The sequence below is a fragment of the Streptomyces curacoi genome, assembly GCF_001513975.1.
Lineage (GTDB): Bacteria > Actinomycetota > Actinomycetes > Streptomycetales > Streptomycetaceae > Streptomyces > Streptomyces curacoi.
Map to the genome: position 1 here is coordinate 165,635 of NZ_KQ947990.1, position 112,462 is coordinate 278,096.

Consider the following 112,462-nt stretch of genomic DNA (forward strand, 5'->3'; position numbering starts at 1 on the left):
GCCAGGGCAGGAAGGCGATGTCCGCGGCCTCACAGGCCTTCAGTACGGGCTCGTGCTCGCGGTCGAGGAGGCTGTAGCGGTTCTGGACGGCGGCGATGTCCACGACGGAGCGCGCTTCGGTGAGTTCGTCGACCGTCACCTCCGACAGGCCGATCCGGCCCACCTTGCCCTCGTCGCGCAGGTCGCGCAGGGCGCCGAGCTGGTCGGGGAGCGGCACGCCCGGGTCGAGGCGGTGGAGTTGGAGCAGCTCGATACGGTCCAGGCGGAGGCGGCGCAGGGCCTCGTCGACCTGCGCGCGGAGATCGGCCGGGTCGCCCGCGTGCCGCCAGCCCTCGCCGGAGGCCGTATGGCGGATGCCGACCTTGGTGGCGATGACGAGCCCCTCCGGGTACGGGTGCAGGGCCTCCGCGAGGAGATCCTCGTTCGCTCCCCAGCCGTACATGTGCGCCGTGTCGATCAGGGTGACGTCCAGGTCGACGGCGCGCCGGGCGACCGCGATGCAGGCCGCGCGGGCCTCGGCGGTGCCCGGCCGCAGATGCATCGCCCCGAAGCCGAGCCGCCGTACTTCCAGATCGCCGCCGATGCGGAACGTTGTCGGTGCCGTCATGGGCGTCACGCTACAGCGGACGTGAACGGATCCCCGGAGAGTTTCGGGTTTCGCCTCCCGCTGCTTCCCGGGGACCGGTGTTCAGCCCCGCGCCGCCCTGAGCGCCGCCCGGAGGTGGCCGTCCGCCCTGGACAGGAGGCCGGTGGCGGTGGGGCCGTCGAGGTCGGCCAGCAGGATCAGGATCGCCGTCTTCACCTCGCCGCCCGCCTCGGTCAGGGCCCGCTCGATGGCGGCGTCGTCCGCGCCCGTGGCCAGGGCGACGATACGGCGGGAGCGGGCCCGCAGCTTGTCGTTGGAGGCGCGGACGTCGACCATCAGGTTCCCGTACGTCTTGCCCAGACGGATCATCGTGATCGTCGAGAGCATGTTGAGGACCAGCTTCTGGGCGGTGCCCGCCTTCAGACGGGTCGAGCCGGTCAGCAGCTCCGGGCCGACGACGATCTCGATGCCGTGGTGGGCCGCCGCGGTGAGGGCGCTGTCCGGGTTGCAGGACAGGCCGATCGTCAACACGCCCCGCGCGCGGGCGTGTTCCACGGCGCCGATCGCGTACGGGGTGCGCCCGGAGGCGGAGATGCCGACCACCGTGTCGGCGGGGGTGAGCGCGAGGGCGTCGAGGTCGGCACGGGCCAGGTCCGCGGAGTCCTCGGCGCCCTCGACGGAGGTGACCATCGCTTCGGAACCGCCCGCGATGAGCCCGACGACCTGGGCGGGGGCGGTGTTGAAGGTGGGCGGGCACTCGGAGGCGTCGAGCACGCCGAGGCGGCCGGCGGTGCCCGCGCCCGCGTAGATCAGGCGGCCGCCCTGGGCCATCCGCTCCGCGATCGCGTCGACGGCGGCGGCGATCTGCGGGAGGCACGAGGCCACGGCGGCCGGGACGGTGGCGTCCTCGCCGTTCATGAGCCGGGCGATGTCGAGGGTGGGGAGTCGGTCGATCTCGGCGAGTTCGGGCCGGAACGCCTCGGTGGTCAGGTTCTCCAACTCGGCACGAAGATCACGGGGGTTGGATGTGGAGGTCATGAGGAGACAGCTCTCTTCAACTTCGGTGTGCGGCCCGCGGATACCCGCAACGGTCGAACCTACGGTCTATCGACGATGCCGATGTGCCAGCGCCTCGTAGGACGCGGCCAACGCGGGCGCCGCCGTCTCATAGGTCCGCTGGGCGACCCCCACGAACAGGCAGTCCACCACAAGAAGCTGACTGGTACGGGAGGACATGGCCGCGGGACGCAACTCGCTCTCCCGGGCCGTCGACGTCGTAAGGATGTGATCGGCGTACTGGGTGACGGCCCCGTCCGGCCGCCCGGTGATCGCGACGGTGGTCGCCCCGTGCTCGAAGGCGACCCGCAACGGCTCGATGACATCGCCGGTCGACCCGGAGTGCGTGATGGCGATCGCCACGTCACCCGTACGGAGCTGCACCGCGTTCGTCACGGCGAGGTGCGGGTCGCTGTGCGCATGGGCCATCAGCCCTATCCGCAGCAGCTTCTGGGTGAGGTCCTGGGCGACCAGTCCGCTCGCGCCGACGCCGTACACGTCGATGCGGCGCGCGGCGGCGGCGGCCGACACGGCCGCCTGCAGCTGGCCGGTGTCCAGGCCGGCGGCCGTGTCGGCGAGGGTCTGCTGCTCGTCGTAGGCGAGTTTCGCCACGACATCCGCGATCGGGTCGTCCACCGCGATGTCGGTCGTTATGGCGGGGGCGCGGCCCGACTGCTGCTGGGCGGCGAGGCCGGCCAGGGCGAGGCGCAGGTCGCGGTAGCCGGGGTAGCCGAGGAGGCGGGCGGTGCGCACGACCGTGGCCTCGCTGGTGCCGGTGAGTTCGGCGAGGCCGGTGACCGTGAGGGCCGCGCAGCCCGCCGGGTCGTTCGCGACCGCTTCGGCGACGCGCTGCATGGAGCGGGTCATCGACGGCGCGAGCGTGCGCACCTTGGCCGCGAGGGCGGCGGGAGCGGGGGGCGCGCCCGTGCGGCCGAAAGTTTCTTTCACTTCATGGGTCACCTTTGAAAGGTATTTTCAACTCGGTGTCGCGGTCAAGAGTGCGCACAATAGGGGCATGGAACCCATCCCTCCGCTGGAACAGGCGTTGCACGCGGCCCGCGCCCTCGTGCTCGCCGACCTCGTCGCGGGCAAGGCCGCCGAGGCGGATGTCGTCTCACTGGTCGAGGAGTCGGTCGTACAGCGGCGCTGGTGGGTGCAGCAGTGGCCGGACGGCGCCGCGTACGTGGCCGGGCTGGTCGCCCAGGACGTGCAGGACGCGCTGCTGGACCGATACGGCCGCTGGCCGCTGTGTCCGGTGTGCGGCTCCGGCGACCCGCATGCGCTGGACGTCGAGCCGGAGCTGGGGCCCGATCCGCACTGGGTGTGCCACAAGGCGGGCGTGAAGGTCGCGGCGGTCGGGTCGCTGGGGCCGGCCATCACGGGCGGGACGGCGTCCTCATGACGGACTCGTGAGTGGTCGTGAGTAGTCGTGCGGGGCTCGTGAGGGACTTGACGTCGTGACGATCTACATCGATCCGCCGACCTGGCCTGGGCACGGGCGGATGTGGTCGCACCTCGTCAGCGACGTGTCGTACGACGAACTGCACGCGTTCGCCGAGGAGTTGGGCGTGCCGCGGCGGGCCTTCGAGCGGGACCACTACGACATCCCCGCGCACCGCTACGCCGACGCGGTGCGGGCCGGGGCGGTGGAGGTCAGCAGCCGCGAGGTGGTGCGGCTGTTGCAGGGTGCGGGGCTGCGGAGGCCGAAGGGGCGGCGGACGGACTAGGGTCTGTCCGGCCAGTTCCCGCCTGCCCCCTCGGCCTCGGGTGGGGCACTTTTCGGCTAGGCGAACTGGCCCGGCTGGTAGCTGCCCGCGGGCTGCTGGACGAGGACGTTCAGCCGGTTGAAGGCGTTGATCAGGGCGATGATGCCCACCAGGGCGCCGAGCTGCTCCTCGTCGTAGTGCTTGGCGGCGTTCTCCCAGACCTCGTCCGGGACCCCGCCCGCCGCATCGGCGATGCGGGTCCCCTCCTCCGTCAGCTCCAGCGCGGCACGCTCGGCCTCGGTGAAGAGCGTGGCCTCCCGCCAAGTGGCCACCAGGTTGAGGCGCACCGCGTCCTCACCGGCGGCGACGGCGTCCTTGAAGTGCATGTCGGTGCAGAATCCGCAGCCGTTGATCTGACTCGCGCGGAGCGTCACCAGGTGCTGCGTCGCGAGAGGCAGCGGCGACTCCTGGATCACCTTGCCGGCCGCGACGATGTGCTTCACGAACTTGCCGACGGTCGGGATCTCGAGTGCGTTCAGGCGGGCGCTCATGGCCAACTCCTCTGGCTTTGTCGGTGGTTGCACACCTATGACGGAGGGGATCGGCGGGGTGTGACATGAGCGAATGTGAACTGGGTCACCCCTGCCGGTGCTCGGTCCGGCGCATGGCGTACCAGGTGTCGCCGACCGGTCGGGGCGGGTCCGCCAGGTTCCAGCTCCACGAGAGGGTCGGCGTGATGCGCAGATAGTGACCGGGGCCCACCATGCCCACCCGCTCCACGGGCCCGTCCGCGACGCCGTACACCCGAATGCCGCGGGCGACGAACGGCTCGATCGAGACCAGGTCGTTCACGACGAAGGCCACCTTGTGCCGGCCGCGGACGACATTGCGGAACTTGCGGGTGCCGAGCGCTCCGGGCGGGAGCCTCCCACCCAGAAGCGCGTCCCGTCGAACTCCAGGGCCACCGGCACCACATCGGGCTGCCCGCCCGCGCACAGGCTGGCGAAACGGGCGAGCGGGTGGGAGCCCAGGTAGGCGATCTCCTCGTCGGCGAACGACATGGCGGCTCCGTGCTTGCGGCGGTGCGGGTGGCTCCGCCCAGGCTAGGGCCTGCCCGGCGGATCATGCCGGCGACGCGGGCGACCTGATACGCCGGACAGACCCTAGGCCGCCGCGGGCCGCTCCCCGCGGACGTACAGCCTGAGTGTCCCGTCGAGGTCGTGTTCCTCGTGGGCCGCCCGCTCCTCCTCGGCCGTCGCCCGTACGTACCCGGCGCGCTCGACGACGCCCTGCGACGGGACGTTGTCGGCCTCGATGGACGCGCGCAGGAGGCGTACGTCGTCCCGGGCCAGCGCCCACTCCGACAGCGCGCGCAGGGCCTCGCTCGCATAGCCGCGGCCACGGGCGCCCTCCACGAGGTCGTAGCCCACCTCCGCCCGGCCCTCCTCGTCGGGGAGGCCGTGGAAGCCCATGCCGCCGACCGCGAGGCCGTCCTCCCGGCGGACGAGGACGAAGAGACCGAACTCGGGGCGGTGCACTCCCGTCTCGTACGCCTTGAGCACCATCCCGGCCGCCTCCCTCGTCCCCTCGAAGGGGCCGCCCACGATCCAGCTGAACCCGCCGTCGCCGCCCGCGCTCAGGTCGGCCGCGGCCGCCGGGGTGACGCCCTGGAGGGTGAGGCGGTCGGCGGGGACGACGAGGTTGTTGTGCCAGCGCCACTCGGTGACCGGCGCACGGCCGGGCAGGTCGCCGCGGCCGGTGGCCCACAGCAGGGTGCGCCAGTGGTCGGGGCCGGGCTGGACGTGCGGGAAGATCGTCGTCAGCACGAACCGGGGGAGCTCGGCGGGGGGTTCGTAGGGCAGGCCGAGCCCCTCGGCGATGTCGTGCGTGTGCAGCAGCACCTCGGCGACACCCATCGCGGCGAAGCCCTCGCGGTTCGCGCTGCGGAAGGGGTACGGGTGGAAGGCGCGCACCTCGCGGGGTGTGGTGCGGACGGTGGCGGTGAGGAGGGCGCCGGTGGTCTCGATGACGTGGAGCAGACCGTCGTTGCCGGTGCCCTCGTCGAGGGTGATGCCGAAGGGGACGTAGTCGTCCTGGGCGCGGCCGGCCAGGTTGGCGGCGTAGGCGATGAGGTCTTCGGCGATGTGGAACGCGGTGGCGTGGCAGTCCCACTCGACCCGCCCGGCCCGCACTGCCGTCCAGTCCCGGTCCACCGCCGTCCGCAGCAGCGCCACACAGCTTGCGACGGCTGCCTGTACGTGTTCCCCGCTTATGTCTCGCATGCCGTGCAGGCTACGGCGGCGGGCTGGTCAGAGCGACAGCATTTCCAGCTCGGCGGAGAGGTTGTAGCGGGCGGTGGCCTCCCACTTCTCCTGCCCGTACGGGGTGCGGAACAGGCTCGGCAGGGACAGGAGTTGGCGCAGGATCGCGGAGCGGCCCTCGCGGAAGGCGTCGTTCGGGACGAAGTGGTACTCCTCGCGGACGGCGGCCGTGTAGGCGGCGTACGCGGAGGGCGGGGCGGCGAGGATCGCGAGGTCGGCGTCGCACAGGACCTGGCCGTCGCGGTCGTCCGGCGCCGGGTCGTGGCTGGTGGTGAGGCGCACCAGGCGGGCCACCTCCGCGGTCCGCTCCGCCGGGACACCGGCCTCCGGCAGGGCGCGTTCGGCGAGGCGGGCGGAGCGCTCCTCGTTCGTCGACCGCTCCGGCAGGTACACGGCGTCGTGGAACCAGGCCGCGAGGCGCACCGCCACGACGTCGTCCGCGTACTCCTCCAGTACGTCGATGTGACCGAGGACCGCCGCCAGGTGCTCGACGGTGTGGTAGCGCCGCTGCGGCTCCGACCAGCGGCGCAGCAGCTCTTCCCCGTACCGCTGCGGGGAGAGGGCGCAGGAGCCGTCGGCCCGCGCCGCGAGCAGGGTGCGCAGCCAGCGGGAACGGAGGTCGTCGAGGTCGGCCATGCCCTCATTCTCCCTGGGCCGGCTGTCCGGCCTCTGGCGCGGACCGCATGACTTCACTGACGTGCACGAGGCAAGGGATCCCGAGCTGCCGGGGCGGCTGCCGGTCGTCGAGCGGGATGACCGAGGCGGGGGCGGTGATCGCCGAGGCCGGCGGGGCCCTGGACGGCATCGCCCACCCGGGAGCGTCGGCACCTGCCGCTCCACTCCGACCTGGACGACGTCGACGAGCCCCTGCGCCTCGGCGCCCGACGGCCCGACGGCCAGCGGGCACCGGCGTGGTGCATCGGGGACGCCGCCACCGTGGGGTGCGTCGGCCCTCGGCGGGGTAGGCGTAGGCTGGATTGGACTAGACCTGTAGTCGCCGTCGAAGCCGAGGAATGGGGTCCCATGAGCAAGCGTGCAGTCCTGGAGGTGATCGCCCTCGGCGTCGAGGACGCGGTCGCCGCCCAGGCCGGGGGTGCGGACCGGCTCGAACTGGTCACCGACATGGCGGCCGACGGGCTCACCCCGTCGGCCGGGACCTTCGCCGGGATCCGTGCCGCCGTCGACATCGATCTGCGCGTGATGCTGCGGCTGGCGGACGGGTTCGGGGCGGGCGACGTCGAGGAGGTCGTGCGCGCGGCCCGGGAGATGCGCGGCGCCGGCGCCGAGGAGTTCGTCCTCGGGTTCCTCGGTGCCGACGGCGGGGTGGACCTGGCGGCCGTCGAGCGGGTGGTGGGGGAGCTGGACGGATGCCGGTGGACCTTCCACCGCGCCATCGACCGGGCCGCCGACCGGGATGCGCTGCGCAAGCAGTTGGACGGGATGCCGGGGCTGGACACCTATCTGACGGCCGGGTCGGGGGCCGGTGTGGACGACGGGCTGCCCACGCTGCTCGCCGAGGCGGCCAGGAGCGGGGAGCCCGGGTATGAGCAGCGGATCCTGGTGGGGGGCGGGTTGCGGCTGGATCATGTGCCGATGCTGCTGGCCGCCGGGATCGACGCGTTTCACATCGGCGGGGCGGCGAGGCCGGACGGCTGGGACGGGCCGGTGTCCGCCGGGGCGGTGGCCGAGTGGCGGGCCGTGCTGGACGGGGCCGCGTAGCCGGCCTTACGGAGATCAGCCCAACTGAGCCGGCAGCGGCGCCGCATGCGCCACGATCAACCCCGACACCGCTCGGGTCAGGGCTACGTACAGCCGGCGCAGCCCCGTGCGCTCGTCCGGCTCCCCGTCCACGACGGCCTGCGGTTCGTCCAGGACGACGTAGTCGTACTCCAGGCCCTTCGCCAGGGACGCCGGGACCAGGGTCAGGCGGGTCTGCCGGGTGGTCTCCTCACCCGGGGCCAGGTAGGTGATGCCCGCCGCCGTGAGCGCCTGCGCCAGTGCCGGAATGCGGGCGTCGGCGGCGATCAGGCCGACCGAGCCCTCGTTGCGCAGCAGCTCCTCGCAGGAGGCGACGACGTCGGCGGCCTCCGACACTGTACGGACCTCGAAGAAGCCCGGGTTCTCACGGATCGACGCCACCGGCGTCAGGCCCGGCGCGATGTGGGGGAGGAGGCGCGAGGCGTAGGTGATGACGTCCGTCGGGACGCGGAAGCCGGCCGTCAGCTCCTCGATCACGCCGTCCGGCTTGCCGAGGTGGGCCAGCGCTTCGTCCCAACTACGCGTCGCCCAAGGGGTCGTGCCCTGGGCGAGGTCGCCGAGCACCGTCGCCGAACCGGTCGTGCAGCGGCGGCCCACCGCCCGGTACTGCATGGGGGAGAGGTCCTGGGCCTCGTCGAGGACGACATGGCCGAGGGAGGGCGTGCGGGAGATGATGTCGTTCGCCTCGTCGATCAACACGGCGTCGGCCGCCGACCACTTGGCCGACTTCACGCTGCGCGCCGGCTTCGCCCAGAGGATCGTCTTCTGCTCGTCCGCGCTCAGCACTCCCTCCGCGTGTACGGCGAGGAAGTCCGGGTCCGCGAGCAGTCGCAGGACGAGTTTCGCCGGGTCGACCGGCGGCCAGATCGCCTTGACGGCGGCCTTTACCGCGCTGTTGCGGGCAACCGAGTCCTGCACCCGGTCGTCCGGCGCCTCGCCCGACCGCTCCATCTGCACCAGCACGGCGTGCGCGATGCGCTGCGGGAGGGCCTCGCGGGCGGCGCCGTAGCGGATGTCGCGGGCCAGCAACTCGCGGACGATCTCTTCGAGTTCATGGGCCGGGACCCGCCAGCGCCGGGATCCGCGGACGACGACGACCGGCTCGGCCGGCATGGTCACATGCGCGTGGACCGCCCGCCGCAGCACCTCCGCCATTCTCGCGTCCCCCTTGACGACCGCGGCCGCCGCGTCGTCGGTGCCGCGCACCTCGACATGGGCGACCAGGTCGTCGACCGTCGCCTGGCGGACCGTCAACTCGCCCAGCGCCGGAAGCACCTGCTCGATGTAGTGCAGGAAGGACTTGTTCGGCCCGATGACGAGGGTGCCGGTGCGGGCGAGCCGCTCGCGATGGGCGTACAGCAGATACGCCACCCGGTGCAGACCCACCGCCGTCTTCCCGGTGCCCGGGCCTCCCTGCACGCACACGGTCCCGCCCAGCCCGGACCGTACGATCTCGTCCTGCTCCGGCTGGATCGTCGCCACGATGTCCCGCATCGGGCCGACACGCGGGCGCTCGATCTCCTGCTGGAGCAGCTTGCTGGTCTTCGCCGCCTCGGCCGGATCGGAGAGGTGCTCGTCCTCGTACGCCGTCAGGTCGCCGCCCGTGTAGCCGAAGCGGCGGCGCAGCGCGATGTCCATCGGGTCCTTCTTGGAGGCCCGGTAGAAGGGCTGGGACACCGGTGCACGCCAGTCGATCACCATCGGGTCGCCCTCGGCGTCGTGCACATGCCGACGCCCGATGTAGAAGCGTTCGCCCTCGGCGCCCTCCGCCCCCTCGGCGCCGGGAGCGTGCAGATAGTCGAGCCGGCCGAAGAACAGCGGAGTGTCGCTGAGGTCGGCCAGGGCCTTGATGCGCTCGTCGATCTGGTGGGCGAGGACTTCGGCGTTGACCCAGTTCGCGGTGACGTCGCTGATGTCGAGGGACTCGACGTCCTCGCGCATGGCACGCAGGGCCGCGCGGGACTCGGCGAGGTGGGAGCGCTCTCGGGAGAGCGGGTCGAGGGCGTCGTCGACGGGCGTGGACACGGGGGTGCCTCCGGAGGGACCTACAGGTAGGTGGGTGAGAGAGCCGACCGGTTTCCGTCCGGGCGGCGGCACTCCGCGGCGGGAGGCGGGCAAGAGCGGAGATTTTAGGTGAGCGGGGAAGGCGAACACCAACGAATATTTCCGTCCCCTAGGGGATGCCGCCCTCCTCCCTGGGGGCAGCGGTCCGCCCGGAGGTGTACACGGGCGGCGGGCGGCTTCGGTCCGCAGGCCGATGCGGCCTTTATGTCCGCGAATCCATCATGGAGACATGAGTGCAGCAACCGTCCACCCAGCCCCCGTGGCCCCCCACGGAGCGACAGCGCTTCAGGGGAGCCACCGCCACCGCCTCGGCGAAGCCCTGCGTGCGATCAAGGTGTTCGCGGGTGCGGCCTTCGACGTGATCATCCTCGGCGAGTACCGCGAGGAAGCGGGCGTCCGCCGCAAGTGACCTGCCCGGTGCCCCCGGAGGGTGCCACGGACCTCGAACTGCTCACAGGGTCGTATGGCAGCATGATCAACTGCTGTCCGAAACATTCGACCGAGCAAACGGGGAAGCATCATGTTTTTCGCGTCGCTTCGCAAGGCGGCCGGTGGTCTGACCGCTGCCACCGTCCTCGCTGTGGGCGCCACCGTCCTGGCCGCGCCCAGCGCCTCCGCCGTCGGTTCGTCCGCCTGCACCAAGAACATCGCGGACACCACCCGCCAGATCACGCGCTGGGGCGACACCATCCTGCGCGACGGCCCGGGCGAGAGCTACCGGAAGAAGAAGACCCTCTTCACCGGGGAGAAGGTCCGCCTCTACTGCCGGGCGTACAACAAGCACACCGCGACCTACTGGTACTACGGCAAGAACGGCACGACCAAGGGCTGGATCGACGAGTACGCCTTCTGACGGGCCCTCGTCTTCTGACGGCCCCAGGTTTCTAACGGCCCTCGGTGAGGAGGTCGTCCGCGTCCATGATCCGGTAGGCGTACCCCTGTTCCGCCAGGAACCGCTGGCGGTGGGCGGCGAAGTCCTGGTCGATCGTGTCGCGGGCGACCACCGAGTAGAAGTGGGCCTGGTGTCCGTCGGACTTGGGGCGCAGGACGCGGCCCAGGCGCTGGGCCTCCTCCTGGCGTGAGCCGAAGGTGCCCGAGACCTGAATGGCGACCGTGGCCTCCGGCAGGTCGATGGAGAAGTTGGCGACCTTGGACACCACGAGGACGCTGATCTCACCCTCCCGGAAGGCGTCGAAGAGCCTCTCGCGCTGGGCGTTGGACGTCTCGCCCTTGATCACGGGGGCGTTCAGATGCTCGCCCAGTTCGTCGAGCTGGTCGATGTACTGGCCGATGACCAGGATCTGCTGCCCGGCGAACCGGCGGACGAGGGCCTCGGTGACCTTGCGCTTGGTGTCGGTCGTCGCGCAGAAGCGGTACTTCTCCTCCTGCTCGGCGGTGGCGTACGCGAGCCGCTCGGAGTCCGTCAGATTGACCCGCACCTCCACGCAGTCCGCGGGGGCGATGTAGCCCTGCGCCTCGATCTCCTTCCACGGCGCGTCGAACCGCTTGGGACCGATGAGGGAGAAGACGTCGGACTCGCGCCCGTCCTCCCGGACGAGGGTCGCGGTCAGCCCGAGCCGGCGCCGGGCCTGGAGATCGGCGGTGAACTTGAAGACCGGCGCGGGCAGCAGGTGCACCTCGTCGTAGACGATCAGACCCCAGTCCCGCGAGTCGAACAGCTCCAGGTGCGGATAGACACCCTTCCGCTTCGTCGTCAGCACCTGGTACGTGGCGATGGTGACCGGGCGGATCTCCTTCCTCGTCCCGCTGTACTCGCCGATCTCGTCCTCGGTGAGCGACGTCCGCTTCACCAGCTCGTGCTTCCACTGCCGCGCCGAGACGGTGTTCGTGACGAGGATGAGCGTGGTCGACTTGGCCTGCGCCATGGACCCGGCCCCGACCAGCGTCTTGCCGGCGCCACAGGGGAGTACGACCACCCCGCTCCCGCCGTGCCAGAAGTTCTCCACGGCCTGCTTCTGGTACGGCCGCAGCGCCCACCCGTCCTCGGCCAGCTCGATCGGGTGCGCCTCGCCGTCGACGTAACCGGCGAGGTCCTCGGCGGGCCAGCCCAGCTTCAGCAGCGTCTGCTTGATCTGCCCGCGCTCCGAGGGGTGCACGGCCACGGTGTCCGGGTCGATGCGGGCGCCGACCAGGGGCGCGATCCGCTTGGAGCGCAGCACCTCCTCCAGCACCGGCCGGTCGGTGGTCGTCAGCACGAGCCCGTGAGTCGGGTGCTTGCTCAGGGTCAGCCGGCCGTACCGGTCCATCGTGTCGGCGATGTCGACGAGCAGCGCGTGCGGCACGGGGTAGCGGCTGTACGTCACCAGCGCGTCCACGACCTGCTCGGCGTCGTGCCCGGCGGCGCGCGCGTTCCACAGGCCGAGCGGCGTCACCCGGTAGGTGTGGATGTGCTCGGGTGCCCGCTCCAGCTCCGCGAACGCCGCGATCGCCCGACGGCACGCGTCGGCCTGCTCGTGATCCACTTCCAGGAGCAGGGTCTTGTCCGACTGGACGATCAGGGGTCCGTTCACGCGTGGCTGCCTTTCCGGGTGCTCGGCGATGCTCGGCGGGGGCTCGGTGGGGGCCAAACGTCCAGTGTGCCTGATCGTTTCCGGAGTCCTACAGGATGTCTTTTCATCCGTGCGGGTGGCTCGGTTTCACCTGAACGGCGGCGGCTGCGAAGAATGCCGACCGTGCCGCCCATCACCCGTGCTCCGTCCGCGCCGACCACCACCCTCGGGTACGCCCTGTTCGCCACCCGCTGGCTGCAGGCCCCGCTCTACTTCGGCCTCGTGGCCGCCCAGGGGGTGTATGTCTACAAGTTCTTCAACGAGCTGTGGAAGTTAATTCTCCGGTGCGTGACCGGACAGGCGACCGAGACCTACGTCATGCTCGCCGTGCTCAAGCTCGTCGACGTCGTCATGATCGCCAATCTGCTGATCATGGTGATCGTCGGCGGCTACGAGACCTTCGTCTCCCGTATCGGCCTCCAGGGCCACCGTGACCAGCCCGAATGGCTCTCGCACGTCAACTCCAACGTGCTGAAGGTGAAGCTCGCCACCGCCATCGTGGGCATCTCGTCCGTCCATCTGCTCCAGATGTTCGTCGACGTCCATCACACCTCGCGCCACTCACTGCTGTGGGGCACGGTGATCCACATGGCCTTCATCGTGTCGGCGGCGATCCTGGCGTACATGTCCGGGCCGATGGCCGCGCATGCCGAGCGAGCCCCGCAGCAGGCGCATCACGAGCACGCCCGCCAGGAACCCGAGGAGAAGGTCTTCGTCCCGGCCCAGGCCACCGCACGCGACGACGAACCCAGCGCCGAGGAGCGGCTGCGCGCCGCCCGGTTCCCCGCCCGCAAGCTGCTGGAGGACTTCGACGCCGAGCACCCCCGCTCCTTCGACCGGGACACCATGGCCCGGCTCGGCAAGCTGGACTTCCTCGCCACCCACCGCAACGTGGTCTTCGTCGGCCCGCCCGGCACCGGCAAGACGCATCTGGCCGTCGGCCTCGGCGTGCGCGCCTGTCAGGCGGGCCACTCGGTGCTGTTCGCGACCGCCGCGGCGTGGGCCGCCCGGCTGGCCGGTGCCCGGGACGCCGGCCGGCTCGCCGAGGAACTGGCCGCGCTGGACGCCCACCCCCTGCTGATCGTCGACGAGGTCGGCTACACCCCCTTCGACCCGGAGACCACCGCGCTCTTCTTCCAGCTGGTCGCGCACCGCTACGAACGGGCCTCGCTGATCGTGACCAGCGACCGTCCGCTCGGCCGCTGGGAGGAGATCTTCGGCGGCCCGTCCGCATCGGCGATGGTGGACCGGCTGGGCCACCACGCCGAGGTCGTGCGGATCGACGGGGACAGCTACCGGATGCGCCGCGCTACTTCAGCATGGGCAGATTGAGGTTGTTGACCAACGGCCCCTCGATGGTGACGCCCTCGGTGACCAGGGACTCGGGGCCGGCCGCCGGGAGGGGCAGCGGCACGGCGGAGGCCGGGGCGGCACCGGTGGCGAGCACGCCGACCAGGACGGCGGCGGCGACGGTGAGGCAGGCACGAGTGGTGCGCATGGGTATGACGGGCCTTTCACAAGCTTGGGCGGGCTGGAACTCGACGACCGGGCGGACCGGGCCGGCCCACGGGGCCGGCACCGGCCTGGAGGGAGCGGGAAACGCGTCAGATAGTGACGCCCCCGCCGAGATCGATGCCGATCGCCGCTGCCTGGGCGGCGAAGGCGCCGATCATGGTGGCGGTGGCGGTCAGCACGGTGGCGAGGCGACGAGCAGTGCGCATGGGACAACTACCTCTCTGTTGCGCTCACTTGAGCGTGATCAGGGACAACGGGTGGCTGCCCGGCGCCACGTGCGGCGATGCGGAAAGGCCCTGAACCTCCCCCGAGAGGTGGAAAGCCCCGGCGTGGCGAGCATGAACTGCCGCGTACACCCGAACGAGTGGACCGTCAGGCCTGGTCGTCCGCGAGTTCGGCGACCCCGGTGATCCGGTGCAGCGGATACGTGCGCACCTCGTCCGCCGTGTGGTCGTACGCCGTCACGAACCCGCCCTCGACCCGCACCGGCGCGATGACCCGCTGACTCGCGGCGCCCTCGGCGTTGACGTACCCGATCCACACCGCCTCGCCGGTCAGGACGGCGGCCTGCATGGTGGCGAGGGTCTCGGCGGAGGTCGTGCGGGGCAGCTCACCGCCGGTCACCGCGCCGGCGTTCGCGCTGGGCCTGCGCGGCGTCGTGGAGGCGAGGTCGCCCGCCCGGATGGCCCGGATGGCGGCCGCCAGCAGGGTGGCGTCCGGTGTGGGCGGGCCGTCCGGGACCGGCTCGGGGGCCGTGCGCGGCGGGGTGCGGTGGGCGTCGGCGCGGGTGATCAGGACGTCGCCCTCCGCCGACTCGGCGGCCGGCGCGAAGCCCATCGCGCGCAGGCCCTCCAGCAGCGCGGCCGGATCTGCCTGGGCCGCCAGCACGGTCGGCGCGAGACGGCGCAGGCGCAGGCCCGCGGCGCGCTTGTCGGCGAGGATCTCGTTCAGCATCGCGTCGTCGTCGCAGCGGACGTACGCCGAGGCCGCGCCCACCCGCAGATGGCCGTGCTTGCGCGCCACGTCGTCGATCAGGTACGCGAGCGGCTGCGGCACCGGCGTCCGCGAGTGCTCGGCGAGGAAGGCGTGCAGGTCCGAGGCGCTGCGGCCGGCGTCGAGGGCACGCCGCACCGAGCCCGGCGTGAAGCGGTACACCGTCGCCCCGCCCTTGGACTCCACCTCCGCGAGCACCCCCAGCATGTCGGCCAGCGGCCGCCGCAGCGGGCCGGGCGCCACGGCGGTGAGGTCGGCCTGGAGGAGGACGTGGTCGAGCGGCTCGGGCAGGAGCGGGGCCAGCAGGCGGGCGGCGGCAGCGGTGGCCACGGCCTGCTCGGTGGGGGAGAGCGGCTCGTGGGGTGGGGTGCGGCGGTGGTGCACGGGGAGTTTGTCGCCGGGACCGACCGGCTCCTCGGCCACGGGTTCCGGCAGCCGCGCCCCCAGCAGCGCCCGCCCGTGCGCCGACAGCGCCCCCCGCCCCGTCACGCCCAGCAGCTCCGCCTCGCTCAGCGTCCACCGCGCGAGGCGGCTGCGCAGGTCGTCGTCCTGCTGGGGGCCGCGCAGGGGCCGCTCCCAGCTCAACCGCGCCAGCACCGACTCGGCGGACGGGGACGCGCCCGCCGGCAGCCCGGCGAGCAGGGTCAGCACCCGGTGCCGTACCTCCGGCGCCGCGGAACGGTCCAGTCCGGGCCCCAGCGCCGACAACGTACGGTCCTTCGCGTCCCGCCCGCCGACCAGCCCCGCCGTACGGGTCGCCGTCAGCCACGCCTCCGCCAGCCGGGCCCAGCGCTGGGCCTCGGGCTGCTCCAGCCACTCGTCGTAGGCGGGGGTGGCCGCGTACCGCTCGTCGGCCTCGCTGTCGGAGGCCAGCAGCCCCGCGGCGTAGGCGAGCTCCACCCAGAAGGCGGCCACGGGCTCGGGCACGTCCAGCGCGACGGCGGTCCGCTTGAGGTCACGCACGCTCAGCCCGCCGGCCCGCAGCACCGCGGGACCGCCCTCGTCCCAGTCCTTCAGCAGCTCCTCGACGGTCGCCAGCGCCGTGTACGCCTGCCCGGCCGCCGTCGCGTCCACCATCTGCGGACGGTGCGTCGCGGCCGGCTCGACCGGGGGCGGCAGCGGCTCGGTGCTGCGGTGCGCGCGGCCGGCGCGCAGGTGCAGGGCCACCTCGCGGGGGAGTACGACGGTGCCGGGCGTCGTCGGCAGCAGCAGGCCCCGGTCGAGCAGCCAGCGCAGGCGGGGCGCCGGATCGGCGGTGACCTGGCCGTACGGCGGCCCCCACACCAGCCGGGACAGCACCTCCCGGGACTCCTCGGGGGCGTCGGCGAGCAGGGCCGCCATCCGCCGCCGGTCGCTGAACAGCGCGGTGAGAGACGACACGGCGGACACCGCGTCATGGGTCGAGGGCAGCCCGGCCGTCGTGACGATCTCCTGGATCCGGCCCGGCGACATGCCCGCGGTGGCTTCCTGCACGGTCGGGCCCAGCCCCGTCGGAGACGGATGCTGCGGGGAGGGCGCGAGCAGCTCACGTGCCGTACGGACGAGCCGCAGCCGGTCGTCGCCGCCCCACGCCAGGGCCTGCTCGCGCAGCGTCCCGAGGGCGTGCGGCAGCGCGCCCGCGACGACCGGATCGCCCTCGTCGCCGGTCATCAGGCCGAGCAGTTCGTCGTACGTCGCCGGATCCCCCGCCACGGCCAGCGCCTCCGCGGTCTGCAGCGCGAAACGGTCCAGCCGCTCCAGGGCACGCACCACCGAGGCCCGGGTGCCGGCGCGCGTCGCCAGCTGGGTGAGGTCGGTGGGGACGGGCGTGATGAGGTCGGGACGGCTGCGCAGGAGCACGGCCAGGGAGGCGTCGTCCCGCGCGCGGAGCGCTTCCGCGAGGGAACGGGGCGGTGTAGCCGGGTCGCTCATCCTGCCCACGGTAGCGGGTGAGTACGACGGTGAGGGCCTCGCCGGTCGCCGCTCGACGACGGCCCCGCGGGCACGGGGCACCCGTCGGCAGGCGGTACCTTCGTCCAACGGGGTTTCAACGCGCCAACCCCCGGAGGGACTTCGTGGGGATCGAGAGCGACCAGGTCGTCTACGAGTATCTGAGCCGCGTCGGTGACGTGGCCCAGCAGCGGCAGCTGCCGTCGGCCACCCGCATGCGCCTGGTGTCCGAGCTGCGCGGCGAGATCGACCGGCGCCGCGCCAAGGCCCCCGTCGACAGCCCCGCCGCCGTCCGCCGCATCATCGCCCGCCTGGGCACCCCGGACGAGGTCGTCACGGCCGCCGGCGGCAGCGCCCCCGCCCCCCAGGCACCGGTCGCCTCCGTGCCCGTCCAGCCGGAGCGCCGGGCCGGCGAGGCCGGCGAGGAACGCCCCAAGGGCCTGCGCCGCATCGTGCCGCGCCCGCGCCCCGCCGAGACCCCGGCGCCCGACGACGCGCCCCCGCCGCCCCACCTCGCGAGCATCGAGGACCTCGGGGGCAGCGCGACCCAGCCGGACTGGTGGCGGGTGGACGGCAGCCCCTTCGGGCCCGGGGAGGACGTCCCGGGATTCGTCGGCGGCATCGAGATCCCGGAGCTGCTCGGGCGTCCGCCGGCGAAGGAGTACGACAACAAGGACCCCGTCGAGGAACCGGCCGCCGTGGAGAAGGCCGAGGACACCGCGCCGGCCGCCCCCGTCCGCCGCCGGCTCCTGCGCCGCCCGACCCTCCCCACCACCCGCTGGAGCAACCCCCTGCTCCTGCTCGCCGCCGCCTGCCTCGTCGCCGGGGCCGTGCTCGGCAACCTCCTCGTCCTGGCCCTCGGCTGGCTCATCGCCTGGGGCTCACGCCGGCTGAGCGACGCCGAGACCAAGTGGGCGGTCGTGATCCTGCCGGGCCTCTCGCTCACGGCGGGCGTGCTCTGGCTGTGGGGCCGTACGAACGGCCGCTGGGGCGACCCCATCGCCGAGGGTCAGACGAACGCCGCGATCTCCGAGACCTGGCCGTGGGTGGTGCGGGGTGCGGCGGTGGCATCGGCGCTGTTCATCGTCTGGCGGTCACAGAGACGCCCCTAGGGGCGCGGGGCCGTGTCGGTCCGCGGAGACGAATACGGCCGCGCCACTGGGCACAATGACCCATATGGCTGCCATGACCGTCGGCTTCGACCTCGACATGACCCTCATCGACTCCCGCCCCGGCATCCACGCCACCTACACGGCGCTGGCGGAGCGGACCGGGACGCACATCGACGCCGACCTGGCCATCACGCGGCTCGGGCCGCCGCTCGCCCAGGAGCTCGTCAACTGGTTCCCGGCGGAGGAGGTCCCGGCCGTCGCCGACCTGTACCGCGAGATGTACCCGGCGATCGCCATCACCGCGACCCCCGCCCTGCCGGGCGCCCGCGAGGCCATCGCCGCCGTACGGGAGGCGGGCGGCCGCGCGATCGTCGTCACCGCCAAGTACGAGCCCAACGCCAAGCTGCACCTGGAGCACCTCGGCATCCAGCCCGACGCGGTCATCGGCAACCTGTGGGCCGAACAGAAGGCCGAGGCCCTGCGCGAGCACGACGCGGGCGTCTACGTCGGCGACCACGAGGGCGACGTACGCGCAGCCCGCGCGGCCGACGCCCTGTCGGTCACCGTGGCGACCGGGCCGTACAGCGCCGATCAGCTCGGCGCGCTCGGCGCGGACGTGGTCCTCACGGACCTGACGGCGTTCCCGGGCTGGCTCACCGGCTACCTCGAAACGCCCCGCGCCTGACGCCGCCCGGCCGCGACCGAGCGGAGCACCCCCGCACCGGCGACCAGGAATCCGACGCCCATGAGCATGCTCAGCCCGAACATGTACGTCGGAAATGGCGTCGTACCGAGCAGGAACGGGGCCACCGTGACCAAAGTGGCCACGGCACCGATGAAGAACACGACCGCTCCGGCACGGATCAGTCGGTCACCGGGAGCGGCGGAATTCGTTTGGGTTTTGTCACGCACCGGACCAGGGTAGTTCCCTGCGCGAAGGAACAACCGGGCGACGTCTTGTCACCGGCCCCGGGAGCATTAGCCTTGGTAGCGGCGGGTCATGGTCGACCCGCTGTAGTGCTATCAAGAGCCGTTTTCAGAAGCAGTTTTCCGACGAGTACGAGGACGAGGACAGACGTGCCTACCGGCAAGGTCAAGTGGTTCAACAGCGAGAAGGGCTTCGGCTTTCTCTCCCGCGACGACGGCGGTGACGTCTTCGTGCACTCCTCGGTCCTCCCCGCCGGAGTAGACACACTCAAGCCGGGACAGCGGGTGGAGTTCGGCGTGGTCGCCGGTCAGCGTGGTGACCAGGCCCTTTCGGTCACCCTGCTCGACCCGACCCCGTCGGTGGCGGCCGCCCAGCGCAAGAAGCCGGACGAACTGGCGTCCATCGTCCAGGATCTGACGACCCTCCTGGAGAACATCACGCCGATGCTGGAGCGGGGCCGCTACCCCGACAAGGCCGCCGGCAAGAAGATCGCCGGCCTGCTGCGCGCGGTCGCCGACCAGCTCGACGTATAACCCATACCGGCTCAAGGGAAATTCAGCGCGTCAGGGCCGAGGGGCGGTACCAGCCCCTCGGCCGCCGCGCGTGTGAGCAGACCCCGCACCGCCGCGTAGCCGTCCACGCCGAGGTCGTGGGTGAACTCGTTGACGTACAGCCCGATGTGCTGGTCGGCGACGGCCGGGTCCATCTCCTGGGCGTGCGCCATGACGTACGGGCGGGAGACCTCGGGGTCGTCCCAGGCGACCCGTACGGATGTGCGAATCGACTCGGCCAGCAGCGTCAGCCGCTCCGCGCCCAGCGACCGCCTGGCGATGATCGCGCCCAGCGGGATCGGCAGCCCGGTGGTGTCCTCCCAGTGCTCGCCCATGTCGGCGACCCGGTGCAGACCGTAGTTCTGGTACGTGAAACGCGCCTCGTGGATGACGAGGCCCGCGTCGACCTTCCCGTCCCGCACGGCGGGCATGATCTCGTGGAACGGCATCACCACGATCTCGCCGACACCGGCGGGGAGCGTGTCCGCGGCCCACAGCCGGAACAGCAGGTATGCCGTCGACTTCTCGCTCGGCACGGCGACCGTACGGCCCGTGAGGTCGAGGCCCGCCTCCCGGGCCAGCACCAGCGGCCCGCAGCCCCGCCCCAGCGCGCCCCCGCAGGGCAGCAGCGCGTACTCGTCGAGGACGTACGGCAGCACGGCGTACGACACCTTCAGCACGTCGAACTCGCCGCGCTCGGCCATGCCGTTGGTGACGTCGATGTCCGCGAAGGTGACGTCGAGCGCGGGGGCACCGGGGACGCGGTCGTGGGCCAGGGCGTCGAAGACGAAGGTGTCGTTCGGGCAGGGGGAGTACGCGATCCGCAGGGGCTCACCGGTGGTCATGTGGGTTCCAACTCTCCAGGACGGGTGCGAGCTTCCCGAAGGCCTCCGTCAGGGCCGCCAGCGCGTCGCCGATGCGCCAGGCGGCGCGGTCGCGCGGGCCGACGGGGTTGGAGACCGCGCGCAGCTCCAGCACGGGCGTGCGGTGCGCGGCCGCGGCCTCGGCGACGCCGAAGCCCTCCATGGCCTCGGCGAGGGCGGTGGGGTGGCGCTCGCGGAGCCGGGCGGCGCGGGTGGCGGTGCCGGTCGCGGTGGACACGGTGAGCACGGCGCCGGGGCGCGCGCCGGTGACGGTCGCGACCTCTCGTACGAGTGCTTCGGGCGGACGGTGGGTGACGGTGCCGAAGCCGAGCTCGGTGACGGGCAGGAAGCCGTCCGGGGTCTCCGCGCCGAGATCGGCCGCCGTGATCTCGTCGGCGACGACAAGGGAGCCCACCGGGGCGTGGGGCACGAAGCCGCCGGCGATCCCGGCCGAGACGACGAGGCCGTAAGGGGCGCCTTCGAGGGCGGCCGTGGTCAGGGCCGTGGCGGTGGAGGCGGCCGCGAGGGCGGGCCCCACACCGGCGGCGATCAGGTCGACGCCGGGCAGCGCGAGTGCCCGGGCCACCGCGTCCCGCTCGGCGGGGACCGCGGTGGCCACCAGGACACGTACGGCAGACGTGGTCAGCTGTCCTTTTCGAGCTTGAAGGACCACAGACCGGTCACGTCCTTCTCGCCTCCCTTGATCGACACCAGCGTCGAGTCGCCGCTGGCGCCGTACTGGGCGTTGAAGAACACGCTGCCCGGGATGGTGCGGTACGTCTTCTTGCTGGCGTCGGTGAGCGGCTGGCCGTTCATCAGGATGGTCCAGCCCTCGTCCGCGATCTCCGGGTCGACACCGAAGCGCACGGTCGCGTCGGGGTCCACCTTGATGGACTCGATGTCCTTGCGCTTCAGACACTCGGACAGGTCCGCGGTCTTCAGGGCTTCGCCCTCACCACCGCAGGTGGCCTCCGCGTTCACGGAGGAGGTGCCGACGGTGATCGTGGCCATCGGCGTCGGCTTGTCGCAGGCAGACAGGGCGAGCAGTCCGGCGGAAACGGCGCCGGCGGCGGCGAGCGCGCGGCGGCGTCGCACAACGGATTGCAGCGTGGTCATGGGCGAAGGCTATCGGGCGTGTATGGCGCTCTCTCTACGCGGGGGCGGCGTGCCGTACGTCACGGGGACGTCATGCGACCCGCGGCTGGGCGTGCCCGCCGTGCCGTGCCGAGCCGATCAGGCCCTTGACGGTGGTCAGCCAGCCGGTGGCCACGATCGCCGCACCGACCAGCAGGCCCACCGACCCCCTGAGCGGCAGCACGATGCCGATCGCGCCGCCGAGCACCCAGGACATCTGCAGCAGCGTCTCGGAGCGTGCGAACGCCGACGTGCGGACCAGCTCGGGCACGTCCCGCTGGATCAGCGCGTCCAGCGACAGCTTGGCCAGCGCCTGCGCGAACCCGGCGATCGCCGCCAGGCCCGCCACCACGACCGCGTTGTAGAAGGCGGCGGCCGTGAGCGCCGCGCCCAGCACCAGGGCCACGACGGTCACGATGATGATCTCCGGCGCCCGGGACCTGAGCCACGCGCCGACGGCCGTACCGGCCGCGTTGCCCGTACCGGCCGCGACGGCCACTATGCCCAGCGAGACGGCGGCGCTCTGTCCGGACATGGGGTGCTCGCGCAGCAGGAACGCCAGGAAGAAGATCAGGAAGCCGGACAGACAGCGGATGGCGGCGTTGGCGGCCAGGGCGTGGGTGACGGCGATGCCGACCGTGCGCAGCCCGGGGCGCTTGACCGGCTTGCGGTGCGGCCCGTGCAGATGCTGCTCGTCGGCCGCCAGCAGCGCGGTGTCCTCGCCCTTGGCCGAGTCGACCTTCGGCGGCAGCGTGAAGGACAGGAACGTACCGGCGACGAAGATCACGAAGGCGCCGTACAGCGGCCAGCGCGGTCCGATCGCCTGGAGCCCCGCGCCGACGGGGGCCGCGATGCCGGTGGCGAGGAGGCCGCCGAGGGTGACCCGGGAGTTGGCCTTCACCAGGGAGAAGTGGGGTGGCAGCAGGCGTGGCACGACGGCGCTGCGCACCACGCCGTAGGCCTTCGAGGCGACCAGCACGCCGAGCGCGGCCGGATACAGCTGGAGATCGCCGCTGACGACGGCGCTGGACAGCACCAGGGCGAGGAGCGCCCGGGCGAGCATCGCGCCGCCCATCGCCGCGCGGCGGCCGTGCGGGATGCGGTCGAGGAGGGGGCCGATCACGGGCGCGAGGAGCGTGAATGGCGCCATGGTGATGCCGAGGTAGAGCGCGACCCGGCCGCGGGCCTCGTCGGTCGGGACGGAGAAGAAGACGGTCGAGGCGAGGGCGACGGTGATCATCATGTCCCCGGCGCCGTTCACCCCGTGCAGCTCGATCAGCTTGCCGAGGCCGGACTCACCCGCGCCGTGCGCGTGGGTGGCCTTGCGGATGCCGCGGGCGGTGCCGGTGAGGGGAAAGTGCAGGGCACGGCCGACCGCGCGGAGGGAGCCGCGCCTCCGGCCCGTTCCGCCACCTCGACTCCGGCCGCCCTCGGCCCCACCGACACCGGTGGCTCCTCGGGGCGGCCTCGCGGTTGCCACGACGCAATAGTGCCCCGAGATGGGGGGAGGTAGTGCGGTTACGGCGCGTATGGGGGGCAAGTTCTCCGGTCGATGGAGGGTGACGCTCCGGTCCGCGGCCCGCTTCCGCCGCCCGCCGCGCACCGGTGAAAGAGCCGTCGGTGTAGGCCCAGCGCTCGCGAACAGGTAGCGTGCGTATCTCAGCCATCCCGCACAATGGATGACGTAGGTGCGCCCGAGCGCGATTCGGACGCGGACGTCGACGCGGCCCCCAGGTCCGCTCCGTTCGTTCCATCGCCCTTGAGGACCGCACCCGAGAGACGGCGTAGGAGAGAAGCGATACCTGTGAGCGCAGCGACAACGCGAAGCCGCACCCCCGACCGTCTGTGCGCCGAGGCCGTCGACCTCGCCCGCAGCGCCGCGGAGGAGGCCGCCGCGCCCGGCGTCGTGGGCGAGCACGCCGGTCTCATCTCCGAGGGGGACCGCGTTGTCACGCACTTCTTCGAGTGCAAGGAGCTCGGATACCGCGGCTGGCGCTGGGCGGTGACGGTGGCCCGGGCGTCGCGCGCGAAGATCGTGACGCTCGACGAGGTGGTCCTCCTGCCCGGCCCGGACGCGCTCCTCGCCCCGGAGTGGGTGCCGTGGAGCGAGCGCCTGCGCCCCGGCGACATGGGCCCGGGCGACCTGCTGCCGACGGACGCGGAGGATCTCCGCCTGGAGCCCGGTTTCTCCGGCACGGACGAGCCGGCGCCGAACTCGGCCGTCTCGGAAGGCATGGCGGAGCTGGTCGAGGCGGAGGACGCGGAGGTCACGGCGCGCACCCCCGCGAACCTTCCCGTCGTCCCGTCCCGCGGCTCGATCACCGCGGTCGCCGAGGAGCTGGGCCTGCGCCGGGCCCGCGTCCTGTCCCGCTACGGCCTCCATGTCGCCGCGGACCGCTGGGAGGAGGCGTACGGCGCCAAGACCCCCATGGCCCAGGCGGCCCCGGCCTCCTGCGTCAGCTGCGGCTTCCTGGTCCCGATCGGCGGCTCACTGGGCCAGGCCTTCGGCGTCTGCGCGAACGAGTTCGCCCCGGCGGACGGCCGGGTCGTGTCCCTGACGTACGGCTGCGGAGGCCACTCCGAGGCCGCGGTCATGCCCAAGCCGCCGCGGCCGGCTCCGCCGGTGATCGACGAGACCCGGGTGGACCCGTTCCCGCTGCGGCCGGCGCCCGATTCGGGGTCGGTGCCGGTGACGGCGGACGAGGACTCGGCGGAGCTCGGGCACTCGTAGGGGTTCGGGACGCCGGTCGCGTGGCGGCTTCGTCTGCCATGTCGGGGTCACCCGTGTGGGTCACGATCTCTTCCGGCGGCACCTTCTCCGGACAGGGGTCAGGCGCATTCTCCGGGCGTGGGTCATCGAATGCTCCGGGCGTGAGTCATCGAATTCTCCGGACCTGGGTCATCGAACGCCGCTTTCTTCGGCCACGTCCTGGGCCGGTGGCCGCGGCTGGGCGGTGCCGGTGCTGGTGAGCGTCCTCGGCAGGCGGCACAGGGTGAAGATGCCGAGAGCGGCGTGGAGGGCGCCCGCGATGGCGGCAGCGGCGTGCAGACCGGTGACGAAGGCGGTCCTGGCAGTGCCGGTCATCGCGGCCGGGAGCCCGGGGATCCGCAGCGTCTCGTTGAGGTGCCGGCGAGGTCGGGACCTTGGAGCCGGAAGACCAGGGGGCAAGCGAGCCGAAGAGCGCGATGCCTGGGCGTTGCCGATCTCGTTGCTGGTCTCGGCGATTGCCGCGGCGGACCCGGCGCGCTCCGGAGGAACCGCGGCGACGGCGGTGTCGGCGACGACACTGAAGGAGATGCCGTAGCCGATGCCGGCGACGACGGTGAAGGTCACGTACCAGCCGACGCCCCAGGAGACATGGGTGGTCGGGAGCAGGAGCAGGAGCATGCCTGCGGCGATCAGGAAGTGGCAGGCGATGAGCGCTGCCCGGGTGCCGGTACGCCTGACCACGGCCGGTGTGACGATGCAGGTGACGGTGAGCACGGCGGCGCCGGGGAGCGCGACGAGTGCCGCGTCCAGGACGGTCAGTCCGAGGACGGACTGTAGGTAGGTGCCGCCGAGGCACGCCGTTGCGGATCATGCGGCCGGCGGCAGCAGCCCGGTGATGGCCGCGACGGTGAACACCCGGTCGCGGAAGAGGCGGAAGTCGATCAGGGGGTGTGCGAGGCGCAGTTGACGCCGGACGAACCATCCCAGGGTCGAGACGCCGATGACCCCTGTGGCGAGCGAAGTGGCTCCAGCCCGACAGCCCTGACCACCGGCTGGAGGTCTGCACACCCGACGACACCGCCTCGGCCGACGCACTGCGCCTGCTGTCCGGCCAGGCCGTCGCTCAGCAGCAACTCGGGGCCGCCGAGGAGCTGTCCCTCCCGTGAGCGGTCAGCCGCGCCGGGCGCGCAGCGCGCGGCGGATCAGGCGGGAGGCGGTGAGGTACACGGCGGTGACGGTCGCCCAGGCCGCCGGAATCTGGAGCGCGGAGCGCTTGTCGCCCTCGCTCCAGAGGATGGCGATCACCCCCGGACCGCCGACCCACCACGCCAACAGGATGAGTCCGAAGACCAGCGTGGCCAGTTGGCCGAGGGCCTCCGCGATCAGGTCCCGCATTGTTCGTCACTCCCGTGTGGATGAGCTGTCCGGATGATCAACCGGCTCAGCTCAGGAACTCCTGTCCGAGTGACGCGAGCCGTCTCCAGCCCATGAACGCGCATCCGTGCTCTGTGCCCCGCTCCCCAGGCGGTACCTTCATCGTCAGCCGATGAGGAGAGTCAACGTGAGCAAGTTCGTGCGGCCCGCGGCCGAAGGAGCCGACCCCTTCGGTACGGCCCGTCTGCGCCGCGGAGTGCTGGACGCCTGGGCCACCAGCCCCGCCCGTTTCCGGGAGGACGCCAACGCCGAGGAGGAGCTCGTCCTCGGGGGGTATCGGGACCGGCTCGTCGTCGAGCTCGCTCAGAACGCCGCCGACGCCGCCGCCCGGGCCGGCGTGCCCGGAAGGCTCCGCCTCACCCTGCGCGAGGGTGTCCTCTTCGCCGCCAACACCGGCGCCCCGCTGGACGCGGCCGGCGTGGAGTCCCTGGCCACTCTCCGGGCCTCGGCCAAGCGGGAGAACCAGCAGGGTGCCGTCGGCCGGTTCGGCGTCGGGTTCGCCGCCGTCCTCTCCGTCACCGACGAGCCCGCCGTCGTCGGGCGGCACGGCGGGGTGCGGTGGTCGCTCGCCGAGGCGCGGGAGCTGGCGGCGGAGACCGCGCGGCACAGCCCCGGCCTGGGTGACGAGATCCGGCGCCGCGACGGGCATGTGCCCCTTCTCCGGCTGCCGTTCCCTGCCGAGGGCACCGCCCCCGATCCGTACGACACCGTCGTCATCCTCCCCCTGCGCGACACCCCCGCCGCCGACCTCGCCGAGCGGCTGCTGCACGCCGTCGACGACGCTCTGCTCCTCGCCCTGCCGGGGCTGGAGGAGGTCGTGGTCGAGGTGGGCGACGGCGAGCCGCGCACGCTGCGCCGCAGTGTCGACGGGCCCTTCACGGTCGTGGAGGACTCCGCCAACGGCGTCACCCACTGGCGTACGTCCGCAGCCCACGGCCCGCTCACGCCCGACCTGCTCGCCGACCGCCCGGTCGAGGAGCGGCTGCGCCCCCACTGGTCGCTCACCTGGGCCGTGCCCGTCAACGCCGCCGACAGCACGCCGGCCCGGCCCCGCACCGCTCCGGTCGTCCACGCGCCCACCCCGAGCGACGAGCCCCTCGGCGTCCCCGCCCTCCTCATCGCGTCCTTCCCCCTCGACACCACCCGCCGCCACGCCGCCCCCGGCCCGCTGACCGACTTCCTCGTGCAGCGGGCGGCGGACGCGTACGCCGAACTGCTCGCCGACTGGCGGCCGGTGAACCAGGGGATCATCGGGCTCGTCCCCGGCCCGCTCGGCAAGGGGGAGCTGGACGGCGCGCTGCGCCAGGCGATCCTGGAGCGCCTGCCCAACACCTCCTTCCTCCCGCCCGCCGTCGAGCCGCGCGAGCACGACTCCGACCTGCCCGAGTCCCTGCGGCCGCGAGAGGCCGAGGTCGTCGAGGGCGCCGGTGCCGACACCGTGCGGGTGCTGGCCGAGGTGCTGCCCACGCTGCTCCCGGCCGGGCTCGAACGGCGCGTGGAGCTGCGGACGCTGGGGGTCGCCCGCGTCCCGCTCACCGACGCCATCGACCGGCTGGCGGGGCTGGAGAAGGCTCCCGGCTGGTGGCGGCGGCTCTACGACAGCCTCGCCGGGGTCGACCCCGACCGGCTGTCGGGTCTTCCTGTGCCGCTGGCCGACGGGCGTACGACCATCGGGCCCCGGCAGGTCCTGCTCCCCACCCCCGACGGCGCCCGCATCGACCCCGAGATCCTCGCCCGGCTCGGCCTCAAGGTCGCCCACCCGGACGCCGCGCACTCCCTTCTGGAGAAGCTCGGCGCCCTCCCGGCCACGCCGCGAGCCGTCCTCACCACGCCCCAGGTGCGTGCCGCCGTCGCCGCCTCCCTGGACGAGGACGGCGGGGCGGGGGTGGGCTGGGAGGAGGACACCCCCGACGCCGAGGAACTCGCCGACACCGTGCTCGCGCTCGTGCGGGAGGCGGGCCTGGAGCCCGGTGACGAGCCGTGGCTCGGTGCCCTCGCGCTGCCGGACGAGGAGGGGGAACTCGCCCCCGCCGGGGAACTCGTCTTTCCCGGCAGCCCCTTCCACCAGGTGATGCGGGAGGGCGAGCTGGCGACGGTCGACGCCGAGCTGGCCGGGAAGTGGGGCGAGCAGCCGCTCGCCGCCTGCGGCGTCCTCGCCGACTTCGCGCTCGTGCGCGCCACGGACGTCGTCCTCGACCCGGACGAACTGGAGCCGCGCGAGAGCGACTTCGCCGAGCCCGACGACGCGGGCCTGCTGGACGCGGTCGACGTGTGGTGCGAGGACATCCTGGACCGGTTCCCGGACACGCCCGTACCGCCGGTCGCCACCGAGCTCGTCGCCGTACGCGATCTCGACCTCGTCGACGACGACAAGTGGCCGCAGGCCCTCGCGCTGCTCGCCCAGCCGCCGCTGCGGGACGCGCTGACCCAGCAGGTGCGGATCCTGCTGCCCGACGGCACCCATGAGGTCGTACGGCCGTACACGGCCTGGTGGCTGCGCGGGCATCCGGTGCTGGACGGCCGCCGCCCCGCCGGTCTGCTCGCCTCCGGCGGCGATCCGCTGCTGCGCGGGCTGTACGACGAGGCCGACGCGACCGGCTTCGACGACGAGCAGGTGCTGCGGGCGCTGGGCGTGCGGACGTCCGTCGCCGCGCTGCTCGACGAGCCGGGCGGCGCGGCCGAGCTGCTGGACCGGCTCGCCGACCCGGAGCGTCCCGTCACCGCCGCCCAGCTGCACGCCCTGTACGGCGCCCTGGCGGAGCTGGATCCCGAGCAGGTGACCCTGCCGGACGAGCTGCGGGCCTTCGTCGACGGGCGGGTGGAGGTCGTGGACGCGGCGGACGCGGTCGTGGTCGACTCGCCGGACCTGCTGCCCTTCACGGAGGGCGTGCCGCTGCTGCCCGTACGGCCGACGCGGGCGGCCGAGCTGGCCGAGCTGTTCCAGGTGCGGCGGCTGAGCGAGTCCGTCACCGGGGAGGTGACGAGCGAGGGCGCCGAGCACGACGTACCGGAGTCGGTGCGGGTGCTGCTCGGGGCGCGGACGCCTCGGTCGTACGTCGAGCACGAGGAGCTCGTCGTGGACGGCGTGGAGATCGACTGGCGGCTGACCGACGACGGCGTGCTGCACGCGGCGACCCTGGAGGGTGTCGCGGCCGGGCTCGCCTGGGCGGCGGGGCAGTGGCCGCGGCGGTTCGAGGTGGCGGCGCTGCTGGAGGACCCGTCGCGGACGGAGGAGCTCGCGCGGGACCGCTGGTTCGACTGACGACGCGGTGGGCGGCGGGGCGGTGCCGCCGGACCGCCCCGCCCTGGGACCGTGACCTTCGAATCTCTCGCACGAATTTTTCAGAAGCCGTACAACCTTTCACTTCCGTCGCGAATCTGATCTGGCGAGCCAACAGGCTCCCTGATCACTTGGGTCCCGCAAGGCGCTCCGGGCCGCTTCGTACGACGGGCGCGGGGACCCCCTTCTCCACGTGGGGAACGAACATGCGCATGCGTGCCACCCTCGGCGTCGTCACCGGTGCCCTGGCCCTCTCCGCCGTCGCCGTCCCGGCCGCGCAGGCCGACGAGGTCCACGGCGACACCACGATCTCCAACGTCGTGGTCAACGGCGGCAAGGCGGCGGTCGTCGGTGCGACCACGACGAAGACCATCACCGTCTCCTTCACGGTCAAGGACGACTCGGGCGTCGACTGGGCGCAGGCGATCCTGTACCACGGCACCGACATCGAGAGCTCCGACACGGGCGCCGTGGCCAACAGCAGCGACGGCCGTGCCACCTGCACCGTGGTCAGCGCCACCACGTCGAACTGCAAGTCGACCTTCGACCTGGACCCCGGCTACAACCTGAACAACGCCTCCGCCGGCACCTGGAAGGTCTGGGCGATCGCCGCGGGCAACGACGCCGACTACGTCCAGAAGGACAACGCCAAGAGCTTCCTGGTGCAGCGCCTGTCGAAGCTGACGGTCAACGCCTCGCCGGAGCCGGTCGCCAAGGGCAAGACCATCACCGTCACGGGCAAGCTGACCCGCGCCAACTGGGAGCGCGGTACCTACAGCGGCTACTCCACCCAGCCGGTGAAGCTGCAGTTCCGCAAGAACGGCACCAGCACCTACACCACGCTGAAGACCATCAAGACGAACTCGTACGGCGATCTGCGGACCACGGTCACCGCCTCCGCGGACGGCTACTTCCGCTACCGCTTCGAGGGCACCACGACCACCCCGGCGGTCAGCGCCACGGGTGACTTCGTCGACGTCCGCTGACGCGACCGCACTTCCGCACCACCCGGGACACCACCGCCCGGCGCCGGTTCCCCCGGTGCCGGGCGGTTCCCGATCCCATCCTCACCCCGCCGGTGACGACCACCGCCGGGACCCTCCTTCTTCTGAGGAAGCGCATGCGCATTCGAGCCACCGTGGCCGCCGTCACCGGCGCCCTGGCCCTCTCCGCCCTCGTCGTACCGGCCGCGCAGGCCGCCGACACCCCCGCGTCCGGCAAGGACGGCGTCCGCGAGGCCGTGCAGACGGCGCGCCAGGCCGCCGGTGAGTCCGCCCGCAGCACCTACGCCGCCGAGGACACGGGCACGCCGTACGCCCTGGACGTCACCTTCTCCAACGTGAAGGTCAACAACGGCAAGCCGATCGTCGTCGGCACCACCAACAAGGTGACAGCCCCGGTGACCTACACGGTCACCCACTCCGAGGACGTCGACCTCAGGGCGGAGGACACCTGGGTGGACGTCGAGCTCTACCGGGGCGAGTACGGCAACCCCACCAACTTCCTGATCGGCGACGACTGGCCGGTGTGCACCGCGGTTTCCGCCACGGTCGACACCTGCAAGGGCACCATCGACATCTACCCGGCCGAGGAGCTGACCAACGCCGACGCCACCACCTGGAAGGCGGCCGGCTACGTCATCGACTGGAACGACCAGGACCCGTACGGCGAGGAGGTCGACTTCAGCAAGGTCGGCTACGCCGAGCAGGACGCCCTGACCACCACCAAGCTCCAGCGCTTCTCCAAGCTGACGGTCAACGCCTCGCCGGAGCCGGTGAAGAAGGGCAAGACCATCACGGTCACCGGCAAGCTCTCCCGCGCCAACTGGGACCGCGGCACGTACAACGGCTACGCCAACCAGTCGGTGAAGCTGCAGTTCCGCAAGAACGGCTCCAGCACCTACACCACGCTGAAGACCATCAAGACGAACACCTACGGGGAGCTGCGGACCACGGTCACCGCGGCCACCGACGGCTACTTCCGCTACCGCTTCGAGGGCACGTCGACCACCCCGGCGGTCAGCGCCACGGGTGACTTCGTCGACGTGCAGTAGGCAGAAGAGCGGCAGAAGAAAACGCAGTAGGAAAAAACAGGGCATCCGTCACGAACTTCCCGGCCTCTGCCGGGAGTTCGTGACGGAGCTCACGAAAAATCCGAGCCGACGGCACAACCGGCAACCCCTGCCGCGTATCTGATCACATGGGTCAACAGGCCCCACGATCACTCGGGCCCCGACGTGACCGGCGTTGCCGGCAGCGACGACCAGCGGGGCCCCTTTCCGTACCAGGGGAACGCATGCGCATCAGAGCCACCGTGGCCGCCGTCTCCGGCGCCCTGGCCCTCTCCGCCCTCGCCGTCCCGGCCGCCCAGGCCGACGACTCCGCCGCCTCCTACCGCGCGGACGTCGCCAAGATCCGCCAGGCCGCGCAGGCCGCCTCCGGCAGGGCCGCGGCCGAGGAGGGCAAGCCGTACGCCCTGAACGTCACCTTCTCCAACTTCAAGATCGCCAAGGCGGTCAAGGTCGGTACGACCAACCACGTCTCCACCACGGTGACGTACACGCTGACCCACGGGGCGGACGTCAACATCGCCGCCCGTGACTTCATCACCGACCCCATCATCTACAAGGGCTCCTACACCAGCCCGGACAACCGCCTCTACGGCAACAAGCCGGCCAAGTGCACCGCGACCTCGGCGACCACCGCCGACTGCAAGGGCACCATCGACGTCTACCCGGGCGCCCACGAGCTCATCAACTCGGACGCCGGCAGCTGGAAGGCCGCCGCGGAGGCCACCGCCTTCAACGGCCAGGACCCGGAGGGTGAGACCTTCGACATCACCAAGGTCGGCTACAAGGGCCAGGACGGCCTCGGCGGCACGCTGGTCCAGCGCTACTCGAAGCTGACGGTCAACGCCACGCCGGAGCCGGTGAAGAAGGGCAAGCCCATCACGGTCACCGGCAAGCTCTCCCGCGCCAACTGGGAGGACAACAAGTACCACGGCTACGTCAACCAGCCGGTGAACCTGCAGTTCCGCAAGAACGGCAGCAACACCTACACCACGGTGAAGACCATCAGGACCAACTCGACCGGCGACCTGAAGACGACGGTCACCGCCTCCGTGGACGGCTACTTCCGCTACACCTTCGCGGGCACGACGACGACCCCGGCGGTCAACGCCACGGGTGACTTCGTCGACGTCCAGTAGGACAACGCCCTCAGGGGCGCGGGGAACTGCGCGACCAGCCACAACGGACCCGCAGTGAACCACGACGCTCTTTCGGCCGAAGCCAAGCGCAGCGGCTACGCCGGGAAACGGCGGTCGACCCACTTCCACGTGAACTCCAGGGCGGCCGCCGCCCCCGCCGCGATCCCCACCGCGATCCACGGCATCGTCACCCCGACCAGCCGCAGCGCGAAGAACTCCTGCAGCCACGGCACGACCAGCACCAGCAGGAATCCCAGGCCCATCGTCGCCACCAGCGCGATCCGCCACCAGGTGTAGGGCCGGGCGATGATCGCCAGCACCCACATCGAGATCAGGAAGAGCGTCAGCGTCGCCACGCTCGTCTCCGCGTCCAGCGCGCCGGCGCCCCTGTAGTGGCTCCGGGCGATCAGATATGTCACGAAAGTCGCCGTCGCGGCCACCACCCCGCCCGGGATCGCGTACCGCATGACCCGCCGCACGAAATGCGGCTTGGCGCGTTCCTTGTTGGGCGCGAGGGCCAGGAAGAAGGCCGGGACGCCGATGGTGAGGGTGGAGAGCAGGGTCAGATGGCGGGGCAGGAAGGGGTACTCCACCTGCGAGCACACCACCATCAGCGCGAGCAGCACCGAGTAGACGGTCTTCACCAGGAAGAGCGTCGCCACCCGAGTGATGTTGCCGATGACCCGCCGTCCCTCGGCGACCACGGACGGCAGGGTCGCGAAGCTGTTGTTGAGCAGCACGATCTGCGCCACCGCCCGTGTGGCCTCCGACCCCGAGCCCATCGCCACGCCGATGTCGGCGTCCTTCAGAGCCAGGACGTCGTTCACGCCGTCGCCGGTCATGGCGACGGTGTGCCCGTGGGACTGGAGCGCGCCGACCATGTCCCGCTTCTGCTGCGGGGAGACCCGCCCGAACACCGTGGTCTCGTCGATGGCCGTCGCCATCCCGTCCCGGTCGCGGGGGAGCGTGCGGGCGTCGACCGTGGTGCCGGCCAGCCCCAGCTTGTCCGCCACCGCGCCCACGGACACCGCGTTGTCCCCGGAGATCACCTTGGCGCGGACGTTCTGCTCGGCGAAGTAGCGCAGGGTGTCGGCGGCGTCCGGCCGTAGCCGCTGCTCCAGTACGACGAGGGCGGCGGGCTTGGCGCCCTCGGCGACGCCGGGATCGTCGAGGTCGCGGTCGGCCCGGGCGAGCAGCAGCACCCGCAGGCCCTGCTCGTTCAGCCGGTCGGTCTCGGCCAGGGCCGGGTCGTCGGCCGGGAGGAGTACGTCGGGGGCGCCCAGCAGCCAGGTACTGGTCTCGCCGTCGCCCTCGCTGAAGGCGGCGCCGCTGTACTTGCGGGCGGAGGAGAAGGGCAGGGACTCGGTGCAGCGCCAGTCCTCCGCGTCCGGGTAGGCGTCGATGATGGCCTGCAGGGAGGCGTTCGGGCGGGGGTCGGACTCGCCGAGGGCGCCCAGCACCTTGCGTATGTACTCCTCGTCGCTGCCGCCCAGGGTGCGCAGCTCGGTGACGTCCATGCCGCCCTCGGTGAGGGTGCCGGTCTTGTCGAGGCAGACGGTGTCGACGCGGGCGAGGCCCTCGATGGCGGGCAGCTCCTGGACGAGGCACTGCTGCCGGCCGAGGCGGATGACGCCGATGGCGAAGGCGACGGAGGTGAGGAGGACGAGCCCCTCCGGGACCATGGGCACGATGCCGCCGACGGTCCGGGCGAGCGAGTCGTCGAGGTCGTTCTGCTTGACGAAGAGCTGGGTGACGATCAGGCCGATCGCGGCCGGGACCATCATCCAGGTCACGTACTTGAGGATGGTGGAGATGCCGGAGCGCAGCTCGGAGTGGACGAGAGTGAAGCGGGAGGCCTCCTCGGCGAGCTGGGCGGCGTAGGCCTCGCGCCCTACCTTGGTGGCCTGGAAGGCGCCGCCCCCGGCGACGACGAAGCTCCCGGACAGCACCTGGTCCCCCGGCCGTTTGACGACCGGATCGGCCTCCCCGGTGAGCAGCGACTCGTCGATCTCCAGCCCGTCGGCCTCGACGCACACCCCGTCCACGACGGCCTTGTCACCCGGCCCGATCTCTATCAGGTCGTCCAGCACGATCTCGGACGTACCGACCTCGGCGGCGACCCCGTCCCGCCGCACCGTGGGCCGCGCCTCGCCGATCAGGGCGAGCGAGTCGAGGGTCTTCTTCGCCCGCCACTCCTGGATGATCCCGATGCCGGTGTTGGCGAGGATCACGAAGCCGAACAGGCTGTCCTGGATCGGCGCGACGAACAGCATGATCAGCCAGAGCACGCCGATGATCGCGTTGAACCGGGTGAAGACGTTGGCGCGCACGATGTCGGTCATCGACCGGCTGCTGCGCACCGGTACGTCGTTGACCTGTCCCCGCGAGACCCGCTCGGCCACTTCGGCCGCGGTGAGCCCGCCCGTCGCCACCGGGACGGAGGCGGGGTGCACAGGGTTGTCCACTTCGGCGCCCGCGTCGGTATGCGTCATGCATTCGACGGTACGTGCGGATTTACGGCTTCACCCGCTGAGTGCGCCGAAGTTCCGACTCGGGGAGGACGGTTGTCGTACCGGGGTTGTACGTCCCCTAGTCGGCGGAGGCCGCCGGCGACTGCTCTCGCTCCGCGGCCTCCAGTGCCGCCGCCCGCTTGAGTGCCGCGTCACGCTTACGGACGTACCAGATGCCGATCAGTCCCAGGCCCCCGCCGGCCAGGCAGGTCCACAGCCACCAGGTGTGCTCGTGGTCGTCGAACCAGCCGTAGAAGGGGAGCTGCACCACGAAGAGGACGAACCAGAGGATCGTGCCGCCGGTGATGGTGGCGACCACGGGCCCTTCCAGGGGCTCGGGCGCCTCGTGTTTGGGGGTCCACTTCGCCATGGGTGACAGCTTACGAGGCGATCAGGTCTACGCGCGGAGATGGCCGATCCGGAACTCATATGTTCATACTGAAACGGTTTCTCTCTGACCACTTCTCTTCGTAGGAAACGCCAACACATGTCCACCTCGGCCCCCGCCAAGGTCCCCGCCCCTGAACAGCCGGGAGCCGGCCGCGCCTACGGCGCACTCGACCGCTTCTTCAAGATCTCCGAACGGGGCAGCACCCTGCCCCGCGAAATCCGCGGTGGTTTCGCCACTTTCTTCGCGATGGCCTACATCATCGTGCTGAACCCGATCATCCTCGGCAGCGCGAAGGACATGTACGGTCACCAGCTGGACAACGGACAGCTGGTCACCGCGACGGCCCTGACGGCGGCGTTCACCACGCTGCTGATGGGCGTCATCGGCAACGTGCCGATCGCCCTCGCCGCCGGCCTCGGCGTGAACTCGGTCGTCGCGCTCCAGCTGGCGCCCCGGATGTCCTGGCCGGACGCGATGGGCATGGTGGTGCTCGCCGGCTTCGTGGTCATGCTGCTGGTGGCCACCGGGCTGCGCGAGCGCGTCATGAACGCCGTCCCCTACAGCCTGCGCAAGGCCATCTCCATCGGCATCGGCCTGTTCATCATGCTGATCGGCCTCGTCGACTCCGGCTTCGTCTCCCGCATCCCGGACGTCGCCCAGACCACGGTCCCGCTCCAGCTCGGCGGCGACGGCCACCTCAACGGCTGGCCGGTCCTGGTCTTCATCCTCGGCGCGCTACTCACCCTCGCGCTCATCGTGCGCAAGGTCCCCGGCGCGATCCTCGTCTCGATCGTCGCGATGACCGTGCTCGCCCTCGTCATCGAGGCGGTCGCGAAGGTGCCGTCCTGGGGCCTGACGACCCCGAAGTGGCCCGGCAACCCGGTCGCGAGCCCCGACTTCGGCCTGATCGGCCAGGCCAGCCTCTTCGGCGGCTTCGAGAAGGTCGGCGTGCTGACCGGGATCCTCTTCGTCTTCACGGTCCTGCTGTCCTGCTTCTTCGACGCCATGGGCACGATCATGGGCGTCAGCGACGAGGCCAAGCTGACCGACGCCCAGGGCCAGATGCCCGGCATCAACAAGGTCCTGTTCGTCGACGGCCTCGCCGTCGCCACGGGCGGCGCCAGCTCCTCCTCGGCCACCACCGCCTTCGTGGAGTCCACGGCCGGCGTCGGCGAAGGGGCGCGTACCGGCTTCGCGAACGTCGTCACCGGCGCCCTGTTCGGCGTGGCGCTGTTCCTCACGCCCGTGGCCACGATGGTCCCGTCCCAGGCGGCCACCCCGGCCCTGCTCGCGGTGGGCTTCCTGATCCTGGCCAACTCGGTCAAGGAGATCGACTGGGCCGACTACACGATCGCCATCCCGGCCTTCGTGACGATGGTGATGATGCCGTTCACCTACTCGATCACCAACGGCATCGGCATGGGCTTCATCACCTTCGCGGTGCTGCGCCTGGCCGCCGGGCGGGGCCGGGAGGTGCCGGTGGCGATGTACGCCGTGGCGGCGGTGTTCGGCTTCTACTACCTGATGCCGGCGCTGGGACTCACGTAAGCCGCCTTACGTAAGCCGCCGCACCCAAGCCGCCGCACCCAAGCCGTCTCACCCATGCCGCCTCACGTGAGGCCGTAGAACTTCTCGGTCTCCTCGACGGCGGCCTGGAACCGCTCGTCGAAGTCATCGCGGATGAGCGTCCGGACGACATAGTCCTGGACGCTCATTCCTCTTTTCGCCGCATGCTCTCGGAGTCGTTCGAGCAGCTCGTGGTCTATCCGCAGGCTGAGCACGCTGGTCCCCATGGACACGAGGGTTGCCGCATCCGCCGGGCCGGTGTGTCACGTTCCGCCACCGGATCACCCGGACGAGTGATGCGGTGATTCCGTGGCCAGGGTCACGGGCATCCTTGCGCGTTCCAGTGGTCTTTAGCGAGAGTAATGAGTTACGCTAAAGAACATGCCGGACCTTACCCATGGCGACGACGCTGCCGCCGTGAACTCTCTGCGCTCCGCCGTGATGCGACTGTCGCGTCGGCTCAAGCACCAGCGGGTCGACGAGTCGCTGAGCCCCACCGAGATGTCGGTGCTGGGCACCCTCTCCCTCTGCGGCAAGGCCACCCCCGGTGAGCTGGCCCGCAAGGAGCACGTCCAGCCGCCGTCGATGACCCGCATCGTCGCCCTGCTGGAGTCCAAGGGACTGGTCCGTCTGGAGCCGCACCCGGAGGACCGGCGCCAGAAGGTCGTCACGAAGACCGAGCAGGCCGAGGTGATGCTCGACGAGAGCCGCCGCAAGCGCAACGCCTTCCTGGCCACCCTGGTCGAGGGCCTCGACGAGGACGAGTGGGCGAAACTGCGCGCCGCCGCCCCCGTGCTGGAGAAGCTCGCACATCTGTAAGCAGCAGTCGGTCACAAGGAGGCGAACGCTTTTGAGTACGGGACCCGGAGCAGATTCCGCACCCGCACCAGACACCAACGACACCTCACCCGCCCTCAAGACCCCCGACACCCTCAAGACCGCGAAGACCCCCAAGACCCCGAGGCCCCGCAAGTCCTCGATGTTCAGCTCGCTGACGGTCAGGAACTACCGCCTGTTCTTCCTCGGCCAGGTCGTCTCCAACACCGGCACCTGGATGCAGCGCATCGCCCAGGACTGGCTGGTCCTCAGCCTCACCGGCTCCGCCACCGCCGTCGGCATCACGACGGCCCTGCAGTTCCTGCCGATGCTGCTGTTCGGCCTCTACGGCGGCGTTCTGGTCGACCGCCTGCCCAAGCGCCGCACGCTGCTGGTCACGCAGACGTCGATGGCCGTCACCGGTATCGCGCTGGCCGTCCTCACCCTCACCGGACACGTCCAGGTCTGGCACGTCTACGTCGCCGCCTTCGCCGTGGGCCTGGCCACGGTCGTCGACAACCCGGCCCGCCAGACGTTCGTCAGCGAGATGGTCGGCCCCGACCAGCTGCAGAACGCCGTCAGCCTGAACTCCGCGAACTTCCAGTCGGCCCGCCTGGTCGGCCCCGCCGTCGCGGGCCTGATGATCACCGGCGTCGGCACGGGGTGGGCGTTCCTCGCCAACGGCCTGTCCTTCGTCGCGCCCATCACCGGTCTGCTGCTGATGCGGGCGCGTGAGCTGTACGTCGTCGAGCGCGCCCCGCGCGCCAAGGGCCAGCTGCGGGAGGGGCTGCGGTATGTCGCCGGGCGCCCGGAGCTGATCTGGACCATCGCCCTCGCCGGGTTCGTCAGCACCTTCGGCTTCAACTTCCCGGTCTATCTGTCGGCCTTCGCCGACGACGTCTTCCGGGCGGGCGCCGGCTCCTACAGCCTCTTCAACACCCTGATGGCGGTCGGCTCCCTGGCGGGCGCCCTGCTCGCGGCCCGGCGCGGCACGGCCCGGATGCGGGTGCTCGTCGTCGGGGCCGTGGCCTTCGGCACGATGGAGCTGGTGGCCTCCGTGGCCCCCTCCCTGTGGCTGTTCGCCCTGCTCATGGTCCCGATCGGCATGTTCGGCATGACGGTCAACGTCACCGCCAACAGCAGCGTCCAGATGAGCACCGACCCGGTCATGCGGGGTCGGGTGATGGCCCTGTACATGATGGTGTTCATGGGCGGTGCGCCGCTGGGCGCGCCGATCGCCGGCTGGATCACGGACACGTACGGCGTCCGGGCGGGCCTGGCGGTGGGCGGTGCGATCACGGCCGTCGCCGCCGTGGCGATCGCCCTGGTCCTGGCCCGCGTCGGCGGCCTGCGGCTGTCGGTGGGCTGGAACCACGGCCATCCGCACGTCCGCTTCGTCCCCCGCGAGCAGCGGGAGGAGCAGCTGGCGACGGTGGCCTGAGTGGCCTGAGCGGCCTGCACGGCCTGCCCGTCTGAGCCGCGGGGCCCGGAGGCGGATCCTCCGGGCCGGCGGCTCAGACCCTGCGGGCCAGCACCTGCCCCCGGCCAGTCGTCCTTCCCCCGGTAGGTGTCGGTGCGGACGAAGCCGTTGCTCTCGTAGTAGCGCACGAGCTTGCCGTCGTTGCCCGCGTAGCAGTCGACCCGCAGCAGTGAGACGCCCGCCCGGCGGGTCGCCTCGGCGGCGTGGGCGAGCAGGACGCTGCCCAGGCCGTGCCCCTTGAAGCGGCGGTCGGAGGCGAGCCAGTGGATGTATCGCTCGGGCTCACCGGGCGGCGGGAGCCGGCACAGGTGGTCGCCGGGCCTGTCGTCGAGGGTGAGGGTGGCGGCCGGTACGGTACAGCGGCTTCGTCCCCCACTGCCCCGGGCGCCCCTGCGCGACCAGCCACTCCACGCAGCTGTCGAGCATGCTGAGTACGACGGGGATGTCGTCGGGGCCACCTTCTCTGATGGTGATCTCCATCGGGGCAGCGTAGGTGACCGTTCCCTGGAAGGGTGAGGCCATGAGAATCTTCGCCGCTGTGCTGCCGCCCGAGGACGTGGCTCATGAACTGGCCGCCGAGGTGGCCGAGTTGAAGAAGCTGCCCGGTGCGGAGGGGCTGCGCTGGACGGGCCGTCCCGGCTGGCACTTCACCTTGGCCTTCTACGGCGAGGTCGACGACGCCCTCGTGGGGGACCTGTCGGAGCGGCTGGAGCGCGCCGCCCACCGGACGGCCGCCTTCCGGCTGGCGTTGCGCGGCGGGGGCCAGTTCGGGCGGGGACGGGCGCTGTGGGCCGGGGCGGAGGGGGATCTGGAGACCCTGCGGCTGCTGGCGGACCGGAGCGAGTCGGCGGCGCGCAGGGCGGGGATCCCGATGGGGGAGCACCGCCGCTACAAGCCGCACCTGACGGTGGCACGCAGCCGGGACGCGGCGGACGTACGGCCGTTCGTCGCGGCCCTGGACGTCTTCACGTCCCGCACCTGGACGGTGGACGAGCTGGTGCTGGTGCGCAGCAATCTGCCGACGTCCGGAGTGGCGGGCGAGCAGCCCCGCTACGAGACGGTCGCCCGCTGGCCGCTCGGCGGGGCCGGTTAGGCTCGTTTCCGTGGACCCGAAAACCCGGAACCGGATCATGGCCGGTGCGCTTGTGCTGATGTTCGTGCTGGTGGCCGTGGCGGCGGCGCTCGGCAAGTGACCGAACGCCGCCGCCGGCCTCCGGCGGATCACCAGGCGAACGCCTCCGGGGACGGACCCGGCCCCGGGAAGATCGCGTCCAGCCCTGCCAGCAGCTCCTCGCTCAGCTCCAGCTTCGTGGCGCGCAGGGCGGAGTCGAGCTGTTCCGCCGTGCGCGGGCCGACGATCGGGCCGGTCACGCCGGGGCGGGTGAGCAGCCAGGCCAGGGCGACCTCGCCGGGCTCCAGGCCGTGCTTGTCGAGGAGGTCCTCGTACGCCTGGACCTTGGCGCGTACGGCCGGGTCGGTGAGGACGTCGGCGGCCCGGCCGGAGCTGCGGCGCCCGCCCTGGACCTCCTTCTTGATGACGCCGCCGAGCAGACCGCCGTGCAGCGGCGACCAGGGGATGACGCCGAGCCCGTACTCCTGCGCGGCCGGGATGACCTCCATCTCGGCGCGGCGCTCGAAGAGGTTGTAGAGGCACTGCTCGCTGACGAGGCCGATGGTGCCGCCGCGCCGGGCGGCGATCTCGTTGGCCTGGGCGATCTTGTAGCCCGGGAAGTTGGAGGACCCGGCGTACAGGATCTTGCCCTGCTGGACGAGGACGTCGATGGCCTGCCAGATCTCCTCGAACGGGGTGGCGCGGTCGATGTGGTGGAACTGGTAGACGTCGATGTAGTCGGTCTGCAGCCGCTTGAGCGACGCGTCGACGGCCCGCCGGATGTTCGCCGCCGACAGCTTGTCGTGGTTGGGCCACGCCTCGCCGTCCGGGCCCATGTTGCCGTACACCTTGGTGGCGACGACGACCTTCTCGCGCCGCTCGCCGCCCTTCGCGAACCAGTTGCCGATGATCGTCTCGGTACGGCCCTTGTTCTCGCCCCAGCCGTACACGTTCGCCGTGTCGAAGAAGTTGATGCCGGCGTCCAGCGCCGCGTCCATGATCGCGTGACTGTCGGCCTCGTCGGTCTGCGGACCGAAGTTCATGGTGCCGAGGACGAGTTGGCTGACCTTGAGACCTGTGCGTCCGAGCTGCGTGTACCTCATGGTGTGCACGCTAACGGCGTGGAGTGCGCTCTAGGCAAGCGATCTCCGCGGGGCACTCGTCGTTCCGGGCCGTCGTTGAGGTGGCCGGGGTAGTCGATGGGCACACCGCACCCTCGGCGACACCGTCCTCGGCATCTACCTCCACGGCTCCGCCGTCCTGGGCGGCCTGCGCCCTCACAGCGACATCGACGTCCTGGTCGTCGTGCGCCGCCCCACGACCCACGACCAACGCCACGCCCTGGTCGAGGAGTTGCTCGACATCTCGGGACCGCCCGGCCGCCGTACCCGCCGACCCGTCGAGCTCATCGTCGTCGTACAGGACGACGTACGGCCCTGGCGGTACCCGCCCACCTGTGACTTCCTCTACGGCGAGTGGATGCGCGCCGACTACGAGCGCGGGGTCGTGCCCGTCCCCGAGCCCAGCCCCGATCTCGCGCCGCTCCTCACGATGGTGCTGCGAGGGAACACCGCGCTGTACGGCCCCCCACCCGCCGAGCTCCTCGATCCCGTCCCGCCCGCCGACCTCGCGCGGGCGATGGTCGCCGGCGTACCGCAGCTGCTCGCCGAGCTGGACTCCGACACCCGTAACGTCCTGCTGACGCTCGCCCGGATCTGGACCACCCTCGTGCTCGGCACCATCAAGGCGAAGGAGGCCGCCGCTGATTGGGCTCTGCCCCGGATACCCGCCGAGCACCGACCGGTCCTGGCCCACCCCCGCGCCGTCTGCCTCGGCGACGACGACGAGCGCTGGGACGAGGAGCTGCTCCCCGGCGTCCGCCCCTGTGCCGACTTCCTCGTGGCCGCCATCGACGCTCAGGCGGCGCTGTACGGCTCGCCCAGCCCCCAGGCCTGATACATCGCCTCCGCGAACGCCTCCGCGATCCGGTGCTCGCCGCTCGCGTTCGGATGCGTGCCGTCGTACGTGTCGAGGTGGATGTCGTAGGACGCCGGCGGCGACGCCAGCAGCAGCGGTGAGCGCGGCTCGTCGAGGTCGGCCACCGTCTTCGCCAGCAGCTCGTTGAAGCGGGTCACCTGCCTCGCGAACTCGGCGTCCGATTCCGCCCGTACGTTCGGGATCACCGGCAGGACGGCCATCCGCACCCGGGCGTTCGCCGCCCGGGCCGCGGCCACGAACTCCCGTACGTTCTGCGCCGTCTGCTCCGCGTTCGTGTAGAAGCCCAGGTCGATCAGGCCCAGCGACACCAGCAGCACATCCGCCCGGCATGACCGCACCGCCTCGCCGATCATCGGTGCCATGTGCAGCCAGCCCTCGCCCCAGCCGGCCAGGTGGGCGCGGGGGAAGGCCGGGTCGCAGTCGGGGGCGTACTCGTACGACGTGGGCGCGTCCGTGGCCTTGTCGTACAGGGTCTCGCGCGGGCCGACGAGGGCGAAGGGGCCGCCGTACGTCTCACGCAGGTGCTGCCACATGCGGTAGCGCCACGTGTGTTCGCCGGCGCTGCCGATGGTCATGGAGTCGCCGACGGGCATGAACCTGAGCATCCGCTCATGATGGACGATCGCTACCCGACGGTAGGGGCGGGTGGGGTGTGAAGCCGGACACGCCGCCGAATCATCCGGCCGGATGGCAGGCTTGGGGGCATGCGCCGACCGATCGCCCTTCTCGCCGGAATCCTGCTCGCGGGCGCGTGTGCCCTGCCCGCCTCCGCCGCCGACGGCGACGAGGACTTCACGATCAAGGACCCGCGCATCACCGAGTCCAGCGGACTGGCCGCCTCCCGTCAGCACCCCGGTATCTACTGGACCCACAACGACCAGGACAAGGGCGCCTACCTCTACGCCGTCGACAGCAGCACCGGCGAGACCGTCGCGACCATCACCATGACGGGGGTGGGCACCCCGCGCGACGTCGAGGCCATCGCCATCGGGCCGGGGAACGAGATCTGGGTCGGCGACATCGGTGACAACGACGGTGTGCAGTGGCCCTATGTGTGGGTCTACCGGCTGCCCGAGCCGAAGACGCTCAAGGACCGGACGATCCGGGCCACGCAGTACGTGGTGAAGTACTCCGACGGTTCGCGCGACGCCGAGTCGCTCGTCGTGCACCCCAAGACCGGGCGCGTCTACATCATCGACAAGCAGGAGGACGGCGGGCATCTCTACGAGGGGCCGGCCGAGCTCTCCGCCTCGGGGGCGAACGTCTTCAGGCCCACCGTCCCCGTCGACCTGTGGGCCACCGACGCCGCCTTCTCCCCGGACGGCAGGACGCTCGCCGTACGCGGCTACTTCGGCGGGCTCGCGTACGACTGGAACGGCGGCAGGCTCAAGCGGCTGGAGCGCATCAGCGTGCCCCTCGGGCAGGGCGAGTCCGCCAGCTACTCGGTCGACGGGACCAAGCTCATGCTCGGCAGCGAGGGGGCCGGCAGCGCCGTGGTGGCGCAGGACGCGCCCGGGGACGCCGGGTCCTCCGAGTCGTCGTCCGGCGGCGGGAGTTCGGCCTCCTCGGACGACGGCGACGGCGGCACCGGCGGTGACCTCAAGGTCGGCGCCGTGGCGGTCCTCATCGCCGGTGTCGTCGTCTTCGGGCTGCGGCGGCTGTTCCGTCGGGGGTGAGCCGGCGGCTATGCCGTCGGGGGTGAGGGCGCAGCGCCGCCCGCCCCGCCCGTCTTTCCCTCGCGCCGGACGGTGACGAAGACCTCCAGCCCGTCCAGGATCCGCTGCAGCCCGAACTCGAAGTGGTCGAAGTCGGGATTCCAGGTGTTCTCGTCGAGGCAGGCGAGGACCGGGTAGCGGCCGGAGGTCATGATCTTCTCCAGCATCGGCGCCTGGGCCTGCCAGAACTCCGTGTCCGTCAGTCCGGTCCGGCGCTCCGCCTCCCGCTGGTAGAGCTGGGTGCGCGCGGCCCCGACGACATAGCCGTCGATCATGACGACCGCCGAGACCAGCTCGCGGTCGGGCAGGCCCATCGGCTTGATGCGGGCGAGCACCTTCTCCATGCCGTCCAGGGCGCTCGGGCCGAGGATCGGGCGGGACTGGTTGACCTGGAGCAGCCAGGGGTGGCGGCGGTAGAGGGCGAGGGTCGCGCGGGCCATGGCCTCCAGGGCCGAGCGCCAGGAGCCGTCGCCCAGGTCGGCCGGGTTCTCCGAGGGGCGCTGGACACGGTCCAGCATCAGGTCGAGCAGCTCGGCCTTGCCGGGGACGTAGCGGTACAGCGACATCGTCCCCGTGCCCAGCTCGGCGGCGACCCGGCGCATGGACACCGACTCCAGGCCGTCGGTGTCCGCGATCCGGACGGCCGCCTCCACGATTTGGTCCAGGCTCAGGGCCGGCTTGGGGCCGCGACTGGGCCGTCGCCCCGTCTCCCACAGCAGCTCCAGGGTGCGGACGATGTCTCCGCTGCCGCTGGTCTCCGTACCGCTGCTGCCGCCCTTGCCACTCGTCATGCGGTTCAGCTTAAGTCCTGCCGAAAAAACTGGGTACGGTGTACGCGCAATCGGGTACGGTGTACTCAGTTATCGAAAGGGGGATCCATGGGAGACGACGGATACGCGGTGCGGGCCGAGGGTCTGGAGAAGCGCTACGGCGACAAACGCGCCCTCGACGGCTTCGACCTGGCCGTCCGCGAAGGCACCGTGCACGGCCTGCTCGGCCCGAACGGCGCCGGCAAGACCACGGCCGTACGCATCCTGTCCACGCTCATCCGGCTGGACGGCGGCCGGGCGACGGTGGCCGGCCTGGACGTGGCCCGGCGGCCTCGCGAGGTGCGGGCGCGGATCGGGCTGACCGGGCAGTACGCGGCCGTGGACGAGGTGCTCACCGGCCGGCAGAACCTGGAGATGTTCGGCCGGCTCTTCCACCTGGGCGGCAGGCGGGCGAAGCTGCGCGCCACCGAACTGCTGGAGCAGTTCGACCTGACCGACGCGGCGGACAAGGGCGTCAACAAGTACAGCGGCGGCATGCGGCGCCGCCTCGACCTCGCCGCCTCGATGATCCTCGCCCCGGCCGTCCTCTTCCTCGACGAGCCGACGACCGGGCTGGACCCCCGCAGTCGGGGCGAGGTGTGGGAGTCGGTGCGGGCGTTGGTGGCCGGCGGCACGACGGTCCTGCTGACCACCCAGTACCTGGAGGAGGCCGACAAGCTCGCCTCGCGCATCACCGTCATCGACCAGGGCCGGGCCATCGCCGACGACACCCCGGACGGGCTGAAGAACCTCGTCGGCGGCGACCGAATCGAGGTCGTCGTCGCCGAACGGGCCGACGTCCCACGCGTGGTGAAGGTCGTCGCCCGGGTCTGCGAGGGCGAACCCGAGACCGAGGAGGCCGAGTCGCGGGTGCACGCGCCCGTGGCCGACCGGGTGTCCGCGCTGACCGAGGTCGCACGCACGCTCCAGGACGAGGGCGTCCAGGTCGAGGACATCGGGCTGCGCAGGCCGAGCCTCGACGACGTGTTCCTGCGCCTGACCGGACACCGCACCGAGTCCGCCGAGAAGGAGGCCGTCGCATGACCGCAGTGGACCTGACCGCCCCGGCCACGCACGGCCGGCTGTACTGGGCCCTCGCCGACGTCTGGAACATCGTCCGGCGCGGCCTCACCCAGTACCAGCGCCAACCGGTCAACATCGCCTGGCAGCTGGGCTTCCCGATCCTTTCCGTCCTGCTCTACGGCTATGTCCTGGGCAGCGCGATGAAGGTGCCCGGCGGCGGGGACTACAAGGACTTCCTGATGCCGGGCATGTTCGTGATGACGATGGCGTTCGGCTTCATCAACACCGCGACCGTGGTGGTGTACGACTCCACCAAGGGCGTCATCGACCGGTTCCGCTCCATGCCGATGGCCTCGGCCGCCGTCGTCGCCGGGCGCGGGGTGACGGATCTGCTCGCCGCATGCGCGGAGTTGGCGATCATGATGCTGACGGCCTTCGCGATGGGCTGGCGCCCGGACGGCGGGCTCGGCTTCCTCGCCGCCTTCGGACTGCTGCTGTGGCTGCGGTTCGCGCTGATCTGGGTCGGGGTGTGGCTCGGGCTGCTCGTGCCCAACCCCGAGGCGGCGGGCGGCCTGTTCGCCGTGGCCTTCCCGCTGACGATGATCTCCAGCATCTTCGTCGCGCCCCAGCTGATGCCCGACTGGCTGGGCTGGGTGGCCCTGTGGAACCCGATCTCGTCCACTGCCGCGGCAGCCCGTGACCTGTTCGGCACGCCGGTCCCCGGCGGTGATTCCTGGATCGAGCAGCACGCGCTGCTGATGGCGGGCGTGTGGCCGGTGATCCTGACGCTGATCTTCCTGCCGCTCGCGGTGCGGAGGTTCCAGCGGCTGAGCCGGTGACGCCGTAGTCCTTGACGTGTTCATGTGACCTGACTTCCATGGAGGTGCGGGGGTGGGAGCGCTCCCACCAGTTCCGGGCCCGCGCCTCCGAGAGGAAGCAGCGACATGTTCCGCAGCTTGCGAAGAGCGCTGGGCGCCGCCGTCGCGGCGCTCGCGCTCGTACTACCGCTGGGACCCGGCGCGCAGACCGCTCACGCGGCGGAGGCCGGCGCCGGGTACTGGCACACCAGCGGCCGGCAGATCCTGGACGCGGCCGGGCAGCCGGTCCGTATCGCCGGGATCAACTGGTTCGGCTTCGAGACCGGCAACCACGTCGTCCACGGCCTGTGGGCCCGCGACTACAAGAGCATGCTCGACCAGATGAGATCGCTGGGCTACAACACCCTCCGCCTGCCCTTCAGCGACGACATCCTCAAGCCCGGCACCATGCCGGACAGCATCAACTTCGCCGACGGCAAGAACGCCGATCTACAGGGGCTGACGTCCTTGCAGGTGCTGGACCGGATCGTGGCGTACGCCGGGCAGAGCGGCCTGAAGATCGTCCTCGACCGGCACCGCCCGGACGCGGGCGGCCAGTCGGCGCTCTGGTACACGAGCGCGGTGCCGGAGTCGACGTGGATCGCCAACCTGAAGGCACTGGCGGCGCGCTACAAGGGCAACTCCACCGTCGTCGGCATCGACCTGCACAACGAGCCGCACGACCCCGCCTGCTGGGGCTGCGGCGACACGACGAGGGACTGGCGGCTGGCCGCGCAACGGGCCGGGAACGCCGTCCTGTCCGTCAACCCCGAGCTGCTGATCATGGTCGAGGGCGTGCAGTCGTTCAACGGCGCCAACGGCTGGTGGGGCGGCAACCTGATGGGCGTGGCCCAGTACCCCGTGCAGCTGGACGTCCCGAACCGGCTCGTGTACTCCGCCCACGACTATGCCACCAGCGTGGCCCAGCAGCCCTGGTTCAGTGACCCGTCCTTCCCCGACAACATGCCGGGCATCTGGGACAGGTACTGGGGCTACATCTTCAAGCAGAACATCGCCCCGGTCTGGCTCGGTGAGTTCGGTACGACGCTCCAGTCCACGGTGGACCAGAAGTGGCTGGCCGCACTGGTGACCTACCTGAGGTCGACGTCGACGTACGGGGCGGACTCCTTCCACTGGACGTTCTGGTCCTGGAACCCCAACTCCGGTGACACGGGCGGGATCCTGAAGGACGACTGGTCGACCGTGGACACCGTGAAGGACGGGTATCTGGCGAGCATCAAGGCGCCGGGGTTCCCGGGCGGCGGCGGAGGCGGTGGCGGCGGTGGCGGTGGGAGTACGGCGGCCTGCAGCGCCGCCTACACCGTGAGCAGCGACTGGGGCGGCGGCTTCAACGCCGAGGTTCGGGTGACCAATACGGGCACGACACCGCTCAAGTCCTGGAAAGTGACGTGGACCTGGAGCGGCTCGCAGAAGGTCACGTCCATGTGGAACGCGACGTACACACAGACCGGGGCGAGCGTCACCGCGTCGAACGCCGCGCACAACGGGTCGGCCCCGGCGGGAGGCTCGGCGAGCTTCGGGTTCGGGGGTGCGCCCGGGGGCGGTGGTGTGCCGAGTGTGAGCTGTGCGGCTGCCGGATAGGAGAGGCGGTCGTCGGGAAGGAGGGCGCCCGGTGTCCGGTAGGCGCCCTTCAGCCGTCCCGGCGCCCTTTCAGCCGTCCAGCGGACACGGGAGTTCCCGGATCCCGCGATCCGGGGCGCACGTCACCAGGGCCAGGGAAAGGTACGAGGGGCGTTCGAGGTAGAAGCCGAGCGACACGTCACCGCCTGATGCCAGCCGCTCAGCAGCAGAGGTGACGAGGCGGGTCAGGTGACTGACATCGCGCTGGGGCGGGGACGCGAACCGGGGTGCGTACTCGGTCAGCCGGTCACCGAGCCATGCCGCTGCCGAGCCCGGGTCCGGCCAAGTGCCACGGACCAGCGAGCGTGGCTTGACGAGCCAGTACGCCGTTTCCAGCGGCGGCAGATCCGAGGTGGGGAACTCCGCGGCGACCTCGCGATATCGCTGGATCAGTTCCGGCCTGCTTCCGGCCGGAGGCGGCTCGGGGTGGGGTGGGCGGCGCAGCGCCTCCTGGTCGAAGCGGGCCTTGGGGCCCGTCCACAGGTAGCCGTGGTGGTGCACGGGGGGTCCCGTCGGGTTCGGTGTCGACGTGTAGTCGACGTGTATGAGTCAGCCGGTCCCGGTCGTGGGTGCCACGAGCCAGGACCGGCTGTGGAAGGGGGTGGGTCAGACGGACAAGCCGAAGCGCGCGGGGTCGATGCCGGCCACGGCCAGTTCCTCCGTGGTGAACCGCAGCGGTTGAGCCTCCGGCCGCTTGCTGTCGCCGAGGGCCCAGGCGTTGTCGCCGAGCCGGGCGAGGGTCACGCACCCTTCGGTGCAGGGGCCTCCGCAGGCCTTCACGAACGAGGCCTCGTGGATGTCGAGTGCGTACAGGTCGTTTGCGTTCAGCATTACTGCACCTTCCTGCTCCGTTGGGAGTTCGAGGGGAGGGGAGGCGTCTGCGCCCGGCCTACGGCGTTGCGTGCACGCCTGAGGTGTGGTCCCGGATCTCGGTGGCGTGGCGGACGGCCTGCGCGATGTCGCCGGACTGCTGGCAGTCGACGAGCTGCCGCCAGTTCGCGGCGCATACCTCACAGCCGGTGGCCGGTGCGCAGTCCAACAGCCATGCGTCGATGCCGCTGGGCAATCGGGCCGAGTGATTCTGCTCGGGCCTGGCGGTCGTTGCCATCGCGTCTCCCCGCGTTTGGTGTGGCTTCGGGGAGTGACCGTAGGCAGGGGGAATGGAGCAAGGTGCAGAATATTCGCTGTTATTCTCGCGTGGTTACTCTGAATGCATGGACATTCACTCAGGGGTACCGAGATGCTGGGCGCACCAACATCGTCAACACCCAGGGGGGTGGTTGTGCATGGTGCGCAGGTTGCGGTTCAACGGGACGGGGAGTGACGTCGGCGGATGCCCGTCCCTGCATGAGGACTTGGACACCGGAGAGGTCATCGTGCATGGGCCTCCGCTGACCGACGCTGAAGATGTGGCGCAGCTCCAGCACCTCTCGGAAGGTGAGGTCGCGGTCGTGGTGCCGCGCGAGTTGCTGGTGGACTGGGCGCCGAAGGAAGGGGCGCGGAAGGTGCGGACGATCGATCTGGACGAGTTCGGCAGTCTGTTCGGCAAGTTCGAGCACACCGCCTGGCGCCTGGAGACCCGTCGCCGGTACGCGAGTGACGAGGCCAGCGACCGCTGGGAGCGTTTCATCGAGACCGGAAGCGTCGTCGAGGACTGGCCGGAAGGTTCGCCCGCCAAGGCGTTCCGTGACACGATCCGAGCGCAGACCGCACAGGGCAAGCGGGTCGAGCGGGTGCGCATCGTGGACCGGCCCCCCACTGCAGGGCAGCGCTACCTACTCGACGGCGCCAGGTGGAACATCGCGACCGGCGAGGACATCCGCAACCTGTGGCGTGCCGACGCCGACCGGCTCCGGCTCCCGGCGGAGGACTTCTGGCTGTTCGACAGCCGCCTCATCGCGCTCCTGCGGTTCGATGACGACGATCAGCTCACGCACGTGGATCTCATCACGGAACCGGCGGAGGTGGTGCGCTGTGCCATGATCCGGGATGCTGCTTGGCACCACGCCGTACCTTGGAAGCAGTTCACGGCGGACATGCAGAGCGACGCGTAAGGCCAATCACGGGTGACCGGTGAGTACGGACTATCAAAGAGCACGTGAGGAACTGGGCCGCAAGCTTAGAGAGTTGCGTGTGGACAGCCCTGAAGGCCGGCTCACCGGTGTCCAGCTCGCGCAGCGGCTGGGATGGCCGCAGTCGAAGGTCAGCAAGCTGGAGAACGGCAGGCAGACCCCCACGGACGACGACCTGCGGGCATGGGCCGAGGCCGTCGGGCAGCCTGCCGTGTTCGCGGAACTGCGTGCACGTCTGAGGGGTTTCGAGAGCCAGATTCGTTCATGGCGACGTCAGCTCGCGGCAGGGCACGCACCCGTCCAGGAAACCTGGAACACCCTTGTGTCCAACAGCACGACACAGCACGCGCTGAGCACTGCCGCTGTCAGCGGCATGCTCCAGACGGCTGACTACGCCCGGCACGTCTTCGAGCGGCACGCCAAACTCCAGCAGTCACCAAGGGACACGGAAGCCGCGGTGCGGGCCCGCCTGAAACGGCAGGAGTGGCTGTACCGGCCGGGCAAGCGGTTGAACCTGCTCATGTCCGAGAGCGTGCTGTGGGGCCGGATCTGTCCACCGGACATATTGGCGACCCAACTCGATCGTCTGCTGGGCGTGGTGGGCATGGACACCGTCAATCTGGGGATCCTGCCGTTGGACGGCCCGCTTCCCTTGACGATGGGTAACTCGTTCAATGTGCTGGACGAGCGCCTGGTCGTCGTCGAGGACTGGCACGCCGAACTCTGGCTGGACGATGCCGAAACGATCGCCCTCTACCGCCGCGTCTGGGACACCTTCGCGGAGTCGGCCGTCTTCGGCGCCGATGCCCAGCAGGTGATCGCTCGCGTCCGCCGCAGCATCAAGGTCTGAGGACGTACGGCCGTACCACGTCGTAGGAGGTCTCCCAGAGCGGCCTCTGCGAGGGCAGGGCGGCCGACCAGCACTCGTCGTCATGCGGAAACGGCAACCGATAGCCGGCCGCACGTGAGCGCTTGGCCCAGCGGCGCCAGCGGGCATCGCGCGGGTTCGGTAGCCGCCATGTGTACGGGTCCGGCGTCCGCGTCTCACGCGCGAGGTCCCGGTCGTTCACCGCGGGGCGGCTGAACAGTTGGGCGACCGCGTCATAAAGCAGCCGGAACATGAGGCCTCTCCAGCGTTTCGGTGAGCGTGAACCGGGCCCACACGCATTTCGCGTACGGCTCCTGTCGATGCCCCCAGATGTCGGCCAACTCCTCCACGAGTGCGAGTCCGCGTCCGCCTTCTTCGTCCGGGCCGGAGTCGTGGATGTGGGGGAGCCGGTCCCTGTCCGGGTCGCAGACCTCCAGGAGCAGCTCCGGTCCGTCGAGGGTGAGCGTGACCTTGATCTGGGCGTCGGAGGTGCGGCAGTGGGTCACGGCGTTGGTGACGAGTTCGTTCGCCGACAGGACGACGGTGTCGGCGAGTTCGTCGGTGATGGCCCAGGCCGCGAGAGCCTTGCGGATGTGTTGGCGGGCGGTGGGCACGTGTCGTCTGCGCTTGGGGATGCGGAAGGTTTCGGTTTGGGGCATGGGGTGCCGTACCTCCTGACGTGTCGCCAAGATGCGCTCCGTTCGGCGCCTTTGTGAAGCTACGGCTGCGTTCATCGCTTGTGCAACACGCTCAACTGAATACATTCAGTAGATAGCTCGATCGAGTGAAGCGCTCTCGTTGTGACAGCGTGTGTGGCATCTTTGCCGCAGGAAAGGGGAGGTCCCATGCCCGCAGGTGGACGACCGACAGTGCGCAGCAGGCGCTTGGGTGCGGCGCTCAGGCAGTACCGGCAAGCCGCCAAGCTCGACCAGCCGCAGGCCGCCGAGATCATCGCGGCGAGTCAGGCGAGGGTCAGCCGTCTTGAGAGCGGTCACGTCACCGCGCGCGTCATCGAAGTGCGGTTGCTGTTGGACGCGTACGGCGTCAAGGACCCCGAAGTGCGGAACAAACTGGAGGACTTGGCCAAGCACTCCAAGAACCGGGGCTGGTGGCTAGAACATGCCGAGCACCTGCGGCCCGACTACGTCGATCACATCGCGCTGGAGGACGACGCCACCTACATCTGAGAGTGGCAGCCGGTGATGGTGCCGGGGCTTCTGCAGACTCCGGCCTATGCGGAGGCGGTTATCGCTGCCAGTCCCCACTACATCGAGCCAGAACGGGCTGCCCAGTTGGTGAAGGTCCGTGTGGGGAGGCAAGCGAAGATCGAAGAGGGCGGAGCCTCGTACACGGCCATCCTCTGGGAAGCGGTCCTCGCGCAACCGCTGGTGAGCGTCGAGATCCACCGAGAGCAGTTGTCCGCGATCCTTGAGATCGGAAAGCGGAAGAACGTCACAGTGCAGGTGCTGCCGTTCAGCGCAGGCGTTCTGGCCGGTTACTCCTCCGCTTTCTACTCCTTCAGCTTCGACGACGAGCCGACCGTCGAAGCAGTCGCCATGGACAACCTGAGAGGCACGTCGGTCCTTGAAGGGGCCGAGGACCTTGCCGCTTACGCCAGTGCTTTCGACCTACTACGATCGTCAGCGTTGGCACCGGACGCGAGCGCGAAGCTCATCCGGGGCATACTGCGGACCTTGAAGGAAGACACATCGTGACCGAGGTTGTTAGCACCTTCTGGAAGTCCTCCTACTCGGGGGCGGAGAACGCCTGCGTCGAGGTCGCCGACACGGCCCCCGGCGGCCGGGCCGTCCGCGACAGCAAGCAGCAGGACGGCCCCCTGATCACCGTCTCCCGTGAGGGCTGGCAGGCCTTCATCCGGCAGTTCTGACAAGCCGCGGACACACGAAGGCCGCCCCACGGAATTCCGCCCCACCGTGAACAGACGACGGCAGAAGAAGCTCACCAAGCGGCTCGTCCTGGCCGCGAGCATCGGTGAACTCGCCGACGTCCGCACCCTGCTGCGGGCCGGCGCCCAGCCCGCCGAGGCCGACAACGAGGGCACGACACCCCTCTACGCCGCGTCGGTGCACGGCGCGGCCGACCCGGTCCTGCGAGAGGACTACGGAACCGGCTACTCCCCCATGGACTGGGCGCTCGCCGGCCCTCACGCCGATGTCGTCCGGCTTCTGCGGGACGCGGGCGGAACCAGGTCGGCCGACTCACGCGCAGGCGGCTGACCGGCCCGTCGGCAGCGACTTCCCACCGTATGGCGAGGGCGCCCGGTACGGCAGTTGCGCACTTGCCGTACCGGGCGCCCTTTCAGCGGAGTATGAGCGTCGAGGTCAGAGCTTCTCGATCACGTAGTCGACGCACTTCGTCAGCGCTTCGATGTCCGCCGGGTCGATGGCCGGGAACATCGCGACGCGCAGCTGGTTGCGGCCGAGCTTGCGGTAGGGCTCGGTGTCGACGATGCCGTTGGCGCGCAGGACCTTGGCGACGGCGGCGGCGTCGACCTCGTCCGTGAAGTCGATCGTGCCGATGACCGCCGAGCGCTTGGCCGGGTCGGTGACGAACGGGTTGGCGTACTTGATGTCCTCGGCCCAGCCGTACAGCGTCCGCGCGGAGGTGGCCGTGCGGCGGACCGCCCAGTCCAGGCCGCCCTGGCCGTTGATCCACTCCAGCTGCTGGTTCAGCAGGAAGAGGGTGGCCAGGGCCGGGGTGTTGTACGTCTGGTTCTTGCGGGAGTTGTCGATCGCCGTGGGGAGCGAGAAGAACTCCGGGATGTGGCGGCCGGACGCGTGGATGCGCTCGGCGCGCTCGATCGCGGCAGGCGAGAAGACGCCGATCCACAGGCCGCCGTCGGAGGCGAAGGACTTCTGCGGGGCGAAGTAGTAGACGTCGGTCTCCGCGATGTCGACGGGGAGGCCGCCGGCGCCGGAGGTGGCGTCCACGAGAACCAGGGCGCCCTCGTCGGCGCCCGCCACGCGCTTGATCGGCATGGCGACACCGGTCGAGGTCTCGTTGTGGGTGAAGGCGTAGACGTCGACGCCCTCCTCGGCGACCGGCTCGGGGTGCGTGCCGGGGTTGCTGGTGATGACGTCCGGCTCGGCGAGCCAGGGGGCCAGCTTGGCGGCCTTGGCGAACTTGGAGCTGAACTCGCCGAAGGTGAGGTGCTGCGACCTGTTCTCGATCAGGCCGTGCGTCGCGATGTCCCAGAACGCGGTGGAGCCGCCGTTGCCGAGGATCACCTCGTAGCCGTCGGGCAGCTGGAACAGCTCGGAGATGCCCTCACGCACCTTGCCGACCAGGTTCTTGACCGGGGCCTGGCGGTGGGAGGTGCCGAGGAGGGAGGTACCGGTCGCGGCCAGCGCGTCCAGCGCTTCCGTCCGCACCTTGGAGGGGCCAGCGCCGAAACGTCCGTCGGCGGGCTTGATGTCAGCGGGAATCTGGATCTCAGCCACGAACGGGAGCGTAGCCGTTTCGGGAAACCTGGGCGAAACCTCGTCCGTCGGATGAGACGGTGTCTTTGATTTCCTGGACGCATGACGGATCTCGAAGCCGAGCTGCGCAAAGTCGTTCGAGGTGAGGTGGGGTTCGACGTCACCTCCCGGGCGCTCGTCACCATGGACGCGTCCAACTACCGGCGTGTCCCCCTCGGTGTCGTGGCGCCCCGTGACGCCGACGACGTGGCCGCCGTGCTGGAGGTGTGCCGGGAGCGCGGCGTGCCCGTCGTGCCGCGTGGTGGCGGGACCTCGATCGCGGGTCAGGCCACCGGCATCGGCGTCGTGCTGGACTTCACCCGGCACATGAACCGGCTGGTGTCGCTCGACGCCGCGGCCCGTACCGCGGTCGTCCAGCCCGGCCTGGTCCTCGACCGTCTCCAGGTGGCCGCCGCGCCGCACGGCCTGCGCTTCGGCCCGGACCCCTCCACCCACAGCCGCTGCACCCTCGGCGGGATGATCGGCAACAACTCGTGCGGCTCGCACTCGGTGGCGTGGGGGACCACCGCGGACAGTGTGCGCGAGCTGGACGTGGTCACCGCGCGCGGCCGACGGCTGCGGCTGGGACCGGGGTGGGCCGGAGCACCGGACGGGCTGCGGGAGCTGGTCGAGGGGGAGCTGGCCCGGTTGCGGACCGGGTTTCCCGAGCTGCCCCGCCGGATCTCCGGGTACGCGCTGGACGCGCTGCTGCCGGAGAAGGGCGCCGATGTCGCCCGTTCCTTCTGCGGCTCCGAGGGGACCCTCGGTGTCCTCACCGAGGCCGTCGTCCAGCTCGTCGAGGCGCCCCGCGCGCGTGCGCTCGCCGTGCTGGCGTACGCCGACGAGAGCGCGGCGGCGGAGGCGGCGGCCGGGCTGCTGCCGTACCGGCCGCTGACCGTGGAGGGCATGGCGGTGGACCTGGTGCCCTCGGCCGCCGCCCTGCCCCGGGGCGGGGCCTGGCTGTTCGTGGAGACCGGCGGGGAGTCGGCGGCTCAGGCACGCGTGCGTGCGGAGGCGATCGTGCGGGCGGCCGACGTCGTCGACTCGGCGGTGGTGACCGATCCGGCCGGACAGCGGGCGCTGTGGCGCATCCGGGAGGACGCGAGCGGTACGGCGACCCGGATGCCGGACGGGCGCGAGGCGTGGCCCGGCTGGGAGGACTGCGCCGTGCCGCCCGCACGCCTCGGGGCGTATCTGCGGGACTTCCGCGCGCTGCTGGCCGCGCACGGGCTGCGCGGGACGCCGTACGGGCACTTCGGGGACGGCTGCATCCACGTCCGTATCGACTTCGACCTCATGACGGAGGCGGGCGTCGGCCGCTTCCGGCGCTTCTCGGAGGAGCTCGCCGAGGTCGTCGTGGCACACGGGGGCTCGCTGTCGGGGGAGCACGGGGACGGGCAGGCGCGGGCCGAGCTGCTGCCGAAGATGTACGGCACGCAGATGGTGGGGCTGTTCGAGCGGGCCAAGGGGATCTGGGACCCGGACGACCTGCTCAACCCGGGGATGCTGGTGCGCCCCGCACCGCTGGACGCCGATCTCCGTTTCGCGGTCCTGCCGCGCGAGCCGGTGGACGTGGCCTTCGGCTATCCGGCGGACGGGGGTGACTTCTCGGCGGCGGTACGGCGGTGTGTGGGGGTCGCCAAGTGCCGTACGACATCGGTCACGGGCTCTGCGGTCATGTGCCCGTCCTTCCGGGTCACCGGAGCGGAGCAGCACTCCACGCGCGGACGTGCCCGGCTGCTGCACGAGATGCTGGCAGGGGAGCTGGTGACGGACGGGTGGCGGTCCACGGAGGTGCGGGACGCGCTGGACCTGTGCCTGTCCTGCAAGGGATGCCGGTCCGACTGCCCGGTCGAGGTCGACATGGCCACGTACAAGGCGGAGTTCCTGCATCACCACTACGCGGGCCGTCGACGCCCGGCCGCGCACCACAGCATGGGCCGGCTGCCGCAGTGGCTGCGCCTGGTGGCACGTACGCGTACGGCGTCGCTGGTCAACGCCCTGGCATCCGTACGGCCCTTGGCGTGGGCGGCGAAGCGGCTCGGCGGGATCGCGCCGGAGCGGGAGATTCCGCGGCTGGCGACGCGGACGTTCAGCCGGTGGTGGGAGCGGCGGCGAGGGGAGAGGGTCGTCGGTGGCGACGGCGACCTCGTCATCCTGTGGCCGGACACCTTCACCGAGCACCTCTCGCCGTCCGTGGGACAGGCGGCCGTACACGTGCTGGAGGCGGCCGGGCTGCGGGTGGCGCTCCCGCCGACGGTGCGGCTGAAGGGGGCGCCCGGGGGTGACGAGATGACCGTGCCGCTGGATCCGGTGTCTCTCCTGCGGGGCCGGGAGCGCGTCTGCTGCGGGCTGACGTACCTCTCGACCGGTCAGCTCGACCGGGCTCGCGCGGTGCTGCGGCGCACGCTCGACCTCATGGAGCCGGTGCTGCGGACCGGCGCGCCGGTCGTGGTCCTGGAGCCGAGCTGTGCCGCCGCCCTGCGCGCCGACCTGCCGGAGCTGCTGCACGACGATCCTCGGGCCCCCCGCTTGGCCGAACGCGTCCTGACCTTCGCGGAGACCCTGGAGCGGCTCGCTCCCGACTGGACGCCGCCCCGAGTGGAGCGGCCGGTGGTCGGGCAGACCCACTGCCACCAGCACGCGGTGCTGGGCGACGCGGCCGACCGCCGGCTGCGCGAGGCCGCCGGGCTCTCCGGGGAACTGAGCGGCGGCTGCTGCGGTCTCGCGGGCAACTTCGGCTTCGAGAAGGGACACTTCGAGGTCTCGGTGGCGTGCGCGCAGGAGCAGCTGCTGCCGGCGGTGCGGGGGGCGGGGGAGGCGGCCGTGGTGCTGGCGGACGGGTTCTCCTGCCGGACGCAGTTGGAGCAGGTGGCGGGAGTGCGGGGGTGGCATTTGGCGGAGGTGCTGGCGGAGGGGTTGGGGGAGGGGGCGCGGGAGTGATGCGGGGGAGGAGGGGTGCGGGAGGAGGGGGTGTAGGCCGATCGGGAGTGAGCGGGCCGCGGAACCGGGAGGCTCCGCGGGGGCGTGCATAGGCTGGGAGATCACCCAGCTTGTCCGCCTTCACGACATGAGGCCACCGGCCACCAGCCACCGGTCACGACGTCCGGCCGCCGGCCACGGCACCCGGCCTTCCGCCACCCACCCTTGGCCACCGACAGGAGCCCACCCATGCCCCTCCGCCTCCAGCCCATCACCCGGGACGAGCACCTGGCCTTCGTCGCGTCCCGTCCCTCCGCCAGCCATATGCAGGTGCCCTCCTGGGGTGCGGTCAAGCCGGACTGGCGGGCGGAGAGCCTCGGGTGGTTCGACGAGGAGGGGCGGCTGGTCGGGGCGGGACTGGTGCTGCTGCGTCCGCTGCCGAAGCTGAAGAAGTACCTCGCCTACCTGCCCGAGGGTCCGATCGTCGACTGGCACGCCCCCGACCTCTGCGAGCGCTGGCTCGAACCGATGCTCGCCCACCTCAAGCGGCAGGGCGCCTTCTCGGTCAAGATGGGCCCGCCCGTCGTCGTACGCCGCTGGAGCACGGAGGCGGTGAAGGCGGCCATCGCCGACCCGGCGGCCCGGCGGCTGGGCGACGCGGAGCCGACGTCGTGCGATGCGCGTGCCCTCGACATCGCCGACCGGCTGCGCGGGTCCGGGTGGCGGCAGGCCGAACCGGGAAGCGAGGAGGGCTTCGCCGTCGGGCAGCCGCGTCACGTCTGCCAGGTGCCGTTCGCCGGACGGTCGCTGGACGACATCCACCGCGGCCTCAACCAGCAGTGGCGGCGCAACATCAAGAAGGCCGAGAAGGCCGGGGTGAAGGTCGGACGGGGCGGCTACGAGGACCTCCCCGCCTTCTACGACCTGTATGCCGAGACCGCCGAGCGCGACCGTTTCATCCCGCGCCCGCTGCCCTACTTCCAGCGCATGTGGACCGCGCTCACCGCCGAACACCCCGACCGCATGCGGCTCTACCTCGCCCAGCACGACGGCGACACCCTCGCCGCCGCCACCATGCTCACCGTCGGCGACCACGTCTGGTACTCCTACGGTGCCTCCACCAGCCGTAAGCGCGAGGTCCAGCCCAACAACGCCATGCAGTGGCGCATGATGACTGACGCCCACGAGCTCGGTGCCGCCGTCTACGACTTCCGTGGGATCACGGACACCCTGGAGGAGTCCAACCATCTGCTGGGCCTGCTGCGGTTCAAGGTGGGGGCGGGCGGCGAGGCCGTCGAGTACCTGGGGGAGTGGGACTTCCCGCTCAACCGGCTGCTGCACAAGGCGCTGGATCTGTACATGGCACGGCGGTAGCCGGTCGGCTCCGCAGGGCGCGGCAGCAGCCCGTCGGCTCTCCGGGACCCGCTGTCCACACTCCGGGACAGCCCCAAATGGGCTTCACACACCTGACGTAGTCCACTAACGTGGACTTGACAGTGCAGCATGATGAACAATCCCCGAGTCGAGCCCCAGGACCGCCCGTGACCACCCCCAGCGCCGCCCCGTCCTCGTCGACGCCGACCGCGACCACCACCCCGGCCCCGGCGGCAGGCGTCCCGCGCCGCTCGGGCTCCCTCGGCCCCGTGGGCCTGGTGCTGGCCGGCGGCATCTCCGTGCAGTTCGGCGGCGCACTCGCCGCGCTCCTGATACCGCGGGCCGGCGCGCTCGGTGTGGTGACCCTGCGGCTGCTGGCCGCCGCCCTCGTCCTGCTGCTGATCTGCCGCCCCCGGCTGCGCGGCCACTCGCGCACCGACTGGGGCACGGTCGTCGTCTTCGGCATCACGATGGCCGCGATGAACGCACTCTTCTACCAGTCGGTGGCCCGCATCCCCCTCGGCCCGGCCGTCACCCTGGAGGTGCTCGGCCCGCTCGCGCTCTCGGTCGTGACCTCCCGCCGCGCCGTCAACATCCTGTGGGCGGGGCTCGCCCTCGCCGGGGTCTTCCTCCTCGGTGGCGGAGGCTTCGGCAATCTGGACCCCATAGGTGTCGCCTTTGCCCTGGGCGCCGGCGCCATGTGGGCGGCCTACATTGTCTTCAGCGCCCGTACGGGCCGCCGCTTCCCCCAGGCCGACGGCCTCGCCCTCGCCATGGTGGTCGCGGCCCTGCTGTGCCTTCCGCTCGGCATCGTCGAAGCGGGTGCGAAGCTCGCCGACCCCATGACCATCGCCCTGGGTTCGGCCGTCGCGATCCTCTCCTCCGTCCTGCCCTACACCCTCGAACTCCTCGCCCTGCGCCGCATCCCCGCCGCCACCTTCGCGATCCTGATGAGCCTGGAACCGGCCGTCGCCGCGACCGCCGGCTTCTTCGTCCTGAACCAGGCCCTGTCCGCCGTGGAGGCTCTTGCGATCGCCCTGGTCATCGCGGCGACCATGGGGGCGGTGCGGACGCAGGTGGGGCGGGGGAAGGTGAAGTCGTAGACAGCCTGCGCCCCTGAATTAATGCAAGCATGCTTGCTTGTTTCTGGCTCCGCTGCCATGCTCCTCTCCACGCCGCACCGGCCCGCACCACCCCGCACACCGCCGTGCCCGAGGGGAGCGCACCGTGTCCGATCCGACGCCCGTGTTCGACGATCTGCGCGAGGAGAGCGAGGAACTCGACCGGCTGGTGGCCGGGCTGAGCCCCGGGCAGTGGGCCCTCCCGACCCCCGCCCCCGGCTGGAGCGTCGCCCACCAGATCGCGCACCTCGCCTGGACGGACCACTCGGCGCTGCTGGCGGTGACCGACGCGGAGGCGTTCCACACGCTGGTGGAGAAGGCGCTGGCGGCGCCGGGGTCGTTCGTCGACGAAGGGGCCGAGGAAGGGGCCGGGCTGCCGCCCGCCGAGCTGCTGGCGCGCTGGCGGGAAGGGCGGGCCGCCCTCGACGCGGCGCTGTGTGAGGCACCCCAGGGCGCCCGGTTCCCCTGGTACGGGCCGCCCATGTCCGCCGCCTCCATGGCCACGGCCCGACTCATGGAGACCTGGGCCCACGGTCTGGACGTCGCCGACGCGCTCGGTGTGGTGCGCCCACCCACAGACCGGCTGCGACATGTGGTGTGGATCGGGGTACGCACCCGCGACTTCGCCTTCGGAGTGCACGGACTCCCCGCGCCGAGCGACGACTTCCGCGTCGAGCTCGTCTCACCGTCCGGCGAGGTGTGGGCCTACGGCCCCGAGGACGCCCCGCAGCGCGTCACCGGTCCGGCGCTCGACTTCTGCCTCCTGGTCACCCAGCGCGCCCACCGCTCCGACCTCGCCCTGCGCGCCGAAGGGCGGGACGCCGACCGCTGGTTCGACATCGCCCAGGTCTTCGCGGGCCCGCCCGGTGCGGGCCGCGCGCCGAAGGAGGCGGCACAGTGACCCTGCCGGTCCTGCGGGTGGGCAACGCCTCCGGCTTCTACGGCGACCGCTTCGACGCCATGCGCGAGATGCTCACCGGCGGCGAACTGGACGTTCTCACCGGCGACTACCTCGCCGAGCTGACCATGCTGATCCTCGGCCGGGACCGGCTGAAGGACCCCGGCGCGGGATACGCCCGTACCTTCCTGCGGCAGCTGGAGGAGTGCCTCGGGCTCGCGCACGAGCGGGGCGTCAGGATCGTCACCAACGCGGGCGGCCTCAATCCGGCCGGACTGGCCGACGCCGTGCGGCGGTTGGCGGACCGCCTCGGCGTCCCGGTGCGGGTGGCCCACGTCGAGGGCGACGATCTCACCGCCGCGCACCCGGGCAGCCTCGCCGCCCACGCCTACCTCGGCGGGTTCGGGATCGCCGAGTGCCTGCGGGAGGGCGCCGACGTCGTCGTCACCGGGCGGGTGACGGACGCGGCCCTGGTCACCGGGCCCGCCGCCGCGCACTTCGGCTGGGGGCCGGCGCAGTACGACCGGCTCGCGGGCGCCGTGGTCGCCGGGCATGTGCTGGAGTGCGGGGCGCAGGCGACCGGCGGCAACTACGCCTTCTTCCACGAGTTCCACCAGAGCGGCGGCGATCTGCGACGCCCCGGCTTCCCGATCGCCGAGCTCCACGAGGACGGCAGCTGCGTCATCACCAAGCACCCCGGCACCGGCGGCTTCGTCGACGCCGGCACGGTGACGGCCCAGCTGCTGTACGAGACGGCGGGCGCACGGTACGCGGGACCGGACGTCACCGCCCGCCTGGACACCGTACGGCTCACCCAGGACGGCCCGGACCGCGTCCGTATCGAGGGCGTACGGGGGGAGGCCCCGCCCCCGGCCCTCAAGGTCGGCGTCAACCGCCTCGGCGGCTTCCGGGGCGAGGTCGCCTTCGTGCTCACCGGGCTCGACATCGAGGCCAAGGCCGCCCTCGTGCGCGAGCAGATGACGGACGCCCTCGCCAAGTCCCAGCCCGCCGACATCCGTTGGGACCTCGTGCGCACCGACCGGCCCGACGCCCCGACCGAGGAACTGGCGAGCGCGCTGCTGCGGCTCGTCGTACGCGACCCGGACCAGAACGTCGTCGGGCGGGCACTGAGCGGGGCCGCCGTGGAGCTGGCGCTCGCCAGCTACCCCGGCTTCCATGTGCTCACGCCCCCTGGCAAGGGCTCGCCCTATGGGGTCTTCGAGGATGTGTACGTCCCCCATGGTGCCGTCGACCATGTGGCCGTCCTCCACGACGGACGCCGGATCCCTGTGCCGTCGGCCCACGACACTGCCGTACTCGACACCGTGCCGGAGCCGCCCCTCCCGGAGCCGCTGCCCCACGGGCCCACCCGGCGCGCCCCTCTAGGCCTTGTCGCCGGTGCCCGCAGCGGCGACAAGGGCGGGAACGCCAACGTCGGCGTCTGGGTGCGGACGGACGACGCCTGGCGCTGGCTCGCCCATGAGCTGACGGCCGACAGGTTCCAGCAGCTGATACCCGAGAGCCGTCAGCTGAAAGTCACCCGGCATCTCCTGCCCAACCTCCGCGCCCTGAACTTCGTCGTCGAGGGCATCCTCGGCGCGGGCGTCGCCGCGCAGCACCGCTTCGACCCGCAGGCCAAGGCCCTCGGCGAATGGCTGCGCAGCCGCCACCTCGACATCCCGGAGAGCCTCCTGTGACCGTCCTCGCCTCTGCCCTGGACACGAAGAGCCCCGAATACGCGGCCAACCGCGAGGCCATGCTCGCCAAGCTCACGGAACTCGACGCCGAGCACACCAAGGCCCTCGCGGGCGGCGGGGAGAAGTACGTCGAGCGGCACCGGCGGCGCGGCAAGCTCCTCGCCCGTGAGCGCATCGAGCTGCTCCTCGACCCCGACACGCCCTTCCTGGAACTGTCCCCGCTGGCCGGCTGGGGCAGCGACTACACGGTCGGCGCCTCCCTCGTCACCGGCATCGGGGTCGTCGAGGGCGTGGAGTGCCTGATCACCGCCAACGACCCGACCGTGCGCGGGGGAGCGAGCAATCCCTGGTCGCTGAGGAAGGCCCTGCGCGCCAACGACATCGCCCTAGCCAACCGGCTGCCGTGCATCAACCTCGTCGAGTCGGGCGGCGCCGACCTGCCGTCCCAGAAGGAGATCTTCATCCCCGGAGGCGCCATCTTCCGGGACCTGACCCGGCTGTCCGCGGCCGGGATCCCCACGATCGCGGTCGTCTTCGGCAACTCCACGGCCGGCGGGGCGTACGTCCCCGGCATGTCCGACCACGTGATCATGGTCAAGGAGCGCGCCAAGGTGTTCCTCGGCGGCCCGCCCCTGGTGAAGATGGCGACCGGCGAGGAGAGCGACGACGAGTCGCTGGGCGGTGCGGAGATGCACGCGCGCGTGTCGGGTCTCGCGGACTACTTCGCGGTGGACGAACCGGACGCGTTGCGGCAGGCCCGCCGCGTGGTGGCCCGTCTCAACCACCGCAAGGCGTACGGCGACCCGGGCCCGGCCGAACCGCCCAAGTACTCCGCGGACGAACTCCTCGGCATCGTCCCCGGCGACCTCAAGACCCCCTTCGACCCGCGCGAGGTCATCGCCCGGATCGTCGACGCCTCCGACTTCGACGAGTTCAAGCCGATGTACGGGACGAGCCTGACCACCGGCTGGGCGACGCTCCACGGCTATCCCGTCGGCGTGCTGGCGAACGCCCAAGGGGTCCTGTTCAGCGCGGAGTCCCAGAAGGCCGCCCAGTTCATCCAGCTCGCCAACCAGCGCGACATCCCGCTGCTCTTCCTGCACAACACCACCGGCTACATGGTCGGCAGCCGGTACGAGCAGGGCGGGATCATCAAGCACGGCGCGATGATGATCAACGCGGTGAGCAACAGCCGCGTGCCCCATCTCTCCGTCCTCATGGGCGCGTCGTACGGCGCCGGCCACTACGGCATGTGCGGCCGGGCCTACGACCCCCGCTTCCTGTTCGCCTGGCCCAGCGCCAAGTCGGCCGTCATGGGCCCGCAGCAGCTCGCGGGCGTGCTGTCGATCGTCGCCCGGCAGTCGGCGGCGGCGAAGGGGCAGCCGTACGACGAGGAGGCGGACGCCGCGCTGCGCGCGATGGTGGAGCAGCAGATCGAGTCGGAGTCGCTGCCGGTGTTCCTGTCCGGGCGGCTGTACGACGACGGCGTCATCGACCCGCGCGACACCCGCACCGTCCTCGGCCTGTGCCTGTCCGCCCTCCACACGGCCCCCTACGAGGGCGCGCGCGGCGGCTTCGGCGTCTTCCGGATGTGAGGGATCCAGTGACCGACCCTGTGAGGGACCCTTCGGTGATCACTTCTCTGCTCGTCGCCAACCGGGGCGAGATCGCCTGCCGGATCTTCCGCACCTGCGGTGAGTTGGGCATCCGGACGGTCGCCGTGTACTCGGACGCCGACGCGAACGCCCTCCACGCGCGCGTGGCCGACGCGGCGGTACGGCTGCCGGGAGCGGCGCCCGCCGACACCTATCTGGCCGGCGACCTGATCGTGAAGGCCGCTGTGGCGTCCGGCGCGGACGCCGTGCACCCCGGCTACGGCTTCCTCTCCGAGAACGCCGACTTCGCACGCGCCGTCCTCGACGCCGGGCTGGTCTGGATCGGCCCGCCACCGGAGGCGATCGAGGCGATGGCGTCCAAGACGCGCGCCAAGGAGCTGATGGGGCTGGCGCCCCTGGGCGAGGTCACCGAGGCCGACCTGCCCGTGCTGGTGAAGGCCGCCGCGGGCGGCGGAGGGCGCGGCATGCGGATCGTCCGCCGCCTGGAGGAGCTCGACGCCGCCCTGGAGAGCGCCCGCGCCGAGGCCGCGGGCGCCTTCGGGGACGGCGAGGTCTTCGTCGAGCCCTACATCGAGCACGGCCGCCACATCGAGGTGCAGATCATCGCCGACACCCACGGCACGGTCCGGGCCCTCGGCACCCGCGACTGCTCGCTGCAACGCCGCCACCAGAAGGTGATCGAGGAGTCCCCGGCGCCCGGACTGACCGAGGGGCTCACCGACGAGTTGCACGCCCTGGCCGTACGGGCCGCCCGCGCCGTCGACTACGTCGGTGCCGGCACCGTCGAGTTCCTGGTGGCCGGCGACAAGGCGCACTTCCTGGAGATGAACACCCGCCTCCAGGTCGAACACCCCGTGACGGAAGCGGTCTTCGGCATCGACCTGGTCGCGGAACAGATTCGCGTCGCCGAAGGGCATGCCCTCGCCGAAGAACCGCCACGCGCGCGTGGCCACGCCGTCGAGGCCCGCCTCTACGCCGAGGACCCGGCCCACGACTGGGCCCCGCAGACCGGCACCCTGCACCGCTTCGCCGTACCCGAGGGTGTCCGCCTGGACACCGGCTTCACCGACGGCGACGAGATCGGCGTCCACTACGACCCCATGCTCGCCAAGCTCGTCGCCCACGCCCCCACCCGCGCGGGCGCGATCCGCAAGCTCGCCGCCGCCCTGGAGCGGGCCACGATCCACGGCCCGGTCACCAACCGGGACCTCCTCGTCCGCTCACTGCGCCACGAGGAGTTCACGTCCGCCCGGATGGACACCGGCTTCTACGACCGCCACCTCACCGCCCTGACCAGGGCCACTCCGGACCCGTACGCCCCCCTGGCCGCCGCCCTCGCCGACGCCCACGGCCGCTCCCGCTTCGGAGGCTGGCGCAACGTGCCGTCCCAGCCGCAGGTCAAGCGGTACGCGATGGCGGGCGAGGAGGTCGAGGTCCATTACCGGCACGGGCGCGCGGGCCTGGAAGCCGACGGCGTGCGGGTCGTGCACGCCGATGCCGACCTGGTCGTACTCGAAGTGGACGGCGTACGAAGGAACTTCAAGGTCGCGAGGTATGGCGACGACATCCACGTCGATGCAACGCGCCTCACCGCGCTACCCCGCTTCCCCGACCCGACGGCCCAGCACGCGCCGGGTTCGCTGCTCGCGCCGGTGCCGGGGACGGTCGTACGAGTCGCCGAGGGATTGACCGCAGGAGCCGCTGTACGGGCCGGAGAGCCCCTCCTCTGGCTGGAGGCGATGAAGATGGAGCACAAGATCGCAGCGCCGGCCACGGGAACGCTGAGCGCTTTGCATGCCGTACCTGGCCAGCAGGTGACGGTCGGCGCATTGCTGGCGGTAGTGCAAGAAACCTAGGGGCGCGGGGAACTGCGCGACCAGCCACAACGAACCCGCAGCCCGAAGGAGTCCCATGACCACCCACCTCGAAACCGATGAACACAGGGCCCTCCGATCCGCAGTAGCGGCCCTCGGCAACCGCCACGGCCGAGACTTCGACCGAGAACAACTCTGGTCCGAGGCGGCCGAACTCGGCTATCTCGGCGTCAACCTGCCGGAGGCATACGGAGGCGGAGGCGGCGGAATCGCCGAACTCTCCATAGTCCTGGAGGAGCTGGGATCCGCAGGCTGCCCCCTCCTCATGCTGATCGTGTCTCCGGCCATCTGCGGCACAGTCATCGCCCGCTTCGGAACCGAAGCCCAGAAGAGCGAATGGCTCCCCGGCCTGGCGAACGGCACACTCACCATGGCCTTCGGCATCACAGAGCCGGACGCCGGCTCCAACAGCCACCGCATCACCACCACGGCACGCAAAGACGGCGCCGACTGGCTTCTCACCGGCCGCAAGGTCTTCATCTCCGGCGTCGACATAGCCGACGCCACCCTCATCGTCGGCCGCACCGAAGACGCCCGCACCGGCCGCCTCAAGCCCTGCCTGTTCATCGTCCCGCGCGACGCCGAGGGCTTCACGCGCCGCCGGATCGACATGGAACTGAACGCCGCGGAGAAACAGTTCGAGCTGACCCTCGACGACGTACGGCTCCCCGCGGGCGCCCTCGTGGGCGACGAGGACGCCGGCCTCCTCCAGCTCTTCGCCGGCCTCAACCCCGAACGCATCATGACGGCCGCCTTCGCGATCGGCATGGGACGGTACGCCCTCGCGCGTGCCGTCGAGTACGCGCGCGACCGCACCGTCTGGAACTCCCCCATCGGCGCCCACCAGGCCATCGCCCACCCCCTCGCCCAGGCGCACATCGACCTCGAACTGGCCCGCCTGATGATGCAGAAGGCGGCCCACCTTTACGACGCAGGTGACGACGTCGGCGCGGGAGAGGCCGCCAACATGGCCAAGTACGCGGCCGGGGAGGCCTGTGTGAAGGCGGTCGACCAGGCCGCGCACACCCTCGGCGGCAACGGCCTCACGCGCGAGTTCGGGCTCGCCTCGTTGATAACCGCCGCGCGTGTGTCTCGTATTGCCCCGGTGAGCCGGGAGATGATTCTCAACTACGTCTCCCACCAGACCCTGGGCCTGCCCAAGTCGTACTGACCGGCACCGTGCGGCGCCGGTCGCGAGGAGGAACGATGTTCCGCAGCGAGTACGCAGACGTCCCGGCAGTAGAACTCCCCATCCACGAGGCGGTGCTGGGCCGGGCCGCCGAGTTCGGTGACGCACCCGCGCTGATCGACGGCACGGACGGCACCACCCTCACCTACGGGCAGCTCGACCGCTTCCACCGGCGCGTCGCCGCCGCCCTCACCGAGGCGGGCGTGCGCAAGGGCGACGTCCTCGCCCTGCACAGCCCCAACACGGTCGCCTTCCCCACCGCGTTCTACGCCGCCACGCGCGCGGGTGCCTCCGTCACCACCGTGCACCCCCTCGCCACACCCGATGAGTTCGCCAAGCAACTGAAGGACTCGGCGGCCCGCTGGATCGTCACCGTCTCGCCGCTGCTTCAGGTGGCACGCCGGGCCGCCGAACTCGCGGGCGGCGTGCGGGAGATCTTCGTGTGCGACAGCGCGCCCGGGCACCGGTCGCTCATCGACATGCCGGCCTCCACGGCCCCCGAACCGCGGATCGACATCGACCCCGTGGCGGACGTCGCGGCCCTGCCGTACTCGTCGGGCACCACTGGCATCCCCAAGGGCGTGATGCTCACCCACCGCCAGATCGCCACCAACCTCGCCCAGCTCGAACCCGCGATATCGGCAGGCCCCGGCGACCGCATCCTCGCCGTGCTGCCCTTCTTCCACATCTACGGCCTCACGGCCCTGATGAACGCGCCCCTGCGGGTGGGCGCCACGGTCGTCGTCCTGCCCCGCTTCGACCTGGAGACCTTCCTCGCGGCCATCCAGGACCACCGCATCACCGGCCTGTACGTGGCCCCGCCGATCGTCCTCGCCCTCGCCAAGCACCCGCTGGTCGAGCAGTACGACCTGTCGTCCCTGAAGTACGTCATCAGCGCCGCCGCACCCCTGGACGCGAAGCTCGCGGCCGCCTGCTCACAGCGTCTCGGCCTGCCGCCGGTCGGCCAGGCCTACGGCATGACGGAACTGTCCCCCGGCACCCACGTCGTCCCCCTGGCCGCCATGCACGACGCCCCCGCCGGAACCGTCGGCAAGCTCATCGCCGGCACCGAGATGCGCATCGTCTCCCTCGACGACCCCGACAAGGACCTCGGCGTCGGCGAGTCCGGCGAGATCCTCATCCGCGGCCCCCAGGTCATGAAGGGCTACCTCGGCCGCCCCGACGCCACCGCCGCGATGATCGACGCCGACGGCTGGCTGCACACCGGCGACGTGGGCCATGTGGACGCCGACGGCTGGCTGTTCGTCGTGGACCGCGTCAAGGAACTCATCAAGTACAAGGGCTTCCAGGTGGCCCCCGCCGAACTGGAGGCACTCCTGCTCACCCACCCCGACATCGCCGACGCGGCGGTGATCGGCGTCTACAACGACGACGGCAACGAGGTCCCGCACGCCTACGTGGTCCGCCGGCCCAACGCCCCCGGCCTCTCCGAAGGAGAGGTCATGATGTACGTCGCCGAACGCGTCGCCCCCTACAAGCGGGTCCGCCAGGTCACCTTCATCGACGGCGTCCCGCGGGCCGCCTCCGGCAAGATCCTGCGCCGCGAACTGCGGGCACCGAAGGAGAGCACATGACGCTGATCGGCCGTACCCGCGCGCGTGCCGTGCAGACCCTCACCCTGGACTCCCCGCAGACCCGCAACGCGCTCTCGGCGGCCCTGGTGGGCGAGCTGACCGACGCGCTGACGGACTGCGCCAAGGACGCCGACGTACGCGCGATCGTCCTCACCCACACCGGCAACACCTTCTGCGCGGGCGCCGACCTGCGCGACCCGCCGCCCCCTGACGGACTGGTCGCGCTGCTCCGGCAGCTCGTGGAACTGCCCAAACCCGTCGTCGCCCGCGTCACCGGCCACGTACGCGCGGGCGGTCTCGGCCTGCTGGCCGCCTGCGACATATCGGCGGCGTCCAGCGCGGCCACCTTCGCCTTCACGGAGGTGCACATAGGCGTCGCCCCCGCGGTGATCTCGCTGCCCCTGCTGCCCCGCACCGACCCCCGCGCCCTGGCCCGCTACTACCTCACCGGCGAACGCTTCACGGCGCCGGAGGCGGCCCGCATCGGCCTGCTGACGACGGCCGGCGAGGACGTCGACGAGGTGCTGGCCCCCGTCCTTGACGGTCTGCGCCGGGCCTCCCCCCAGGCCCTGGCCGAGACGAAGGCGCTGCTCACGGCTAAGGTGCTGGAAAACTTCGACCGGGACGCGGCCGACCTGACCGCGCTCTCGGCCCGGCTGTTCTCCTCCGCCGATGCCCGCGAGGGGATGACGGCCTTCCTCGAAAGACGGGATCCGGAATGGGTGGTGTGAGCACAGTCGGCGACCGCGTGGACCGAGCGGACCGCGTGCCCAAGCAGGACCGCAGCCGGGCCACCCGGCAGCGGCTCCTGGAGGCCGCCGTGGCCTGCCTCGCCGAACACGGCTGGGCGGGCTCCACGGTCTCCGTCGTCGCCGAACGCGCCGGCGTCTCCCGCGGCGCCGCCCAGCACCACTTCCCGACCCGCGAGGACCTGTTCACGGCGGCCGTCGAGTACGTCGCCGAGGAACGCTCCACGGCCCTGCGGGCCCTGTTCCCGGAGGGCGCGGCGGGGGACCGCCGGGCGGTGGTGTCGGCGCTGGTCGACCTCTACACCGGCCCGCTGTTCCGCGCGGCCCTGCACCTGTGGGTCGCCGCGTCGAACGAGGAGCAGCTGCGGCCGAGGGTCACCGAGCTGGAGGCCCGGGTGGGCCGCGAGACCCACCGCATCGCCGTGGACCTCCTGGGCGCGGACGAGTCGCGGCCGGGCGTACGGGAGACGGTCCAGGGCCTGCTGGACATGGCCCGCGGCCTCGGCCTCGCCAACCTCCTCACCGACGACACCGCCCGCCGCGACCGCGTGGTCGCGCAGTGGGCGGTGCTGTTGGAGGAGGCGCTGGGCTGAGGGCGTTGTCAGTGGCGGGGGCTACGGTTCGGGCATGGGTGATCACTTCCAGACGATCGTCGACCTCGCTGCGAGCCCGCAGCAGGCGCCACACCTCGCCGAGCGCGTCGTCGAGTGGCTGGTGGCCGAGGGAATCGTGCTCGCCGAGCGCACGGACTGCGTGCTCGGGCAGCCGCTCGGCCACCCTCCGGGCCCCCACTGGCAGCGGGCCGTGGGGCCGGACGACGCCGACTGGGATCCCTGGGACGGCCTCGCCGTGTACACCGGGCGCACCGTCTTCCACGGCGGGCAGGGCGAACCGGAGGCGGTGAGCTGTCCGCGCTGCGGGGTCACCACCCGGCTGATCACCGACGAGTGGGAGCTGATCGACGACGCGTGGGCGCCGTTCAGCGAGGCCATCGACGCCTGGCACAAGACGGGCGCGGCCCGGGTCGACTGCCCTGCCTGCGCCGAGGCCGTCCCACTGACCGACTGGACCTGGGCCGACGACCACTTCGCCTTCGGCCACCTCGGTTTCGAGTTCTGGAACTGGCCCCCGTTCACCGAGAAGTTCCGCGCCCGAATATCCGAGCTCCTGGACGGCCACCGCACGGCGTATGTGTGGGGCAAGCTCTGACGAGACCGCCGCTCACGGACTCAGCCGCTCCACCCGCCAGCTCCCGTCCTGCTCCGCCACATACCGCAGCCGGTCGTGCAGCCGGTTCTCCCGCCCCTGCCAGAACTCCACCGCCTGCGGCGCCACCCGGAACCCGCCCCAGTGCGGCGGCACCGGCACCTGCTCGCCCTCGGGATAGCGCGCGGCCAGCTCGGCGTACGAGGCGTCGAGGTCGGCGCGGGTGGCGATGACCGAGGACTGGGCGCTGGCCCAGGCGCCGAGCTGGGAGCCGTGCGGGCGGGTGCGGAAGTACGCGGCCGTCTCGTCGCGGCCGGTGCGCCGCGCCACACCCGTGACGGTGACCTGGCGGGCCATCGGATGCCAGGGGAAGAGAAGGGAGACGTACGGGTTCTCGGCGAGGTCGCGGGCCTTGCGGGAGTCGTAGTTGGTGTAGAAGACGAAGCCCTGCTCGTCGAACTGCTTCAGCAGCACCGTACGGGAGCTGGGCCGCCCCTCGCCGTCCGCGGTCGAGACGATCATCGCGTTCGGCTCGAAGAGGTGGGCCTCCGCCGCGGCCTGCTTGAACCAGCGCGCGAACTGTGCCACCGGAGTGGCGGCCAGGTCGCTCTCGGCGAGGCCCTCGGCCCGGTAGTGCTTGCGCATCGCGGCGGGGTCGGGGACGGGCTCGGCGGGATCGAAGGGGACGGCGTCTCGGTCGGTCACGCGGTCATCTTGCCGTATACGGCTGTCGCCGTCCGGCGGTGTCCTTTGTCACTGGATGGCACTGAGTGCCGCAAGGCCTCCCCAACCGTGGCACTCGGAGATATCGTTTCTGATGCCCTTCCGGTTGGATGACCGCCGACCGCACGGGGCATCACAGGGTTACGCCCCGGACCGCGAGTCCTGAGAGGCCCGGAATCCCCAAGCCTGGAATCCGGGTCCGTGACCGTGGATCCACCGGGCAAGTGTTCATCTCTGCTGACCGATATGTGGTCGTCCCACCCACAACCCCATCTGTCGCACACATCGAGGAGCCGCCTGATGTCCGACTTCGTACCCGGACTCGAAGGAGTCATCGCGTTCGAGACGGAGATCGCCGAACCGGACAAGGAGGGCGGCGCCCTGCGCTACCGGGGCGTCGACATCGAGGACCTGGTCGGTCACGTCTCGTTCGGCAACGTGTGGGGGCTGCTCGTCGACGGCGCCTTCCGGCCCGGACTGCCGCCCGCCGAGCCCTTCCCGATCCCCGTGCACTCCGGCGACATCCGCGTGGACGTCCAGTCCGCCCTCGCCATGCTGGCGCCAGTGTGGGGACTGAAACCGCTCCTGGACATCGACGAGGAGCAGGCCCGGGAGGACCTGGCCCGAGCCGCCGTCATGGCCCTGTCCTACGTCGCCCAGTCCGCGCGCGGTCAGGGCCTGCCCATGGTCCCGCAGCGGGAGATCGACAAGGCCCAGTCCGTCGTCGAGCGCTTCATGATCCGCTGGCGCGGCGAGCCCGACCCCAAGCACGTGGCCGCCGTCGACGCGTACTGGACCTCCGCCGCCGAGCACGGCATGAACGCGTCCACCTTCACGGCCCGCGTCATCGCCTCCACCGGCGCCGACGTGGCCGCCGCCCTCTCCGGCGCCGTAGGGGCCATGTCCGGCCCGCTGCACGGCGGCGCCCCCTCCCGCGTGCTGCACATGATCGAGGAGATCGAGCGCACCGGCGACGCCGAGGCGTATGTGAAGCAGACCCTCGACAAGGGCGAACGCCTCATGGGCTTCGGCCACCGCGTCTACCGCGCCGAGGACCCCCGCGCCCGGGTCCTGCGCCGCACCGCCCGGGATCTCGGCGCTCCCCGCTTCGAGGTCGCCGAGGCCCTGGAGAAGGCGGCCCTGGAGGAGCTGCACAACCGGCGTCCGGACCGGGTCCTGGCCACCAACGTCGAGTTCTGGGCGGCCATCGTCCTGGACTTCGCCGAGGTCCCGGCGCACATGTTCACCTCGATGTTCACCTGCGCCCGTACGGCGGGCTGGTCGGCGCACATCCTGGAGCAGAAGCGCACCGGCCGCCTGGTGCGCCCCTCGGCGCGCTACATCGGCCCGGGCCCGCGCGACCCACGCGAGGTCGAGGGCTACGCGGACATCGCGCGCTGATCCCCGCCCCTTCCGGCGGGCCGGCATCACGCGGGGCCCATCGGCTCCGCGTGATGCCGGCATACGGAACGTGACTGATCCACTGCGCCAGTATGCTGGGGCGGCTGCGGCACCCCCCACCCTCACCCGTTCCCACGCGGTGAGTAAACGGCCTGCGGCGACCGAGACGTCTCACGGCATGAGGATGAGAACAGGTGCTGATAGCGGGCCGCTACCGGCTGGGCGAGTCGATCGGACGCGGTGGGATGGGGGAGGTCTGGCGGGCTTACGACGAGATGCTCGCCCGGCCGGTGGCCGTCAAGCTCCTGCTGCCCCAGGACTCGGACCCCACCGCCACGTCCCGGTTCCGGCTGGAGGCGCAGACCGCGGCACGGATCGACCACCCGAACGTCGTCGGCGTGCGGGACTTCGGCGAGTTCGAGAACCGGCTCTTCCTGGTGATGGAGCTCGTCGAGGGCGACAGCCTCGCCGGGGTGCTGGCCCGCTCCGGCGCGCTGCCCGCCGACCGCGTGGCCCGTATCGCCGCCCAGGCCGCGGCGGGACTGGCCGCCGCGCACCGGCAGGGCATCGTCCACCGGGACATCAAGCCCGGCAATCTGCTCCTGGACGCCGACGGCACCCTCAAGATCGGTGACTTCGGCATCGCCCGCTTCCTCGACGACCCCGGCGCCGCGCTGACCGCCACCGGGCAGATCGTCGGCACCAGCCTCTACCTCGCCCCCGAGCGGGCCCTGGGGAAGCCGGCGGGCCCGGCCTCGGACGTCTACGCGCTGGGCTGTGTGCTGTATCAGCTCCTGACCGGCCGCCCGCCGTTCCAGGCCGACACCGCCGTGGCCATCCTGCACCAGCACCTCGACGCCGCCCCCGTGCCGCCCCGCGAGCTGGGCGTCCCCGGCCTCCCGGCCGCCTTCGAGAACTACCTCCTCGGCCTGCTCGCCAAGGACCCCGAGCACCGGCCGGCCGCCCAGCAGGCCGCCGACTGGTTCGCCGACGGCGCCTGGCAGGGGCGCCCCGAGCCGTTGCCCGACGCGGCCTCGCCGTCCCGGCCGCGGACGGTGGTGCCGGCGTCCCCGTCCGGTGCGCAGCAGGTGGGTGAGACCAGCAACCCGACCACGTACATGCTGCCCTCCGCCCAGGCGACCGTGTCCGCGGGCCGCTCCCGCTCCCGGTCCCGGACCCCGTCGCGGTCCGGGACACGGCGCGTGGCCGCGATGGCCGCCGGAGCGGTGCTCTTCGTGGGCGCGATGCTGCTCGGCCTGCTGTGGTTCTCCCCCGACAACACCGCGGCGGAGGGCACGAAGTCCGAGGCACCGCCCAGCCCGGGCGCCTCCACATCGGCGTCATCCGCGGTGTCGAGCCCGTCGCCGAGCGCCTCCCCGAGCCCGGTGGCGGAGACGAGCGCCAGTGCGGAAGGGCCGGACGAGAAGAAGCAGGAACGGGAGCGGAAGCGCCGGGAAGAGGAGCGCCGGGAACAGGAGCGGCAACGCCAGGCACAGCAGGACGACGACGGCGACGAGGACGACTGAGCCCTGCTGAACGCAGACGACCCGCGAGCTCGGATCCTCCGCCTGGGCGGGGGAGCCGGCCGGACGTACCGGCGAGCTCGCGGGTCGGGTGACTGCTTGGGATTGGGCCGGCTGCACGCGTCTCTCACGTGCTGGTCCGGCACCGCACTGGGTGGGGTGACGGGCCGCTAGCCCGCAGCCACCTCACGCGTCCGGTTCTCATACATCTGCCGAACCACCTCCCTTCTCGTGTGCCCACACACTAAGAACCGCCCGGCCCTCCGATCAACCACTTTTTTCGGCGAGACGATGCTGGAGCAGTGGCGGTACGTCCACAACGTGATCGTGCCGCCCGCCGCCATGGACCTCGCGCGGACGGGCTCGCGCTGCTGGAGTGGTCCCGCACACGTCACACGCCACCCGCCGCGTACAACGATTCCTTCAATCTTGGGGAACACGGTGTGTGCTGTGTCACGTTCCAGTTAGATGATTGCGAGTGAGCGAACCGACGCGTCGTACGTGCGGACGCAGCTTGGCAGGGGGTCCAGGTGAGTGCTTCCCGGCGTAGTGGGACCACCGACGAGCTGGGGCCGGACGAACCCGAGCGGGATGGTCCGGACGGTTCGTCGGGTGGCTCGGAGGGTTCGGCAGGCGGCTCGGATCTGCTCGCCGCTCTGCTGGACGGGATGGACGCGGCCCTGTGCGCCTTCGACGCGGACGGGGTCGTCACCCATTGGAACCGTGAGGCCGAGCGGATCCTCGGGTGGAGTGCGGCCGAGGCCGTGGGGCGGCACGGGTTCGCCGGATGGGCGGTGCGCGAGGCCGACGCCGAGGAGGTCGAGGGCCGGCTGATGTCGGCCATGCACGCTCCCGGCCGGCAGGTCCACGAGTTCGCGCTGCTGACGAAGGAGGGCGGGCGTGTTCTCGTACGGACGCAGTCGGCGGCCGTGCGGGGGCCGGACGGGAAGCCCGCCGGGGTGTACTGCGCCTTCAGCGAGGTGCACACGCAGATCGATCTGGAGCGGTCCATCGCGCTGAGCGAGGCGCTGTTCGAGGACGCCTCGTGGGGTGTGGTGCTGGTCGACGCGGATCTGCGGCCCGCGGTGGTGAACGTTCACGCGGCCCGTGCGCTGGGTATCGGGCGCACGTCCGTGCTCGGGCGGCCGCTGGGCGAGTTGCTCGCCCAGGGGGTCGAGGAGCTGGAGAGCGCGCTCACGCATGTGCTCGCGGAGGGCGCGCCGCCGGCGCCCGCCGAGATCTGGGTGAGCGTACGGACGCCGGAGGGTGAGCGGCGTCGCTGCTGGCGGTGTGGCTTCGTACGGCTGGCCTCGCCGCTCGCGGAGGAGCCCGTGCCGTTGGGCGTGGGCTGGCTCTTCCAGGACGTGACCGAGGCCAAGCAGGCGGAGCAGGAGGCGGCGCTGCTGCGGTTCCGGGCCAATCAGCTGCACCGGGCCGCGCGGGCCGCCGCCGAGTGCGAGGACCCCGCGGAGGCGGCGACCGTGCATCTGGACTTCGCGCTGGCCGGGTTCGCCGATCACGCGCTGATCGACCGGGTGGCGGGCGGGGCGGTCGCGGACACGGACGCGGCGGAGCCGGTACGGCTGGTCCGGATCGCCGTGACGCCCTCGGGGGCGCCGGGGCCGAGTCTGCGCGGCGGGGAGGCCGGGCTGCCCGTGCGGTACGGCGAGGGGCATCCGGCGTTGCAGTGTGTGGCGCGGGCCGGGTCGGTGCGGGCCGACGCGGGCAAGGTGTCGGCGGAGCAGGCGCGCGAGTGGGCGGTGGCACGGCAGTGGCCGCCGGACGCGGTGCACGCGCTGTGTGCGGTGCTGCGGAGTCGGGGACGGACGCTGGGGGTGGTGACGTTTCTGCGGGGTGCCGGCCGGAGTGCGTTCGAGCGGGGCGACGCCGTGTACGCGGAGGATGTGGCCGTGCGGATCGCTTCCGCGCTGGACCTGGCGGGGAGTGTGGGGTCGCGGTAGCTCCGGTGTCAGTGCCGGTAGAAGATCCTGTCGCCGTACTTCTCGAACACCCGGCTGTTCCAGTCGAGGCCGCCGTCCACGTTGCCGGAGCGCAGGAGCGGGGGCTCGATGCCGCGGTCGGCCAGGGAGGCGGCTGCCGTGGCCATCACGGCCTGGAGCAGGGCCGTGGTGACGACCGTGGAGGCCGGGGCGAACGGGGCCGGGATCGTGTCGAGGGTGAGTTCCGCGTCGCCGACCGCGATCTTCGAGTCGAGGACGATGTCGCAGTGGTCCCTGAGGTAGGTGCCGGAGACATGGCGGGACTTCGTCTCCGAGGCGTACGCCACTGATGTCACGCCGATGACCTTGACGCCGCGGGCGCGGGCGCTCATGGCCATCTCGACGGGGAGGGCGTTGCGGCCGGAGAGGGAGATGATGATCAGCGCGTCGCCCTCGCGGAGGGGCGAGCTGTCCAGGACCGCGCTCGCCAGGCCGTCGACGCGTTCCAGGGCGGAGCCGAGGGTGGCGGGCACGACGTCGACGCCTACGGCGCCGGGGACCGCGAGCAGGTTCATCAGGGCGAGACCGCCGGCGCGGTAGACGAGGTCCTGGGCGGCGAGGGAGGAGTGCCCGGCGCCGAAGGCGAAGAGCCGGCCGCCGGTGGCGACGGTGTCCGCGAGCAGGGTGCCGGCTGCCTCGATGTTCTCGGCCTCCTCGGCACGGACCCGCTGGAGCAGGCCGATCGCGGCGTCGAAGAACTGGTCGGCCGGCTTGCTGTCGCTCATGCGGGGCCCTCCGGGGATGGGTGGGGGGTGCGTGTGTGGAGGTCTGTTGCGGATCACCGTGCGGTCTGGACCACTGCGGTGTCAATACGACGTGCCAGGGGCCGCCGGTGGGGGCGCGCGTAGCGCCTGCGGCTTGCTGTGGGTCAAGGCCGCGCCGGGGGGGTGCGGCCCTGGAACCCGCTGGTTTCCACAGCGCGGCACGGTTGTCTGTGGTATCCGGCAGAATTGAGTGCAGGGCCAGCGCACGCGCCGTGGAGCTGTCTCGCTTCCGGCTGAGCTAATCGCAGAGCTAATCGAGGGGCACGTATGTCCGGACTGATCGACACCACGGAGATGTATCTCCGCACCATCCTCGAGCTTGAGGAGGAAGGTGTGGTCCCCATGCGCGCCCGGATCGCCGAGCGGCTGGACCAGAGCGGGCCGACCGTCAGTCAGACGGTGGCGCGGATGGAGCGTGACGGACTGGTGTCCGTGGCGAGTGACCGGCATCTGGAGCTCACGGACGAGGGGCGCCGCCTGGCCACCCGTGTCATGCGCAAGCATCGGCTGGCCGAGTGCCTGCTCGTCGATGTGATCGGGCTGGAGTGGGAGCAGGTGCACGCCGAGGCGTGCCGCTGGGAGCACGTGATGAGCGAGGCCGTGGAGCGGCGCGTGCTGGAGCTGCTGCGGCATCCCACCGAGTCGCCGTACGGCAACCCCATCCCGGGCCTGGAGGAGCTCGGCGAGAAGGACGGTGCCGACCCCTTCCTCGACGAGGGCATGGTCTCGCTGGCCGACCTCGACCCGGGTGTCGAGGGCAAGACGGTCGTCGTGCGCCGGATCGGCGAGCCGATCCAGACCGACGCGCAGCTGATGTACACGCTGCGCCGGGCCGGCGTGCAGCCCGGCTCGGTGGTGAGCGTGACCGAGTCGGCGGGCGGCGTGCTGGTGGGCAGCGGCGGCGAGGCGGCCGAGCTGGAGGCGGATGTCGCCTCCCATGTGTTCGTCGCCAAGCGCTGAGCCGGCGGGCTCTGGTCGTCCCGGGGTCCTGTCTGGGTAACTCCCGGTGCGGGGACGGGGGTTGGGCGATTTCTCCAATTGGAGATCCAGTACGCCGAATCGCAGCGCTCCGCCGGTTCGCGTGCGAGGCTGTCGCCTGAGGCATCTGAGGGCTCTTGGCCGTGATCGACAGCGACGCATCCGGCCGGGGAGGGGGCGGGAGGATGTGCCGTGGTTGTGGAGAGGGCCCCGGCGCCGTATGGCGCCGGGGCCTGTCCTCCCCTGTGCTGACCCGGAGCCCCGAGCTCTCAGGGTCATTCCCCTCGGACCGTTTTCCCCGAGCGGTCCGCCTCCCGGTGAAGGTCTCCCCTCGGCGGTGGCGATCAATCCTTGCGCGGGGTCACTCGAATGAGGGGTGTTGGCCGCGGAGACGGCATTTTCGAATGAGAGTTCGATAGTCTGGCCTGTGACAGGTCGTGCGGAACGTGCGCTTCAGGGATGTGCGCATAAGATCACGTCGGACACACAGGACATGCACATCGCGTGCGAGGCGGCGACGACGCGTGCGGCGCGGGTACCCGTGCGAGCGACGGCGGATACGGCAGGCACAGCAGGCACGGCAAGCAGGACGCGGTTCACCGGGACCGGTCGGCTCGAGCGGTCCGAGCGGAGCTAGGGGGGTGCCAGGGCAATGGCGCGGCGCATCGACGTGACCGGGACGGGCGGCGTACGTCTCGCGGCCTGGGAGTTCGGCGACCCTCCCAAGACCGACCACGCCAGGGAACACGACCGTATGCCCGGTGTCCTGTTACTGCACGGCCTGATGGGCCGCGCCTCGCACTGGGCCTCCACCGCGCGCTGGCTCTCCGGGCGGCACCGCGCAGTCGCGCTGGACCAGCGCGGCCACGGCCGCAGCGACAAGCCCGCGCAGGCCGCCGCCTTCACGCGCGAGGCGTACGTCGAGGACGCCGAGGCCGCTCTCGAACAGCTGGGCCTCGCCCCGGCCGTCCTCATCGGCCACGCCATGGGCGCGCTGACCGCCTGGCAGCTTGCCGCCAAGCGGCCCGACCTGGTGCGTGGCCTCGTCATCTGCGACATGCGGGCGTCCGCGCTCGGCGCGGCCTCGCAGCGGGAGTGGGAGGACTGGTTCAAGTCCTGGCCCGTTCCCTTCGCCACCCTGGCCGACGTGCGCAAGTGGTTCGGTGAGGACGACCCGTGGGTCGAGCGGTCGAATCCCGCCCGGGGGGAGTTCTACGCCGAGGTGATGCACGAGCGCGAGGACGGCTGGCGGCCGGTCTTCGAGCCGGACCAGATGCTCCGCTCCCGTGAGACATGGGTGTACGACGCGCACTGGGAGGAGCTGACGCAGGTCCAGTGCCCCGCATTGGTCGTGCGCGGGCTCGACGGGGAGCTGGGGCGGGCCGAGGCGCAGGAGATGGTGCGCGTGCTGCCCCGGGGCGAGTACGCGGAGGTGGCCGACGCCGGGCACCTGGTGCACTACGACCAGCCGGAGGGGTGGCGGGCGGCCATCGAGCCCTTCCTGGACGCGGTGATGGCGGAGGAGGGGCGCCTGTGACCGCGGGGGCGGTGTGCCGCCCTGGGCCCGACAGGTCCCGTCAGCCCTTGCTCACCGCCGTCAGGATCTCCGGCAGCCGTCCCGCCGTCCGCGGGGCGGCCAGCCGAAGGCCCAGCAGGGTGAGCACCGCCCCGTAGGCTGCTCCCACCGGCAGCAGCAGCCACGTCCATGTGCCCCCGCCCTCGGCCACGTTCAGCCAGATCGTCACCGCGATGACAGGGGCGCACAGCAGGGCCGCCGCGATCATGCCGCCGAAGATCGAGATCCAGGCGAGGCCCGCCTGACCGGGAGCGACGTTCTTGTAGCCCTCCTGCGGGATGGAGTACGGGAAGCGGGCCGACGTCCACGCGCCGGTCGCCAGCATCGCGCCGAGCAGGGCGAAGGACAGGCCCAGCGCCTCGGGGAGCCTGGGCCAGTCGCCGAGAAGGGCTGTCGTCAGGACGGTGACGAGGGTGGCGTACGGCAGGGTGATCAGCAGCAGTGCCAGTGCCCGGCCGCGCAGCTCGACGTAGGCGTCGCGGGGGGACGAGATCGTCATCGCGACCATGCAGAACGCGGACGTGTCCTGCCCGAACTGGTTGTACATCTGGATGCCGAGCATCCCGGCGGCGAAGCAGGCGAAGTAGATCGAGCCGGTGCCCTGCATGGCGTTGAACAGGGGCACGAGCAGGCCGATGGCGAGCGAGGTCACCCAGGCCGCCTTGGTCTTCGGGTCGCGCCACACATAGCGCAGGCTGCGCTCCATGACGGTGCCGGTGCGGCCGGCCGGGAGGAGGCGGGCGAGGCCGGTCGAGGACCGCTCGCGTACGGCGGCCGTGGTGGCCGTCTGGAGCGTGGAGCCGTCGGGGGAGGTCATCAGCCGGGTCAGATGACGGGACCAGACGGCGATCAGCGCCACCAAGGCGCCCGCGCTCAGGGCCAGTTGCAGGGCCCCGGTCCCGTACGACCCCTGGCTCACCGACTCCACCGCACCGATCGCCGACGCCGGCGGCACCCAGCGCAGCACATCCGCCGCCGGGTCGAGCCGGTCGAGCCCCGACGAACCCAGCTGCTGTGCGCCGAAGTTCACCACCTGCGCCCCGATCGCGATGACCAGCCCGCTCAGCACCGCCAGATCGCGGCCCTTACGGCTGCTCAGCAGCCGGATGTTGGCGGCGGCGACGGCCCGCGCGAGCGCCACGCACACCAGCAGGGCCAGGACGACGCCGATGACGCCGACGGCGTAGGCCGCCCCGCCTCGTGCGATCGCGATCACCGAGCCCGTGAACAGGCACAGCGTGAACAGCGGGCCTATCCCCACCAGCGAGGCCGCGAGCAGCGCCCGCACCAGCGGCCGGGGGCGCAGCGGCAGCATGACGAGCCGGGTCGGGTCGAGGGTCTCGTCCCCGCCGGGGAAGAACAGCGGCATCACGGCCCAGCCGAGCGCGAGCACCGCCACCAGCAGCACGACCAGGGAGTCGGCGTGCGCGGTGCCGCGCAGCATGATCAGCCCGAGGAGTTGCAGCACGGCGAAGAGGAGGACCACGACGGCCGAGGCGATATAGGCGGCCCGCCGCCCACCGGACTGCCGCAGCCCGTTCCTGAGCAGGGACAGCTTCAGCCGTACGACGATCCCGGTGACGTTGCCGCTCATCGCGCCCCGCCGCCCAGCCAGTCGAGGTCGGACCCGGCATCGCGGCCGTTCGCGCCGACGAGTTCGAGGAACGCCTGCTGCAGCGAGGCCGCCTCCCCGCGCACCTCGGCCAGGGGCCCGTGGGCGCGGATGCGCCCGGCGGCCATCACAGCGACCCAGTCGCACAGCGACTCGACGAGCTCCATGACATGGGAGGAGAAGACGACGGTGGCGCCGGAGGCCGTGTAGCGCTCCAGGACGCCCCGGATGGTCTGGGCGGAGACGGGGTCGACGCCCTCGAACGGCTCGTCCAGGAACAGCACTTCGGGATTGTGCAGGAGTGCCGCCGCGAGCCCGGTCTTCTTGCGCATACCGGTCGAGTAGTCGACGACGAGCTTGTGCTGGGCGCCCGCCAGATCGAGTACGTCGAGCAGCTGGGTGGCCCGCTTGTCGACCTCGGCGCCGGGAAGCCCGCGCAACCGCCCCGAGTACGCGAGCAGTTCCCGCCCCGACAGCCGCTCGAAGAGCCGGAGCCCTTCGGGCAGCACTCCGATCCGCGCCTTCACCTCGACGGGGTCCCGCCACACGTCCCGCCCGACGACCTCGACGGACCCCTGATCGGGCCGCAGCAGCCCGGTCACCATGGACAGGGTCGTGGTCTTCCCCGCCCCGTTGGGCCCGACGAGCCCGATGAACTTCCCGGCAGGCAACTCCAGATCAATCCCGGCAACGGCGACTTGCTGCCCGAACCGCTTCCAGAGCCCACGCACACTAACGGCCGACGTCATGGACGCCAACCTTAAGGGGCGCGGGGAACTGCGCGACCAGCCACGAACAACCCGCAGTCGCCGTCGATCAGCAACGGGGCAGGTGAGAAGGCGCTCTCAACGATCCCTACCGCACGCATAGGCAAGCGGCGAGATCAACTCCTCCGCGTCCGGCAACCACCGATTCGCCGGCGTCGGCCGACAGGCCCACTGCACAGCCCCCCGGGACCCGAACCGCGTGGGCGGCGCAGCCACATACGCGCCCTCGCCCAGCGTGACGAGATCGAGCGACGCCACCGACCACCCGAGCTTCCGCACCAGCTCCGGCACCTTCACCGAAGCCCCGGGCAGCACGAAGAAGTGCATCCGCCCGTCCGGCGTCAACGTCACCGGCCCCAGCGTCAACTCCATCCGCTCCATCCGGGCCAGGGCGAGAAACCCGGCGGTCTCCGGGACGGAAATCGCATCGAAGGTCCGCCCCGTCGGCAACAGGATCGACGCGTTCGGCTGCTTCTGCCACATCCGCCGCGCGACCGTCGCGCTCCCGGTCGCCTGCGTCGCCCAGTCGGGGCGTGCGGCGTGCGCGCCCGGCGCGGGGCACGCGGTGTCGCCACAGGAGCAGAGCTGCACCCCGTCGACGGCCTCCAACCAGGTCCCGGGGAACACGTCCCAGTGGCGCTCCTCGGCGTAGCGAACGGCGGTCTCCAGCAGCGTTTCCCCGCGCTGCTTCGGAATCTGTGCGGCTTCGGTGGCCGGGATCGTCTCTTTCACGCTGAACACAACTCCCGCACCCACCTCGGGTTACGGGCGTAGCGCGCGCGGGGGAGGAGCACTGATTCCTCATCTGGGGCGCATGGGTGCACGTGTGGGGGCGCGCGGGAGGATCCGTGGGCGGGGCTGGGTAGCCCCCTGTGGGGTCGGCTTCGGCCGTTACCCCGGCAATCCTCGCAAGCCTCGCATTTTCGCTCTGCCGACGGGGCATTGATCTTCACGGCCGGAACCTTTCGATGCACAGCCAGTGCCCCGAGCCGGATCCGGCGGTGGAAGACACATCAACTCGGTGCGTGGGCAGGCACCGCAGCCACAGGGGGTACGCCAATGGCCGCCAGGCCTCTCGTCGCGCGACAGCCGAACGAACGGCTGCAGGCGCTCATCCAGGAAGCGGGTTGCTCGAACGCCGGGCTGGCCCGCCGGGTCAACATGTGCGGCGCGGAGCACGGCCTCGATCTGCGCTACGACAAGACGTCCGTGGCCCGTTGGCTACGCGGACAGCAGCCGCGGGGCCGGGCGCCGGCGATCATCGCGGAGGCGCTCGGCCGCAAGCTGGGCCGTACGGTCACGATCGACGAGATCGGCATGGCCAACGGCAAGAACCTCGCGTCCGGCGTCGGTCTCCAGTTCTCGCCGACTGTACTGGGGGCCATCGAGCAGGTCTGCGAGCTGTGGCGGAGCGACGTCGGGCGGCGGGACTTCCTGTCCGGCTCGTCCGTCGCCGCCTCCGCGCTGGTCGAGCCCAGCCGCGACTGGCTGATCTCCTCGCCCGACTCGCAGGTGGCGCGCTCGGCGGGGCCGCGGGTGGGGCAGTCCGACGTGGCGGCCGTGCGGGCGATGACGCAGGCGCTCGTAGACCTTGATCACCAGTACGGCAGCGGGCATGTGCGGCCGGTCGTCGTGCACTATCTGAACAGTGTCGTGTCCGGGCTGCTCGCCGGGTCGTACCGGGAGGCGATCGGGCGCGAACTGTTCGCCACCGTCGCCCGGTTGACCGAGCTCGCCGGGTACATGGCCGTCGACACCGGGCAGCCGGGGCTCGCCCAGCGGTACTACATCCAGGCGCTGCGGCTGGCGCAGGCGGCCGGGGACCGGGGGTACGGCGGGTATGTGCTGGCCGCCTCCATGAGTCATCTCGCCGCGCAGCTCGGGAACCCGCGGGAGATCGCGCAGTTGGCACGGGCGGCGCAGGAGGGGGCGCGCGGGCGCGTGACCCCGCGCGCGGAGTCGATGTTCTATGCGGCCGAGGCGCGGGGTCATGCGTTGATGGGTGACGCGCGCGCCGCCCAGGTGGCGTCCGGGCGTGCCGTGACCGCGCTGGAGACGGCGGACGCGGACTCCGGGGACGACCCGGCGTGGATCGCGCACTTCGACGAGGCCTACCTCGCCGACGAGTTGGCGCACTGCCACCGCGACCTCGGCCAGGCCGAGGCGGCGGCCCGGCGGGCGGAGGAGTCCCTGGCGGGGCTCCCGGAGACCAAGGCGCGGCGCCGGGCGATCGGCTATGTGCTGCTCGCCACAGCACAGGTGCAGCAGCGCGAGATCGAACAGGCCTGCCACACCGGGCTGAAGGCCGTGGAACTCCTGGACACCCTCCGCTCCAACCGGGGCGCCGAGTATCTGGAGGACTTCCAGCAGCGGCTGGAGCCGTACCGGGACGAGCCGGTGGTAAGGGAGTTCGGGGCCCGGCTGGACCTTCAGGCCGCGGCGTGAAACCAGGGGGCGCCACGGCGTGAACGGGAGGGAAACCAAGGCCTCGGTGCGGGAAGGAGGGCATATACAGCGGATGGGGGCGGGTGCTGTTATTGCGGTCACAGGGACGCGGGTCAGGTCCCGAGCTGCGTAGCACCCGGATCGGCGGACCCGGTAGCGTGAGCCGACGATTCCGAAGGTCCCCCATTCGTAGGAGTCCCGGTGACGCAGAGTGGACAGGGCGAGGAGCCCTCGGCGCGGCCCGCGCGCGAAGGCATCGTGCTGCCCTCCGACGGTGGTGAGCCGCTGCTGCCGGGTATGACGGGCGGGCGTGACGGCCGGCCGACGTCGGTACCGCCCGCCCCGCCGACGGCACCCCCGCCCTCGGCACCGCCCGGCGGCCAGGCCTGGGGCACCCCCTGGGGACCCGACCAGAACCAGCACCCGAGCCCGCCGCCGGCCGCCCCCGGCCAAGCCTGGGGAACGCCGCCCGGCCAGGCGTGGGGCGGGCAGGAACAGCCGCACCAGTCGCCGCCGGCGCCTTGGGGCGCGGCACCGCAGACGCCCGGGGCCGCACCGTCCCGGCCGCTGCCGCCGGAGGGCGGCGCGTCGTACGGCGGGGGCACCCCGGGTGCGGCGGCGGGTACGCCGTCGTACGGCCAGGGCGACCCGGCCGGCTCACCGATGCCCGCGCCGCAGCCGCCGTACGGGCACGGCGGTCCGTCGTCGGCGCCGCTGCCGCCCGCGGGGCAGCACGGTCCGGGTGCGCCGCTGCCGCCCGCGAGCGGGCAGACGTACGGCACCCCTGGCCCGGTTGGAGCCGCTCCGGACGCCCGGCAGGGCCACCCGAACGCCCCCGTGGCGCCCGGCGCCCACGGCACGCCCACCGCCCACGGCGCCCACGGCACCCCCGGCGCGCCCCTGCCGTCGGCCGGTGACGGTGGTTTCGGGGCCCCGCTGCCTCCGGCCGACGAAGGCGCCACCCAGTACATACCGCCGGTCGCCGCCGCCCCCGCGGGCGCCGACGACCAGGCCACCCGCTACATACCGCCCGTCGCCGCCGCCCCGGCATCCGGTGCCGACGAGGGGGCGACGCAGTACCTCCCGCCGGTCGGGCCGGGGGCGTTGCCGCCCGAGGCGCCCGGGGAGAGCACGCAGATCCTGGGACGGGCCCGGCGGGGCGGCGGCGCCGGACCGATGCCGGCTGCCTCCGGACCCGACGCCGAGGCCACGCGGTACATGCCGCCCGTGGCCGGTCAGCCGGGCGGCGCCCCGTACGGCGGGCAGGAGCGGCAGCCGCTCTCCGACTTCGACAACCTCTTCCGCAGCGAGCCGGGCGGTGAGCCCCCGGCCGCGGCCACCCAGCAGCTGCCGCACTTCCAGCAGCCGCAGCCGCAGGGTCCGTACCAGCCGGCCTATTTCCCGCCCGGCCAGGGCGACGACGACGGCGGACGCGGCGGTCGCAGGAGTTCCCGGCTGCCCCTGATAGCCGTCGTCGGCGTCGGCATCGCCGCCCTCGGCATCGGCGCGGGCGCGATGCTCGCGGGCGGCGGCGGGGACGACCAGAAGGCCGACGACAACCGGCCCGTCTCCGCCACTGCCCCGGCGACCGAGGACTCCTCCTCCCCGCCCGCCGACCCGGCCGAGCAGCAGGCCATCGCCCTGGACAAGCTGCTGGCCGACAGCGGCGACAGCCGTACGGCCGTGATCAACGCGGTGGCCGACGTGAAGTCCTGCGGCAACCTCGCGCAGGCAGCCAAGGACCTGCGCGACGCGGCCAAGCAGCGCAACCAGCTGGTCACCGACCTGTCCAAGCTCACCGTCGACCAGCTCCCGAACCACACCGCGCTGACCACCGCGCTGACCAAGGCCTGGCAGGCGTCGGCGTCCGCCGACAACCACTACGCGGCGTGGGCGGACCAGGTGGCCGCGAACAAGGGCAAGCTCTGCAAGAAGGGCCAGGCCCGCACCACCGGCCAGACCCAGGCCGGCAACCGGGCCAGCGGCACGGCCAGCGCGGAGAAGAAGACGGCCGCGCAGCTGTGGAACACCGTCGCCAAGAAGTACGGCCTGACCGAGCGCCAGCCGACCCAGCTGTAGTGCGGCCGGGCGGTCAGCCCAGGTCGGCGTCCTGGAGGGTCCTCGTCACATCGATGAAGTTCTTCCGGGCCGCCACCAGCCGGCCGTCCCGTACGACCTGGAGGGTCACCTTGCGGTTGACCAGCCGGGGGTAGCCCACGGAGGCCAGGACGTCCTGGAACCTCCACTGGAGGGTCGGTGTGAGCCCGCCCGTGGAGACCTTCAGGCCCCTGTTCAGGGCCGCCCGCACGGAGTCGCCGGTGACCTCGTCGTCGCCCAGCGACTCGACGACCTTCTTGAACACCGTGTACGCGATCCAGGTGGTCTGCACGCCGGCGTCCGCGGGATCGATGCGGTTGTCGCCGAAGGCCTGCTCGCTGATCACCTTCTTCATCACGTCCCAGCGCGGATCGCTCGCGACGGGGTACCAGCCGGTGATGTACGACCCCTCGTACGGTCCCGACGCCCCGCCGTTCGCGTTGATCACGGTCTGGTCGACGCTGCCGAGGACGGTGGCGGTGCGCACGTCGGGGTAGTCCTCGCGGGCGCGCCGGAAGGAGTCCATGAAGGTGCTGGTGCGGTCGCCGAGCGCGGGCACCACACAGCCCGGCTCCGCCCCGGCACGGGTGGAGTACTCCAGGGCCCGCGTCGACTGGCTCGCGTACTCGGTGGCGTCCTCGTCGGCCAGCTGGTCGGCCGCCTCCGGGTGCCGGCCCGCCCTGAGGCCGGAGTCGAGCAGCGGCGGCAGCTCGTCGCCGGCGATGCTGTCGGGGCGCACCAGCGCGACGGGCCCGCACCTGCGGGCCAGCTCCCTGCCGAGGCCCGCCAGGAGGGTGGGCTGGCCGCCGTTGACGGGGTAGGACAGCGGGCTGGTGAACTCGGCGTTGGTGACGCCGTAGCCGCCGATGTACGGGATGCCGGCGCCCTCAAGCGAGGGCAGGAAGGTGTCGCCGTACTGGCTGTAGGAGCCGACGACCGCGACGGCCTTCTCCTCGATCGCGCGGTCGGCGCACTTCGCGGCGGCCACGCTGTCGTTGCGGTCGTTGCAGGTGAGGACCTTCAGCTCGCGGCCCCCGAGGCCGCCGCGGGCGTTGACCCAGCGGGCGTACGCCTGCGCGAAGGCCGGCATGCCGGGCTTGTTGGTGGCCTTGGTGTCCTCGGGGGCCCAGGTCATGACAGTGATCGGATCGTCCCCGGCGCCCCCCGTGGCACCGGGGACGACCCCGCATCCGGCGGCGAACGACGCACACGCCACCAGTGCCGCCGCCGAACGGACGGTGGCACGAACGGGCCGAGGGGTGATCGTCGGGAGGAAGCTGCTGCGGAAGCGTCGCCTGCCGGTCATGCTCCCGCACGATTCCGCCACATCGCTAACCTGGGCGTGACCTTTGGTTATTGTTCGGTGACGGGAAGGTGAATTACGGGGGTCGGTGAGGCACCTGCGAGGGGGAACGTACGATCGATGACCGTGCAAGGTTCGGAGAACTCTTCCCGTCGCGGCCGTCGCTCATCCACCATGGGCGGCATGCCCGTAAACGACATGCCGTGGTGGCGCTGGCGCAGCAATGTGCGCTCGGCGCTGCACATGCTCTCCGATCCGGTGTTCCAGAGGGACGTCTGGCTGGCCGGCGTCGACGGGTACGGCGACGTCACCGACGCCGTGTACCGCCTGGTCGAGGACACCTGGCTGGACAACTGGTCCGCCGAGAAGTACGTCGGCACGATATTCCGCGACTCGCAGGAGGCGGCCCTCGTGGACACCGCCGTGCTGCGGGTCCTGCGGATCATGCACCAGGTCGGTCCGGACGCGCCGGTCTCCGCGTACCTGGCGAACCAGGGGTGGCCGGAGGCGGTGCGGGCGGCGCGGGACGCGCATGTCCGGATGGCCATGGCCGACGGCGAGGACCCGGACGCGCCGCCGCGCACACTTGAGGTGCTGCGGATCATGACGCGGTCCGCGTAACGGGACGCGGGTCCGCCGGGCGCGCCGGATATGGGACCCTGTGGGGCATGAACGAGCAGTCCACCCGACCCACGGTCGCCCCCGACCAGTACGTCCTCACCCTGTCCTGCCCGGACCGGAAGGGCATCGTGCACGCCGTGTCGAGCTACCTCTTCATGACCGGCTGCAACATCGAGGACAGCCAGCAGTTCGGCGACCACGACACGGGACTGTTCTTCATGCGCGTCCACTTCTCGGCGGACGCGCCGGTGACCCTCGACAAGCTGCGGGCGAGCTTCGCGGCGATCGGGGACTCCTTCCAGATGGACTGGCAGATCCACCTGGCCGAGGAGAAGATGCGGGTCGTTCTGATGGTCAGCAAGTTCGGGCACTGCCTGAACGACCTGCTGTTCCGGGCCCGGATCGGGGCGCTGCCGGTGGAGATCGCCGCCGTGGTGTCGAACCACACCGACTTCGCTGAGCTGGTGGGGTCGTACGACGTTCCCTTCCACCACATTCCGGTGACGAAGGACAACAAGCCCGAGGCCGAGGCGCGGCTGCTGGAGATCGTGCGCGAGGAGGGTGTGGAGCTGGTCGTGCTGGCCCGCTACATGCAGGTCCTCTCGGACGACCTGTGCAAGCAGCTGAGCGGGCGGATCATCAACATCCACCATTCCTTCCTGCCGAGCTTCAAGGGCGCGAAGCCGTATCACCAGGCGCACGCCAGGGGTGTCAAGCTGATCGGCGCCACGGCTCACTACGTCACCGCCGATCTCGACGAGGGGCCGATCATCGAGCAGGAGGTCGAGCGGGTCGGGCACGACGTGACGCCGGACCAGCTGGTGGCGATCGGGCGCGATGTGGAGTGCCAGGCGCTGGCTCGGGCCGTCAAGTGGCATGCCGAGCGGAGGATTCTGCTGAACGGGCGGCGGACGGTCGTTTTCGCCTGATAGCTCGGGTTCGTCCGTTGCTGGGCGGCTGCGGGTCGTATGTGGTTGCTCGCGCAGTTCCCCGCGCCCCTTGAGTACGGTGCAGTGGACGCACCTCCAGGGGCGCGGGGCTGTATCGATTTGCGGCTCCGCCGCGTGGGCGCGACCAGCCCCCACACACCCGCAGTCGCCCGCGAATCCGCGAGCCACCCCTACATCCGGCTCAAGCTCGCCGCGGCGAACAGTACGTCCCTGATCGCCTCCCGGTCACCGACCTGCCCCGCCGCCGCCTCCGTCGGAGACACATGGCCCGCGGCCAGGCGGCAGAACTCGCCGCCGTCCAGGGCGATGTGGGCCACCTCGTGCTCCGCGGAGCCGACCGCCGCCGGGGAGTCCAGAGGGATCAGCCACTCGCCGCCGCCCGAACCCTCGATCTCCAGCCGGAGGCTGCGGCCGGGCTCACCGGCGGGGACCAGATGGCGGTGTGCGCCGGAGGCCGGCGCGGCCAGGCCCGCCCGGCGGCGGGCGGCCAGGACCGTGGGCAGCATGCGGGCCGCCAGGTCGACCATGCGGTGCAGATCGCGGCCGGACGGCGGATCGTACGGGTAGTCCACCGCCTCCGCGATGTCCTCGGCGTGCACCCAGCACTCGAAGGCGCGGTCCAGCATCGCGTCGTGCAGGGGCAGTTCGAAGTCGCCGTACGGCACGGACAGGTTGCCCGCGCCGCCGCCCGTGAAGGACACCGTGCGGACCAGGTCGTGCGTCTGCTCCCGCCAGGGCGCCCGCACGGCACGCGTCGGCGGGAAGTGCGAGGCCCGCCAGTACGCCTCCGTGCGCGCGGACGGGGTCGGCCGGTCCGCGGCCACGTCGCCCATCGGGTCCCGCAGGCCCAGCGCGACGGCTACCAGCCCGTCGACCGTCAGCAGATGCGCGATGACCCCGGCGACGGTCGTACGACGGCTCGTCGGCTCGTCCTTGCGGAACCACCGCAGCCGCACGGGCGCGTGCCACTCGGCGTCCCCGAAGTCCTGCAGCAGGGCGTCGAGGCGGGCCGTCTCGGCGTCGTACGGCGCCGCCCACTCGGGCACCGGAATGCGCGGTGGGCGCCGCTCCAGGCAGCCCTCCAGGACACGGGCGCGCAGGGACGGGCTCAGGTCGAGGGTCTCGGCGGGGTGCAGCAGGCCGACGGCTTCGCGCAGCCGCCGCGCCTCGTCCGCGCAGGCCCCGCAGCCGCCGAGGTGCTCCTCCACGGCCGCCGTCTCCTCCGGCGAGCAGGCGGCCAGCGCCCACGCGCCGAGGAGCGACTTCAGGACACGGTGCTCCAGGACGAGCGGAGCCGGGCGCGGCGCCACGTCGCCGAGGCCCTCCAGGGCGGGCAGGGGGTGGCCGGTGTCCTCGACGGAGGCGCGGGGGAGCGGTATGCGGGGCGGCTGGTCCGGATCCGGCTCCGGGGTGGGGTGCCGGGCGTCGCCGTTGCCGCCGTTCATGCCGCCGGCTCCGGGAGCGGTGTCCGCGGAGCCGTGCCCTTCCTTGTCCTTGGACTCCTTGGACTCGTCGTACTCGTCGTACTCGTCGGGGGAGGACTTGTCGTACGGCTCCTGCTCTCCGTGTCCTTCCCGCCCCTGGTGCTCGTCGTCCGCCTCGAACCGTTCCGCCTCGTTCACACCGCACCCCCGTACCCCGGCGGCGCCCCGGGGGCGGTTGAGGCGTCGTGGGCCGTGGACAGCAGCTGCAGGCCCAGGCGGAGGCGGCGGCGCGCCTCGTCCTCGGTGACGCCGAGGTCGGCGGCGGTCTGGCGGTAGTCGCGGCGCTGGAAGTAGGCCAGCTCCAGGGCGGCGCGCAGCGGGGCGGGCATGGACTGGACGATGTAGTCGGCGCGGGCGGCGACCGAGGCGTGCCGCACCTTGCGCTCCAGTTCCTCGGTGGAGCCGTGGCCGGCTTGGACGAGGGCGGCGGTCTCGGTGGCGCGCAGCCGCTGCACGGCGAGGTGGTGGGTCAGGGTGGCGACCCAGGAGCGCAGCGGGCCCTGCTTGGGGTCGTAGGTGTCCGGGTGTTCCCAGACATGGGCGAAGACGTCACGGGTGAGGGTGTCGGCGGCGCGTTCGTCGCCCAGCACGGTGTGGGCGAGGCCGTGCACGAGCGAGGCGAACCGGTCGTAGAGCTCGCCGAGGGCCGCCGCCTCGCCGCGGGCGAGCCGCTGCTGCATCTTGCGGTCCCAGCGGGGCGGTGCGTCGTTCTTCGCCATACGGCCCCCCTCACCGGTCCGTCCCTGTCCAGCCTGCGTCCGCCGACTCCCCGAATGTAGTCGGCACTTCTGACAGCGCACGCCCCTTTGTCGCATTGTGCGCCCCTCGACGAGCTGTGGGTGGTAGTGGACCTTGACCCCTGTTGGTGGCTGCGTTCGGCCTTGCGCTTGCTCGGCTACCCGGCCATCGTGCGATCAGACCCGATCGAACAGGATCGAATGCGATTGAAACAAGCCTCTTCTGATCGGTGACCGTTTTTCGGAGGGTGTTTCAGGGAACAGCCGCTGGGCAGCCGCGCTGCAAGGAAGCGTAGGAGTCGCTTCCGGTTCGGCGAGCGAGGGGCGTGGTGGTGACGTTGAAAGTGACCGGCGGCGAGCGGGGCGACTGGGCGGTGCTCCAGGTGGCGGGCGAGCTGGATCTGGTGACCTCGCCGATGCTGCGCCAGCACATCCACGACGAGGTGGCCGAGGGCCGCCACAGCCTCGTCCTCGACCTCTCCGAGGTCATGTTCTGCGACTCCAGCGGCGTCGGCGTGCTCATCGCCGCCCGCCGCCTCATCCGCTCCTGCCAGGGCAGCCTGCGGCTGATACTTCCGGCCCACGGCGCGGCGGAGGGATCGCACGTCAACCGGGTCCTGGGCGCCCTGGGGGTACGTCGGCTGTTCGAGGTCTACCCGGACGTCGCGGCGGCGGTGGCGGAGGACGCGCGCCCGCTGTCGGCCTGAACAGGGCCGATTCCCCTCCGTAGTGCCACACCGTTGTCCCAGAATTCCCCCGGTCTTGGCACAACCGCCGCTTTCCCGCGCCCGGACGCTCCCCGGCGTCGTACGCTCCGTGCCAGATGCACCCCACGTGACGTAAGGCGGCCCGATAAGACATGGTCAGCAGCGAGTACGAGCGCAGGATCGCCGCCCGGTTCGCCACCTTCGACCAGGACGGCAACGGCTACATCGACCGCGAGGACTTCAGTACGGCGGCCAAGAGGCTGCTCGCGGAGTTCGGCATCGCCGCCCGGTCCGACAAGGGACAGGCGCTGTACGTCGGCGCCGAGGCGTTCTGGCAGGGCATGGCCGGTATCGCGGACCGGGACGGTGACCAGCGCATCACCCGCGAGGAGTTCGTGAACGGCGCGGTCAAGCGGCTGCGGGACAACCCGGACCGGTTCGCCGAGATCGCCCGCCCCTTCCTGCACGCCGCCCTCGACCTGGCCGACGGCGACGGCGACGGAGCGGCCACGGTCGCCGACACCGCGCGCGTGCTCGGCTGCCTCGGCGTGCAGCCGGACCTCGCCCGGGCGGCCGCCGCCTCCCTCGACGCCGACGGCGACGGCAAGGTGGCGGAGAGCGAGATCGTGACCGCGTTCGCCCGTTACTTCACCGTCCCCGAGTGACCCGGACACCGCCGGCCCCTACGCCCCCGAGAAGCGCTCCCTGAGCTTGTACTTGAGCACCTTGCGCAGGGTCTCGTTGCGGGGAAGGGCGTCCACCACCTCCAGCTGCTCCGGCAGCTTGTGCGTCGACAGCCCTTCCCCGCGCAGATACGACGTCAGCTCGTCCAGGGTCGGCCTGCGGGCGCCCGCCGCCTGTTCCACGACCGCGCAGACCCGCTCTCCGCGCTCCGCGTCCGGCAGCCCTATGACGGCCACGTCCGCCACCGCCGGATGCCTGTGCAGCAGGTCCTCGATCTCCTTCGCCGAGATGTTCTCGCCCTTGCGGATGATCACGTCCTTCAGCCGGCCGGTCAGCACCAGATGCCCGCTGTCCGTCAGACGGCCGAGGTCACCGGTCCGCAGGAACCCCTCCTCGTCGAAGGCCGCCGCCGACTGCGCCGGATCCAGATAACCCCGGCACACCGCCTCCCCGCGCAGTCGCACCTCGCCGTCCACGATCCGTATCTCCATCCCCTCCGGCGGCCGCCCCTCCGTCGTCGCCAGGTTCTCCGCCGTGTCGTCCGGCGCCCCCATCGTGATCATCGGTACCTCGGTCATGCCGTACCCGTGGGTGAGCTGCACGTCCATCTCGCGGACCACGGCGTGATAGAGCTCCGGCGGCTTCGGCGCCCCGCCGCCCGCCAGCAGCCGCAGCGAGGGGATCACCTTGCCGCTGCCGGGGTGCCTGCGCTGCTCCGTCAGGAGCATCGAGTAGAACGCCGTCGACCCGCCGGCGATCGTCACGCCGTGCCGGCGGTACCCCGCCAGCGCGTCGGGCAGCGCGAACTGCTCGAACATCACCGCCGGGAAGCCGTACAGCAGCAGCATCACCATGTAGTCCGGGCCGCCTATGTGGGCGTACGGGAAGGCGATCGAGCCCACGTCGTCGGCTGTCGGACGCAGGGCGTGCGCCAGGCACGAGCCGCCCGCGATCAGTGAGCGGTCCGTGTGCAGGACGCCCTTGGGGTCGGACGTCGTCCCCGAGGTCCAGTAGATCCAGCGCACCGAGGTGCCCTCGGCCGGCGGAGGCGGCAGCAGCGTCGGATCGCCGTCGGGCAGGGTGTCGTACGCCTCGATGATCCCCTTCGCGCCGAGGCGCCGTGCCATCTCCGTGTGGTCGAAGCCCCGCCACTCGCCCGGCACGGCGAAGAACTCCGCCTTGGACTCCCGCAGCGCGAAGCCGACTTCGCGGTCCCGGTAGAACGGGATGACCGGCGACTGGACGGCGCCCAGGCGGGCCAGTGCGAAGGAGAGCAGGGCCGTCTCGATGCGGGTGGGCAGCTGCCAGGCGACGACCGTTCCGGGCCGTACACCCATGTCGTACAGTCCGGCCGCCACCCGCTCGGCACGCGCGCGCAGCTCGCCGAAGCTCAGTGCGCGGTCGTCCTGGAGGAGGACGGGGCGGTCGGGGGTGCGGTCGGCGCGGCGGGCGAGAAGCTCCCAGAGGGTGCGCGAGGAACTCAGGGCGTGAGCGGTGTCGGTCATGACAGCCCCCTGCGTCAGCTGACGGTCAGTCAGATAGTGGCCAGAGCGTAGGGCTCGCCGCCTTGTCGGTCCAGGGGTGCGGGTCTAGCCTTCCGGTGGCCGAGATTTTCTGACAGGGCATCAGATTTCTGCCTCTGGCGGAGGGGGTCCCGCTCGTGGATCTGGCGTACACGCCCGAAGAAGAGGAGTTCCGCGCCCGGCTGCGGGAGTGGCTGGGCCGGGTCCTGCCCACCCTCGGGCCCAAGCCGTCACCGGACGACTGGCCGGGGCGCCGCGCCTACGACCTGCGCTGGCAGCGCATGCTGTACGACGCCGGGTACGCCGACGTGCACTGGGGCGGGACGCCGAGCGTCCGGCTGATCTTCCTGGAGGAGACCGAGAAGGCGGGCGCGCCCTATGTGGGCGCGGGCTTCGTCGGGCTGCTGCACGCGGGGCCGACCATAGCCGCCGAGGGAACCGCCGAGCAGCGGGCGCGCTGGCTGCCGCCGATACTGCGCGGCGAGGAGGTCTGGTGCCAGGGCTTCAGCGAACCGGACGCCGGGTCCGACCTCGCGGCGCTGCGCACGCGCGCGTGGCGGGACGGAGACGACTATGTGGTCAGCGGTTCCAAGATCTGGACCTCGCACGCCGAAGTGGCCGACTGGTGCGAGCTGTTGGTGCGAACCGACCCCGAGGCGCCCAAGCACCGCGGGATCAGCTGGCTGGCCATGCCCATGGACGCGCCGGGCATCACCGTACGGCCGCTGAGGACCCTGGCCGGGTCGGCGGAGTTCGCCGAGGTGTTCCTCGACGAGGTGCGGGTGCCGGCCGCCAACCGGGTCGGGGACGAGAACGACGGCTGGCGCGTGACGATGGTGACCCTGTCCTTCGAGCGCGGCACGGCCTTCGTGGGCGAGGTGGTCGCGTGCCGGCGCGTACTGCGCGAACTCGCCGCTGAGGCACACAGGAACGGACGCTGGGACGATCCGGTGCTCCGGCGCAGGCTCGGGCGGCTGAACGCGGAGTTCCGGGCGCTGTGGCGGCTGACGCAGTGGAACGTGAGTGAGGCCGAGCTGACCGGCGGAGTGCCGGGAGTCGGGAGTTCGGTTTTCAAACTGAGGTTTTCGCACGCCCGTCAGGAGCTCTACGACGCGGGGGCCGACGTCCTCGGACCGGAGGCGCTGGACCTCGACCGCCCCTGGGTGCTCGACCGGCTGTCCTCCCTGTCGTACACCATCGCCGCCGGCACCTCGCAGATCCAGCGGAACATCGTGGCCGAGCGGATTCTCGGGCTGCCGAAGGGGCGGTGACGGATGCGTTTCCAACTGACCGAGGACCAGCGGGCGTTGCGGGACGGCGTGCGGGAGCTGCTGGCGCGGCGCTTCGGCCGGGAGGCGCTGCGGGCCGCCGTCGACGCACCCGGCCGCCTCGACCGGGCGCTGTGGCGGGAGCTCGGCTCGGCCGGGTTCTTCGCGCTGCGGCTGCCGGAGGCCGAGGGCGGAGTCGGACTCGGGCTGCCCGAGGCGGTGTTGGCCTTCGAGGAGGCGGGGCGCGCGCTGTTGCCCGGGCCCTTGGTGGCCACGCATCTCGCGGCGGGGCGGGTCCCCGGCGCGGCCACCGGGGAGGCGGTCGTGGCCGCCGTCGGCAACGGGCTGGTGGAGTGGCTCGCAGAGGCGGACGTCGTACGGGGGAACGCGGCGCGGGCTGTCCCGCTGCGGTCGGTCGACCCGCTGACGCCTCTCCACCGGGTCCCCGTGGCCGGCGGCGTGGACCCCGTCGCCGTGCTCCTCACCGCCGCCGAACAGCTCGGCAGCGCCACACGCGCGTGCGAGCTGGCCGTGCAACACGCCCGGGCGCGCGAGCAGTTCGGGCAGCCGATCGGTGCCTTCCAGGCGGTGAAGCATCTGTGCGCGGAGATGCTGGTGCGCACCGAGACGGCCCGTGCCGCCGTGTACGCGGCGGCCGTCACCGCCGACCCGGCCGACATCGACACCGCCCGGCTGCTCGCCGACGAGGCCGCCGTACGCGGCGCCCGTGACTGCCTCCAGGTGCACGGCGGCATGGGATTCACCTGGGAGTTCGAGGTCCATCTGCATCTGAAACGCACATGGGTGCGGACACACCGTACGGGTGACGCTACGCAGAGTGAGGAGAATCTGGCCGCCGAACTTCTCGCCCAGTTGAGCTGAAAGCCTCTGGTCTGCGGTGTCGCCGACCGGTCTCGCGCGGATGTCGCGGATTGTGGCATACCGGAATTACGGAGCGTTGATATCGGGTTGTGTCCTACGCGTGACTCGTCACGGCCTGGAGTCGGCGGCCCGCTCCGGTACCTTGTGTGAGATGCGAGTGGTTCCGAGTACGAGCCATGCCGGAGTTGCCCTTGAGGCGGCTCCGGATCCGGCGGTGCGCGCCGCTGCTCGCAAGGCGGGAGGGCGTTCTGCCCCCGCCTGTTCGACTCTCCACGACAAGCGTCGCACAGTATGCCGCACGGGTACTCCTTCGCGCTGGAATATGCCCGAAGCGCTTGTTGGGGTGACTGTACGTCAACCATGCTGTCAGCTAAGGGATTCACGTTCTGTGACCCTGGCTCTGGCCATTGTTCTGGCCATGAAAAGAATGGCTAGGATCGTGGCCCTCGTGAGGCGCGGGGCTATGTGTCCGCCGGTTCGGATGGTGTGAGCGGTGCAGGTGCTTCAAGTGCAGCTGGAGATCCGGCCCGACCCCGCTGAGGTGGGGCGAGCCCGGCGGTGGGCCCGCTCGCGGCTCGCCGGGTCCGGGATAGGGGCCGACGAGCCGCTCGCCGAGACGCTGATCCTGCTCGTCTCGGAACTGGTCACCAACGCCGTGGTGCACACCGGCTGTCCGGCCGTACTGCGGCTGTCCCTGCCAGGGGCCGCGCAAGGGTCCGCCACCGTACGGCTGGAGGTGGCCGACCGCAGTGACCGCGCGCCGGTGCCCCGCTGTGCCGACGGTGACGCGACGGGGGGTCGCGGACTGGCCCTCGTCGACGGTCTCGCGGACCGGTGGGGCTGGAGCGCGGAGGGTGCCGGCAAGCGGATCTGGTGCGAACTGGACCGGAGTGCGCAGGCGGCCGGGTCCGCTTCGGTCTGCGGGTCCGGGGTGTCGGCGTACGAGGGGCTGGCGTACGAAGCGGTGTGACGGGCGCACGGCGCGGCAACTGCGCCGGGTTCGGTGCACGGTTGCAGAAAGCGCTGTCCCTGCCGCTCGGGCCGACATCGATGCGCCCGGGCATGCTTCTGTGCGCGCCTGCTGCAAATAGGGCTTAAGTAACAAATCCCCGAGTGGGTGTTGACGCCGCGTGTCCGGTTGATCACGCTTGTGGTCAGCGATTCGCCGCGAGGGGACGACGAGGGGTTCGGTGACGGAAGCCCTCGCCGAGTGTGGGTCGTGATTCGGCGTCGGTTTCTCTCGGGGTCTGGAGAAGCCGGGGCGGGTACGCCGGAGTCGGATGGCGGCGCGCGGCGCCGCGCTCGGAGCGGACGGGGCATCTCCCGCTTGAGCGCAGCCGGTAGTGGGGGAGCCGCGCCGCCAGCCGGCTTGTCAGAGCAGGGCCACGGGTGCGACGGGAGTCCCGGTGCCGCCCACGAAGGGCTCGGGCATCGCCGACAGCAGGAACGCGTAGCGGCCTTCTTGTCCACAGGCTGTGGACAACTTTTCGAGATTCCAGTTCTGGCCCTGGAGCATCCCCATTTCCACCAGATCGAGCGCGTGCACAGGCAGCCACAAATCCTCTGTCTCCGGCGGAAATATCTCAAATGTGAGCGTGTCGTTGGCGACGGCCGCCACATCGCGCGCGTGGAACCACTCCGGCGTGCGGATCGACAGCCCGGGTGAGGGATAGCCGTACGCGTGCTTGTCGCCGGCGAGATAGACCTGGATCTGTCCAGTCCGGACGAGCACGATGTCGCCGGCGCGCACGTGCGTACCCGCCAGCTCCTCGGCGGCCTCCAGGTCCTCCGGCGTGACCGCGTGCCCGCCGTCGAGCCGGGTGACGCCACGCGCGCGTGCCACGTCCAGCAGCACCCCGCGCGAGACGACGTGCCGCGCCTTGTCGATGCCGCTGAACTCGGCGCCGCCGTGCGCGGTGATGGTGCCGGCCGGGCGGCCGTTGTAGATCCGGCCCGAATGCGAGACATGGGTGAGCGCGTCCCAGTGGGTGGCCGCCTGCAGGCCCATGGTCACGGCGTCGTCGCTGCACGCGACGGTTCCCGGACCGAAGAGCTCCTGGTTGATCTGCACCATGGCGTGCAGGGGGTTGACGCGCCCGGGGATCAGACCGGTCTGTACGCCGTCGTGCTGGAGGGGGAGCGCGAGGGGGACGCGGCGGCCGGTGCGGACGCAGGCGGCCGCCTCGCGCACGACCTCGTCGGTGATCAGGTTGAGGGTGCCGATCTCGTCGTCGGCCCCCCAGCGGCCCCAGTTGTTCACGCGCTTGGCGATCTCGTGGAACTCGTCCGGCAGCGACATGAGTCCTCCCCGGGGCTTGTGTCCGTGCGTCTGACGGGTCATAAAATCTAACGGCCCGTCAGAAACCGCGGGAAGGGGCCGGGTGTGGGGAACTTCTTGGCAGGCAGGGTCGTCGCCGTGACGGGTGCCGGGCGGGGGATCGGGCGGGCGGTGGCGCTGGCGGCCGCGGCCGAGGGCGCGCGGGTGGTCGTCAACGACTACGGGGTGTCCGTGGACGGTGTCTCGCCCACGAGTGAGGTCGCCGAGGCGGTGGTCAAGGAGATCGAGGCGGCGGGCGGGGAAGCGGTCGCCGTGGCCGACGACGTGTCCACGATGGCGGGTGGGCAGCGGGTCGTGGACGCGGCCGTGTCGGCCTACGGGCGGCTCGACGGGGTCGTCTGCGTCGCCGGGATCCTGCGGGAGCGGATGCTGTTCAACATGACCGAGGAGGAGTGGGACCCCGTCGTCGCCACCCATCTGAAGGGGACGTTCACGGTGTTCCGGGCCGCCTCCGCGGTGATGCGCGAGCAGCGGGCGGGGACCCTGATCGGGTTCACCAGCGGCAACCACCAGGGGTCGGTCTCGCAGGCCAACTACAGCGCGGCGAAGGGCGGGGTCATCTCGCTGGTGCGGAGCGCCGCGCTGGGCCTGAGCCGGTACGGGGTGACCGCCAACGCGGTGGCGCCGGTCGCCCGTACGCGGATGTCGGCGAACGTTCCCATGGAGCTGACGGAGATCGGGGAGCCGGAGGATGTGGCGGCCCTGGTGGTCTATCTGCTGTCGGACGCGGCTCGGGAGCAGGGGGTCACCGGGCAGGTGTACACCGCTGCCGGACCGAAGATCGCGGTATGGGCGCAGCCGCGTGAGCTGCGTGCCGTGTATGCCGAGGGGCCCTGGACGCCGGAGCGGATCGCGGAGGTTCTGCCCGGGTCGGTGGGGGTGGATCCGATGCCGATGTCGGAGCGGGTGGAGGCGATGGCTCGGGCTGCGGCACGGAAGGAACGGCCGAACGCCTGACAGCTCGGGACGGACGGTCGTACGGCGAGCGCGGTTGTCGGTGGCTGGTCGCCCCCACGCGGCGGAGCCGCATATCGACACAGCCCCGCGCCCCTGACGGGACGCTGTGCCACCCGGTGATGACAAGGAGACCCCATGGACTTCGGGTTCACGGCGGAGGATGAGGCGTTCCGTGTGGAAGCGCGGGCTTGGCTCGGCGAGCATGCCAAGGACGCTCAGGATCGTCGTACCTGGGAACGCACCCTCGGTAAAGCCGGGTGGATCGGGCTGGGTTGGTCCGAGGCCGGTTACGGCAATCGCAGCGCCACCCTCACCCAGCAGGTCGTCTGGGCCGAGGAGTACGCCCGGTCGGGCGCGCCGCCTCGCTCCGGGCACATCGGGGAGAAGCTGCTCGCGCCCACCCTCATCGCCCACGGCAGCGAGGACCAGAAGGCCCGGTTCCTGCCGCCGATCGCCGCCGGGGACGAGCTGTGGTGCCAGGGGTACAGCGAACCCGGTGCGGGGTCGGATCTCGCCGGGGTGCGGACGAAGGCCGAACTCGGTGCGGACGGGACCTACCGGGTCACCGGGCAGAAGATCTGGACCTCCCTCGCCCATGAGGCCGACTGGTGCTTCGTGCTCGCCCGTACGGATCCGGACTCGACCCGTCATCACGGGCTGACCTTCCTCCTCGTGCCCATGGACCAGCCGGGGCGCATCGAGGTGCGGCCCATTCGGCAGATGACCGGGACCAGCGACTTCAACGAGGTGTTCTTCGACGGGGCACGCGCGCGTGCGGAGCACGTCGTCGGGGGAGAGGGCGGCGGCTGGCGGGTCGCGATGAGCCTGCTCGGGTTCGAGCGGGGGGTGTCGACGCTTGCCCAGCAGGTGGGGTTCGCCGCGGAGCTGGAGCGGGTCGTGCGGACGGCCGTGGAGACGGGGGCGGTCGGTGATCCCGTCGTACGTGAGCTGGTGGTGCGGCAGTGGGCCGAGCTGCGGGTCATGCGGTGGAACGCCCTGCGGACGCTGGGCAGTTCGGGGCACGTGGGGGCGCCCAGCGTGGCCAAGCTGTTGTGGGGCGGCTGGCATCAGCGGCTCGGGGAGCTGGCGCTGCGGGTGCGGGGCGCGGCGGCGGCGGTCGGGCCGGCCGAGTGGTCGCCCTCGGCGCCGTACGAACTCGACGAGGTGCAGCATCTGTTCCTGTTCTCCCGGGCCGACACCATCTACGGCGGGTCCGACCAGGTTCAGCGCACGATCATCGCCGAGCGCGTGCTCGGTCTGCCGAGAGAGCCGAGAGGTTGAGGGGGCGGTGTGATGCGAGGCGTGGTCTTCGACGGGCAGCAGGTCCAGGTCGTGGACGATCTGGAGGTGCGGGATCCGGGGCCCGGGGAGGTGCTGGTCGCGATTTCGGCGGCCGGGCTGTGCCACAGCGATCTGTCTGTGGTGGACGGGACCATACCTTTCCCCGTTCCTGTGGTGCTGGGCCATGAGGGGGCGGGGGTGGTGGAGGCCGTGGGCGCCGGGGTCACCCATGTCGGGCCCGGGGACCATGTCGCCCTGTCCACGCTCGCCAACTGCGGTGCGTGCGCCGAGTGCGACCGGGGACGGCCGACGATGTGCCGGCAGGCGATCGGGCGGCCGGGGCGGCCGTTCCGGCGGGGCGGGCAGGCGGTGTACCAGTTCGCGTCCAACTCCGCCTTCGCCGAACGGACCGTGGTGAAGGCGGTCCAGGCGGTGCGCGTGCCGGAGGACATCCCCCTGCCGTCCGCCGCGTTGATCGGATGCGGGGTGCTGACCGGGGTGGGTGCCGTGCTGAACCGGGCGCGGGTCGACCGCGGGGACCGGGTGGTCGTGATCGGCGCGGGCGGGATCGGGCTCAACGTCATCCAGGGGGCTCGGATCGCGGGGGCGCTGCGGATCGTGGCCGTGGACGCCAATCCGGCGAAGGAGGCGGTGGCGCGGCAGTTCGGGGCGACCGACTTCCTGACCTCGGTGGAGGGGGTGCGGGAGCTGCTGCCCGAGGGGGCGGACCACGCCTTCGAGTGCGTGGGGCGCGTCGAGTTGATCCGGGCTGCCGTCGATCTGCTCGACCGGCACGGGCAGGCGGTGCTTCTCGGAGTGCCGGCGGCCACGGCCGAGGCGTCCTTCCGCGTCTCCTCGATGTACCTGGACAAGTCGATCCTCGGGTGCCGGTACGGGTCGTCGCGGCCCCAGCGCGACATCGCGCTGTATGCCGAGCTGTACCGTGCGGGGCGGTTGCTGCTGGACGAACTGGTGACGGCGACGTATCCGGTGGAGGACTTCGAGAAGGCCCGGGCGGACGCGGAGGCGGGGCGGGTGGCGCGCGGGGTGCTGACGTTCTGAGCGCTGCGGCCCGGACGGGGACCGGGACGGGACGGGCGTGGGGGCGGGGACGCGGTCGCGAGTGCCGGGTGCGCGGTGTCGGGAGCGCGGTGTCGGGAACGGCGGCCGGAGCGCTGCCGGCGGGTGTGGGCAAGCGGGGGTCAGGTGTGGGCAGGGGGTCAGGTGTGGGCAACCGGGGTCAGGTGTGGGCAGGCGGGTGTCAGGCGTGGGCGTCGGCGTCCCGGTGGTGCCCGGAGCCGTCGCCGCCGATGCGGAAGGTACGCCGATAGGTGGTCGGCGTGACCCCGAGTGCGGCCTGCAGGTGCTGGCGCATCGACTGGGCCGTGCCGAAGCCGGCGTCCCTGGCCACCTGGTCCACGGAGAGGTCGGTGGACTCCAGGAGGTGGCGGGCGCGTTCGACGCGCTGCTGGGTGAGCCACTGGCCGGGGCTGATGCCGACCTCCTCGCGGAAGCGGCGGGTGAAGGTGCGGACCGACATGGCCTCCTGGTCGGCCATGTCCCGCAGCTGGATCGGCTCGTGCAGGCGGCCCAGGGCCCAGGCGCGGGCCGTGGTCGTGGACGCCTGCTGCGGATCGGGGACCGGGCGGTGGATGTACTGGGCCTGGCCGCCGTCCCGGTGGGGCGGTACGACCGTGCGGCGGGCCACGTCGTTGGCGATCGCCGTGCCGTGGTCGCGGCGGACCATGTGCAGGCACAGGTCGATCCCCGCGGCGACCCCGGCCGAGGTGAGCACGTCGCCGTCGTCGATGAACAGGACGTCCGCGTCGACCTTGATCCTCGGGAACAGCCGCTGGAAACGCTCGGCGTCGGCCCAGTGCGTGGTGGCCGGGCGGCCGTCGAGGTGGCCGGCGGCGGCGAGGACGTAGACGCCGGTGCAGATGGAGGCGAGCCGGGTGCCGGGGCGGATGTGCGCGAGCGCGGCGGCCAGTTCGTCGGTCAGGACGCCCTCGTCGAAGACCGGGCCGAGTTCGTAGGACGCCGGGACGATCACGGTGTCGGCGGTGGCCAGGGTCTCCGGGCCGTTGGCGACGTGGATGGCGAAGTCGGCGTCGGTCTCGACCGGGCCCGGCGGCCGGATCGAGCAGGTCACGACCTCGTACAGGTGCCGCCCCCGCGCGTCCTTGGGGCGGCCGAAGATGCGGTGCGGGATGCCGAGTTCGAAGGGGAGGAGGCCGTCCAGGGCGAGGACGGCGACACGGTGCGGACGGAAGGGTTCCTGCTGGGCGCGCGCCGCGCCGGTGGCCGTGTCCGTGGCACGATCCGTATCCGTGGTCCGCTCCGTGTCCATGGCCCGATCCTAGCGAATGATGTCCTTCGGGCCAGTGGATCCGAGCTCGCGCAAGGCTGAAGCTCGTTGACGTGACGCAGACAACCGACGCCGCAGCCGCCGTAGCAGCAACCCCGCCCGCACAGCGACATCGCATCCACCGTGCCTGGTTCGTCGCCGCCGTCACCTTCGTGACGATCATCGGCGCAGCCGCCTTCCGTTCGCTGCCCGGTCTGCTGATCGACCCCCTGCACCAGGAGTTCGACTGGTCGCGCGGCACGATCAGCGCGGCGGTCTCGATCAACCTGGCCCTCTACGGGCTCACGGCGCCCTTCGCGGCCGCGCTGATGGACCGCTTCGGCATCCGGCGCGTGGTCGCGGTCGCCCTGACGGTGATCGCGCTCGGTTCCGGGTCCACCGTGTGGATGACGTCGGCCTGGCAGCTGATGCTCTGCTGGGGGCTGCTCGTGGGCCTCGGCGCCGGTTCGATGGCGCTGGCCTTCGCGGCCACGGTCACCAACCGCTGGTTCACCGAACGCCGCGGACTGGTGTCCGGCATCCTCACGGCGGCCTCCGCCTCCGGCCAGCTGATCTTCCTCCCCCTGCTGTCCTGGATCGTCTCCGAGTACCAGTGGCGCCCGGCCGCGGTCACGGTGGCGCTCGCGGCGCTGGTCGTCGTCCCCTTCGTATGGCTGCTGCTGCGCGACCACCCGGCGGACGTGGGGCTGAAGCCGTACGGAGCGAAGGAGTTCGTGCCGAAGCCGGCGCCCGTGCCGGGGGCCGCGCGCCGCGCGGTGAGGGTGCTCCTGTCGGCGATGCGCACCGGCCCGTTCTGGCTCCTCGCCGGCACCTTCGCGATCTGCGGCGCCTCGACGAACGGCCTGATCCAGACCCACTTCATCCCCGCCGCCCACGACCACGGCATGCCCGTCACGGCTGCCGCCTCGCTGCTCGCGGTCATCGGCGTCTTCGACGTCCTCGGCACGATCGCCTCCGGCTGGCTGACCGACCGCTTCGAGTCGCGCCGCCTGCTGGCCGTGTACTACGCCTTCCGCGGCGTATCGCTGCTCTTCCTGCCGATGCTGCTCGCCCTCGTCTCCTCCGGCGTCCACCTGCCGATGGTGTTCTTCGTCGTCCTCTACGGCCTCGACTGGGTCGCCACGGTGCCGCCCACCATGGCCCTGTGCCGGGAGCACTACGGCGACGACAGCGCGATCGTCTTCGGCTGGGTCCTCGCCTCCCACCAGGTCGGCGCCGCGCTGGTGGCCTTCCTCGGCGGGGTCGCGCGGGACGTCTTCGGTACGTACGACATGGTCTGGTACGCGTCGGGGGCGCTGTGCGCGGCGGCGGCGCTGATGGCGCTGGTGATCCGGCGGCGGACGGCTCCTGTGACGATGGCGGCCTAGAGGGCGGGCCGGACGCCGACACCACCCCGCTGGCGGGTTCGGCGCCCGGCCGCGACGCTCAGGCCGACGACTTCAGCGCACCGGCGTCCGCCGAACAACTGGACCGGGCGATCGCGGCGCTGCGGGCGAACGGCTTCACCGCAGAACTGCTCGACGACGCCGCAGCGGCCCGCGCCCGCATCAAGGATCTGATACCGGAGGGCGCAGGCGTGTTCACCGGGGCCAGTGAGACGCTCCGGCTCTCCGGCATCGCGCAGGACATCGAAACGGGCGACCGCTACCAGGCCATCCGGCCGCGCGTGCTGAAGATGGACCGCGCCACGGAGTTCGACGAGATCCGCCGGCTGATGGCCACCCCCGATGTCCTCGTTGCCCGCGTCGCGGCCGTCACCGAAACCGGCTCGCTCGTCATCGCCTCGGGCAGCGGCAGCCAGCTGCCCGCCTCCGCCGGCGGCGCCGCGAGGGCGATCTGGGTCGTCGGGGCGCAGAAGGTGGTGCCCGACCTGAGCACCGCACTGCGCCGGGTCGAAGAGCACGCCCTTCCGTTGGAGACCGCGCGCGCCCAGGCGGTCTACGGGCAGCCGAGCGCGGTCAACCGTCTACTTGTCCTCAACGCCGAGCCGCAGCCCGGGCGCGCCACCGTCCTGCTGCTGCGCGAGGCCATCGGATTCTGACTTCCCGCGCGGTGCGGGCGTCGGAACGTGCCCGCCCCTGTGCGGGTGCTGCCGCGCCCAGTACTCCGGGGGGGGGCTGGGCGATCAGGCGCCGGAGCCGGGTGAGAACGGCAACGGCCCACGCGTGATGGGGGCGGCCTGGAGGAACCGTCCCTTGTGGAACAGCAGCGGTGGCTCGTCGGCGTCGTTCGCGCCCAGGGCGTCCACATGTCCTACGACGATGAGGTGGTCGCCGCCCGTGTGCACCGCGTGGATCGTGCAGTCGATCCACGCGAGCGTGCCCGCGAGGCGCGGGGAGCCGGACGCGGGGGCCGCGTCGTAGCTGACGCCCGCGAACTTGTCGGCGCCGCTCACCGCGAAGGCGCGGCACAGCTCGCCCTGGCCGGCGCTCAGGACGTTGACGCAGAAGACGCCCGCGCGGGCGATGCGCGGCCATGTCGTGGACGTACGGCCGACCATGAAGGCGACCAGGGGCGGGTCGAGGGAGAGGGAGGAGAAGGACTGGCAGGCGAAACCGGCGGGGGCGGGGGCCTGAGGGTCGTCGTCGGTGGCCGGTGCCGTGACAACGGCCACGCCCGTCGCGAAGTTCCCGAGCACCCGCCGGAACTCGGCCTGTCCGACCGGCGCCCGCTCGTCCTCGCCGACGCACCGCAGCGCCGGGCGCGGTACCGCTGCCACGGGCGGCGTGTCGGCCGACCTGAGGTAGCGGACGGCGGCGGCCGCCATTCCTGCGTGTCCCATCACGGCACCCATTGAAGCTGACGGTATGTCAGATTGGAAGGGGTGTGCGGGAAGGCCGCAAACCCCGGCGTACCCTGCGCGTATGGGGCGGGAAAGCACAGGGCGGGGTGACGGTTCGGGCGGCCGGGAGGGTGACAGACCCGACGGCCCGGGCCGGCCGTACGCCGATCTGAACGCGGCTGCCGCGGCGTCCGCGTTCCAGCTTCCGGCGATCGGTCTGATCTGGTGGATCGGGAACCAGCTGGGCGACGACTACGGCACCAGCGTGTACGGCTTTTTCGTCCTTTTCGGCCTCGCCTGTCTCCTCGTCATCGCGCCACTGGTGCTGCCGGTTGTCGGCCTCGTGCACGCGATCGTCCACATCATGCCGGCGGACTTCCTCGCGCGCGCCGCCGTGCGCCACGCGCGCGGGCCGAGATGGGCCTGGCACCTGGTGTGCACGGCACTGCTCGGCGTGGGTTGGGCGGGACTCACCGCCCTGCTGTACGGCTGGACGTTCGGCGTCACGGCACCACTGTTCGCGGCCCTCGGTGTCCTGCCCGTGCTCGGCCTCGCGTACCTGCGCAGGCGCAGACGGATCACGGGACGGCCGTGGGGGGCGTGGCTGCCTTCGCTGATCGCGTCGGTCGGGCTGTTCCTGCTGGTCTTCGTCGGTGGGGTGCTGGCCACGGTCACCGGGCTGGTCAAGGACTACGAGCCCCCTGTGCTGTCCGCCGAGCAGCTCGCCGGTGACTGGCGCGGTGACCACGGCGCGGTGTTGCGGCTGCGTCCGGACGGGCATGCCGAGCTGACGAAGGTGCCGTCGCAGCCGGAGTACTACGACGACTCGGCGGATCCGCCGAACCCGGTCTTCACCCGCTGCGACGGCACCGGCAGCTGGGACCTCCGCAGGGACGATCCGGACGGCGACAGCGAACGGGACGGCGTCCTCGTACGCCTGCGCGGTGGCTGTGGGGACGACACGTACTGGATGATCGGCGGCACCGCCGCCAAGCCCGAGCTGTTTGTGCTGTTCGGTGACCCGGACGCGGCGGAGCTGCGGATCCTGAAGCGGGACTCCTGAGGATCACCGCCCCTCGTACTCGGCGCTCCTGCGCTCCACGAAACTCGCCACCCCTTCCCGCGCATCCCGCGTCGTCATGTTGATCTCCTGCGCGGCCGCCTCCGCGGCGAAGGCGGTGGCGCGGTCGGTGTCGAGGGAGGCGTTGACGAGCTGCTTGGTGAGGGCGAGCGCGCGGGTCGGGCCGGCGGCGAGGCGTGCGGCCCACTCGCGGGCCGTCTTGTCCAACTCGCCGTCCGGCAGGACCCGGTTGACCAGGCCGAGGCGCTCCGCGTCCGCGGCGGTGAGCGCGTCGCCGAAGAACATCAGCTCCTTCGCCCGCTGGGGGCCGATGAGGCGGGGCAGGAGATAGGCGCCGCCGCCGTCGGGGACGAGGCCGCGGCGTACGAACACCTCGATGAACTTCGCCGATTCGGCGGCCAGGACCAGGTCGCAGGCGAACGCGAGATGGGCGCCGAGGCCGGCCGCGGTGCCGTTCACCGCCGCGATCACCGGTTTCTCGCAGTCCAGCACGGCCGCGACCAGCCGCTGGGCGCCGAGCCGGATCGTGCGGGCGACGTCGCCGGGTACCCGCTCCCCGGCCGCCGCCCCGCCCCGCAGATCCGCCCCGGCGCAGAAACCGCGGCCCGTGCCGGTCAGCACGACGGCCCGGACCCGGGGGTCGGCGGAGGCGTCGGCGAGCAGCTGGATGAGGCGTTCGCGCTGGTCAGGGGTGAGGGCGTTGAGGGATTCGGGGCGGTTGAGGGCGATGCGGCAGACCTGGTTGTCAGTGGCCTGCTGTACCAATGACTCAACGGAGTTTTTGGGCTCACGGGGGGAATCGGGCATGTTCATCTCGGCATCGGCATCGGCATCGGCATCGGCAGAGGCAGCCATGTCAGCGGCACACCGCCAACGCGTCCAGCGCCACCGCGCCCTGCCCCCTGGGCAGCACCATCAGCGGGTTGATGTCCAGCTCCGCGAGCTCGCCCTCCAGCTCCAGGGCCATGCGCTGCACCCGCAGGACGACTTCGACGAGCGCGTCGAGATCCGCCGGGGGACGCCCCCGGACCCCGTCCAGCAGCGCCCGCCCACGCAGTTCGGCGAACATGTCCCGTGCCTGCTCCTCCCCGAAGGGCGGCACGCGTACGGCGGTGTCGTGCAGCACCTCGACCAGGACACCGCCCAGCCCCACCGTCACGGTCGGACCGAACAGCGGGTCGTGCGTGGCGCCGACGACCATCTCCACGCCCCGTTCGACCATCTGGCAGACCAGCACGCCGTCCAGCGGGACGTCCTCGTAGCGGGCGATGTCCGTCAGCTCCCGGTAGGCGTCGCGGACCTGGCTGGCGGAGGTCAGCCCGATCCTGACCAGGCCGAGCTCGGTCTTGTGGGCGATCCGCGCACCGGACGCCTTCATCACGACGGGATAGCCCACCAGGCCCGCGGCCCGTACGGCCGCCGCCGCGCTGGTCACCAACTGCTCGCGCGGCACGCGGATTCCGTACGCCCGCAACAGCTGCTTCGCCGCGTGCTCGCTCAGCTGCTGGCCTGGTCGCATCAGCTCGCGCGCCTTGCGGAAGGAGGGGGACGGCGTGCGCGGCGCCTGGTCGAAGGGGGAGCGGTAGCCGGCGACGAAGCGGTGGTGGTCGAGGTAGGCGCGGACCGCGGTGATGCAGTTCGCCACTGTGCGGAAGGTCGCCACGCGCGAGGATCCGAGGAGGACCTCGCGGTAGGCCCGTTCGGTGCCGACCGGCGACCCCCACACCACGCACACCAGCTTGTCCGTCCGCTCCGCCGCGTCCACCAGGTCCTGGACGAGCCGGTCGCTGAGCGGGGGGAAGGGCCCGGTGACCGGGCAGATCAGCACCCCGACCTCGGGGTCGTCGAGGATCGCGTCGATGATCTTCCGGCCGCGCCGGTCGCCGACCGGATGACCGCCGTTGTCGACGGGGTTGGCCACGTTCAGGTACTCGGGTATCCACTGGTGCAGCTCGGCCTGCTTGGCCTCCGACAGCACCGGCAGTCTGAGGCCCGCCTCGGTCGCCAGGTCGGCGAAGTGCGCGCCCGTGCCGCCCGAGATCGAATAGACGACGACGCCCTCGGCGCGGGGCGGCCGTGCGCGGGCCAACAGGGTCGCGGTGTCCTGGAGTTCGTCCAGGCCGTCGACCCGGATCACCCCGTACTGCCGCATCGCCGCGTCCACCACCGCGTCCGCGCCGGTCAGCTTGCCGGTGTGTGAGGCGGCCGTGCGGGCACCGGTCTCGGTGCGGCCCACCTTGACGGCGACGACCGGCACCTTGCGGCGGGCGGCGCGGTCGGCGGCGAGCAGGAAGGAGCGGCCGTCCTTGAGGCCCTCGACGTAGCAGGCGATCGCGCCGACCTCGGGCTGCTCGGCGAAGTAGGAGATGAAGTCGGCCGTCTCCAGGTCGGCCTCGTTGCCGGTGGGCGCCCAGTGGGACAGGCGGATGCCGAGCTCCTGGAGGGCGAAGACGGGGCGGCCCTGGTGGCCGGACTGGGTGATCAGGGCGATCGCGGGACCGTCCAGGTCGTCCCGGAACCGCTCGAAGGCGTTGAGGTTGGTGTTGGGGCCCAGCAGCCGCATCCCGGACCGGGCGACGGCGGCGGTGAGCCGGTCCTGGGCGGCGGCGCCCGCCTCGCCGGTCTCCGCGAACCCGGAGGCGAACACGACGGCGAACTTCACCTTGGCCTCGGCCAGTTCCTCGATCACCGGAAGGGGGTCGGCGACCAGCAGCACGGCGAGATCGATCTGCTCGGGCAGATTGGCGACGGAAGGAGAGCAGGGGATGCCGAAGACGGACGGGCGGCTCGGGTGCACCGGATGGAGCCGGGCGCCGACCCGTTCGGACCAGGCGATCAGCTGGCGGGTGATGCCGGTGTTCGGCCGGCCCTCGGCGTCCGAGGCGCCGATCACCGCGACCGACTCCGGCCGGAAGAAGCGGTCCAGATCGGGCACGTCGCAGTACAGCGGACGGCCGCTGACGTCGAGATCGTCGACCTCGGCCGGCCGGCCGTGGACGGCGGGCCCGGGCTGCTCGCCACAGGCGATGACCCGGGCCCGGCGGGAGTCGGTGGTGAGGGTGCCGTGGGTTGATCCAAGCATCGGTCCGCCCGCTCCTGTGTGACAGCGATTAACTGACGCACTGTCAGATTACGGGAACTGACACCGTGTCAGGAACGGCTGTGCACGCAAAGTTGCACGGCGACACGCTCGGCACGGGTGCACGGGGCGCTGCTCACAGCACCGCCAGCACCTCCTTCGCCACCCGCTCGCCCGACCGCACCGCCCCGTCCATGAAGCCCATCCAGTAGGTGGAGGTCTCCGTCCCGGCCCAGTGGATGCCGCCGACGGGCTCGCGCAGGGCGGGGCCGTACTGGGTCAGGACGCCGGGCGCGGCGATGGAGACGGGGCCGCCGCGGGTGTAGGCCTCGTTGTTCCAGCGTTGCAGGACGAAGGAGGTGGGGGAGGCCGCTTTCGCGCCGAAGTACCTCGCGTAGTCCTTCAGCACGGCCGCCCGGACCTCCGCCTCGCTCGCCCCGTCCAGCTTCCGGGCCTCGTCCGCCTCGATGAAGCCCATCAGGGCGCCGTAGGAGGCGTCGGGCGGGGAGTTGTCGAAGGTGGAGCTGACCACGCCGGTGTCGCTGACGACCTGGCCGTTGAGGCCGTCGGCCCGCCAGAAGGGGGTGTCGTAGATCGCGATCGCCTTGCCGACCGAGGCCATCGGCAGGCGCTGGGTGAGCTGGTCGCGGGCGGCGGGGAGGAGGGGGTCGTAGGTGATGCGGGCGGCGAGCGGCGGGGGCACGGCGACGACGACCTTCTTGGCGGTGACCGTGATGCCGTCGGCCGTGATGACGTACTTGTCGCCGGACCGGGCGATCGTGCGCACCGGGGCGCCGGGGACCACCCGGTCGCCGAGTGCGGCGGCGAGTCTGAGCGGCACCAGCTGGGAGCCGCCGACGAAGCGCAGTTCCTGGGCGCCGTTCGCGGTCTCGGTGAGGCGTTCCAGGGTGCCGGGGTTGGAGGCGTTGCCTGCGGCGGCGATGTAGAAGAGGACGAACAGGAAGGAGAGTTCCCGGGGTTCCGCGGAGAAGATCGATGTGCAGGCCACGTCGAAGAGGAACTTGGCCGAGGGGATGACGGCGTTGGCGCGCAGCCAGGTCTCGAAGGTCTGCCGGTCCCATTCGTCGGCCTTCGCGGCGGTCCAGGGCGCGTCGACCGGGATCTGCTTGGCCAGGTCGTCGAGCGTGGCCTGCGCGATCGCGGCGTTGGCGAGCCCGGCCGCGTCGACGGGCGGGACCGCGCCGAGGACACCGTCGGTGGCGTAGGGGGTCCTCTTGCCGTCCTTGTAGAGGAGGTTGTCGCCGGTGTTGTAGGTGGCGAAGGTCTCGACGCCGAGGGAGTCGGCGAGTGCCTTGATGCGGTCCTGGGTCGGGCCGATGAACTCGCCGCCGCCCTCGGTGACTCCACCGCCCGCGAGGTTCAGGCCCACCACCCGGCCGCCCACGCGGTCGCGGGCCTCCAGGACGACGACCGACCTGCCGGCCGCCACCAGGTCGCGGGCCGCGGTGAGGCCGGCCAGCCCGCCGCCGACGATCGCGACGTCCACGTCCCGGCCGGCCGCCGCAGCCGTGCCGGCGCTGGTCGCGGTGAGGGTCGCGGCGCCGGCCGCCGCGGCGGCGCCGCCGAGCAGGGAGCGCCGGGAGATACGGGGGGTTCGGGTGCCGCCGGTGGGGCGGGGGGTCAGCGGGGTTCGGGGGGTTCGGGGGGTTCGCGGGATTGGGGGGAGCTCTCTTTCGCTTGCCACGTGCGTCCTCCGTCAGGGCGAGAGGGGGTGGAGCAGAAAAGTTGAACAGTGCTCACATTCTGGCCCCGTGCGGCGGCGCGGTACAGCTCTCCAGTCACAACGGACCCGCAAGTAACGAGAGGTCTGCGTAAGAGAGTTGAGGACGTCTACGGCATCGGCAGCCGGGCGATCCGGCGGCTGCCGTCGCCGGCTATCGCCTTCGCGATCTTCTGCGCGTCGATCGCCATCTCGCGGAGATTGCCGCTGATCGGGTTGGTGTAGCCGGTGAAGTACAGGCCGGACGCGTGGGCCGGGGTGCGGGCGCCCCGCACGACCGGCTTGCCGTGCGCGTCGAGCACGCCGAGGTGGCCGACGAGGTCCTCCAGGGCGCGGACGTAACCGGTGGCCGCGATGACGGCGTCCGGTGAGAGACGGGTGCCGTCGGTGAGAACCACCTTGCCGTCCTCGAAGCCGTCGACGGCGGCCACGATCTCGATCCGCCCCCTGCGCACGGCGTCGATGAGGCCGACGTCGAGGACCGGGATGGCGCCCT

104 protein-coding genes and 5 pseudogenes (2 of these 109 cut by a window edge) are annotated in these 112,462 nt (G+C 71.6%); 61 read left to right on the forward strand and 48 right to left on the reverse strand.

The window, feature by feature from the left end; translation table 11 throughout:
* From AQI70_RS23875 to AQI70_RS23885, 3 genes are all read right to left on the reverse strand, one after another.
* Window positions 1–607, reverse strand: partial view of an aldo/keto reductase gene (locus tag AQI70_RS23875; RefSeq protein WP_062153417.1) — the 5' portion only. 236 nt of this gene lie to the left of the window's left edge; the window shows 607 of its 843 coding nt (coding positions 1–607); its start codon is at window positions 605–607; its stop codon lies off the left edge, out of view.
* 81 nt (window positions 608–688) lie between these two features.
* Window positions 689–1,624 (reverse strand): N-acetylmuramic acid 6-phosphate etherase, encoded by a 936-nt coding sequence (gene murQ, locus AQI70_RS23880; protein WP_062153420.1) that lies wholly within the window; start codon window positions 1,622–1,624, stop codon window positions 689–691.
* 66 nt (window positions 1,625–1,690) lie between these two features.
* Complete coding sequence (locus AQI70_RS23885) at window positions 1,691–2,602, reverse strand: MurR/RpiR family transcriptional regulator (RefSeq protein ID WP_062153422.1); 912 nt, start codon at window positions 2,600–2,602, stop codon at window positions 1,691–1,693.
* Between the two features lie 55 nt (window positions 2,603–2,657).
* Between AQI70_RS23885 and AQI70_RS23890 the strand changes: the two genes are divergently transcribed.
* Both AQI70_RS23890 and AQI70_RS23895 read left to right on the forward strand, forming a co-directional pair.
* The gene (locus tag AQI70_RS23890; protein WP_062153424.1) at window positions 2,658–3,044 is read left to right on the forward strand and encodes a hypothetical protein; all 387 of its coding nucleotides are present in this window, start codon (window positions 2,658–2,660) and stop codon (window positions 3,042–3,044) included.
* Between the two features lie 55 nt (window positions 3,045–3,099).
* A complete protein-coding gene (locus AQI70_RS23895; RefSeq protein ID WP_062153426.1) occupies window positions 3,100–3,369 on the forward strand; it encodes a DUF4031 domain-containing protein in 270 nt (89 codons plus the stop codon).
* Window positions 3,370–3,425: 56 nt separating this feature from the next.
* Here the strand turns inward: AQI70_RS23895 and AQI70_RS23900 are convergent, their stop codons facing one another.
* The 5 genes from AQI70_RS23900 to AQI70_RS23915 all read right to left on the reverse strand — a co-directional run bounded on the left by AQI70_RS23900 (window position 3,426) and on the right by AQI70_RS23915 (window position 6,305).
* A complete protein-coding gene (locus AQI70_RS23900) occupies window positions 3,426–3,899 on the reverse strand; it encodes a carboxymuconolactone decarboxylase family protein (protein ID WP_062153428.1) in 474 nt (157 codons plus the stop codon).
* An 85-nt stretch (window positions 3,900–3,984) separates the two neighbouring features.
* The gene (locus tag AQI70_RS39830; RefSeq protein WP_208607427.1) at window positions 3,985–4,200 is read right to left on the reverse strand and encodes a PNPOx family protein; all 216 of its coding nucleotides are present in this window, start codon (window positions 4,198–4,200) and stop codon (window positions 3,985–3,987) included.
* The gene (locus AQI70_RS39835) at window positions 4,197–4,409 is read right to left on the reverse strand and encodes a PNPOx family protein (RefSeq protein ID WP_208607428.1); all 213 of its coding nucleotides are present in this window, start codon (window positions 4,407–4,409) and stop codon (window positions 4,197–4,199) included. Before AQI70_RS39835 ends, AQI70_RS39830 begins: the two co-directional genes overlap by 4 nt.
* A gap of 102 nt (window positions 4,410–4,511) precedes the next feature.
* Window positions 4,512–5,630, reverse strand: a complete 1,119-nt coding sequence (locus AQI70_RS23910) for a GNAT family N-acetyltransferase (protein ID WP_062153430.1) — start codon at window positions 5,628–5,630, stop codon at window positions 4,512–4,514.
* Window positions 5,631–5,657: 27 nt separating this feature from the next.
* Window positions 5,658–6,305, reverse strand: a complete 648-nt coding sequence (locus tag AQI70_RS23915; RefSeq protein WP_062153432.1) for an HD domain-containing protein — start codon at window positions 6,303–6,305, stop codon at window positions 5,658–5,660.
* Between the two features lie 387 nt (window positions 6,306–6,692).
* On the opposite strand from AQI70_RS23915, the gene AQI70_RS23920 reads away from it, so the two are divergent.
* Window positions 6,693–7,388 carry a copper homeostasis protein CutC gene (locus tag AQI70_RS23920; protein ID WP_062153434.1) on the forward strand — a complete coding sequence of 232 codons (696 nt, stop codon included), beginning with the start codon at window positions 6,693–6,695 and terminating at the stop codon, window positions 7,386–7,388.
* Window positions 7,389–7,403: 15 nt separating this feature from the next.
* Here AQI70_RS23920 and AQI70_RS23925 read toward each other — a convergent pair whose 3' ends face one another.
* Entirely contained in the window at window positions 7,404–9,452 is a 2,049-nt protein-coding gene (locus tag AQI70_RS23925) for a HelD family protein (RefSeq protein ID WP_062153436.1), read from the reverse strand.
* A 268-nt stretch (window positions 9,453–9,720) separates the two neighbouring features.
* On the opposite strand from AQI70_RS23925, the gene AQI70_RS23930 reads away from it, so the two are divergent.
* Window positions 9,721–9,900 carry a hypothetical protein gene (locus tag AQI70_RS23930; protein ID WP_062153438.1) on the forward strand — a complete coding sequence of 60 codons (180 nt, stop codon included), beginning with the start codon at window positions 9,721–9,723 and terminating at the stop codon, window positions 9,898–9,900.
* A gap of 111 nt (window positions 9,901–10,011) precedes the next feature.
* On the forward strand, window positions 10,012–10,344 hold the full coding sequence (locus AQI70_RS23935) for a hypothetical protein (protein ID WP_062153440.1): 333 nt from the start codon (window positions 10,012–10,014) through the stop codon (window positions 10,342–10,344).
* Between the two features lie 31 nt (window positions 10,345–10,375).
* On the opposite strand, the gene AQI70_RS23940 is transcribed toward AQI70_RS23935, so the two are convergent.
* Window positions 10,376–12,022 carry a DNA repair helicase XPB gene (locus AQI70_RS23940; RefSeq protein ID WP_062153442.1) on the reverse strand — a complete coding sequence of 549 codons (1,647 nt, stop codon included), beginning with the start codon at window positions 12,020–12,022 and terminating at the stop codon, window positions 10,376–10,378.
* A 153-nt stretch (window positions 12,023–12,175) separates the two neighbouring features.
* Here AQI70_RS23940 and istB point away from each other — a divergent pair, with 153 nt between their 5' ends.
* Window positions 12,176–13,393: an IS21-like element helper ATPase IstB gene (gene istB, locus AQI70_RS40695; protein ID WP_208607429.1), complete on the forward strand. Its 1,218-nt coding sequence runs from the start codon at window positions 12,176–12,178 to the stop codon at window positions 13,391–13,393.
* Here istB and AQI70_RS23950 read toward each other — a convergent pair.
* Both AQI70_RS23950 and AQI70_RS23955 read right to left on the reverse strand, forming a co-directional pair.
* On the reverse strand, window positions 13,371–13,559 hold the full coding sequence (locus AQI70_RS23950; RefSeq protein ID WP_062153444.1) for a hypothetical protein: 189 nt from the start codon (window positions 13,557–13,559) through the stop codon (window positions 13,371–13,373). The genes istB and AQI70_RS23950 overlap by 23 nt on opposite strands.
* Window positions 13,560–13,948: 389 nt before the next feature.
* The gene (locus AQI70_RS23955; protein ID WP_062153446.1) at window positions 13,949–16,480 is read right to left on the reverse strand and encodes a helicase C-terminal domain-containing protein; all 2,532 of its coding nucleotides are present in this window, start codon (window positions 16,478–16,480) and stop codon (window positions 13,949–13,951) included.
* Between the two features lie 143 nt (window positions 16,481–16,623).
* On the opposite strand from AQI70_RS23955, the gene AQI70_RS23960 reads away from it, so the two are divergent.
* Together AQI70_RS23960 and AQI70_RS23965 are read left to right on the forward strand one after the other, a co-directional pair.
* Window positions 16,624–17,610: a hypothetical protein gene (locus tag AQI70_RS23960; protein ID WP_062153448.1), complete on the forward strand. Its 987-nt coding sequence runs from the start codon at window positions 16,624–16,626 to the stop codon at window positions 17,608–17,610.
* A 55-nt stretch (window positions 17,611–17,665) separates the two neighbouring features.
* Window positions 17,666–18,295, forward strand: a complete 630-nt coding sequence (locus AQI70_RS23965; RefSeq protein ID WP_062153450.1) for an HAD family hydrolase — start codon at window positions 17,666–17,668, stop codon at window positions 18,293–18,295.
* Here the strand turns inward: AQI70_RS23965 and AQI70_RS23970 are convergent.
* Window positions 18,271–18,522 carry a hypothetical protein gene (locus AQI70_RS23970; RefSeq protein WP_062153452.1) on the reverse strand — a complete coding sequence of 84 codons (252 nt, stop codon included), beginning with the start codon at window positions 18,520–18,522 and terminating at the stop codon, window positions 18,271–18,273. The genes AQI70_RS23965 and AQI70_RS23970 overlap by 25 nt on opposite strands.
* A gap of 165 nt (window positions 18,523–18,687) precedes the next feature.
* On the opposite strand from AQI70_RS23970, the gene AQI70_RS40700 reads away from it, so the two are divergent.
* Window positions 18,688–19,071 (forward strand): cold-shock protein, encoded by a 384-nt coding sequence (locus tag AQI70_RS40700; RefSeq protein WP_004000281.1) that lies wholly within the window; start codon window positions 18,688–18,690, stop codon window positions 19,069–19,071.
* 11 nt (window positions 19,072–19,082) lie between these two features.
* Here AQI70_RS40700 and AQI70_RS23980 read toward each other — a convergent pair whose 3' ends face one another.
* The 4 genes from AQI70_RS23980 to AQI70_RS23995 form a co-directional block, all read right to left on the reverse strand.
* A complete protein-coding gene (locus AQI70_RS23980; protein WP_062153454.1) occupies window positions 19,083–19,934 on the reverse strand; it encodes a 1,4-dihydroxy-6-naphtoate synthase in 852 nt (283 codons plus the stop codon).
* Window positions 19,921–20,625 (reverse strand): futalosine hydrolase, encoded by a 705-nt coding sequence (locus AQI70_RS23985; RefSeq protein WP_208607430.1) that lies wholly within the window; start codon window positions 20,623–20,625, stop codon window positions 19,921–19,923. The genes AQI70_RS23980 and AQI70_RS23985 overlap by 14 nt, the downstream gene beginning before the upstream one ends.
* Window positions 20,595–21,068, reverse strand: a complete 474-nt coding sequence (locus tag AQI70_RS23990; RefSeq protein WP_079051453.1) for a DUF2771 domain-containing protein — start codon at window positions 21,066–21,068, stop codon at window positions 20,595–20,597. The genes AQI70_RS23985 and AQI70_RS23990 overlap by 31 nt, the downstream gene beginning before the upstream one ends.
* Before the next feature lie 70 nt (window positions 21,069–21,138).
* Complete coding sequence (locus tag AQI70_RS23995) at window positions 21,139–22,566, reverse strand: MFS transporter (protein WP_062153458.1); 1,428 nt, start codon at window positions 22,564–22,566, stop codon at window positions 21,139–21,141.
* Window positions 22,567–22,890: 324 nt separating this feature from the next.
* Here AQI70_RS23995 and AQI70_RS24000 point away from each other — a divergent pair, with 324 nt between their 5' ends.
* Complete coding sequence (locus tag AQI70_RS24000) at window positions 22,891–23,817, forward strand: DUF3027 domain-containing protein (RefSeq protein ID WP_062153460.1); 927 nt, start codon at window positions 22,891–22,893, stop codon at window positions 23,815–23,817.
* A 168-nt stretch (window positions 23,818–23,985) separates the two neighbouring features.
* Here AQI70_RS24000 and AQI70_RS24005 read toward each other — a convergent pair.
* A pseudogene (locus AQI70_RS24005) lies at window positions 23,986–24,795 on the reverse strand (MFS transporter); the annotation flags it as partial.
* A gap of 23 nt (window positions 24,796–24,818) precedes the next feature.
* On the opposite strand from AQI70_RS24005, the pseudogene AQI70_RS40350 reads away from it, so the two are divergent.
* Window positions 24,819–24,962, forward strand: a pseudogene (locus AQI70_RS40350) (transcriptional regulator); the annotation flags it as partial.
* 4 nt (window positions 24,963–24,966) lie between these two features.
* Here the strand turns inward: AQI70_RS40350 and AQI70_RS24010 are convergent.
* Entirely contained in the window at window positions 24,967–25,191 is a 225-nt protein-coding gene (locus AQI70_RS24010; protein ID WP_062153462.1) for a hypothetical protein, read from the reverse strand.
* A 166-nt stretch (window positions 25,192–25,357) separates the two neighbouring features.
* On the opposite strand from AQI70_RS24010, the gene AQI70_RS24015 reads away from it, so the two are divergent.
* From AQI70_RS24015 to AQI70_RS24030, 4 genes are all read left to right on the forward strand, one after another.
* On the forward strand, window positions 25,358–28,492 hold the full coding sequence (locus AQI70_RS24015; RefSeq protein ID WP_062153465.1) for a sacsin N-terminal ATP-binding-like domain-containing protein: 3,135 nt from the start codon (window positions 25,358–25,360) through the stop codon (window positions 28,490–28,492).
* A gap of 224 nt (window positions 28,493–28,716) precedes the next feature.
* Window positions 28,717–29,496, forward strand: a complete 780-nt coding sequence (locus tag AQI70_RS24020) for a hypothetical protein (protein WP_062153467.1) — start codon at window positions 28,717–28,719, stop codon at window positions 29,494–29,496.
* 134 nt (window positions 29,497–29,630) lie between these two features.
* The gene (locus AQI70_RS24025) at window positions 29,631–30,563 is read left to right on the forward strand and encodes a hypothetical protein (protein ID WP_062153469.1); all 933 of its coding nucleotides are present in this window, start codon (window positions 29,631–29,633) and stop codon (window positions 30,561–30,563) included.
* Window positions 30,564–30,805: 242 nt separating this feature from the next.
* Window positions 30,806–31,717, forward strand: coding sequence for a hypothetical protein (locus AQI70_RS24030; protein ID WP_062153471.1), 912 nt, complete (start codon window positions 30,806–30,808; stop codon window positions 31,715–31,717).
* Between the two features lie 95 nt (window positions 31,718–31,812).
* On the opposite strand, the gene AQI70_RS24035 is transcribed toward AQI70_RS24030, so the two are convergent.
* Together AQI70_RS24035 and AQI70_RS24040 are read right to left on the reverse strand one after the other, a co-directional pair.
* On the reverse strand, window positions 31,813–34,209 hold the full coding sequence (locus AQI70_RS24035) for an HAD-IC family P-type ATPase (protein ID WP_062153473.1): 2,397 nt from the start codon (window positions 34,207–34,209) through the stop codon (window positions 31,813–31,815).
* Between the two features lie 97 nt (window positions 34,210–34,306).
* Complete coding sequence (locus AQI70_RS24040; protein WP_062153475.1) at window positions 34,307–34,597, reverse strand: DUF2530 domain-containing protein; 291 nt, start codon at window positions 34,595–34,597, stop codon at window positions 34,307–34,309.
* 117 nt (window positions 34,598–34,714) lie between these two features.
* Between AQI70_RS24040 and AQI70_RS24045 the strand changes: the two genes are divergently transcribed.
* Window positions 34,715–36,166 (forward strand): NCS2 family permease, encoded by a 1,452-nt coding sequence (locus tag AQI70_RS24045; protein WP_062153478.1) that lies wholly within the window; start codon window positions 34,715–34,717, stop codon window positions 36,164–36,166.
* Window positions 36,167–36,228: 62 nt separating this feature from the next.
* Here AQI70_RS24045 and AQI70_RS24050 read toward each other — a convergent pair whose 3' ends face one another.
* A complete protein-coding gene (locus tag AQI70_RS24050; protein WP_031478835.1) occupies window positions 36,229–36,411 on the reverse strand; it encodes a ribbon-helix-helix protein, CopG family in 183 nt (60 codons plus the stop codon).
* A gap of 154 nt (window positions 36,412–36,565) precedes the next feature.
* Between AQI70_RS24050 and AQI70_RS24055 the strand changes: the two genes are divergently transcribed.
* Both AQI70_RS24055 and AQI70_RS24060 read left to right on the forward strand, forming a co-directional pair.
* Window positions 36,566–37,003, forward strand: coding sequence for a MarR family winged helix-turn-helix transcriptional regulator (locus AQI70_RS24055; RefSeq protein ID WP_062153480.1), 438 nt, complete (start codon window positions 36,566–36,568; stop codon window positions 37,001–37,003).
* A gap of 31 nt (window positions 37,004–37,034) precedes the next feature.
* Window positions 37,035–38,441 carry an MFS transporter gene (locus tag AQI70_RS24060; RefSeq protein ID WP_107117071.1) on the forward strand — a complete coding sequence of 469 codons (1,407 nt, stop codon included), beginning with the start codon at window positions 37,035–37,037 and terminating at the stop codon, window positions 38,439–38,441.
* Window positions 38,442–38,514: 73 nt separating this feature from the next.
* Here the strand turns inward: AQI70_RS24060 and AQI70_RS37700 are convergent.
* Window positions 38,515–38,960: pseudogene (locus AQI70_RS37700) on the reverse strand (GNAT family N-acetyltransferase).
* Window positions 38,961–39,000: 40 nt separating this feature from the next.
* On the opposite strand from AQI70_RS37700, the gene thpR reads away from it, so the two are divergent.
* Window positions 39,001–39,573 (forward strand): RNA 2',3'-cyclic phosphodiesterase, encoded by a 573-nt coding sequence (gene thpR, locus AQI70_RS24065; protein ID WP_062153482.1) that lies wholly within the window; start codon window positions 39,001–39,003, stop codon window positions 39,571–39,573.
* Between the two features lie 128 nt (window positions 39,574–39,701).
* On the opposite strand, the gene AQI70_RS24075 is transcribed toward thpR, so the two are convergent.
* Entirely contained in the window at window positions 39,702–40,694 is a 993-nt protein-coding gene (locus AQI70_RS24075; RefSeq protein WP_062154112.1) for an aldo/keto reductase, read from the reverse strand.
* 103 nt (window positions 40,695–40,797) lie between these two features.
* Between AQI70_RS24075 and AQI70_RS24080 the strand changes: the two are divergent.
* Window positions 40,798–41,547: pseudogene (locus AQI70_RS24080) on the forward strand (aminoglycoside adenylyltransferase family protein); the annotation flags it as partial.
* On the opposite strand, the gene AQI70_RS24085 reads toward AQI70_RS24080, so the two are convergent.
* On the reverse strand, window positions 41,508–42,194 hold the full coding sequence (locus tag AQI70_RS24085; RefSeq protein WP_062153489.1) for a GDSL-type esterase/lipase family protein: 687 nt from the start codon (window positions 42,192–42,194) through the stop codon (window positions 41,508–41,510). The pseudogene AQI70_RS24080 and the gene AQI70_RS24085 overlap by 40 nt on opposite strands.
* Before the next feature lie 99 nt (window positions 42,195–42,293).
* Here AQI70_RS24085 and AQI70_RS24090 point away from each other — a divergent pair, with 99 nt between their 5' ends.
* Window positions 42,294–43,265, forward strand: a complete 972-nt coding sequence (locus AQI70_RS24090) for a TolB-like translocation protein (RefSeq protein WP_062153491.1) — start codon at window positions 42,294–42,296, stop codon at window positions 43,263–43,265.
* Window positions 43,266–43,273: 8 nt separating this feature from the next.
* Here AQI70_RS24090 and AQI70_RS24095 read toward each other — a convergent pair whose 3' ends face one another.
* Window positions 43,274–44,095 carry a TetR/AcrR family transcriptional regulator gene (locus tag AQI70_RS24095; protein ID WP_062153493.1) on the reverse strand — a complete coding sequence of 274 codons (822 nt, stop codon included), beginning with the start codon at window positions 44,093–44,095 and terminating at the stop codon, window positions 43,274–43,276.
* A gap of 87 nt (window positions 44,096–44,182) precedes the next feature.
* Here AQI70_RS24095 and AQI70_RS24100 point away from each other — a divergent pair, with 87 nt between their 5' ends.
* From AQI70_RS24100 to AQI70_RS24110, 3 genes are all read left to right on the forward strand, one after another.
* Window positions 44,183–45,157 (forward strand): ATP-binding cassette domain-containing protein, encoded by a 975-nt coding sequence (locus tag AQI70_RS24100; protein WP_062153495.1) that lies wholly within the window; start codon window positions 44,183–44,185, stop codon window positions 45,155–45,157.
* The gene (locus AQI70_RS24105) at window positions 45,154–45,975 is read left to right on the forward strand and encodes an ABC transporter permease (protein WP_062153497.1); all 822 of its coding nucleotides are present in this window, start codon (window positions 45,154–45,156) and stop codon (window positions 45,973–45,975) included. Before AQI70_RS24100 ends, AQI70_RS24105 begins: the two co-directional genes overlap by 4 nt.
* Before the next feature lie 105 nt (window positions 45,976–46,080).
* Window positions 46,081–47,595 (forward strand): cellulase family glycosylhydrolase, encoded by a 1,515-nt coding sequence (locus tag AQI70_RS24110; protein ID WP_062153499.1) that lies wholly within the window; start codon window positions 46,081–46,083, stop codon window positions 47,593–47,595.
* A gap of 69 nt (window positions 47,596–47,664) precedes the next feature.
* On the opposite strand, the gene AQI70_RS24115 is transcribed toward AQI70_RS24110, so the two are convergent.
* From AQI70_RS24115 to AQI70_RS24125, 3 genes are all read right to left on the reverse strand, one after another.
* Window positions 47,665–48,135, reverse strand: coding sequence for a hypothetical protein (locus AQI70_RS24115; RefSeq protein WP_062153501.1), 471 nt, complete (start codon window positions 48,133–48,135; stop codon window positions 47,665–47,667).
* Between the two features lie 105 nt (window positions 48,136–48,240).
* Complete coding sequence (locus tag AQI70_RS24120; RefSeq protein WP_062153503.1) at window positions 48,241–48,465, reverse strand: hypothetical protein; 225 nt, start codon at window positions 48,463–48,465, stop codon at window positions 48,241–48,243.
* A 58-nt stretch (window positions 48,466–48,523) separates the two neighbouring features.
* Window positions 48,524–48,742: a hypothetical protein gene (locus AQI70_RS24125; RefSeq protein WP_062153505.1), complete on the reverse strand. Its 219-nt coding sequence runs from the start codon at window positions 48,740–48,742 to the stop codon at window positions 48,524–48,526.
* A gap of 178 nt (window positions 48,743–48,920) precedes the next feature.
* On the opposite strand from AQI70_RS24125, the gene AQI70_RS24130 reads away from it, so the two are divergent.
* Both AQI70_RS24130 and AQI70_RS24135 read left to right on the forward strand, forming a co-directional pair.
* Window positions 48,921–49,688 (forward strand): DUF6879 family protein, encoded by a 768-nt coding sequence (locus tag AQI70_RS24130; RefSeq protein ID WP_062153506.1) that lies wholly within the window; start codon window positions 48,921–48,923, stop codon window positions 49,686–49,688.
* A 19-nt stretch (window positions 49,689–49,707) separates the two neighbouring features.
* Window positions 49,708–50,556, forward strand: coding sequence for a helix-turn-helix domain-containing protein (locus AQI70_RS24135; RefSeq protein ID WP_062153508.1), 849 nt, complete (start codon window positions 49,708–49,710; stop codon window positions 50,554–50,556).
* On the opposite strand, the gene AQI70_RS39250 is transcribed toward AQI70_RS24135, so the two are convergent.
* On the reverse strand, window positions 50,546–50,827 hold the full coding sequence (locus tag AQI70_RS39250; RefSeq protein ID WP_159042701.1) for a hypothetical protein: 282 nt from the start codon (window positions 50,825–50,827) through the stop codon (window positions 50,546–50,548). The two genes, AQI70_RS24135 and AQI70_RS39250, sit on opposite strands and share 11 nt — an antisense overlap.
* Entirely contained in the window at window positions 50,808–51,233 is a 426-nt protein-coding gene (locus AQI70_RS24140) for an ATP-binding protein (protein ID WP_062153510.1), read from the reverse strand. Before AQI70_RS24140 ends, AQI70_RS39250 begins: the two co-directional genes overlap by 20 nt.
* A gap of 186 nt (window positions 51,234–51,419) precedes the next feature.
* On the opposite strand from AQI70_RS24140, the pseudogene AQI70_RS24145 reads away from it, so the two are divergent.
* The 3 genes and pseudogenes from AQI70_RS24145 to AQI70_RS24155 all read left to right on the forward strand — a co-directional run bounded on the left by AQI70_RS24145 (window position 51,420) and on the right by AQI70_RS24155 (window position 52,811).
* Window positions 51,420–52,289, forward strand: a pseudogene (locus AQI70_RS24145) (helix-turn-helix domain-containing protein).
* Window positions 52,286–52,462: a DUF397 domain-containing protein gene (locus tag AQI70_RS24150; protein WP_062153512.1), complete on the forward strand. Its 177-nt coding sequence runs from the start codon at window positions 52,286–52,288 to the stop codon at window positions 52,460–52,462. The pseudogene AQI70_RS24145 and the gene AQI70_RS24150 overlap by 4 nt, the downstream one beginning before the upstream one ends.
* A 46-nt stretch (window positions 52,463–52,508) precedes the next feature.
* Window positions 52,509–52,811, forward strand: a complete 303-nt coding sequence (locus AQI70_RS24155; protein ID WP_062153514.1) for an ankyrin repeat domain-containing protein — start codon at window positions 52,509–52,511, stop codon at window positions 52,809–52,811.
* Window positions 52,812–52,916: 105 nt separating this feature from the next.
* On the opposite strand, the gene serC is transcribed toward AQI70_RS24155, so the two are convergent.
* Window positions 52,917–54,035, reverse strand: coding sequence for a phosphoserine transaminase (serC, locus tag AQI70_RS24160; RefSeq protein ID WP_062153516.1), 1,119 nt, complete (start codon window positions 54,033–54,035; stop codon window positions 52,917–52,919).
* A gap of 81 nt (window positions 54,036–54,116) precedes the next feature.
* On the opposite strand from serC, the gene AQI70_RS24165 reads away from it, so the two are divergent.
* From AQI70_RS24165 to AQI70_RS24220, 12 genes are all read left to right on the forward strand, one after another.
* The gene (locus tag AQI70_RS24165; protein ID WP_062153518.1) at window positions 54,117–56,996 is read left to right on the forward strand and encodes an FAD-binding and (Fe-S)-binding domain-containing protein; all 2,880 of its coding nucleotides are present in this window, start codon (window positions 54,117–54,119) and stop codon (window positions 56,994–56,996) included.
* A 228-nt stretch (window positions 56,997–57,224) separates the two neighbouring features.
* Window positions 57,225–58,349, forward strand: coding sequence for a lipid II:glycine glycyltransferase FemX (locus tag AQI70_RS24170; RefSeq protein ID WP_062153520.1), 1,125 nt, complete (start codon window positions 57,225–57,227; stop codon window positions 58,347–58,349).
* Between the two features lie 167 nt (window positions 58,350–58,516).
* Complete coding sequence (locus AQI70_RS24175) at window positions 58,517–59,452, forward strand: EamA family transporter (protein WP_062153522.1); 936 nt, start codon at window positions 58,517–58,519, stop codon at window positions 59,450–59,452.
* A gap of 124 nt (window positions 59,453–59,576) precedes the next feature.
* Window positions 59,577–60,371, forward strand: a complete 795-nt coding sequence (locus AQI70_RS24180; protein WP_062153524.1) for a TIGR03084 family metal-binding protein — start codon at window positions 59,577–59,579, stop codon at window positions 60,369–60,371.
* 2 nt (window positions 60,372–60,373) lie between these two features.
* A complete protein-coding gene (locus AQI70_RS24185) occupies window positions 60,374–62,065 on the forward strand; it encodes an acyclic terpene utilization AtuA family protein (RefSeq protein ID WP_079051483.1) in 1,692 nt (563 codons plus the stop codon).
* On the forward strand, window positions 62,062–63,660 hold the full coding sequence (locus AQI70_RS24190; RefSeq protein WP_062153525.1) for an acyl-CoA carboxylase subunit beta: 1,599 nt from the start codon (window positions 62,062–62,064) through the stop codon (window positions 63,658–63,660). Before AQI70_RS24185 ends, AQI70_RS24190 begins: the two co-directional genes overlap by 4 nt.
* Window positions 63,661–63,695: 35 nt before the next feature.
* Window positions 63,696–65,537, forward strand: a complete 1,842-nt coding sequence (locus AQI70_RS24195; protein WP_062153527.1) for an acetyl/propionyl/methylcrotonyl-CoA carboxylase subunit alpha — start codon at window positions 63,696–63,698, stop codon at window positions 65,535–65,537.
* Between the two features lie 55 nt (window positions 65,538–65,592).
* Window positions 65,593–66,726 carry an acyl-CoA dehydrogenase family protein gene (locus tag AQI70_RS24200; RefSeq protein ID WP_062153529.1) on the forward strand — a complete coding sequence of 378 codons (1,134 nt, stop codon included), beginning with the start codon at window positions 65,593–65,595 and terminating at the stop codon, window positions 66,724–66,726.
* A gap of 35 nt (window positions 66,727–66,761) precedes the next feature.
* Window positions 66,762–68,339: a 4-coumarate--CoA ligase family protein gene (locus tag AQI70_RS24205; RefSeq protein ID WP_062153531.1), complete on the forward strand. Its 1,578-nt coding sequence runs from the start codon at window positions 66,762–66,764 to the stop codon at window positions 68,337–68,339.
* A complete protein-coding gene (locus tag AQI70_RS24210; protein ID WP_062153533.1) occupies window positions 68,336–69,070 on the forward strand; it encodes an enoyl-CoA hydratase family protein in 735 nt (244 codons plus the stop codon). Before AQI70_RS24205 ends, AQI70_RS24210 begins: the two co-directional genes overlap by 4 nt.
* Window positions 69,058–69,681, forward strand: a complete 624-nt coding sequence (locus tag AQI70_RS24215; protein WP_062153535.1) for a TetR/AcrR family transcriptional regulator — start codon at window positions 69,058–69,060, stop codon at window positions 69,679–69,681. Before AQI70_RS24210 ends, AQI70_RS24215 begins: the two co-directional genes overlap by 13 nt.
* Before the next feature lie 34 nt (window positions 69,682–69,715).
* Window positions 69,716–70,297, forward strand: a complete 582-nt coding sequence (locus AQI70_RS24220; RefSeq protein WP_062153537.1) for a hypothetical protein — start codon at window positions 69,716–69,718, stop codon at window positions 70,295–70,297.
* Between the two features lie 12 nt (window positions 70,298–70,309).
* Here the strand turns inward: AQI70_RS24220 and pdxH are convergent, their stop codons facing one another.
* On the reverse strand, window positions 70,310–70,999 hold the full coding sequence (pdxH, locus tag AQI70_RS24225) for a pyridoxamine 5'-phosphate oxidase (RefSeq protein ID WP_062153539.1): 690 nt from the start codon (window positions 70,997–70,999) through the stop codon (window positions 70,310–70,312).
* 318 nt (window positions 71,000–71,317) lie between these two features.
* Between pdxH and AQI70_RS24230 the strand changes: the two genes are divergently transcribed.
* From AQI70_RS24230 to AQI70_RS24245, 3 genes are all read left to right on the forward strand, one after another.
* Window positions 71,318–72,418, forward strand: a complete 1,101-nt coding sequence (locus tag AQI70_RS24230) for a citrate synthase 2 (protein ID WP_004000342.1) — start codon at window positions 71,318–71,320, stop codon at window positions 72,416–72,418.
* 194 nt (window positions 72,419–72,612) lie between these two features.
* Entirely contained in the window at window positions 72,613–73,944 is a 1,332-nt protein-coding gene (locus AQI70_RS24235; RefSeq protein WP_062153540.1) for a serine/threonine-protein kinase, read from the forward strand.
* Between the two features lie 527 nt (window positions 73,945–74,471).
* Entirely contained in the window at window positions 74,472–75,902 is a 1,431-nt protein-coding gene (locus AQI70_RS24245; RefSeq protein ID WP_062153544.1) for a PAS domain-containing protein, read from the forward strand.
* 8 nt (window positions 75,903–75,910) lie between these two features.
* Here AQI70_RS24245 and AQI70_RS24250 read toward each other — a convergent pair whose 3' ends face one another.
* Window positions 75,911–76,666 carry an SIS domain-containing protein gene (locus tag AQI70_RS24250; protein WP_062153546.1) on the reverse strand — a complete coding sequence of 252 codons (756 nt, stop codon included), beginning with the start codon at window positions 76,664–76,666 and terminating at the stop codon, window positions 75,911–75,913.
* 306 nt (window positions 76,667–76,972) lie between these two features.
* Here AQI70_RS24250 and AQI70_RS24255 point away from each other — a divergent pair, with 306 nt between their 5' ends.
* Together AQI70_RS24255 and AQI70_RS24260 are read left to right on the forward strand one after the other, a co-directional pair.
* Window positions 76,973–77,665 carry an iron-dependent transcriptional repressor DtxR gene (locus AQI70_RS24255; protein ID WP_004000347.1) on the forward strand — a complete coding sequence of 231 codons (693 nt, stop codon included), beginning with the start codon at window positions 76,973–76,975 and terminating at the stop codon, window positions 77,663–77,665.
* A 670-nt stretch (window positions 77,666–78,335) separates the two neighbouring features.
* Window positions 78,336–79,220, forward strand: coding sequence for an alpha/beta fold hydrolase (locus AQI70_RS24260; protein WP_062153548.1), 885 nt, complete (start codon window positions 78,336–78,338; stop codon window positions 79,218–79,220).
* 40 nt (window positions 79,221–79,260) lie between these two features.
* Here the strand turns inward: AQI70_RS24260 and AQI70_RS24265 are convergent, their stop codons facing one another.
* The 3 genes from AQI70_RS24265 to AQI70_RS24275 form a co-directional block, all read right to left on the reverse strand.
* Window positions 79,261–80,853, reverse strand: a complete 1,593-nt coding sequence (locus AQI70_RS24265) for a transporter (RefSeq protein WP_107117072.1) — start codon at window positions 80,851–80,853, stop codon at window positions 79,261–79,263.
* On the reverse strand, window positions 80,850–81,620 hold the full coding sequence (locus tag AQI70_RS24270; protein ID WP_062153550.1) for an ABC transporter ATP-binding protein: 771 nt from the start codon (window positions 81,618–81,620) through the stop codon (window positions 80,850–80,852). The genes AQI70_RS24265 and AQI70_RS24270 overlap by 4 nt, the downstream gene beginning before the upstream one ends.
* 96 nt (window positions 81,621–81,716) lie before the next feature.
* Entirely contained in the window at window positions 81,717–82,379 is a 663-nt protein-coding gene (locus AQI70_RS24275; protein ID WP_004000351.1) for a bifunctional DNA primase/polymerase, read from the reverse strand.
* A gap of 318 nt (window positions 82,380–82,697) precedes the next feature.
* On the opposite strand from AQI70_RS24275, the gene AQI70_RS24280 reads away from it, so the two are divergent.
* Both AQI70_RS24280 and AQI70_RS24285 read left to right on the forward strand, forming a co-directional pair.
* Window positions 82,698–84,083 (forward strand): NsdA family TPR-like regulatory protein, encoded by a 1,386-nt coding sequence (locus AQI70_RS24280; protein WP_062153552.1) that lies wholly within the window; start codon window positions 82,698–82,700, stop codon window positions 84,081–84,083.
* Window positions 84,084–84,284: 201 nt separating this feature from the next.
* Window positions 84,285–86,162, forward strand: coding sequence for a hypothetical protein (locus AQI70_RS24285; protein WP_062153554.1), 1,878 nt, complete (start codon window positions 84,285–84,287; stop codon window positions 86,160–86,162).
* Window positions 86,163–86,175: 13 nt separating this feature from the next.
* Here the strand turns inward: AQI70_RS24285 and AQI70_RS24290 are convergent, their stop codons facing one another.
* Window positions 86,176–87,486, reverse strand: coding sequence for an ABC transporter substrate-binding protein (locus AQI70_RS24290; protein WP_062153556.1), 1,311 nt, complete (start codon window positions 87,484–87,486; stop codon window positions 86,176–86,178).
* 117 nt (window positions 87,487–87,603) lie between these two features.
* On the opposite strand from AQI70_RS24290, the gene AQI70_RS24295 reads away from it, so the two are divergent.
* Both AQI70_RS24295 and purU read left to right on the forward strand, forming a co-directional pair.
* Entirely contained in the window at window positions 87,604–88,104 is a 501-nt protein-coding gene (locus tag AQI70_RS24295) for an SCO4402 family protein (RefSeq protein ID WP_062153557.1), read from the forward strand.
* A 47-nt stretch (window positions 88,105–88,151) separates the two neighbouring features.
* On the forward strand, window positions 88,152–89,033 hold the full coding sequence (purU, locus tag AQI70_RS24300; protein WP_062153558.1) for a formyltetrahydrofolate deformylase: 882 nt from the start codon (window positions 88,152–88,154) through the stop codon (window positions 89,031–89,033).
* Between the two features lie 191 nt (window positions 89,034–89,224).
* On the opposite strand, the gene AQI70_RS24305 is transcribed toward purU, so the two are convergent.
* Both AQI70_RS24305 and AQI70_RS24310 read right to left on the reverse strand, forming a co-directional pair.
* Window positions 89,225–90,499 carry a zf-HC2 domain-containing protein gene (locus AQI70_RS24305; RefSeq protein WP_244181842.1) on the reverse strand — a complete coding sequence of 425 codons (1,275 nt, stop codon included), beginning with the start codon at window positions 90,497–90,499 and terminating at the stop codon, window positions 89,225–89,227.
* 173 nt (window positions 90,500–90,672) lie between these two features.
* Window positions 90,673–91,257, reverse strand: a complete 585-nt coding sequence (locus tag AQI70_RS24310; protein WP_062153560.1) for a sigma-70 family RNA polymerase sigma factor — start codon at window positions 91,255–91,257, stop codon at window positions 90,673–90,675.
* A 344-nt stretch (window positions 91,258–91,601) separates the two neighbouring features.
* Between AQI70_RS24310 and AQI70_RS24315 the strand changes: the two genes are divergently transcribed.
* Both AQI70_RS24315 and AQI70_RS24320 read left to right on the forward strand, forming a co-directional pair.
* Window positions 91,602–91,982 (forward strand): STAS domain-containing protein, encoded by a 381-nt coding sequence (locus AQI70_RS24315; RefSeq protein WP_062153561.1) that lies wholly within the window; start codon window positions 91,602–91,604, stop codon window positions 91,980–91,982.
* 152 nt (window positions 91,983–92,134) lie between these two features.
* Window positions 92,135–92,647 (forward strand): EF-hand domain-containing protein, encoded by a 513-nt coding sequence (locus tag AQI70_RS24320; RefSeq protein WP_062153563.1) that lies wholly within the window; start codon window positions 92,135–92,137, stop codon window positions 92,645–92,647.
* An 18-nt stretch (window positions 92,648–92,665) separates the two neighbouring features.
* On the opposite strand, the gene AQI70_RS24325 is transcribed toward AQI70_RS24320, so the two are convergent.
* Window positions 92,666–94,171 (reverse strand): class I adenylate-forming enzyme family protein, encoded by a 1,506-nt coding sequence (locus AQI70_RS24325; RefSeq protein ID WP_062153564.1) that lies wholly within the window; start codon window positions 94,169–94,171, stop codon window positions 92,666–92,668.
* A gap of 155 nt (window positions 94,172–94,326) precedes the next feature.
* Here AQI70_RS24325 and AQI70_RS24330 point away from each other — a divergent pair, with 155 nt between their 5' ends.
* The 3 genes from AQI70_RS24330 (at window position 94,327) to AQI70_RS24340 (ending at window position 97,309) form a co-directional block, all read left to right on the forward strand.
* A complete protein-coding gene (locus AQI70_RS24330) occupies window positions 94,327–95,460 on the forward strand; it encodes an acyl-CoA dehydrogenase (RefSeq protein WP_062153566.1) in 1,134 nt (377 codons plus the stop codon).
* Between the two features lie 3 nt (window positions 95,461–95,463).
* Window positions 95,464–96,339, forward strand: a complete 876-nt coding sequence (locus AQI70_RS24335; RefSeq protein ID WP_062153568.1) for an acyl-CoA dehydrogenase family protein — start codon at window positions 95,464–95,466, stop codon at window positions 96,337–96,339.
* 508 nt (window positions 96,340–96,847) lie between these two features.
* Window positions 96,848–97,309 (forward strand): ATP-binding protein, encoded by a 462-nt coding sequence (locus AQI70_RS24340; protein WP_062153570.1) that lies wholly within the window; start codon window positions 96,848–96,850, stop codon window positions 97,307–97,309.
* Between the two features lie 402 nt (window positions 97,310–97,711).
* Here the strand turns inward: AQI70_RS24340 and AQI70_RS24345 are convergent, their stop codons facing one another.
* Complete coding sequence (locus AQI70_RS24345; RefSeq protein WP_062153572.1) at window positions 97,712–98,638, reverse strand: cyclase family protein; 927 nt, start codon at window positions 98,636–98,638, stop codon at window positions 97,712–97,714.
* An 84-nt stretch (window positions 98,639–98,722) separates the two neighbouring features.
* Between AQI70_RS24345 and AQI70_RS24350 the strand changes: the two genes are divergently transcribed.
* From AQI70_RS24350 to AQI70_RS24360, 3 genes are all read left to right on the forward strand, one after another.
* A complete protein-coding gene (locus AQI70_RS24350; protein WP_062153573.1) occupies window positions 98,723–99,634 on the forward strand; it encodes an SDR family NAD(P)-dependent oxidoreductase in 912 nt (303 codons plus the stop codon).
* A 135-nt stretch (window positions 99,635–99,769) separates the two neighbouring features.
* Complete coding sequence (locus AQI70_RS24355; protein ID WP_062153576.1) at window positions 99,770–100,915, forward strand: acyl-CoA dehydrogenase family protein; 1,146 nt, start codon at window positions 99,770–99,772, stop codon at window positions 100,913–100,915.
* Between the two features lie 12 nt (window positions 100,916–100,927).
* The gene (locus AQI70_RS24360) at window positions 100,928–101,977 is read left to right on the forward strand and encodes a Zn-dependent alcohol dehydrogenase (protein WP_062153578.1); all 1,050 of its coding nucleotides are present in this window, start codon (window positions 100,928–100,930) and stop codon (window positions 101,975–101,977) included.
* A 199-nt stretch (window positions 101,978–102,176) separates the two neighbouring features.
* On the opposite strand, the gene AQI70_RS24365 is transcribed toward AQI70_RS24360, so the two are convergent.
* Complete coding sequence (locus AQI70_RS24365) at window positions 102,177–103,265, reverse strand: GlxA family transcriptional regulator (protein ID WP_079051455.1); 1,089 nt, start codon at window positions 103,263–103,265, stop codon at window positions 102,177–102,179.
* A 71-nt stretch (window positions 103,266–103,336) separates the two neighbouring features.
* Between AQI70_RS24365 and AQI70_RS24370 the strand changes: the two genes are divergently transcribed.
* Both AQI70_RS24370 and AQI70_RS24375 read left to right on the forward strand, forming a co-directional pair.
* Entirely contained in the window at window positions 103,337–104,650 is a 1,314-nt protein-coding gene (locus AQI70_RS24370; RefSeq protein WP_062153580.1) for an MFS transporter, read from the forward strand.
* Window positions 104,581–105,324, forward strand: a complete 744-nt coding sequence (locus tag AQI70_RS24375) for an LUD domain-containing protein (RefSeq protein WP_244181823.1) — start codon at window positions 104,581–104,583, stop codon at window positions 105,322–105,324. The genes AQI70_RS24370 and AQI70_RS24375 overlap by 70 nt, the downstream gene beginning before the upstream one ends.
* Window positions 105,325–105,408: 84 nt before the next feature.
* Here the strand turns inward: AQI70_RS24375 and AQI70_RS24380 are convergent, their stop codons facing one another.
* Window positions 105,409–106,065, reverse strand: a complete 657-nt coding sequence (locus AQI70_RS24380) for a flavin reductase family protein (protein ID WP_244181824.1) — start codon at window positions 106,063–106,065, stop codon at window positions 105,409–105,411.
* A gap of 82 nt (window positions 106,066–106,147) precedes the next feature.
* On the opposite strand from AQI70_RS24380, the gene AQI70_RS24385 reads away from it, so the two are divergent.
* Window positions 106,148–107,128: a hypothetical protein gene (locus AQI70_RS24385; RefSeq protein ID WP_062153584.1), complete on the forward strand. Its 981-nt coding sequence runs from the start codon at window positions 106,148–106,150 to the stop codon at window positions 107,126–107,128.
* A 3-nt stretch (window positions 107,129–107,131) separates the two neighbouring features.
* Here the strand turns inward: AQI70_RS24385 and AQI70_RS24390 are convergent, their stop codons facing one another.
* The 4 genes from AQI70_RS24390 to AQI70_RS24405 form a co-directional block, all read right to left on the reverse strand.
* The gene (locus AQI70_RS24390) at window positions 107,132–107,953 is read right to left on the reverse strand and encodes an enoyl-CoA hydratase/isomerase family protein (RefSeq protein ID WP_062153586.1); all 822 of its coding nucleotides are present in this window, start codon (window positions 107,951–107,953) and stop codon (window positions 107,132–107,134) included.
* A gap of 49 nt (window positions 107,954–108,002) precedes the next feature.
* On the reverse strand, window positions 108,003–110,228 hold the full coding sequence (locus AQI70_RS24395) for an acetate--CoA ligase family protein (protein ID WP_062153588.1): 2,226 nt from the start codon (window positions 110,226–110,228) through the stop codon (window positions 108,003–108,005).
* Window positions 110,229–110,361: 133 nt separating this feature from the next.
* On the reverse strand, window positions 110,362–111,930 hold the full coding sequence (locus tag AQI70_RS24400) for a flavin monoamine oxidase family protein (protein ID WP_425264633.1): 1,569 nt from the start codon (window positions 111,928–111,930) through the stop codon (window positions 110,362–110,364).
* 146 nt (window positions 111,931–112,076) lie between these two features.
* Window positions 112,077–112,462 carry the 3' portion of a flavin-containing monooxygenase gene (locus tag AQI70_RS24405; protein WP_062153590.1) on the reverse strand. 826 nt of this gene lie beyond the right edge of the window, so 386 of the gene's 1,212 nt are visible here — the last part of the coding sequence; its start codon lies off the right edge, out of view; its stop codon occupies window positions 112,077–112,079.

Bases quoted from the DNA above. Each gene is read 5' to 3' on its own strand.
- murQ (WP_062153420.1), bottom strand. From the start codon at position 1,624: ATGACCTCCACATCCAACCCCCGTGATCTTCGTGCCGAGTTGGAGAAC.
- AQI70_RS23890 (WP_062153424.1), top strand. From the start codon at position 2,658: ATGGAACCCATCCCTCCGCTGGAACAGGCGTTGCACGCGGCCCGCGCC.
- AQI70_RS23900 (WP_062153428.1), bottom strand. From the start codon at position 3,899: ATGAGCGCCCGCCTGAACGCACTCGAGATCCCGACCGTCGGCAAGTTC.
- AQI70_RS39835 (WP_208607428.1), bottom strand. From the start codon at position 4,409: ATGTCGTTCGCCGACGAGGAGATCGCCTACCTGGGCTCCCACCCGCTC.
- AQI70_RS23910 (WP_062153430.1), bottom strand. From the start codon at position 5,630: ATGCGAGACATAAGCGGGGAACACGTACAGGCAGCCGTCGCAAGCTGT.
- AQI70_RS23915 (WP_062153432.1), bottom strand. From the start codon at position 6,305: ATGGCCGACCTCGACGACCTCCGTTCCCGCTGGCTGCGCACCCTGCTC.
- AQI70_RS23920 (WP_062153434.1), top strand. From the start codon at position 6,693: ATGAGCAAGCGTGCAGTCCTGGAGGTGATCGCCCTCGGCGTCGAGGAC.
- AQI70_RS23930 (WP_062153438.1), top strand. From the start codon at position 9,721: ATGAGTGCAGCAACCGTCCACCCAGCCCCCGTGGCCCCCCACGGAGCG.
- AQI70_RS23935 (WP_062153440.1), top strand. From the start codon at position 10,012: ATGTTTTTCGCGTCGCTTCGCAAGGCGGCCGGTGGTCTGACCGCTGCC.
- istB (WP_208607429.1), top strand. From the start codon at position 12,176: ATGCCGACCGTGCCGCCCATCACCCGTGCTCCGTCCGCGCCGACCACC.
- AQI70_RS23950 (WP_062153444.1), bottom strand. From the start codon at position 13,559: ATGCGCACCACTCGTGCCTGCCTCACCGTCGCCGCCGCCGTCCTGGTC.
- AQI70_RS23955 (WP_062153446.1), bottom strand. From the start codon at position 16,480: ATGAGCGACCCGGCTACACCGCCCCGTTCCCTCGCGGAAGCGCTCCGC.
- AQI70_RS23965 (WP_062153450.1), top strand. From the start codon at position 17,666: ATGACCCATATGGCTGCCATGACCGTCGGCTTCGACCTCGACATGACC.
- AQI70_RS23980 (WP_062153454.1), bottom strand. From the start codon at position 19,934: ATGACCACCGGTGAGCCCCTGCGGATCGCGTACTCCCCCTGCCCGAAC.
- AQI70_RS23990 (WP_079051453.1), bottom strand. From the start codon at position 21,068: ATGACCACGCTGCAATCCGTTGTGCGACGCCGCCGCGCGCTCGCCGCC.
- AQI70_RS24010 (WP_062153462.1), bottom strand. From the start codon at position 25,191: ATGCGGGACCTGATCGCGGAGGCCCTCGGCCAACTGGCCACGCTGGTC.
- AQI70_RS24020 (WP_062153467.1), top strand. From the start codon at position 28,717: ATGCGCATGCGTGCCACCCTCGGCGTCGTCACCGGTGCCCTGGCCCTC.
- AQI70_RS24025 (WP_062153469.1), top strand. From the start codon at position 29,631: ATGCGCATTCGAGCCACCGTGGCCGCCGTCACCGGCGCCCTGGCCCTC.
- AQI70_RS24030 (WP_062153471.1), top strand. From the start codon at position 30,806: ATGCGCATCAGAGCCACCGTGGCCGCCGTCTCCGGCGCCCTGGCCCTC.
- AQI70_RS24035 (WP_062153473.1), bottom strand. From the start codon at position 34,209: ATGACGCATACCGACGCGGGCGCCGAAGTGGACAACCCTGTGCACCCC.
- AQI70_RS24040 (WP_062153475.1), bottom strand. From the start codon at position 34,597: ATGGCGAAGTGGACCCCCAAACACGAGGCGCCCGAGCCCCTGGAAGGG.
- AQI70_RS24045 (WP_062153478.1), top strand. From the start codon at position 34,715: ATGTCCACCTCGGCCCCCGCCAAGGTCCCCGCCCCTGAACAGCCGGGA.
- AQI70_RS24050 (WP_031478835.1), bottom strand. From the start codon at position 36,411: ATGGGGACCAGCGTGCTCAGCCTGCGGATAGACCACGAGCTGCTCGAA.
- AQI70_RS24055 (WP_062153480.1), top strand. From the start codon at position 36,566: ATGCCGGACCTTACCCATGGCGACGACGCTGCCGCCGTGAACTCTCTG.
- thpR (WP_062153482.1), top strand. From the start codon at position 39,001: ATGAGAATCTTCGCCGCTGTGCTGCCGCCCGAGGACGTGGCTCATGAA.
- AQI70_RS24075 (WP_062154112.1), bottom strand. From the start codon at position 40,694: ATGAGGTACACGCAGCTCGGACGCACAGGTCTCAAGGTCAGCCAACTC.
- AQI70_RS24085 (WP_062153489.1), bottom strand. From the start codon at position 42,194: ATGCTCAGGTTCATGCCCGTCGGCGACTCCATGACCATCGGCAGCGCC.
- AQI70_RS24090 (WP_062153491.1), top strand. From the start codon at position 42,294: ATGCGCCGACCGATCGCCCTTCTCGCCGGAATCCTGCTCGCGGGCGCG.
- AQI70_RS24095 (WP_062153493.1), bottom strand. From the start codon at position 44,095: ATGACGAGTGGCAAGGGCGGCAGCAGCGGTACGGAGACCAGCGGCAGC.
- AQI70_RS24100 (WP_062153495.1), top strand. From the start codon at position 44,183: ATGGGAGACGACGGATACGCGGTGCGGGCCGAGGGTCTGGAGAAGCGC.
- AQI70_RS24105 (WP_062153497.1), top strand. From the start codon at position 45,154: ATGACCGCAGTGGACCTGACCGCCCCGGCCACGCACGGCCGGCTGTAC.
- AQI70_RS24110 (WP_062153499.1), top strand. From the start codon at position 46,081: ATGTTCCGCAGCTTGCGAAGAGCGCTGGGCGCCGCCGTCGCGGCGCTC.
- AQI70_RS24120 (WP_062153503.1), bottom strand. From the start codon at position 48,465: ATGCTGAACGCAAACGACCTGTACGCACTCGACATCCACGAGGCCTCG.
- AQI70_RS24125 (WP_062153505.1), bottom strand. From the start codon at position 48,742: ATGGCAACGACCGCCAGGCCCGAGCAGAATCACTCGGCCCGATTGCCC.
- AQI70_RS24130 (WP_062153506.1), top strand. From the start codon at position 48,921: ATGGTGCGCAGGTTGCGGTTCAACGGGACGGGGAGTGACGTCGGCGGA.
- AQI70_RS39250 (WP_159042701.1), bottom strand. From the start codon at position 50,827: ATGTTCCGGCTGCTTTATGACGCGGTCGCCCAACTGTTCAGCCGCCCC.
- AQI70_RS24140 (WP_062153510.1), bottom strand. From the start codon at position 51,233: ATGCCCCAAACCGAAACCTTCCGCATCCCCAAGCGCAGACGACACGTG.
- AQI70_RS24165 (WP_062153518.1), top strand. From the start codon at position 54,117: ATGACGGATCTCGAAGCCGAGCTGCGCAAAGTCGTTCGAGGTGAGGTG.
- AQI70_RS24170 (WP_062153520.1), top strand. From the start codon at position 57,225: ATGCCCCTCCGCCTCCAGCCCATCACCCGGGACGAGCACCTGGCCTTC.
- AQI70_RS24200 (WP_062153529.1), top strand. From the start codon at position 65,593: ATGACCACCCACCTCGAAACCGATGAACACAGGGCCCTCCGATCCGCA.
- AQI70_RS24205 (WP_062153531.1), top strand. From the start codon at position 66,762: ATGTTCCGCAGCGAGTACGCAGACGTCCCGGCAGTAGAACTCCCCATC.
- AQI70_RS24210 (WP_062153533.1), top strand. From the start codon at position 68,336: ATGACGCTGATCGGCCGTACCCGCGCGCGTGCCGTGCAGACCCTCACC.
- AQI70_RS24215 (WP_062153535.1), top strand. From the start codon at position 69,058: ATGGGTGGTGTGAGCACAGTCGGCGACCGCGTGGACCGAGCGGACCGC.
- AQI70_RS24220 (WP_062153537.1), top strand. From the start codon at position 69,716: ATGGGTGATCACTTCCAGACGATCGTCGACCTCGCTGCGAGCCCGCAG.
- AQI70_RS24230 (WP_004000342.1), top strand. From the start codon at position 71,318: ATGTCCGACTTCGTACCCGGACTCGAAGGAGTCATCGCGTTCGAGACG.
- AQI70_RS24250 (WP_062153546.1), bottom strand. From the start codon at position 76,666: ATGAGCGACAGCAAGCCGGCCGACCAGTTCTTCGACGCCGCGATCGGC.
- AQI70_RS24255 (WP_004000347.1), top strand. From the start codon at position 76,973: ATGTCCGGACTGATCGACACCACGGAGATGTATCTCCGCACCATCCTC.
- AQI70_RS24260 (WP_062153548.1), top strand. From the start codon at position 78,336: ATGGCGCGGCGCATCGACGTGACCGGGACGGGCGGCGTACGTCTCGCG.
- AQI70_RS24265 (WP_107117072.1), bottom strand. From the start codon at position 80,853: ATGAGCGGCAACGTCACCGGGATCGTCGTACGGCTGAAGCTGTCCCTG.
- AQI70_RS24270 (WP_062153550.1), bottom strand. From the start codon at position 81,620: ATGACGTCGGCCGTTAGTGTGCGTGGGCTCTGGAAGCGGTTCGGGCAG.
- AQI70_RS24280 (WP_062153552.1), top strand. From the start codon at position 82,698: ATGGCCGCCAGGCCTCTCGTCGCGCGACAGCCGAACGAACGGCTGCAG.
- AQI70_RS24290 (WP_062153556.1), bottom strand. From the start codon at position 87,486: ATGACCGGCAGGCGACGCTTCCGCAGCAGCTTCCTCCCGACGATCACC.
- AQI70_RS24295 (WP_062153557.1), top strand. From the start codon at position 87,604: ATGACCGTGCAAGGTTCGGAGAACTCTTCCCGTCGCGGCCGTCGCTCA.
- purU (WP_062153558.1), top strand. From the start codon at position 88,152: ATGAACGAGCAGTCCACCCGACCCACGGTCGCCCCCGACCAGTACGTC.
- AQI70_RS24305 (WP_244181842.1), bottom strand. From the start codon at position 90,499: ATGAACGGCGGCAACGGCGACGCCCGGCACCCCACCCCGGAGCCGGAT.
- AQI70_RS24310 (WP_062153560.1), bottom strand. From the start codon at position 91,257: ATGGCGAAGAACGACGCACCGCCCCGCTGGGACCGCAAGATGCAGCAG.
- AQI70_RS24320 (WP_062153563.1), top strand. From the start codon at position 92,135: ATGGTCAGCAGCGAGTACGAGCGCAGGATCGCCGCCCGGTTCGCCACC.
- AQI70_RS24325 (WP_062153564.1), bottom strand. From the start codon at position 94,171: ATGACCGACACCGCTCACGCCCTGAGTTCCTCGCGCACCCTCTGGGAG.
- AQI70_RS24335 (WP_062153568.1), top strand. From the start codon at position 95,464: ATGCGTTTCCAACTGACCGAGGACCAGCGGGCGTTGCGGGACGGCGTG.
- AQI70_RS24345 (WP_062153572.1), bottom strand. From the start codon at position 98,638: ATGTCGCTGCCGGACGAGTTCCACGAGATCGCCAAGCGCGTGAACAAC.
- AQI70_RS24355 (WP_062153576.1), top strand. From the start codon at position 99,770: ATGGACTTCGGGTTCACGGCGGAGGATGAGGCGTTCCGTGTGGAAGCG.
- AQI70_RS24360 (WP_062153578.1), top strand. From the start codon at position 100,928: ATGCGAGGCGTGGTCTTCGACGGGCAGCAGGTCCAGGTCGTGGACGAT.
- AQI70_RS24365 (WP_079051455.1), bottom strand. From the start codon at position 103,265: ATGGACACGGAGCGGACCACGGATACGGATCGTGCCACGGACACGGCC.
- AQI70_RS24380 (WP_244181824.1), bottom strand. From the start codon at position 106,065: ATGGGACACGCAGGAATGGCGGCCGCCGCCGTCCGCTACCTCAGGTCG.
- AQI70_RS24385 (WP_062153584.1), top strand. From the start codon at position 106,148: ATGGGGCGGGAAAGCACAGGGCGGGGTGACGGTTCGGGCGGCCGGGAG.
- AQI70_RS24390 (WP_062153586.1), bottom strand. From the start codon at position 107,953: ATGCCCGATTCCCCCCGTGAGCCCAAAAACTCCGTTGAGTCATTGGTA.
- AQI70_RS24395 (WP_062153588.1), bottom strand. From the start codon at position 110,228: ATGCTTGGATCAACCCACGGCACCCTCACCACCGACTCCCGCCGGGCC.